This is a genomic window from Saccharopolyspora sp. NPDC045839 (genome assembly GCF_056431645.1).
The window spans coordinates 396,263-510,415 of record NZ_JBWKKH010000001.1 but is presented as its reverse complement, the minus strand read 5'-3'; the positions used below and the strand labels follow the sequence as shown (position 1 = coordinate 510,415).

Below are 114,153 nucleotides of genomic sequence, written 5' to 3'. Positions count from 1 at the left end.
GTCCTGGGGAAAACAGCCGTGCTCGCGCTGGCCGGCAGGTGCTCGGCGGAACCCGTGGCAGCTTGTGGCCGCAAGCTTGTGCGGCGGATCGCGTTCCTCCTAGCGTCGAGATGCGCCAGCGCCGGCGTCGCAGTGCGGGTGGCCGCACCCCCCCCGAGATCAGCAGCCCCGCGAAGACGACCACGCCCTGCAGGTGGGTGGTCGCCGGGTCGAAGTCCACCGTGATGGCCGAACTGGGAGGCACCAACGCATGAGCACGGCCGTGACCGAAGGTGGCAAATGGATCCGGTGCTTCGACGCGGAATCCAGCGGTGCCACCAGGTTGATCTGCTTTCCGCACGCGGGCGGCTCGGCGTCGTTCTTCCGGCCCCTCTCGATGCGGCTGGCGCCGGAGGTCGACGTGCTGGCCATCCAGTACCCCGGGCGGCAGGACCGCTACCGAGAGCCGGTGATCACCGAGATCGGCGAGCTGGCCGACCGGATCGCGACCGAACTGGCCGCGCTGCCGGGCCCGCCGCCGGTCTACCTCGGCCACAGCATGGGCGCGGTGCTCGCCTTCGAGGTGGCGCAGCGCCTGGAAGCACGCGATCGCAACGGCCCGCGGGCGTTGCTGCTCTCCGGGCGGAGGGCGCCGTCGAAGAAGTACGCCGAGCGGAACGTGCACCTCAAACCCGACGACGACGTCATCGCGGAGCTGAAGTTGCTGAGCGGAACGTCCCCGGACCTGCTGGGCGACGACGAGATGCTCCGCCTGGTGCTGCCCGCCATCCGCGGCGACTTCCAGGCGGTCGAGACCTACCTGGCCGATCCGGAGTCGGTGGTGGGGTGCCCGATCACGGCCCTCGTCGGCGACGCCGACCCGCTCACCACGGTCGACGAGGTGCGCGCCTGGAGCAGGCACACGAGCGCCGCGTTCGAGGCGAAGGTCTTCGCCGGCGGCCACTTCTACCTGGCAGAGCGCCAATCCGAGGTGATCGAGGAGATCAGGAAGCAACTACGACACCTGTCGGCCCCGGCCGACGCGAGTGGCAATTGAGGAGAAAGCCATGACGAAGTCGCTCTACGAGATCGGTGAGGTGCCGCCGCTGGGCGAGGTCCCGGAGCGGATGTACGCGTCGGTGATCCGCCAGGACCGGTTCGGACCGCCGAAGCAGGCGTTCCAGATCGAGGTCGTCGACGTGCCACGGGTGGGCCCCGGCGAGGTCCTGGTGTACGTGATGGCGGCCGGGATCAACTACAACAACGTGTGGGCGGCGCTGGGCATCCCGTTGGACGTCATCGGCATGCGGCAGCGCCTCGGGCAGCCGGAGGACTTCCACATCGGCGGCACGGACGGCGCGGGTGTGGTGTGGGCGGTCGGCGAGGGCGTGCGGCACGTCAAGGTCGGCGACCACGTGGTGCTCTCCGGCGGGCAGTACGACGAGAAGGACGAGGACATCCGGTTGGGCGCGGACGTGGCGACGTCCAACAGCGGTCGGGCGTGGGGGTACGAGACCAACTACGGTTCCTTCGCGCAGTTCTGCTTGGTGAACGACTACCAGTGCCACCCGAAGCCCAAGGACGTGTCGTGGGAGGAGTCCGCCAGCTTCATGCTCTGCGGCTCCACCGCCTACCGGCAGCTCTTCGGCTGGCACGGCAACACGGTGCAGCCCGGTGACCCGGTGCTGATCTGGGGCGGGGCGGGCGGCCTGGGCTCCATGGCCATCCAGCTGGTCAAGATGGCCGGTGGGGTCCCGATCGCGGTCGTCTCCGACGAGGCCCGCGGCGAGTACTGCCTCCAGCTCGGCGCGAAGGGCGTCATCAACCGGCACGAGTTCGACCACTGGGGCCGGTTGCCCGCGGTGGACGACGTCGAGGGCATGACCAAGTTCCTGCGGGGCGCGCGGGGCATGGGCAAGAAGATCTGGGAGATCCTCGGGGAGCGGAAGTCGCCGCGGATCGTCTTCGAGCACAGCGGGCAGGACACCCTGCCCACCTCCATGTACCTGTGCGACAGCGGCGGCATGGTGGTGATCTGCGGCGGCACGACCGGCTACAACGGCGACATCGACCTCCGGCACCTGTGGATGCGCTCCAAGCGGCTGCAGGGTTCGCACGGCGCGAACGCCCGCCAGTTCCGCGACGTCGTCAGGCTGGTCGATGCGGGCCTGCTCAACCCGTGCCTGTCCACCTGCGAAACGTTCGAGGACATCGGCTCCCTCCACCAGTTGCTGTTCGACAACGCGCACCCGATGGGAAACATGGCCGTGCTCATCAACGCCCTGGAACGCGGCACGAACACGATCGACCTGCCGGCCGCGGCCGCGGCCTGAGCGCTGGGGACGAGCGCGGGTGCACGCGCACCGGTGTGCCCGCGTTCTCCCGATTTCGTTGTGCCGCAATGACTATTCCGAACTGGAGGCGAGTCGTGCCGTCGCGCTGTGGCAGCTTGTGGCCGCCTTCCTTGCGAACCGGATCGGGCCGGACGTAGCGTCCCGTTTCGCCGACCTCGGCAACTCGCACACGTTGGAGGAGGCACGACCGCAGCGGCGAGGAAGTCGTCCGCTTCAGCGGAAATCCTCGCGTGCCCGGCCGGTTCTCCGCGGCGGTTCCGCGAAATCGGGGTGAGATAGCAGGAACTGGCGTGCCGGCGGTGCGCCCCCATGACCGAACGTCCCCGAGCCCACTAGTGGAAGGTATCTGGTGAACACTCAGTCGGCGGCCGTGGCCGAGTTGCGGGACCTGCTGGCCGGGGAGACCGGCGATCGCCAGGACAGGATTCTGCTGAACCTGGTGCGAGCGCAGGTGGTCTCCGTGCTAGGCGGCGGTCTGCCCTCGCGGATCGCCGAGAGCAAGCCCTTCCGGGACATGGGGATCAAGCGGGAGGCGAGGGAGGAGCTGCGGCAGGAGCTTTCGCGGGCCACCGGAATCGCCCTGCCGCCGACCTTGCTCTTCGATCACCCCAACCCGATGTCGGTCGCCCGCTACCTGCGCGAGCGCATCACCGGCCGGTCGGGAGCGGAGTCCTCCGCCACGGCGCACGCGGAGGTGCGGTTGGACGAGCCGATCGCGATCGTGGGGATGGCGTGCCGGTACGGGGGTGGCGTGTCGTCGCCGGAGGACCTGTGGGAGTTGGTCGCCGGCGGTCGTGACGCGGTGACGGGATTTCCGGTGGATCGAGGTTGGGACCTGGAAGGTCTTCACGACCCGGACCCCGACCACGCAGGCAAGTCGTACACCCGCGCGGGGGTTTTCCTCGATGACATAGCCGGATTCGACGCCGCGTTCTTCGGCATCTCGCCCCGGGAGGCCGCGGTGATGGATCCGCAGCAGCGGCTGCTCCTGGAGACGACCTGGGAGGCGCTGGAACGGGCCGGCATCGACCCGACGAGCCTCGGCGGAACCAGCGCCGGCGTGTTCGTCGGCACCAACTACCAGGACTACCGGTACGCCTTCGACGAGATCCCGGCGAGCAGCGAAGGCTATGTGATCACCGGGAACGCGGCCAGCGTGAAGTCCGGCCGGTTGGCGTACGTGCTGGGACTGCACGGGCCGGCCGTCACGGTCGACACGGCGTGCTCGTCGTCGTTGGTGGCGTTGCATCAGGCGTGCCAGGCGTTGCGGTTGGGCGAGTGCGACCTCGCGATCACCGGCGGCGCATCGGTGCTTTCGACGCCCGAGGGTTTCGTCGAGTTCTCCCGCAAGCGCGTCCTTTCCGTCGACGGCCGGTGCAAGGCGTTCGCGGAGTCGGCGGACGGCACGGGCTGGGGCGAGGGCGTCGGCGTGCTCTTGGTGGAGCGCCTGTCGGATGCGGTGCGGCATGGCCGGAAGGTGCTGGCGGTCGTCCGCGGCAGCGCGGTGAGCCAGAACGGTGCGTCGAATGGCTTGACGGCGCCGAACGGCCCGTCGCAGGAGCGCGTGATTCGGGCGGCGCTCGCAAGCGGGGGCCTGTCGGCGTCGGATGTGGATGCGGTGGAGGCGCACGGGACCGGAACTCGGTTGGGAGATCCGATCGAGGCGGGGGCGTTGCTGGCGACCTACGGCGAGGGCCGCTCGTCGGAGTGGCCGTTGTGGCTGGGGTCGGTGAAGTCGAACATCTCGCACACGCAGGCCGCTTCGGGTGTTGCCGGTGTGATCAAGATGGTCATGGCCATGGAAAGCGGCTTGCTGCCGAAGACCTTGCACGTGGACGAGCCATCGTCGCATGTGGACTGGTCCTCGGGTGCGGTGCGGTTGCTGGTGGACGAGCGAGAGTGGCCGGAGACCGGCCGCCCTCGCCGCGCGGCGGTGTCATCGTTCGGGGTCAGCGGCACCAACAGCCACGTCATCTTGGAACAAGCCCCCGCCCACGCCGAGGAGGCCGCCGGCGAGGCGCTCCCCGCGGTGCCGTGGGTGCTGTCCGGCCGGACCGAGGACGCACTGCGCCAGCAGGCGGCGCGGCTGCTGGCGCGGGTCGAGCGGGACCCGGAACTGGACCTGGCGGACCTGGGTGCCGCACTGGTGCGGAGCCGATCGACCTTCGAGCACCGGGCGGTCGTCGTCGGGACGGAACGCGCGGACCTGCTCGCCGGGCTGGCGGCGCTCGCCGATGGCGAGCCGGCGCCCCACGTGGTCCACGGCGTCGTCGGTGACGTCGACACAGCGCCGGTGTTCGTGTTCCCCGGACAAGGGTCGCACTGGGTGGGGATGGGCCGGGAACTGCTCGATTCTTCGCCGGTGTTCGCGGAATGGATGGACAAGTGCGGCGCGGCGCTGCGGCCCTGGGTGGACTGGGACCTGACCGACGTGCTGGACGACCAGGAGGCGCTGACGCGGGTCGACGTGGTCCAGCCGGTGCTGTGGTCGGTGATGGTGTCCCTGGCGCAGGTGTGGCGCTCGCACGGCGTCGAACCGGGCGCGGTGGTCGGGCACTCGCAGGGCGAGGTCGCCGCCGCATGCGTGGCCGGTGCGCTTTCGCTGGAGGACGGTGCGCGGGTGGTGGCCTTGCGCAGCCAGGCGCTGGCACGGCTCGCCGGGAAGGGCGGGATGGTGTCGGTGATGGCGCCGGCCGACCGGGTGCGCGACATGATCGCCCGGTGGGGGGATCGCCTCGCCATCGCGGCGGTCAACGGCCCGGCGTCGGTCTCCGTCTCCGGCGACGACGGCGCGCTGACCGAGCTGGAGCGCGAGCTGTCCGCGCAGCGCGTGGTGCGCTGGCGCGTGCCCGGAGTCGACTTCACGGCCCATTCGCAGCACGTCGAGGCCCTGGCCGAAGAACTGGAACGCGCCCTGGCGCCGACGGAACCGACGACCGCGCGAATCCCCTTCTTCTCCACGGTGGAAGTCGACTGGCTCGACGGCCCGGAGCTCGACGGCGGCTACTGGTACCGGAACTTGCGTCGCCAGGTCCGGTTCGGCGACGCCGTCGAGGCGCTGGCCGAACGGGGGCATGCCGCATTCGTCGAGATCAGCCCGCACGCCGTGTTGACGGCGGCGGTGGAGCAGAACCTCGAGGACATGGGCGATCAGCTCTTCGTCGCCGCCACTCTCCAGCGCGACATGGGCGATCTGAGCCACCTGTACCGCTCCATGGCCGAAGCCTTCGTCGTCGGCATCCCGGTGGACTGGGAGCGACCGTTCGCGGGATCGGCCCGTCGCGACGTGGACCTGCCGACGTACCCCTTCCAGCGGCAGCGGTACTGGCCCGAGAAGCAGCCGGCGGCCGGAACCACGCCGGTGAGCAGCGGGTCACCGGCAGAGCAGCGGTTCTGGACCGTGGTCGAGGGCGAGGACGTCGCGGCGTTGGCGGCGACGCTGGGAGTTGAGGCGACTGGAACGCTGCAGGACGTGCTGCCGGCGCTGGCCGCCTGGCGCCGCCGGGACTGCGAGGCCACGGTGCTGGACGACCTGCGGTACCGAATCACTTGGGAGCCGACCGAATTCGAGACCCGCCGACTGTCGGGGACGTGGCTCGCGCTGACCTCCGAAGGCGACGCCGACGAGAAGTGGGCGACCGCGGTGCTGGACGGTCTGGCCGACCGCGGCGCCGTCGTGCTGCCGTTCGGGATGCCTGCCGGGATGCGGCGCGGCGAACTGCTCGACCGGCTCCGCGCCACGCTCGCCGACGCCGGGCTGCGGCCGTCGGACGTTTCCGGGGTGGTGTCGCTGCTCGCGTTGGACGAGACCGCCGACCCGGAGCACCCGGGTGTCCCTGCGGGAACCACCGGGACGCTGGCGCTCATCCAGGCCCTCGGCGACGCGGAGGTGGGCGCACCGCTCTGGCTGCTGACCCGGGGCGCGGTCTCCACCGGTGCCCCGGATCCGCTGGTTCGCCCGCTGCAGGCGTTGACCTGGGGCCTGGGCCGGGTCGTCGGCCTGGAACACCCCGAGCGGTGGGGAGGATTGGTCGACCTACCGCCGGAACCGGACGACGGCGTGCTCGGGCAGCTGGCCGGGGTGCTGGGCGCGGCCGACGACGAGGACCACATCGCGATCCGCGACTCGGGGGCGTTCGTGCGCCGCCTGACCCGGGCCCGGCTCGGCGAGCGGACCGGAACTCGTGCCTGGCGCCCCCGGCCGGACGGAACCGTGCTGATCACGGGCGGCACCGGCGTGCAGGCCGGGCACGTCGCCCGCTGGCTCGCCCGCAGCGGTGCCGGTCACCTCGTGCTGCTCGGCCGCCGCGGCGACGCCGCGCCCGGCATGGCCGAGCGGGTCGCCGAACTGGAGGCGCTCGGCGCCGAGGTCACCGTGGTGGCCTGCGACGTGCGGGACCGGGAGGCGCTGCGCGGAGTACTGGCCACGATCCCGGCGGAACGACCGCTGTCGGCGGTCGTGCACGCGGCCGGGATCGGCCGGTTGCAGCCGCTCCCCGACACGAGTCCTGCCGACTTCGCGGAGATCGCGGAGGCGAAGGCCGTTGGCGCGCGGCATCTGCACGAGCTGACCGAGGATCTGGACCTGGACGCGTTCGTCCTGTTCTCCGCGATCACCGCGACCTGGGGCGTCGGGCGCCACGGCAGCTACGGCGCGGCGAACACGTACTTGGAGGCGCTCGCGCAGCACCGCCGAGCTCGCGGCCTGCCCGCGACCGCGATCGCCTGGGGCGGCTGGGCCGGGGACGGCATGGCGGTCCGCGACGCCGCCGAGGACACCTTGCGTCGCCGCGGGCTTCCGTGGGGTGCGTGGGCCGAAGCCGGTTCGACGATGCAGGAAGCGGCGGACGAGACGCTGCGCCGCTGGGGCGTCCACGTCATGGCGCCGGAACTGCTGATCACGGCGCTGCAGCAGACTCTCGACGCCGACCAGACGCTGGTGACGATCGCGGACATGGATTGGGAGCGCTTCGTCACCGGCTTCACCCTGGCCCGCAGGCGCCCGCTGCTGGACGAGTTGCCGGAGGCGCGGCAGGCGATCGAGGCGATGAGCCGCCCCGCCGCGGACGACGCCCGCGGCGGGGAGGAACCGGCGTCGCTGCCGCAACGGCTGGCGTCCGCCTCGCGGCACGAGCAGGACCGGCTGCTGCTGGAGTCGGTCCGCACGCAGGTCGCCGAGGTGCTCGGGCATCCGTCGCCGGAGGCCGTGGACCCCGGGCAGACGTTCCTCGCCATGGGCCTGGACTCGGTGACCGCGGTGCAGTTGCGCAACGGACTCGGGGCCGTGATCGGCCAGCGGCTGCCGGCCACGGTGGTGTTCGACTACCCGACCACCACTGAGCTCGTGGCCTTCCTCCGCACCAGGCTCGTCAAGGACGACCCCACCCCGGCTGCCAAGGCCCTGCTGGAGATCGACGGCCTGGAGAAGGCGCTGGCCGACGGCTCCTACGGCCCGGCGGAGCGCCGCGCGATCGCGGCGCGCCTCGCCGACCTGGCCGGGAGCCTGGGGGGCGCCGCTGCGGAGTCCGATGCGGACGGAAATGGGGTCCGCGACCTCGAATCCGCCGACATCGGCGAGATGTTCGACATCCTCGACAGCGAACTGGACACGCCCTGAGCTCGTGGATGCCCCGGCGGTCGGATAGGTGGAACTGACGTGACGGAAGACGCGAAGACCCTCGACTACATGAAGCGGGCCACCGCCGCGCTGCGCGATGCCCGCAAGCGCGTGCGCGAGCTGGAGGAGCGTTCTCGCGAGCCGATCGCGATCGTGGGGATGGCGTGCCGGTACGGGGGTGGCGTGTCGTCGCCGGAGGACCTGTGGGAGTTGGTCGCCGGCGGCCGGGATGGGGTGGCGGGGTTTCCGGTGGATCGGGGTTGGGACCTGGAGGGTCTTTACGACCCGGACCCCGACCGGCTCGGCAAGTCCTACGTCCGGCACGGGGCTTTCATGGACGACCCCGCCGGCTTCGATCCGGCGTTCTTCGGCATCTCACCGCGCGAGGCGCTGATGATGGACCCGCGGCAGCGACTGCTGCTGGAGACCACCTGGGAGGCGTTCGAAAGGGCCGCGATCGCGCCGACTTCGGCGCACGGCACGTCGACCGGCGTGTTCATCGGAGCTTCCGGGGACGACTACCTGGGCCTCCTCGACCGGGTGCCCGACGCCGACGAGGGGTATCTGCTGGCTGCCAACGGGCAGAGCGTCATGTCCGGCCGGCTGGCGTACGTGCTGGGACTGCACGGGCCCGCGGTGACGCTGGACACGGCGTGCTCGTCGTCGTTGGTGGCGTTGCACCAGGCGTGCCAGGCGTTGCGGTTGGGCGAGTGCGACCTCGCCATCGCAGGGGGAGCGGCCGTGATCGTCTCACCCCGGATCTTCGTCGAGGGTTCGCGGCAGCGGAGCCTGGCCGCGGACGGCCGGTGCAAGGCGTTCGCGGAGTCGGCGGACGGCACCGGCTGGGGCGAGGGCGTCGGCGTGGTTCTGGTGGAGCGCCTGTCGGATGCGGTGCGGCATGGCCGGAAGGTGCTGGCGGTCGTCCGCGGCAGCGCGGTGAGCCAAGACGGCGCGACCAACGGTTTGACGGCGCCGAATGGCCCGTCGCAGGAGCGGGTGATTCGTGCGGCGTTGGCGAACGCGGGCTTGTCGGCGTCGGATGTGGATGCGGTCGAGGCGCACGGGACCGGGACCCGGCTGGGGGATCCGATCGAGGCCGGTGCGTTGCTGGCGACCTACGGCGAAGGGCACTCGCCGGAACGGCCGTTGTGGCTGGGGTCGGTGAAGTCGAACATCGCGCACACGCAGGCCGCTTCGGGCGTGGCCGGTGTGATCAAGATGGTCATGGCCCTGGAACGCGGTTTCCTGCCGAGGACGTTGCACGTGGACGAGCCATCGTCGCATGTGGACTGGTCCTCGGGCGCGTTGCGGTTGCTGGTGGACGAGCGAGAGTGGCCGGAGACCGGCCGCCCACGGCGCGCAGCGGTCTCGTCCATTGGCGGAGCCGGCACCAACGCCCACGTGATCCTGGAACAGGCCCAGACCGAGACCCGTACGGCGGAACCCGTGGCTGTTCCGGCGGTGCCGTGGTTGCTGTCCGGCAAGGGCACGCCCGCATTGCGCGCACAGGCCGGAAACCTGCGGAGGTTCGCGGAGTCGGCCCCCGGCACCGGCAGCGAGGACCTGGGGCGGTCGTTGTTCCGGTCACGAGCGGCGCTGTCGCATCGCGCCGTGGTGGTCGGCCGGGACCGCGAACGGTTGCTCGCCGGTCTGGCCGCTGCCGAGCGCGACGAGCACGCCACGCAGGTCGTGACGGGCGTCGCCCGGCAGCACATCGGTGCGCCGGTGTTCGTGTACCCGGGGCAGGGCGGGCAGTGGGCGGGCATGGGCGTGACGCTGCTGGACTCGTCCCCGGTGTTCGCGGCGGCGCTGCGGGAATGCGCGGACGCGTTCGCGCCGCTGGTGGGCTGGTCGGTCGTGGACGTGCTGCGCCGGCTGCCGGGAGCTCCGTCGCTGGAGCGCGGCGAGGTGGTCCAGCCGGTGCTGTTCTCGGTGATGGTGGCGCTCACGCGCCTGTGGCAGTCCTACGGGGTGCAGCCCGCCGCCGTGCTCGGTCACTCGCAAGGCGAGGTCGCCGCCGCCCACATCGCCGGGGCGCTGACGCTGGAGGACTCGGCCAAGCTCATCGCGAAGCGATGCGAAGCACTGATGCCGTTGCACCGCAAAGGAACCATGGCGGCCATCGCGATGCCGGTCGGGGAACTGCGCGCGCGGCTGGAGAAGTACGGCGACCGGTTGTCCGTCGCCGCGGAGAACGGGCCGACCGCGCTCACCGTCTCCGGCGACCTGGACGCGATCGACGAACTGCTGGACGAGCTGAAGGCCGCGGGCATGCGCGCCCGCAAGATCCGGGCCGCCACCGGAGCCGGGCACTCGGCCCAGGTGGAGGCGCTGCGCGACGACCTGCTGGCCGCGTTCGACGGGATCTCCCCGGCGCAGGGGCAGATCCCGTTCTTCTCCACCGTGACCGGCGATGTGCTGGACACCACCGAGCTGGACGCCGACTACTGGTACCGCAACGCGCGCCAGACGGTCCGCTTCGAACCGGCCGTGCGCAGCCTGCTCGCCCGCGGGCACGAGGCGTTCGTCGAGATCAGCCCGCACCCGCTGCTCGCCGAAATGGTCCAGGCGATCGCCGATGCGGCGGAGGCCGAAGTGGTGGTGGGCGACACCCTGCACCGCGACGACGGTGACCTGGACCGGTTCTTCCTCGCCGCGGCCCAGATGCACGTCAACGGCGTGCACGTGGACTGGGAACCCGCCTTCGGTGACGGCGCCTCCCGGGCGGTCGACCTGCCGACCTACCCGTTCCAGCGCAAGCGGTACTGGATGGAGTACGTCCCCCGGGGAGCGACCGGATCGCGCTCGGAGGACGCCGAATTCTGGGATCTGGTGGAGAAAGCGGACCTCCCCGGGCTCGCCGCCGCGCTGAGCGCCGATGCCACTGCGCTCGAACCGGCCATCCCGCTGCTGTCCGCCTGGCGGCGGAAGCGCCGGGAGAAGTCCACACTGGACAACTGGCGGTACCGGACCGGTTTCGCCCGGGTGCCGGAGACCACCGCGCCACAGCTCGACGGGACTTGGCTTCTCGTCGTTCCGGCCGGACTCGACGACGACTGGACGGCCGCATCGGCCCAGGCCCTCAGCGCGCACGGCGCGACGGTGCGCGCGGTGGAGTTGCCCGCCGACGCGGACCACGACGTCGCGTTGGAGCGGTTGCGCGCGGTAATCGACGAACCACCGGCGGGCATACTCTCGCTGCTGGGGCTCGCATCCGGACCGCACCCGGCGCTGCCCGCCGGCCTGGTCGCCTCGATCGGCCTCGTGAGCGCGTTGGGTGAACTCGGCGTCCAGGCGCCGCTGTGGTGCGCGACCAGCGGAGCCGTATCGACTTCGCCGACCGACGCGCCGCCCGATCCGGCGCAGGCCGAGCTGTGGGGTTTCGGCCGCGCGGTCGCGCAGGAACACCCCGCACGTTGGGGCGGGCTGATCGACCTTCCCGAAGCAGCGGACGAGTTCGCGATGCGGCGCCTGGCAGGCGTCCTCGCGGGACGGACCGAAGACCAGGTCGCGGTGCGGGCATCGGGCGTGTTCGGCTGCCGCCTCGTTCGCGCCCCGCTGGCCGACGCCCGGCCGAAGCGCACCTGGCAGCCGCGCGGCACGGTGCTGGTCACCGGCGCGATCGGCGACGACATCGGAGAAGGCCTGGTGAAGAGGCTGGCCGAATCCGGCGTCGAGCACCTCGTGCTGCAATGCCGGCCCGGGGACCCGAAACCCGAGGAGCTGGCCGCCGGAGACCGGGTGAGCATCGTCGAATGCGACACGAGCGACCGGGCGGCGCTCTCCCGGCTGCTGGCGGGGATCGGCCGGGAGCTCACCGCATTGCTCCACGTCGCGCCCCCGAACGCCGGAGCGGAGCAGTTCTGCACGGGCCCGGCCGACGACCTGACGGGCGCCACCAACCTCGACGAACTGCTCGCGGACCGGGAACTGGATGCTTTCGTGCTGCTGTCCTCGGCCGGTGCCGTCTGGGGCAGCGCGGGACAGGCCCGAACCGGGGCGGTCGGCGCGTTCTTCGACGGGCTGGCCCGGCGACGCCGCGCGCGCGGAGCGGTCGCGACCGCGGTGGCGCTCGACCGCGGACCCGACCCGGCGATCCCCGCGGAGCTGGTGGTCGACGCGCTCCACCAGGCGGTGGAGCACGAGGAGACGTCGCTGATCGTGTCGCCGGTCGACTGGACGCGGTTCTTCCCCGACTTCACCGAGTCCCGCCCGAGTCCGCTGCTCGCGGACCTACCGGACGTGCGGCGGCTGGGCCGGGGCGACGAGCCCGCGGACGCATCGTCGCTTGTGGACGAGGTGTCCGGACTTCCGGAGGAGCAGCAAGAAGAAGCGCTCCTGGGCCTGGTCCGCGGCCAGATCGCCGCCGTCCTCAACTACGCCGAGGCCGGCGAAGTGGATCCGGCGCAGCGCTTCACCGAACTGGGCCTGGATTCGCTGACCTCGGTCCAGTTGCGGAAGCGGCTCTCGGCGGCCACCGGCCTCAAGCTGCCCACCAGCCTGGCCTTCGAACACCCCACGCCGGCCGAGCTCGCCCGGTACCTGCGCACGGCGCTGACCGGCTCCCGCGAAAGCGGACCGGCCGACATGATGGTCGAGCTCTACCGGCAGGCCTGCGAGAACGGCACGGCCATGGCGGCGATGCCGATGCTGGAGGCGGCCGCGAACCTGCGTCCCGGCGCCAGGAACCCGGAGGAGCTGCTGAACCGGCCCACCCCGCTGCGCCTGGCGCGGGGCCCGGAGCGGCCCGCGCTGATCTGCCTGACCCCGTTCGTCACGCCGGCCGGCGCGCACCAGTTCGTGCGCCTCGCCGCCCCGTTCCGCGGCAAGCGGGACGTCTGGGTGCTGCCCCACCCCGGTTTCGGCCGTGGCGAACAGCTTCCCGAGAACATGGCGACGCTGGTCCGGCACCACGCGACGACAGTGCTGGAGTGCGCGGGCGGCGAGCCGTTCGTGCTGCTCGGCTACTCCTCGGGCGGCTGGGTCGCGCAGGAGGTGGCGGCACACCTGGAGAGCATCTGCTCGCCGCCGGAGCGCCTGGTGCTGGTGGACGCCTACAGCCCCGACCTCCAGTACGCGCACCGGGTTTTCGACGAACTGATGGCGGCGAACTCGCGGCTCGTGCGGACGCTGAACGTCGGCAGCGAAGAACTCACGGCCATGAGCCGGTACCTGCAGCTGTTCGAGAAGTGGCAGGCGCGGCCGGCCGCGGCTCGGACCCTGTTGCTGCGGGCCCGGGAACAGGTGTTCCTCGACGCGACGGGTGGCGAGAGCCCGGCACCCCCGGACGGTGTCGACGAGATCGTCGTCGTGCCCGGTGATCACGCCACCATGCTGCACGACCACGCCACCACGACCGCCGCCGCGCTGGAGTCCTGGCTGGCCGATGACATCGGGACAGCTGCAACGGCGTCCGGTGACCCATCGGTGCGGCCGCCGATGCGAGGAGAATCGTCATGAGGGACATCCCGGTTCGCCAGATGGCCATGTCGTCGGGGTTCCGGCCGTGGCTGATCACCGGCCACGCGGAGGTGCGCGCGGCGCTGGCCGACCAGCGGTTCGCGAAGGACTCGCAGCGGGTCGCCGAAATGCTCGACCGGCACTCGCTGTCCGGCACCGACAGCCTGTTCGGGCAGTCGCTCCTGCACCACATGCTCAACACCGATCCACCGGAGCACGGCAGGCTGCGCGGGCTGGTCAACAAGGCGTTCACCCCGCGCGCGGTCGAGCGCCTGCGGCCGCGGATCGAGGAGATCTGCGACGAGCTGCTGGACGCCTTGGGCGGGCGGCAGCACGTCGACCTGCTGGCGGTCTTCGCGGTTCCGCTGCCGATCAAGGTGATCTGCGAGCTCCTGGGGGTTCCGCAGGAGGACCGGGAGGAGTTCCGGTCCTGGTCCAACGCGCTCGTCTCGGCGCTGCCGCCGGAAGTCGTGACGGAGGCGTCCAGCGCGATGGCGGACTACCTGCACGGCTTGATCAAGGCAAAGGAACAGGACCCGGGCGAGGACATGCTCTCCGCGCTGATCCACGCCCGGGACGGCGGTGATCGGCTGACCGCGGACGAGCTGGTCTCGATGGCGTGTCTGCTGCTGGCGGCCGGCCACGAAACCACGGTGAACCTGATCGGCAACGGCATGCTCGCGCTGCTGACCCACCCGGACCAGCTCGCGGCGCTGCGGGACGACCCGACCCGGTTGCCCGGCGCCATCGAGGAGTTCCTCCGCTACGACAGCCCCATCAACCAGGCGACGCTGCGGTTCACCACCGAACCCGTGGAGATCGCCGGGGTGCGCATCCCGGAGGGCGAGTTCGTGATGCTCAACATCGACTCCGCCAACCACGACGCGCGGCGCTACGCGGACCCGGACGTCCTGGACATCGGCCGGGACGAGGGCGGCCACCTCGCCTTCGGGCATGGCATCCACTACTGCCTCGGCGCTCCGCTGGCCCGGCTGGAGGCGGAGATCGCGTTCACCAAGCTGCTGGGCAGGTACGGCCGGATCGACCTCGCGGTACCGGCCGAGCAGCTGGAGTGGCGGTTCAGCGTCGTGATGCGCGGACTCGAGCGGCTCCCCGTCCGGCTCGGCCGGACGTAGCCGGGTCTCGCTCCGGAGGCACGAGGCAGACATCAGGCGGGAGGTTGCAGGAGACATGGCCGATCAAACCGGGTTCTCCCCGGAACTGCTCTCCTACGTCCGCGAGGTTTCGCTGCGGGAGGACGAGATCCTGCGCGAACTGCGCGACGAGACGGTGGCCTATCCGATGGGGAAGGTCATGCAGGTCATGCCCGAGGAAGGGCAGCTGCTCGCGTTCCTGGTCGGGCTGATCAGCGCCCGTTCCGTGCTGGAGGTCGGCACCTTCACCGGCTACAGCACGCTGTGCATGGCCCGGGCACTTCCCGCCGACGGGCGCCTGGTGACCTGCGACATCACCGACAGGTGGCCGGCGATCGGCGCCCCGTACTGGAAGCGCGCCGGTGTCGCCGACCGGATCGAGGTCCGCGTCGGTGATGCGCGGACGACGCTCGCCGGCCTCATCACCGAGGGCGGCGCGAACCGGATGGACCTGGTGTTCATCGACGCCGACAAGGCGAACTACCCGAGCTACTACGAGGATGCTCTCGTCCTGGTGCGTCCAGGCGGGCTGATCGTGCTGGACAACACCGTCTTCTTCGGCAGGGTCGTCGATCCGGCGGCCCAGGATCCGGACACGGTCGCGCTGCGCGAGCTCAACTCGCGCATCCGCGCCGACGACCGGGTCGACCTCGCGATGCTGACCATGGCGGACGGCATTTCCCTCATCCGGAAGAAGGCGTCCTGATGCCCAGGCCCACCTGCGGCGGGCAAGAACGACTTGAGACGACAACCAGCCGCCCGTCCATCCGGCCGTCCGAACAGGACGGTCGGCGGCGGGTGGCCTCCACACTTCGATAGGAGACGCGGTGGAATTCGGTCCGGGAGAACACCGGCTCACCGTCCTGGGGGCGGGGGTGATGGGATCGAACATCACGACCCTGGCCATCGGGTACGGGCTGCCCGTGCACCTGGTCGACGTGGACCGGCCGACGCTGGATCAGGCGCGGGCGCGGATCGCCCGGCAGCTGCGGCACGCCCACCTGCTGGGCGCGCTGCCCGCCGACCAACCCGCCGGCGAACTGGTCACCAGCACGTCCGTCGCGGGCGCGGAAGGGTCGACCGCCGTCCTGGAAGCGGTCACCGAACTTCCCGAGGTGAAGCGGAAGGTGCTGTCCGAGGTCGCGGCGGTGGTCCCGCCCGGAACACCCCTGGTGTCCAACACCTCGGGCATCCCCATAGACGAACTCGCCGAGGAGCTGCCGTGCCCCGAGCGGCTCGTCGGGACGCACTTCATGAACCCGACGTACCTGATCAAGATGGTGGAACTCGTCCGCGGCCCGCGCACTTCCGGCGCGGCGGTCGCGGCGGTCGAGTCGCTGCTGGTCGCGCTCAACCGGACCGCGGTCGTGGTGCGGGACGACCCGGGGTTCGTCACCAGCCGGTTGTTGCACCCGATGATCAACCAGGCGGCGCGGATCGTGGAGCGCGGCACCGCCACGGTGGACGCGGTCGACACCTTGATGCAGGGCTGTCTCGGCCACCCGACCGGCCCGCTGCGGACCGCGGACCTGATCGGCCTGGACAACCTCGTGGATTCCCTCGCGGCGCTGTACGAGCGGACCGGCGAGCAGAGCTGCAGGCCGTGCGACCTGCTGCTGGAGAAGGTGGCCAGCGGAGACCTGGGGCGCAAGACCGGCCAGGGCTTCTACGACTACGGAGAGGTGCTCTCATGACAACGGATCAATCGGTCGAGCAGGATTCCCGCGCGGCGATCGAGCGCCGGCTGCTGTCGTTCCTGGAGCAGCGGCTGAGGACGTCGGTGGCACCCGACCGGGACCTGTTCGCGGAGGGGCTGATCACGTCGCTGTTCGCGATGGAGCTGGTGGTCCAGCTGGAGCAGACATTCGACGTGTCCATCGTCGGACCGGACCTGAAGATGGACAGCTTCCGCTCCGTCAAAGCCATGGCGGACCTCGTCCACCGGCTCCAACGGGCCGCGCCCAACGATGGCGCCTGAGCGGCTCGCCGACGAACGTGCCCTGGTCGCGGCGCTCGTCGGCGACCAGGCCGATTCCTGGGATGTGGCGGGACTCCTGCCGGGGGAGGTGCTGCGCGAACTCGGCGAGCGGGGCCTGCTGTGCCCCCAGGTTCCGGCGGAGCACGGCGGCCTCGGCCTCGACAGCCTCGCCTGCGGGGAGTTCACCGCCCACGTGGGCAGCCTCTGCAGCTCGCTGCGCAGCGTGATGACCTCGCAGGGCATGGCGGCGTGGACCATCCAGCGACTCGGCGACGCCGACCAGCGCAGCACCTACCTCGCGCACCTGACCGGCGGGGAGCTGGCTGCGGTCGGGTTCAGCGAACCGGAGGCGGGCAGCGACCTGTCCGCGATCGGCACCGAAATCCGCCAGGACGGCGACTCCGTCGTCGTGAGCGGGCAGAAGGTGTGGATGACCGCCGCGCACTACGCCGACCTGCTGGTGATCTTCGGCCGCCACGGGGATGGCGCCGCAGCGGTCGTCGTGCCCGCATCGGCACCCGGCGTGCACGTGGAGCGGATCGCGGAGCCGCTGGGCTGCCGCGCGGCAGGGCACGCCAACGTCCGCTTCGATTCCGTGCGGCTGCCGAGGAACAGCGTCCTCGGTGGCACCGGCCAGTCCCTCGCGCTGCTGGTCACGACGGCCCTCGCCTACGGCCGCATGTCGGTGGCCTGGGGCTGCGTCGGCATCCTGCGGGCTTGCCTGGCCGCGGCGAGCGGGCACGCCGCGTCGCGACGGCAGTTCGGCAAACCGCTGGCGGAGCACCAGCTGGTCGCCCGGCACCTCGCCGAGCTGCTGGTGGCCGAGCAGGTCGCGACGAGGGCGTGCGAACACGCGAGCCGCTGCTGGGATTCCGGTTCTCCGGACGCGGTCGTGTCCACAGTGCTCGCCAAGCACGTGAGCTCCGGCCAGGCCGTTGCGGGCGCCGCGTCGGCGGTGCAGGTCCTGGCCTCGGCGGGCGCGCGCGACGGGCACGTCGTGGCCCGCGCCTACCGCGACGCGAAGCTGATGGAGGTCATCGAAGGCAGCAGCGAGATCTGCCAGCTCATCTTGGCGCAGCACGCGCTGACCGCAGCACGATGAACGTTTCGGGAGTACCGATGGACGACAAGCAGCCGCTGGTGAAATGCCTGGTCTGGGACCTGGACGAAACCCTGTGGCGGGGCACCCTGGTCGAGGACGGAAACGTGCGCTTGGCCGACGGGATCACCGCCGTCATCGAGGAGCTCGACTCCCGCGGCGTCCTGCAGGCGGTGGCCAGCAAGAACGATCACGACCTGGCGTGGGCGCGCCTGGTGGAGCTGGGCGTGGCCGACTACTTCGTGCTTCCCCAGATCGGTTGGGGGCGCAAGTCGGATTCGGTTCGCCGCATCGCGGAGCGATTGAACTTCGCGTCCGGCACGATCGCCTTCATCGACGACCAGCCGGCCGAACGCGCGGAGGTCGCCTTCCATCTCCCCGAGGTCCGCTGCTACCCGGCCGACCAGGCGCTGGCCCTGCCGGGGCTGCCCGAGTTCAGCCCGCGGGCGGTGACGGTCGATTCCCGGCGGCGCAGGCAGCTGTACCAGGCGAACTTCCAGCGGGATTCCGAACGGGAGTCCTTCGCCGGGCCCGACGAGGAGTTCCTGCGCACGCTGGGCCTCGAACTGCGCGTCGGCCGGGCGGACGACGAGGAGCTGTCGCGGGTCGAAGAGCTGACGCTGCGCACCAGCCAGATGAACGCCACCGGGGTGCACTACCCGGACGCCGTGCTGCGCGAGCTCTGCGCCGACCCGGCCCACGAGGTCCTGGTGGCCACGCTCACCGACCGCTTCGGCCCGCACGGCGCCATCGGCGTGCTGCTGCTGGAAACCCGCCCCGACCACTGGCACCTCAAGCTGCTGGCCACCTCGTGCCGGGTGGTCTCCTTCGGGGTGGGCACGGTCATCCTGAACTGGTTGGTGGACCAGGCATTCCGGGCCGGCGTGCACCTCGTCGCCGACTTCCGGGCCACCGACCGAAACCGGATGATGGACATCGCCTACCGCTTCGCCGGCTTCACCGACGAGCGCTGCGAATGCGGCGCCGAACGGCCGGCAGAAGCCGGGGTCCAGCGGTTGCACCTGGTTCCGGAGCCGCGAGCCCTGCCCGAAACCATGAGCCTCGACGCCCCGGTCCTCGGTCGACCCCGCGTCCCGTAGCGAAGTGCCGCAATTTCCATTGAAATCGAAGGTTCGATTTCAATGGAAATTGCGGAGGACGGAGTCCGGACGGCGTCTGAGGTTCCGCTGTTCGCACCGTCACGCAGAACGAGTTCGGAAACAGGCGTTCATCCCACCCGATCGATCACGGAGGTTCGACGATGTCCGGTCAGCAGTCCCGGGCCGACCAGAGCACGTTCGCCGAGCTCGGGCTCCGGGCGAGGCTGTTCGCCCAAGGGGCGCTGGCCTCCCTGTTCGCCAAGGGCGGTGATTCCTTCGCCCGCCTGCTGCACTCTCCGTGGCGCGACGACCCGTACCCGATCTACGCGGCGATGCGGGCGCGGGGACCGCTGATCCGCAGCAAGCTCGGGCTGCTGATCTGCACCACCCATGAGCTCTGCGAGGAAGTGCTGCGGGACCGGCGATTCGGCGTGCTCCGCAGCGACGGGTCCTACGGCGACCCCACCGCGGCCGCCGTCGACCTCCAGCTCTCGCTGCTCGAACTCGACCCGCCGGACCACACCCGGATCCGGCGCCTGGCCGCGCCGGAGCTGCGGCCGCGCCTCATGGAGAAGTACCGCCCGCGGATCGAGGACATCGCCAACGAACTGCTGGACGAGGCGATCGGGCGCGGCGGCTTCGACCTGGTCCGCGACTACGCCAGTCTGCTGCCGATCCGGGTGATCTGCGACCTGCTCGGGCTGTCCCAAGTGGACGCCGACCGGCTGGGGCACCACGGCCTGGTGGTGTCCGGCTCGTTGGACGGGGTCCGTTCGACCAAGCAGCTCCGGCAGATGCGGGAATCCCTGAACGAGCTGGACGCGATGTTCGCCAGGCTCATCGAGCAGCGCCGCGCGGACCCGGGCGACGACGTCGTGAGCAACCTGGTGACCGCGCTCGACGATGACAAGATCACCAGCACGGAGCTGGTGCAGCTGTGCAACCTGCTGCTGGTCGCCGGTTTCGAGACGACCGTCAGCATGGTCGGCAACGGCGCGAACGCGCTGCTGAACCACCCGGAGCAGTGGGACCTCCTGCGCGCCGACCCGAGCCTGGCACCGGCCGTGGTGGAGGAGGCGCTGCGCTGGGACCCGCCGGTGCAGATGACCGGCCGGATCGCGCACGAGCCGCTCGAGCTCGCCGGCCGCCGGTTGCGCAAGGACACTCCGGTGCTGGTGCTGCTGGCCTCGGCCGGCCGGGACCCGGCGAAGCACGAGGATCCCGACCGCTTCGACATCACCCGGGAGGTCCAGGGCGAGCACCTGGCCTTCTCCTCGGGCAGCCACTACTGCCTCGGCGCCCCGCTGGCGCGGATCGAGGGGGAAGTCGCGTTCCGCTGCCTGGCCACCCGGGTGCCCGATCTGCGCCGCGCCGGACCCGTGGTGCGCCGCCCGACGTCGGTCGTCCGCGGCCTGGCGTCCTTCCCGGCGTTCCCGGGTAAGACCGCTCAGCGCACCTGAACCGCCCCGTCCGGCAGGACGGGAAAGGCCGACGAGCTGGAGATCGCGCCGATGCGGCGCGGCCGGACTGCCGCTGTGAAGCGGTTTTCAGCTCACGACGTCCCGGAGCCGGCCTTGCGCGGGGTGAAACGAGCGGTGAATCCCTGCGGCTGCAGGAGTTCCTGGAACCTCGGCGGGCAGGAACCGTCCTCTGTGGTCACCTCGTACTCGCGCACCAGCCAGAAGGCGGCCAGCGCCATCTGGATCATGCCGAGCTGGGTGCCGACGCAGACCCGGGGTCCGGCGCCGAACGGGAGGTAGGTGTGGCGGTGCGGGGACGCCTGCGCGCCGAGCCACCGCTCCGGCAGCAGCCGGTCCGGATCGGACCACCAGCGCGGGTCCCGGTGGATCAGGTAGGGGCTGAACATCACCTGGTCGTTCGGCCGCAGCCGCCACTCGCCGAGCGCGGTCTCCCGCCGGGCGGTCCGCCCGATCAGCCAGGTGGGCGGCCACAACCGCAGGACTTCCTTGATCACCGCCTCGGTCTGCGGCAACGCGGAGAGCGGCGGTGCCTCCTCGTGCGGCCACGACTCGGCCTCCTCGGACACCCGGCGCCGCAGTTCGGGTTCGGTCGCCAGCACCCGCACCAGCCACGTCAGCGCCGAAGCCGGCACCCCGTACGCGGCCAGCATGATGCCGCGGAGCAACCGCTGGACCTGGAGCTCGCTGAGCTCGGGATCTCGCGCGGCGAGCAGCACGTCGAGCAGGTCCTGCGGCTGCTCGGGCCGTGCCGGCGAACTCGCCTGGCGCTTCCGGATCTTCTCGGTGATGACGACCAGCGTGCTCTCCCGCGCCTTGAGGAAGCGCCGGATGCGCTTGGACGGCCACCACGCCGGGAACAGCTGCGAGCTGCCGCCGAGCGGCTCGATGGCCTTGACGTTCTCGGTGAGGACCTCCGGCACGCCGCCGGAATCGGCGCCCAGGCAGAAGTCCGCCGTGGCGCGGCCGGCGAACTGCTCCATCACGTGGAGGACTTCGACCTGGCGGCCACCGGTCTCGTCGAGCGTTCGCTGGAACAGCGGGTGCAGCCGGGCCGAATGAGCGTGGGAGACCGCGCGGCTGAGCCCGTGCCAGCCCTTCCGCCTGGCGGTCATCCACACCTGCGCGTCCGTCGCCGCGCGCTCCGGATCGATCCGCGTCGCGATCGGCGTGCTCTCGCTGTGGAAGTCCTCGTTGGTCCGGGCGAGCATGTCGTGCACCAGATCCGGCGCGAGCACCACGATCGTGCGGTCGTCGAAGGAGAAGACGTCGCCGTACTCCTGGTGGCAGCGGCGGAGGAACGCCATCCGGTCGCGGTCGTAGTCGAGCGTGTTCCCGACCAGTAGGCGACCCTTCGGGCCGGGCGGCCGAGCGGTGCTGGTTCTGGTGCCGGTCAACGGTTTCCCTCCGGAATGCGGGGTGGAGGCGAGGAGCGGCCGCCACCCCGCTGCGGTGTCAGTTGGCGATGATCCAGTAGGTGTAGAAGCCGCCCATCCGGGTCTTGCCGACCAGTCGTGCCGCGATGTGCCGGACGTAGCTCGTCATTTCGCCTCCTTGATCAGGGGTTACCTGTTGACGAAGTTTGCGCAATCAAACGTTGAAATCCAACGACTGAACGGTCTAACCTGCGTGCGGCCGAAAGTCCGCTAATAGCAGGGAATCCGGGGTGCCCGCGCCGCGACCGACCCGGGAGGGAGGTCTGTCCGATGACGACAGTGCGGCCGAATTCCGGGCTCGCGCGCTATTGGTGGGCCGAGCACGCCGGGCGCACCGATGCGGCCGCCGTGGACCGTCCGCTGGTGGCATCATGGGCGCCATGCCCGTGAAGGAGTTCGATGCGATCCTCTGCGACCTCGACGGAGTCATTCGGTGGTGGGACCCGGAAATCATGTCCGGACTGGACCGCGCGAACGGCCTGCCGCGGGGGACGCTGGCGGAGACGGCGTTCGCGCCGGACCGGCTGAACCCCGCGATCACCGGGGCCCGGACGGACGAGCAATGGCGCGCGGCGATCGCCGCCGACCTCGCCGAAGCCTGCGGAAGCCCGGAGGCGGCGCGGGCGCTCGTCGCCGAGTGGTCCGCCCACGCGGGCGAAGTCGTCGAAGAAGTCGCGGAACTGCTCGCGGCGGCGCGGGAACACGTCCCGGTGGTACTGGTGTCGAACGCGACCACCCGGCTGGAATCGGACCTGGCCCGGCTCGGGATAGCGGATCTCCTGGACGAAGTGGTCAACAGCGCCCGGGTGGGAATCGCCAAACCGGACCCGGGCATCTACCGGTTCGCGGCGATCCGAGCGGGTGTCCCGGAAGCTCGCTGCCTGTTCGTCGACGACACCCTCCAGAACGTCGAAGCCGCCTGGGAACTTGGCATGAGAGCACTGCACCACCAAAACCCGGCCCAACTGCGCGAAATCCTCGCGCCACTGCTGAGCCGGGCTCGTGGATGAGGGAGGGCTGCGGTTCCCTCGCGCCTAGCGGAAGTCCAGCCGTGCCGGCGTGCGGGGAGGAGGAAACCGGCGAAGAAGCCGACGAAAGCGCCTAGAATCGGCGGATGGGCAGGACTGACCGCGCCAGCCGGGTGATCGCGGCGTCACCGGAGACCGTTTACGGCGCTCTCCTCGACCGGAAGTCCCTCGAGGCCTGGCTGCCACCGGACGGCATGCGCGGCCGGATCGAGCGGTGGGATCCCCGGCCCGGTGGCGGGTTCCGGATGGTCCTCACCTACCTCGATCCCGAGGGTAGCCCCGGCAAGACTTCGGATGCGACGGACGTCGTCGACGTCGGGTTCGCCGACTTGGTGCCGAACGAGCGCGTGGTGCAGCGGGCGGTGTTCGAGGCCGACGATCCGTCGTTCGCGGGCACCATGACGATGACCTGGCACCTCGCCGCCGCCGGCGATGGGACCGACGTGACCGTCACCGCCGCGGACGTGCCACCCGGTATCGATCAAGCGGCCCACGAGGAGGGGATCGCCTCCTCGCTCGCCAACCTGGCGGCGTACGTCGAAGCGGCCGGCTGACGACCGAAAGCGGCGCGCTACAGGGGGGCGTCGATCCAGTTCTGCAGCAGCGGGGCCGTGATCGCGATCAGGTCCTCCTTCGGTTCGGCGCTGATCGCCTTGGTCTTCAGGACCAGCCGGGCCGCGCCCAGGCCCATCAGGTGGCTGCAGACCAGCTCCGCCCGGAGGCGGGCCTTCGGGCCGGTCAGGCGCTTGGCCAGCCGGCTCACCAGCTGGCGTTCGAAGTTCGCGCGGAACTGGGCCCCGGCCGGGCGCGACGACGTGAAGACCGCCCGCACCAGCGGGTCGCCCTGGGTCCGGTCGTGGTAGTCCAGCAGCGTCCGGACCAGGTGCTCGCCGAGCCGGGGGAGCTCGCAGTCGAGCAGTCGCTCCGCGTCCTGCTCGAAGCCCGAGGCCTCCGCGAACAGGCTTTCCTTGCTGCCGAAGTACTTCATCACCAGCGCCGCGCTGACCTCGGCGTCCGCCGCGATGTCGCGCAGCGTCACGTCGGCGTAGCCGCACGACGAGAAGCGGCGCCGCGCCGCCTTGAGGATCGCTTCACGGGTGGCGCACGCGTCGCGCCGCTGGTCCTCGCCGACCGCTGGGGCCGGAGCCGTGCTGGACATGCCGTTCAGGCTAGCGCGACCGCCCCGCCGCGGTCGCCACCTGCGCGGTAACAGGCGTGTACCGGCGGGTTCCCGGCGTCGCCGCGGCGATCAGCGCGGCCAGCAGCGCCGCCGCGCCCGCCACCAGGAACACCCACGAGTACGAGAGCGTCGACGGGTAGTTCACGCCGGCGATCTGCACCACCGACCCGGTCGTCAGCGCGACGACGATGGCGCTGCAACTGGACGTGCCGATCGAGCGGGCCAGGCTGTTCAGGCTGTTCGCGGCGGCCGTTTCGGTCTGCGGCACCGCCTGCATGATCAGCGTGGGCAGGGCGCCGTAGGACAAGGCGCCGCCGATCGCGCCCACGGTCAGGTTGAACACCACCAGCGGCAGCGGCGAGTGCAGGAAGGACCCCGCGAGGTTGCCCACCATCAGCACCGTGCCGCCCAGGATCAGCGTGGTGCGCGGGCCGCGCCGCCGGGAGATCCGCGCGGACACCGGCGAGAACACGCCCATCGCGACGCCGATGGGCAGCAGCACCAGGCCGGTCAGCACCAGCGACATGCCGAAGCCGTAGCCGGTGTCCTCCGGGGCCTGCAGGATCTGCGAGCCCACGAGGAACCCGGCGAACATCGCCATGCCGACCAGCACCGAGGCGATGTTGGTCAGCAGCACCGCGGGCCGGGCCGACACCCGCAGGTCCACCAGCGGTGAATCGACGCGCAGCTCGTACACGCCCCACATCAGGAACGACACCGCCGCCGCGACGAGCAGGCCGACGACGACCCCGCTCGTCCAGCCCCATTCATTGCCCTTGGAGATCGCCAGCAGCAGGCACGTCAGCGCCGCCGACAGCCCCACCGCGCCGAGGAAGTCGAACCGGCCGCCGGTGCGCAGCGGCGACTCCGGGACGATCCAGAGGATCAGCGCGATCTCGGCGATCGCGAACACGGCCGCGCCCGCGAACAGCCAGTGCCAGTTGAGGTTCTCGGCGACCACGCCGGTCACCGGCAGCCCCACGGCGCCGCCGATGCCCAGCGTCGCGCTCATGAACGCCACCCCGGAGCCGACCCGGCCCTCCGGTAGCTCGTCGCGCATGATGCTGATCCCCAGCGGCACCACGCCGACCGCCGCGCCCTGCAGCACCCGCCCGACGAGCACGGCGGTGAAGTCGTCGCTGACCGCGCCGATCGCGCTGCCCACCGCCATCGTGGCCAGCGAGATCAGCAGCATCCGGCGCTTGCCGTACATGTCGCCGAGCCGGCCGAGGACGGGTGCGCACACCGCGCCCGCTACCAGCGGCGCGGTGACCAGCCAGCCCGCGTTGGACCGCGACGTGTCGAGGAGCCTGGGGAATTCCGGGAGCAGCGGTACGACCAGGGTCTGCATCAACGACACCGCGATACCGCACGAGGCGAGGACTCCGATGACGAGCCTCGAACTGCGTCGTGCGGTGGGCGTGGCCAGGCTCATCGGGCTCCTCGCTATCGGCGTGAACTTGTGTTCACCATGCAAGTAAACTCGTGTTCACCTCGTGCCGCAAGGCGCTGCCGGTGCCGATTCACCTCGATTCGGGATGTTTCGCCCACGTTTTCGTCCATTGTGGATAGACCTGGGTGGGGGATTGCGGCGACGTCGGCGAAATGCGTTCTGGTGTTCGGCGGCCGCAGTAGGCATCATGCGGCTGTCCGGCGCAATGTCGCCCCGGCGATGGGAAGGAGCGCGCATGCGCACCGCGTTGACCGAACTGCTGGGCATCGAAAGTCCGCTGGTGGGATTCAACCGGTCACCCGGCGTGGTCGCGGCCGTGACCAACGCCGGCGGCATCGGCGTGCTCGCCGCGACCGGCTACACCCCGGAAGAGCTCGACGCGCAGCTCACCTGGATCGAGGAGCAGGTGGACGGACGCCCCTACGGCGTCGACGTGCTGGTGCCCGCCCGAACGGCCACCGGAGACCCGGCGGACTACCTGGCCAGCCTGCGCGCCCAGATCCCGCGGGAGCATTACGGCTTCGTCGACTCGCTGCTGTCGAAGTACGACATCCCGCCGGCCGACACGGCATCGGCGGGCGACCGGTTCGCCGCGAGCGTCGGCCCGGAGATCGTGCAGCCGCTGCTCGACGTCGCCTTCTCGCACCGGGTCGCCCTGGTCGCGAACGCTCTCGGCACCCCGCCGCCGGCGATGCTGGAGCGAGGCAAGGCCGACGGCGTGCCGATCGCGGCGCTGGTCGGATCGCCGAAGCACGCGCAGCGACAGCTGGACATGGGCGTCGACCTGCTCGTCGCGCAGGGCACCGAGGCCGGCGGGCACACCGGGACCATCGCGACCATGGTGCTGGTGCCGGAGGTCGTGGACCTCGCGGGCGACGTGCCGGTGCTGGCGGCGGGCGGCATCGCCACCGGGCGGCAGATGGCGGCGTCGCTGGCGCTGGGCGCGGCCGGCGTGTGGTGCGGCTCGGTGTGGCTGTCCAGCCACGAGGACATCACCTCGCCCGCGGTGAAGGCCAAGTTCCTGGCCGCGACCAGCGGCGACACGCTGCGCTCGCCGACCCGGACCGGTAAACCGGCCCGCCAGCTGCGCAGCGCGTGGCACGAGGAGTGGGCGAACCCGGGCAGCCCGTCGCCGCTGCCGATGCCGCTGCAACCGATGCTGGTCGACGAGGCGTGGCGGCGCATCAACCAGGCGGCCGAAGCGGGCAACGACGGAGGGAAGGCCCTGGCGTCGTTCTTCATCGGCCAGGTCGTCGGCACGTTCCGGCAACTCCGGCCGGCGGCGGACATAACCCGAGAGATCATCGAAGACTGCAACAAGGTCCTGACCAACCTCGCCACCCTCACCTAACCTCGTCCCTCCGCAATTTCAATGGAAATCGGACCTTCGATTTCCATTGAAATTGCGGAAGTTGTCCACAGGCGTCGGCATGTCGTGTGCCGACACGCCGGTGGGACACGGTTTCAATTGAAACTGCGGGACGTTGTCCACAGGTGTCGGTGTGTTGGGTGGTGGTGTGCCGGGGCGCGGGGATCACCGGAGGCGTTCGGCACGGAGGCGGGAGCGGCGGACCTTGCCCGCCTCGTCCCGCAACGGGTCCGCGACGAACTCGAAGCTCCGGGGCAGGCGGTAGGGCGCGACCCGGGTGCGGAGGTGTTCCAGCAGCGACTCCTCGGTCACCGGGCGGCGCGGGTGGACGATCGCGTGCGGGACGTTGCCGAGATCGTCGTCGGGCAGGCCGATCACGCAGCTGTCCACCACCGCGTCGTGCAGCGCCAGCGCCGCCTCCAGCTCCGCCGGGTACACGTTCGCGCCGCCCACCAGGATCATGTCCGTCTCCCGGTCGCCGAGGTAGAGGTACCCGTCCTCGTCGAACCAGCCGATGTCGCCGAGGGATTCCCAGCCTTCCCCGTCGACCTGCGCCCGGCCGCCCAGCAGCCGGTACGTCGGATCGACGTCCGCCGCCGTGCGCATCCACACCTTGCCCTCCCGGCCCGGCGGCAGGACCCGGCCTCCGGCGTCGCGCACCTCCATCTCGCCGCGCAGCACCCGGCCCACCGAGCCCGGATGCGCCAGCCATTCCTCGCTGGTGATGAACGTGGCGGCCTGCGCCTCGGTGCCCGCGTACAGCTCGCGCAGGATCGGCCCGACCCAGTCGATCCACTGCCGCTTCAGCCACACCGGCACCGGCGCCGCCGTGTGGAAGACCGCGCGCAGGCTCGACATGTCGGCGGCGTCGCGCACCTCCGCGGGCAGCTTCGAGATCCGGGCCAGGATCGTCGACACCACGTACAGCCAGGTCACCTTGTGCTCGCCGATCAGCCGCAGCGTCTCGGCGGCGTCGAAGCGGCGCATCAGGATCACGTGGTTGCCGCGCAGCAGTCCCATGGCCACCGACATGTTCGGCGCGTTGTGCGACACCGGGGACGGCACCAGCGCGACGCCGCCGGGCTCGATGCCGAAGCTGTCCGCGGACGGTTCCACGTCCTCCACCAGCGCGGGCCGCCCCGCGACGATCACCTTGGGCCGCCCGGTGCTGCCGCCGGAGGTCGGCGCCTTCCACGCGGGGGAGACCGCCACCGGCAGCGGCCCGTCGTCCTGCTGGGCGGAGCGGAACCGCGCGGGCAGCACCGGGCGACCGCCGGTCAGCTCGGGTTCGACGTCGCCGATCACCAGCGCCGGCTCGGTCAGCGCGATGATCTCCGCCAGTTCGCCGGCCGGGAGCTTGGGACTCAGCGGCTGGGGCACCGCGCCGACCTTCCAGGCCGCGATCTCGGCGAGCACGAACGGCACCCCGTTGGGCAGCACGATGCCGACGAAGTCGCCCTGCCGCACCCCGCGCGCCAGCAGGTCGCGGGCCAGCCGGTTCGATTCGGATTCCAGCTCGGCCCGGGTGAGCGTGGTGTCCTCGCAGGTCAGCGCGGCGCGGTCGGGTTCGGCTGCGGCGAGTTCGGCCAGCCGGACGGGGAACGGGGTACCGGCGGCGGGCCGGTCGGCTGCGGGCACTCTCGAGCTCCTTGTCGTCCACTTCGGACCGGCGGACAGCGGAAAACCGGCTTTGTGCACCGAATGAATCACCGACCAGTGGGTACGACAAGTACGCCACGCCTAACGGACCGATAGGCGCAGGCTATTCCGGCCGGTCCGGTCGGGCGATTGCAGACCGCAGGCGACTTTAGTGCACTGGGGAAGGCATCCCGGGCTACCCAGGAGGTAGGCGTGAGCAAGCTGCGTTTCGGCGTTTTCCTGGCCCCCTTCCACACCGCGGGCCAGAACCCCACCCTGGCACTGCACCGCGACCTCGAACTCATCCGGCACCTCGACGCGCTCGGCTACGACGAGGCGTGGATCGGCGAACACCACTCGGCGGGCAGCGAGCTGATCGCCTCGCCGGAGATCTTCATCGCCACGGCGGCCGAACGGACGCGGCACATCAGGCTCGGCACCGGCGTGATCTCGCTGGCGTACCACAACCCGCTGTGGGTGGCGGACCGGATGGTGCTGCTGGACCACCTCACGCGCGGCCGGGTCATGCTCGGCGTCGGGCCCGGCTCGCTGCCCACGGATTCGGCGATGATCGGCCTCAACCCGACCGAGACCCGCGAGCTGCTCGACGAGAACCTCGACATCGTGCTGCGCCTGCTGCGCGGCGAAGCGGTCACCGCGCAGACCCGGACGCACAACCTCGTCGACGCACGCCTGCAGCTGCGGCCCTACTCGGATCCGCTGTTCGACGTGACGGTGGCCGCGGTGGCGTCTCCGACCGGCCCCCGGCTGGCCGGGCGGCACGGCATCGGGTTGCTGTCGATCGGCGCGACGCTCACCGCCGAGAGCTTCGACGCCCTGGGCCACCACTGGGGCATCATGACCGAGCGCGCCGAGGCCTTCGGTGCCGAGGTGGATCGCGGGGCGTGGCGGCTGGTCGGCCTGATGCACGTCGCCGAGACGCGGGAGCAGGCGTACCGGGACGTCGAGCACGGGATCGAGGACTGGTTCGAGTACTTCCAGAAGATCGCGGCCTTCCCGCAGATGCACGTGTCGGGCGGCGACGTGGGGGAGATGATCGCGTTCATCCGCGATTCGGGCGTCGGCGTGATCGGCACCCCGGAGGACGCGGCGGAGCAGGTGCAGCGGCTGGTGGACCAGTCCGGCGGGTTCGGCGCGATGCTGCTGATGGCGCACGAGTGGGCGAACCCGGCGGCGACGAAGCGCTCCTACGAACTGATCGCGCAGCACGTGGTGCCGGCCTTCCAGGGGCAGCGACAGTCCACATTGGACGCCAAGGCGCGGGCGAGCGCGACGCGGGAAGGGCACGCCCAGGCCCAGCACGACGCGGTGGCCCACATGGCCAGGAAGTACGAAGCCGAACGCGCCTAGCCGCAGGCGTGCAGAGCGGCGTTCCTGCAGGTCCCGGGCCGTGAGTACTTTGGGTCGCTATCGAGGCTGTTTTGGATGTCGTGGTGTGAGGTGTGGTAGGGCGGGGTTTTGTCTTTGAAGCGGCGCAGCCGCTTAGCCCACCTACTCAGCTTGCACCGCTGCGGGTTCTCAGGTGTTTTCTCGCGAGGACAGCCCCGACGTGGTGAATTGGCATTCATGAGTCGGGGATCCCACAGCGAGAAGACGCCTGAGGTTCCGCTACCCGCACCGCTACGCAGGATGAGTTTGGAAACAGGCTCTATAGCGGCCCAAAAGTACTCGCGGCCGGAGTGACCAGCGGACGCGTTGAACCTGAAAGTCCGGAACAGGTCCGCGCCGGCCGGTCAGGACAGGTGGTGCACCTCCTGCAGGCCGTAGACCGGCGTCGGGATGCCCTCGTACCTGGCCTTGAGCTGCAGGGCGAGGTAGAGGGAGTAGTGCCGGGACTGGTGCAGGTTCCCGCCGTGGAACCACAGGCCCTGCTGCTGCGTGGGTTTCCACATGTTGCGCTGCTCGCCCTCCCACGGCCCGGGGTCCTTCGTCGTGCCCGAACCCAGGCCCCAGCACTTGCCCACCTTGTCCGCCATCTCCTGGCCGGCCAGGTCCGCCACCCAGCCGTTCATCGAGCCGTACCCGGTCGCGTAGACGACCACGTCGGCCGGCAGCTCGGTGCCGTCGGCGAGCACGACGCCGTCGGCGGTGAGGCGGTCGACCTTGCCGTGGGCGAGGGCGATCTCGCCGTCGGCGACCAGTTCGGAGGCGCCGACGTCGATGTAGTAGCCGGAGCCGCGGCGGAGGTACTTCATGAACAGCCCGGATTCGTCGTCGCCCCAGTCGAGCAGGAACCCGGCCTTCTCCAGCCGGTCGTAGAAGTCCGCGTCGCGCTCCCGGATCTGCTTGTACACCGGGATCTGGAACTCGTGCATGATCCGGTACGGCAGCGACGCGAAGACCATGTCGGCCTTGTCGGTGGTCATCCCGGAGCTCACCGCGCGCTCGGAGTAGAGGTCGCCCATGGCGATGTCCATCAGCGACTCGGACCTGACGATGTGCGTGGAGGAGCGCTGCACCATGGTGACCGCGGCGCCGTGCTCCCACAGCGCGGCGCAGATGTCGTGGGCGGAATTGTTGGAGCCGATCACGACCGCCCGCTTGCCCGCGTAGGAGTCGGGGCCGGGGTGCTGCGAGGAATGGTGCTGATCGCCCTGGAAGAGCTCCATCCCAGGAAACGACGGGATGTTCGGCTTGCCGGACATGCCGGTGGCGAAGACGAGCTGCCGGGGCGTGAGGGTGATCGCCTCGCCGTCGCGGTCGACCACGACGGTCCACTGCTCGGTGGCGTCGTCCCAGCCGGCGGAGGTGACCTCGGAACCCGTCCAGTACGGGACCTCCATCACCTGCGTGTACATCTCCAGCCAGTCGGCGATCTTGTCCTTGGGCGCGAAGACCGGCCAGTTGTCGGGGAAGGGCAGGTACGGCAGGTGGTCGTACCAGACCGGGTCGTGCAGGCACAGGCTCTTGTAGCGCTTGCGCCACGAATCCCCGGCACGGGCGTTGCGTTCGAGGACGAGGGCGGGCACGCCGAGCTGGCGGAGCCGCGCGCCCAGCGCGATGCCGCCCTGCCCGCCGCCGATGACGACGACGTAGGGCTGCTGCTCGCGCCCGAGCTCGGTCGTCTCGCGGTCGCGTTCTTGGGCCCAGGAACGACGTCCCCTGATCGTCCCGTGGTGGGCGCCCTTCGGGCGCCGTTCGCGCCGCGGTTCCTCGAATCCCTTGAGCTCGCGCAGGCTGGTGAGCAGCGTCCAGCCGCCCTCGTCGGTCAGCCGGAGATGTCCCTTCCCGCGGCCGCAGGCCGTCTCGAACTCGATCCACGCCTCGATGACGCCCGCCGACTCGACCGGGGCCTCCGTGGTGCGGAATCCGGCGGGGGCGGTGTGGGCCAGACAGGACTCCAGCATGTGCGCGATGCCCTCGCGCCCCTCGACGGTCTTGAGGTTCCACGTGAACGACACCAGGTCCCGCCAGTAGCTGTCGGCGGCGAACATCGCGGCCGCCTGCTGGGCGTCGCCGGCCGCGAGCGCGGACTCGAAACGATTCAGCCAGGCATCGACGAGCTCCTGCGGGGAGCCGGGCCGTGCCACCGGGTCGATCGTCTGCGTCATCGCAACTCCCTGTCATCCCAGTTGTCGAGTAACGCAGATCACACCCTTCGTTCGGAGTGGCCGGCAAGGGTTGCAGCGAATTGCACTCGGCTATCGCGTGCAGTGACCGGTGCCACATATCATCGTCGCGAGGGCGATGGCGCGGGAGGTGGACCGGTGAGCGTTCCGCACGCTGTCCCGCCGGGTCGGCACCTGCCCGACTACGCCCGCGACCTGGTGCGGATGCACGACGCCGTCATCTCCGGAAGCAGGCCGCAGCTGCGCCCACGCGCCCTCGTCTCCCGTTCCTGGTCGCGCGTGCTCGGGCTCGGCCTCACCGCCGACGGGCGCAACGTCCGCGCCGCCCTCGCCGAGGAGGAACTCACGCGGCGGCGGCACGATTCGCCGCTGCGGAACGTCATCGGCGAACTCAGGCAGGTGATCGGGGCGGTGTCCGACGCCTCGCCGCTGCTGCTGGTGGTCACCGACGCCGATGGCGTCATCCTCTGGCAGGAGGGTGCGTCGCCGGTCCGTCGCCGGGCCGAGGACCTCGGCTTCCGCCCGGGCGCCGAGTGGACCGAGGCGAACGTGGGCACCAACGCGATCGGCACCGCGCTGGCCGAGGCCGCACCGGTCGAGCTGCTGGCGGGCGAGCACTTCGAGCAGGGCCAGCATCCGTGGTACTGCACCGCCGCGCCGATCCACGACCCGCGCACCGGCGCGCTGCTGGGCGTCGTCGACGTCAGCGGGCCTGCCCTGACGCTGCACCCGGCGATCGGCGCCCTGGTGGAGACGGCGCGGCGGCTCGCCGAGTCCCAGCTCTGGCGCGGCCATCGGCAGGGCCTGGAACGGCTGCGGCGGTCGGCCGGGCCGCTGCTGGCCGCGGCTGCCGGGCCGGCTCTGCTGGTCGACGACGACGGCTGGGTCGCGCACAGCTCGGGCATCGCGGTGGGGGACCGGATCGCCGCGCCGGCCGACGGGCAGGTCATCGCGGTTCCCGGCGTCGGTGCCTGCCTGCCCGAGCGGCTGGCGGACGGCTGGCTGATACGGCCGTCGGACCGCGGGCGGGCGGTGCTGCTCGACCTCGACCTGTCCGGCTCGCCGGTGCTGCGCCTGCGCTCCGGCGACGCGGCATGGAGCCGCCCGCTGACCAGGCGGCACGCCGAGATCTTCGCGCTCCTGCACTCCGCCGGCCCCGCCGGCCTCACCGCGCAGGCGCTCAGCCGGGCCCTGTTCGGCGACACCGAGCACCTCGTCACCGTCCGCGCGGAGGTGTCGCGGCTGCGCCGCCTGCACGGAACTCTCGTGGAGACCAGGCCCTACCGGTTGGCCGGCGGAGTCGAGCTGGCCGTCCACCGCGCGCCGTGATCCCGGGGCGCGGTGAACCACCGGCCGTTCACTGCAGCGGCCAGCCCTTGAGGGGCTTGGGCTGCGGCGTGGGGTAGGCGCGCTTGGAGGTGGTGAGGTTCTGGTTCACCAGGGCCTCCGCCAGGCTCACCGCCGCGGCGACCCCGTCGACGACCGGGACGCCGACCTCTGCCTCGATCCGCTCCGCGAGGCCCGCCATTCCGGCGCAGCCGAGCAGGATCACGTCGGCGCCGTCGTCCTCCACCGCCAGCCGCGCCTCCTCGACGATGCGCGTGGCGGCCCGGTCCTCGTCGGCCTCCAGCTCCAGCACCGGGATCTCGGCGGCGCGCAGCGCCGCGCACCGGCCCGCCAGGCCGATCAGCTGGAGGCGGTCGTGGATCTGGCCGAGCGTGCGGCGCAGCGAGGTGACCACCGCGTAGCGGCGGCCGATCAGGCACGCCGTGTGCGCGGCGGCCTCGGTGATGTCGACGACCGGCACGTCGAACAGCTCCGCGAGCCCTTCCTTGCCGTGCTCGCCGAAGCCCGCCAGCACCACGGCGTCGAAGGGTTCTTCGAGCCGGCTGACGCGGTCCATCACCGCCACCGCCGCCAGGTAGCTCTCGAAGTTTCCTTCCACCGAGCCGGCCCCGAAATCCGGTGTCACCGCGACGATTTCGGTGGTGTCGGAGGCTACTTTCACGGCCTGCTGCCGGATTGCCTCGGTGACCGCCTCGGTCGTGTTGACGTTGGCGACGACGATCCTCATGCTTCCCCTCACGGACTGGCTGTTCACTCGGCGGCCACGGCGATGGCTTCGCCGTCGACGTCGTGGAATTCGTGCTTGCGATCGCCGATGACGGCGTAGATGGCCGCGCCGAGGATCGCCCCGACGAACCAGGAGAACCCGGCGACGACCTCGAAGACGGGCACCAGGGCCACGATGACGGAGATCGCGGCGGCGGGCACGAACGCCCAGACCGCCTTGGGGTTGTAGCCGTTGCGGTAGTGGTACTCGCCGTCGGGGTTCTCGGTGTAGAGGTCCGGGACGTTGACGCGGGCCTTCCGCAGCAGCCAGTAGTCCGCCATGATCACGCCGAAGATCGGGCCGAGCAGCGCGCCGAGGCCGCCGAGGAAGTAGTTCACCACGACGGGGTTGTCGTAGAGGTTCCACGGCAGGATGACGAGGCCGATGACGGCGCTGACCAACCCGGCCCGGCGGAAGTTCAGCTTCTGCGGGAAGAGGTTCACGAGCACGTAGATCGGCGCCACGAAGTTCGCCATCAGGTTCACCGCGATCGTCAGGATGATCAGCGCGACAGAGGCGCTCGCGAGCAGGATCAGGTTGGGGATCGTCTGCACGATGTCGGTCGGGCTGGTGATCACCCGGCCGTCCAGCTTGAACTGCGCCCCGCTGAGGACGACGACGATGCCGGCGAAGAAGAGCATGTTCACCGGAATCCCGATCAGGTTCCCGCCGATGATCGACTTCCGGCTCTTGGCCGAGCGCGTGAAGTCGCAGAAGTTCAGCACGAAGGTCCCGTAGATCACGACCCAGAGCGCGGCGCCCTGCAGGATCTGCAGCCACATCGCCCCGCCGGTCAGCGGCTGCGAGGTGGAGATCGAGATGGAACCGCCGGCGCGGACGAACATCCAGATCGCCAGCGCGCACATCGTGATGAGGGTGGTCGGCGCGGCGATCGCCATGTACTTGCGGATCACGTGCATGCCGTAGCTGACGATGAGGACCTGGACGGCCCACAGCGCGAGGAAGGTGATCCAGCCGAGCGTCGAAAGCCCCAGCGCGGACGTCGTCTCCAGCACCTGCAGCCTGGGGAACATGGCCACCAGGAGGGCGTTGAGCACGGCGGCCGCGAGGTAGGTCTGGATGCCGAACCAGGCGATCGCGACGATGCCGCGGACGGCGGCCGGGATCCGCGCGCCCTTGGTGCCGAACGCGATGCGGCTCATGACAGGGAAGGGCACGCCGGTCTTGTGGCCCATGTAGCCGGACAGCGTCAGGAGCAGGAACAACAGCACCGAGGCCAGCACGAATGCCAGTAGAATGCCCCATACGCTCAGCCCCAGCGCGAACAGGCCGATGGCGAAGGCGTAGTTGCCGAGGCTGTGCACGTCATTGGCCCAGAGCGTGAAGACGTTGTAGGCGCCCCAGCGGCGCCCCTCCTTCTTCGTCGGGGCGAGGTCGTAGCTGTACAGAGCGGTGCTGGCGGAGCCGGGCGGATCCGTGGCAGTTCGGTCGTCCGTCGCGGTCATAAGGCTGCTCCCGGGTTTCCACGTTGAAACATTCGGCTACCTTGAATTTCCTATTTATTCCACGATGTGGAAGTATAAGAATATGTATACGTAAGGTAGGCCTGACCGAATCGCTGGTCAAGAGTTGGCCGGGTCGTTCGTATGCCGAAATCTTCGCCGGGCGCGGTTTTCCCGGCAAACGCACCGGATCCCCCGTGCCGTTGTGGCACAAGGGATCCGGTGTGCGGAAATCTCCGGCGCGCCGCGCAGGGTCAGCGGTTCGCGGGGCGAAGGCCGTCGAGGAGGGTTCCGACGAGCCTGTCGATCGAGGTCGCCGCTGCGTCGGAATCGATCCGGCCGAGTTCCTGGAGTGGGGCGCCGGAGCCGGTCAGAAGAGCATGCGTTCCAGGACCATCTGGCGGCTGGACAGGACGTGCTGCTTCGCCACCTCCGCGGCGCGGTCCGCGTCGCCGGCGGCGATCGCGGCCTGGAGCGCCTCGTGCTCGGTGCAGACCCGCTCGGGTTCGAGGTTCATCCGGAACAGCCAGGCCAGCCGGCTGTGCAGCGGCTCCAGCATCGACGCCAGCAGGTCGTTGCCCGCGAGCCCGACGAGCGTGTCGTGGAAGGTGGCGTTGGCGTCGGACATCGCGTTGACGTCACCGGCCTCGTGCGCCTCGCGCGCCTTGCGGGCCAGGTCTGCCAGCTGCGCCACTTCCTCGGCCTCGGCGCGCTCGGAGGCCAGCCGGGCGGCGTAGACCTCCAGCGCCTCGCGGACCTCGAACAGCTCCTTGACCTGCTGGCGGTCCAGGCCGCGGACGAACACGCCCCGGCGGCGCGGCAGCACGTCGACGAACCCTTCGCTCTGCAGCATCCGGATCGCCTCGCGCACCGGAACCCGGGAGATCCCGAGCTCGGCGGCGAGTTCCTGCTCGAAGATCCGGTCACCGGGGCGCAGCCGGCCATCGGCGATGCGGTCCTGCAGTTCCCTGCGCACCTGATCGCGCAGGGGGACGCGGGTTTCCGCGGTTTGCTCACCGGTGACCGACACGGCTCCTCCTCCTGGGTCGCGCGCTGCCCCCAGCCTAGGCGAGGCGGGTTCAGATGCCGCGCTTCATGGCGCGCGTTCCCAGCCACAGGCCCGCGGCTGCGATGACGCCCGCCGCGATGATCCCGTACGACACCGACGGGTCCGCGAGCTGCCCGGAGAACAGCGCCCGCTCGGCGTCGGCGATGTGCGAGACCGGGTTGAACCGCGCGACGACCTGCAGCCACGCCGGGCCGAAGTCCATCGGCAGCAGCACCCCGGACAGCAGCAGCAACGGGAACAGCACGAGCTGCGTGATCGCGTAGAACAGCTCGCCGCCCGGGTGCGAGGCGATCGCCAGCACGAACGACAGCGCGCCGAGCCCGACGCCGAACACCAGCAGCAGGGCCAGCCCGGCGAGCACGCCGGTGGGGTGCAGCTGGAAGCCCAGCGGCACGGACAGGGCGATGAGCAGCACCGCCTGCACCAGCAGCAGGGCGAACTCCTTCAGCGTTCGGCCCACGAGCATCGCCGAGCGGTTCAGCGGCGTCACCAGCATCCGCTCCAGCGAGCCGCCGCCGAGCTCGACCAGCAGGTTGTAGCCGGCCATCATCGGGCCGAACAGGCACATCATCACGAGGATGCCCGGCACGAACCACTGCCACGGCGCGGCGTCGAACCCGGAGGTGCCGGCCAGCAGCGGCCCGAAGAGGAACAGGAACAGCACCGGCTGCGCCATGTTGAACAGGATCACCATCGGCTCGCGCAGCGCCGGGGTGAACTCCCGGGCGAAAACCGTTGCGGTGTCGCGGAAGAATTGCATCGATCGGTCCTTTCTGCGGTTCAGGTGTCGTGAGTGCGCGAGCCGGTGAGAACCGGAACCGGCACTCACGACTCGTCTTCGCCTTCGCGGAGGCTTCGGCCGGTGAGCACGAGGAAGACGTCGTCCAAGGTGGGGCGCGTGGTTTCGGCGGCGATCGCCTTGACCCCGGCTCCTTCGAAGGCGCGCAGGTATTCCGGCAGCGCGGTGTCGGCGCGGGGCACCCGGACCTGGACCGACTGGCCGTCGACGGTGACGGCGTCGGGGGAGGAGAGCCGGGCCGCGGCCTCGGCCGCCGGTGCCGCGTCCGCGTGGGCGACGGTGATGGTGATGCGGTCGCCGGCGAGGTCGGCCTTGAGCTGTTCGGCCGTGCCGTCGGCGATGACCCGGCCGTGGTCGACGATCACCACCCGCTCGGCCATGCTGTCGGCCTCGTCGAGGTAGTGCGTGGTGAACAGCAGTGTCGTGCGGTGTTCTTCGCGCAGCCGCAGCACGTGCTCCCAGATGTTGGCCCGGCTGTGCGGGTCGAGGCCGGTGGACGGCTCGTCCAGGAACAGCAGCGCCGGGCGGTTGACCAGGCCCATCGCGATGTCGAGACGGCGGCGTTGTCCGCCGGAGAGCGTGCCCGGCTTGCGGGCCGCCAGCGGGGTCAGGTCGAGCAGGTCGAGGACCTCGTCGGCGCGGCGCCGGGCGTCGTGGCGGGTCAGGCCGTAGCTGCGGCCCTGGGTGATCAGCTCGTCGCGGGCGCGGAAGTTCTCGCCGGCGCTGCTCCGCTGGCCGACGTAACCGATGCGGGCGCGCACCGCGGTGGGGGAGGCGACGATGTCGTGCCCCGCGACGGTGGCCGTTCCGGACGTGGGCGGCAGCAGCGTGGTGAGCATCCGCAGGCTGGTCGACTTGCCGGCGCCGTTCGGCCCGAGGAAGGCGACCAGCTGGCCGGGCTCGACGTCGAGGTCCAGGCCGCGCACGGCGTCGACCGGCCGGCGTTTGACGGTGAACCGGCGGGTCAGGCCGCGGGCGTGGATCATCAATGGCTCCTTCTGCACGGTTGCCCTGGAAATGGGCATGACGAAGAAACCCCGGTTCGGGGGTTTCGGGCGAGATGACCGATCCTGGCGCGCGGCGGGTCGGCGGTCAAACGTGAACGGCACTTTCATGTTTGCCCTGACCTGCGAAAACGCCGTCGTCGGCGTGCTCGGTCGGGGCGCTGCGTGCGGCCGACTTCGCTGGTCGGCGGCCATTTCTGGAATTTCCGAAGGAATTCAGCTGTGAACCCGAGGTTCACGGCTCTGTCTGGCTTTGAAGTTCGCGAGCTTCGCTGAGCTGTTCCGTGCTAGCCGGAGACTCATGGAGGAGTTCGCCGAGGACGACGGCTGACGCCGGTGAAGGTCCGGTTGTAAACCTTGGGTTCACATTGATACTGTGAACCCAAGGTTTACAAGGAGGTCGGACATGTCGGCGGAAGAGGCCGGGCGGTTGGTGCGGCAGATGGCGGACGCGGTGCCGGTCGAGGCGATCGACCCGGGCCCGAAGGGCAGCGACTTCGGCGACGAGCAGGAGCGCCGGGTGGCCGCGCTGGGCAGGCTCCGCGCAGCGCTGGAGGCAGAGGAGCTGATGGCCGAGGCGGCGGGGCGCAACACCGCCGCCGCGGCGGCGGAAACGGTGTGGCTCGGCGCGAGCCTCGCGGACCTGAGCACGGTCACCGGCCGGTCCCGGCAGGCGGCCCGCAAGCGATGGCCGGAGCTGGGCGGCATCTACCGGCGCCGCAAGTGGCTCGGCGACCACGTCGAGGACATCGCCTACATGGCGGGCCTGCTGGCGTCCCGCGCCGACGACCTGGTGCCCGGGCGCGGCCAAGGCACGTTCATGAAGCTGATCCGGCAACTGCGCGAGGGATTGCGCCGCAGCGAGGACGACTTCGCTCAGGACACCCGGGAGGGCGCGGACCCGGCGGCGCGCTGGCGAGCGCTCGACGACCTGGTGAACGTGACGCTGCGCGAAATCATCGAAACGGCGGGAAAACCGGCGACCCCGGAAGCGGACTTCGCCCTCCACGGAGCCCGCGGAGTCCTCGGCTACTACGACCACGCCACAGCCGAATCCCCGGAGGCCTGACCAGCCAGGCGCGGCAGGAATCGTCCAATTTTAGGCAAAATTGGAAGTTCCTGCCGGGCTCCGGCCGGGCGTGCTCGTCGAGCAGGCTGCGATCGGGAGGCGTTGCAGGCGCCGCGGTGCGGTCGGGTTCACGGGGTGCGCGGCCGGACGTGGACGCGTTCGCCTTGCAGTCCGAACAGGATGAGCAATTCGACCGTGCGCCCGTCGGCCGACCCCAGCCAGTGCGGCAGCGTGGTGTCGAACTCCGCGGCCTCGCCCGGCGGAAGGATCAGATCCCGTTCGCCCACCACCAGCCGCAACCGTCCATTGAGGACGTAGAGCCACTCGTATCCGCTGTGGGTCTGCAGGGTGGGTTCGGCCGGCTCGGTGCGGCTCGGGATGAGCATCTTGTACGCGTGCACCCCGCCGGGCCTGCGGGTGAGCGGGATGAAGGTCATGCCGTGGCGGTGGATCGGCTGCAGATGGATCCGCGGGTCACCGGTGCGGGGAGCGCCGACGAGGTCGTCGAGCGGGACGTCGTAGGCGCGGGCCAGCGGTAGCAGCAGCTCCAGGTTCGCCCGCCGCCGCCCGCTTTCCAGGCGGGACAGGGTGCTCTCCGAGATCCCGGTCTTCGCCGCGAGTTCGGCCAGGGTGCTGCCGCGCTGCCGGCGCAACGCACGCAGCCGTGGCCCGACCGCGTCCAGCACGCCCTCTATTTCCTCGCTCATGCCCCCCAGTCTTGCCGGTTCGGCAAGGTTCCGTGCAATCGGTGTCGTCTGCGCGTGAAGGTGGTTGCCGTACCCAATAGCCGGCACGAGGGAGAAACCGACAATGGGCCAGGATTCCACCGGTACGACGACGGGCGCCGACGCCGCCGGCTTCTGGGACGAGCTCTACCGCGATCCCCGGCCTGCCCAGACCGGCCGGGCGAATCCCGTGCTGGCCGAGATCGCCGGGGGTCTTACCCCGGGCACTGCCCTGGACCTGGGCTGCGGGGCCGGCGGTGACGCGCTCTGGCTGGCCGGTCGCGGGTGGCGGGTGACCGCGGTCGACATTTCCGCCAACGCCGTGCGTCGCCTCGCCGAGAACGCCTGGGCGCGCGGCCTGCAAGCGATGGTGTCCGTGGCATGCGTCGACCTGGCGGAGGACTTCCCGGAGGGCAGCTTCGACCTGGTGTCCGCCCAGTACTTCCAGACGCCGTTCGCGTTGCCCCGGGCCCGGGTTCTGCGCACCGCCGCGCACGCGCTGCGACCCGGCGGGCGGCTCGTGGTCGTCGACCACGGCTCCGCGGCGCCCTGGACCTGGAACCAGGACCCCGGGGCCTACTACCCCACGCCGGACGAGGTGTCCGCCGAGCTGGCCCTCGACCAGGCCCGGTGGCGCGTCGAGCGCGCGGACATGCCCAGGCGGCACGCGACGGGACCGGGCGGCCAGACCGCGACCGTCGTCGACAACGTGCTGGTCATCCGCCGGGAGGCGGCCTGATCTCCCATCCTGCCCCGATCTGAGAGGACGACCATGCCGCAGATGCACCGCCCCGCCGAGCACCGTCGCGACGCCGGCCCCCCGAAGACCGGGACCGGGGAGAAGGACGTGCTGCTGGGCTTCCTCGACTACCTGCGCGACTCGGTGATCGCCAAGACGCACGGCGTCCCGGAACCGCAGGTCCGCACGCCCGGCGTGGCGTCGGGAACGAACCTCCTCGGCCTCGTCAAGCACCTCACCCACGTCGAACGCCACTGGCTGCTCGGCGATCCGGTCACCGACTGGGCAGCGACCTTCCGCCCGGAACCGGAGGAAAGCGCCGACGACATCCTCCTCGCCTACCGGGAAACCACGGCCCGCGCGAACGAGGCGATCGCCGCCTGCCCCGACCTCGCCGCGGCCGGACCGCGCCCGGGCGGGCGGCCTGGCGCGGCACCGTCCCTGCGCTGGACCCTCGCCCATCTGATCGAGGAAACCGGGCGCCACGCCGGGCACGCCGACATCCTGCGCGAACTCATCGACGGCGCCACCGGACGCTGACCCACCCGAGTCGACCGCTGGGGTGGTCAGAGGTCGGCGAGCGCTGCGATCGGGTTTTCGGCGCAGTCCGCGATGTAGCGGAGGAAGCCTCCTGCCGTTGCTCCGTCGCAGACCCGGTGGTCGAACGTCAAGGACAGCTGGGTCACCTTCCGGAGGGCCAGTTCTCCTTGGTGGGCCCAGGGTTTGTCGATGATCCTGCCGACGCCCAGGATCGCCGCCTCCGGGTGGTTGATGATCGGGGTGGAGCCGTCCACGCCGAACACGCCGTAGTTGTTGAGCGTGAACGTGCCGCCCGTGAGGTGCTTGGGTTCGAGGTCTCCCGCACGGGCCAGGACGGTGCGGTGCGCGATCGCTTCGGAGAGCTGCGCCGTGCTCATCTCGTGGGCGTCGCGGACCACCGGAACCATCAGGCCGCGCGGTGTTTGCGCGGCGAAGCCGAGGTTGATGTGCCGGAACTGGACGATCTCGCCGCGTTCGGTGTCCACCGAGGCGTTGAGCTCCGGGAACCGCCGCAGGCCCGCCACGCAGAAGCGGGCGATCAGCGACAGCAGGCTGATGTCCGCGCGCTCCTTGAGCAGTGCGCGGGCCTCCAGCAGGCGGGTCGCGTCCACGTCCACCCACGTGCTGGCGTCCGGGATCTCCCGGCGGCTGCGGGCCAGCTTGTCGGCGACGGCGCCGCGGAGACCGCGCAGCGGCGTGCGGATCTCGCCGTCCCGCTGGGGCGGTTCGGGGCGCGCCGCGGAATCCACATCGCGGCGCAGGATGACACCGCTCGGCCCGGTGCCGACCACATTGGACAGATCAACGCCGTGTTGCTTGGCGAGCCGGCGCACGATCGGCGAGAGCACGCGCGGAGCGCCGTTAGGGCTCGGCGCGGCCGACGCGATCTGAGGCTCTGCGCTTCGCAGCGTGCGCGACGTGGTGTGCGCCCGGCGGCGTCGGCGGGTGGCCGCTGCGCCGGTTCCGTAGCCGACGAGCACGTTGCCCGAACCGGCCCGCTCCTCGGTGCGGTGCTGTTCGTGCGGCGAGTCGTCGCACGCGATGGTCGTCAGCGGCGCGCCCACGGCCAGCACGTCGCCGGCGGCGCCGTGCAACGTCTCGACCACACCAGCGTGCGGGCAGGGCACGTCGACGACCGCCTTGGCGGTCTCCACCTCGACGACGACCTGGTCCGCCTCGACCCGGTCGCCGACCTCGACGTGCCAGCGGACGATCTCCGCCTCGGTCAGGCCCTCCCCGAGGTCGGGCAGCGCGAACTCCGCGGAGCGCGTCATGCGGCGTCCTCCTGGCTCCGGGCTCCGCCGAGCCACTTCGCGTCCGGCTGGTCGTCCCACTGCAGCCGGTCCAGTGCGTCGAGCACCCGGTCGACGCCCGGCAGGTGCACGTGCTCCAGCTTCGGCGGCGGGTACGGCACGTCGAAGCCCGCGACGCGCAGCACCGGCGCGGCCAGCGAGTGGAAGCAGCGCTCCTGCACTCGCGCGGCGATTTCCGCTGCCACACCGGCGAATCCGGGAGCCTCCTGGAGCACCACGCAACGCCCGGTGCCGCGGACGGCTTCGGTGATCGTCTCGTCGTCGAAGGGCACCAGGCTGCGCGCGTCCACGACCTGGACGTCCCAGCCCTCTTCCTCGGCCGCCGCGGCGGCTTCCATGGCCAGCGGCACGCCGGGGCCGTAGGCGATCAGCGTCGCGTCGCGGCCCGGCCGGCGGATCGCGGCGCGCCCGATCGGCTCCGCCTTCGCCGGCAGCTCGATGTCCTGTTTGGACCAGTAGAGCTTCTTCGCTTCCAGGAACACCACCGGATCGGGATCGTCGATGGCCTCGCGCAGCATCGAGTAGGCGTCCGCGGCGGTCGCCGGCGCGACGACCTTGAGGCCCGGGGTGTGCGCGTAGTAGGCCTCGCTGGAGTCGCAGTGGTGCTCCACGCCGCCGATGCCGCCCGCGAACGGAACCCGGATGACGATCGGCATGCCGACCGCGCCGCGCGTCCGGTTGCGCATCTTCGCGATGTGCGAGACGACCTGCTCGAACGCGGGGAAGGCGAAGGCGTCGAACTGCATCTCCACCACCGGGCGGAAGCCGGCCATCGCCATGCCCACCGCGAACCCGGCGATGCCCGATTCGGCCAGCGGAGTGTCGAAGCAGCGGTCCTCGCCGAACTCGGCCTGCAGGCCGTCGGTGATCCGGAAGACGCCGCCGAGCCGCCCGACGTCCTCGCCGAAGACCACCACGCGCTCGTCCTCGGCGATGGCGTCGCGGAGCGCGGCGTTGAGCGCCTGAGCCATGCTGGTCGGTGCCATTTAGAGGTCCTTTCAGGATGCGGCGTCAGCCGCATGCGGTGGGGGACTCAGCTCGCACCGCCGCGGGTTCTCAGGCGTCGTTTGGCGAGGACAGCCCCAGCGCCGTGTATTGGTCATACATAAGTCGGGGATCCCGGAGTCCAGGCGGCGTCTGAGGTTCCGCTACCTGCACCGCCGCGCAAGCCCCAATTTGAAATCTTTTCTTACAGCGTCTCCTGTTCGGCCTGGAGCTGGGCGAGCTGCTCGGTCAACTGCGGAGTCGGTTCGGCGTAGACGTGCCGGAAGAGGTCCTCGGGATCGACCGCGGGCTCCTGCTGCATGCGAGTGCGCACCTGGGCGGCGAACTCCTCGGCCTCCGCGGCGATCCGCTCCACCGCCGCGTCGTCGAGGTGTCCGCCGGCGCGCAGGTGGCGCTCCAGGAGGCCGATCGGGTCCCGCTGCTGCCAGTGCTCGACCTCCCCGGGCGGCCGGTACCGCGACGCGTCGTCGGCATTGGTGTGCGCTTCCATCCGGTAGGTGTGCGCCTCGACGAGGAACGGGCCGTTCCCGGCGCGAGCGTGCGCCACCGCACTGTCCAAAACGGACAGGACCGCCGCGGCGTCGTTGCCGTCGACCTGCTCGCTGCGCACCCCGTAGCCGATTCCCTTGTGCGCCAACGAAGGCGCGACCGACTGCTTGGCGAGCGGGACGCTGATGGCGTACCCGTTGTTCTGCACGAAGAAGACCACCGGCGCGCGGAAGACGGCGGCGAAGTTGAGCGCCTCGTGGAAGTCGCCCTCGCTCGTGGCGCCGTCGCCGAGCAGCGCCATCGCCACGGTGTCGTTGCCCTTGCGGGCCTCGCCGTGGGCCAGCCCGACCGCGTGGAGCGTCTGGGTGGCCAGCGGCGTGCACTGCGCCGCGGTGCGGGTCGCCGGGACGTCGTACCCGCAGTGCCAATCCCCGCGCAGCAGCGTCAGCACCTCGACCGGGTCGATGCCGCGCGCCACCAGCGAGACCGAATCGCGGTAGGTCGGGAACAGCCAGTCATCGGCGCCGATGCTCAGCACCGCGCCGACCTGGCAGGCCTCCTGGCCGCGCGAGGACGGGTACACCGCCAGCCGGCCCTGCTTGGTGAGCGTGGTGGCCTGCGCGTCGAACCGGCGGCCGAGCACCATCGCCCGGTAGGCGGCCAGCAGCCGGGCGGGCTCCGGCATCGGGTACTTCGGATCGGGCTGCTCCAGCAGCCGCACCGGGCTGCTCGACGGAAGCCATTCCACGGCCGTAACCTCCTCAGGACGACTGGCTTGAGATGGTCGGCCAGATAGGTCACGTGATACAAGTCATGGCCGGATAATCGGAACGAACGGCATAGAGGAAGCAACATGGCCGACCAAACGTCCATCGGGATCGATTCGCGGGGCGGCCGGTCCGGACGATCGGCACCGGCGCTGGACGAGATCGACGCGCGGATCGTCGAGGAGCTGGGCCGGGACGGGCGGATGTCCGTCCGCACGCTGGCGGAGCGGGTGAGCATCTCCCGCACCAACGCGCACAGCCGCGTGGAGCGGCTGATCTCCAGCGGGGTGATCACGGGTTTCCACGCGCGGGTCGACCCGGTCAAGGTGGGCCGGGGCACGGCGGCCCTCATCGGCCTGTCCATCGAGCAGGGCGCCTGGCCCGAGGTGTCCCGGCGGCTGGCCGCGACCAGCGGCGTCGAGCACGTGGCGCTGGTGGCCGGGGACTTCGACTTCGTGGTGCGGGTCCGGACCGAGGACAACCGGTCGCTGCGGAACCTGGTCTTCGACCACATCCAGTCGCTGCCCGGGGTCCGGAACTGCCACACCTGGCTGATCTTCGACGAGTTCGAACCCGAGCGGTGAGATCGAGCCTCCGCCTGGTGGCGGCGCGGGTTACAGGTCGAGGTCGACGACCACCGGGGTGTGGTCCGAGGTGCCCTTGCCCTTGCGGGCCTCGCGGTCGACGTAGGAGTCGGCGACCGCACCGGTGAAGCGCTCGTTGCCGTAGACCAGGTCGATGCGCATGCCCTGGTTGTTCGGGAAGCGCAGCTGCCGGTAGTCCCAGTAGGTGAACGGCACGTCGTACTTCAGCGCCCGCGGGTAGACCTCGGCGAGCCCGGTCTCCGCGAGCGCGGCGAGCGCTTTGCGCTCGTCCTCGGTGACGTGGGTGCTGCCCTCGAAGGCCGCGATGTCCCAGACGTCGGCGTCGGTCGGGGCGATGTTGAAGTCGCCGAGCACGGCGAACGGCCGGTCGGCGGCCAACTCCTCGATTGCGGTGGCGCGCAGCGCGTCGAGCCACCGCAGCTTGTAGGCGTAGTGCGGGTGCCCGACCTCGCGGCCGTTCGGGACGTACACCGACCACACCCGCACGCCGCCGCACGTCGCGCCGATCGCCCTTGGCTCCTGGGTCTCGAACATCGCGCCGTCGGCCTGGAAGCCCGGCTCGTCGAGCAGCCCGCGGCGCACCTCGTCGATGCCGACCCGGGACAGCACCGCCACGCCGTTCCAGCGCCCGGCGCCGTGCGCGGCGACCTCGTAGCCGAGCTCGCCGACCTCGTCGACCGGGAAGGCGTCGGCGGCGCACTTGAGCTCCTGGACGCACAGCACGTCCGGTTCGGCCTTGCCCAGCCAGTCGAGCAGCTTGGGCAACCGGGCGCCGACGGAGTTGACGTTCCAGGTAGCGATCCGCATGCCCGAACCCTGTCACACCACCCCGTCACCGGCGGCGAGGGGCACCCGGGAGCCGTGCGCACTTCGTGTCGCCATAGCAGCACGAAGTGCGCACGGGCTCATCAGCGGGGGAGCCACTCGGGGCGGCTGGCTCCGCGGGGGAGGAGGACGTGCCGGTAGGCGCCCGGGGTTTCCGACATGCGGACCTGGTCGGTGACGCCTTGGTAGCGGCCGAGGGGCGTGTCGGCGGTGAAGGTCTCCGGGTCCAGGTAGGCGTGCTCCTCGCCGGTGCCCGCGACGGCGTGGGCGTAGTCGCGGTCGAAGATGCCCATGCTCAGGATCCACAGGGCGGCCCGGGTCAGGGAGACGTGCACGCGGTAGCTGCCGCCCTCGGTGGCGCGGCGGATGAGCGCCTGGCCGACGCCGAGCGCGAGCAGCCACGACACGATGTAGTCGTTGACCACCAGGATCGGCGGCAGCGCCGGCGTCTCGCCGTCGCCTTCGAGGTTCATCATCCCCACCAGGCTGCCCGCGGACTGGTCGAAGCCGACCCGCTGCGCCCACGGCCCGGCGTTGCCGTTGAGCATCGCGGTGGCGTGGATGATGCCCGGGCGGGTGGCGGCCGCCTCCTCCGGCGACAGCCCGATCGACTCCAGGTAGCCGGGCCGCCGGTTGGCGTAGAACACATCGGCACCGGCGAGCAGCCGCCGGATCAGCGCGGCGCCCTCCGCCCGGTACGGGTCCACTGTGGCCGATCGGACGCCGACGTTGGCGGTGATGTACGTGATGTCGTGCTCGAGTTCGCCGGGGCGCCAGATGTTGAGCGCGTCCGCGCCGTGCAGCGCCAGCGCGCGTCCGGCGCCGGCCCCGGCGATCACGTGCCCCATGCCCAGCGCGCGGACGCCGTCCAGCGGCGCGCTGCCGGAGCGGAACGGTTCGGGGTCGCTCTCGCCGATCTTGGTGATCTCGATCAGCGGCATGTCGGCGAAGAAGTCGCGGTACTGGACCTCGGCGAGCAGCTCCGCCGGGCTGCGCAGCATCGGCATGACCACGCCCGCGGCCTCGCCCGCCTCCTCCAGGTCGCGGGCCCGCCAGCCGGCGATGGCGCGGCCCACCGCCGCCGCGTCGTCCGGCACGCCCAGCAGCTTCTGCGCCCCCGCCTTGAGCTTCGGGTACGGGTTGAGCGGCATGACCCACCGGTCGTCGGCGGTGCGGTAGAAGGCGAAGCCCAGCGCGTTGCTCGGGTTCGCCGGGCTCGCGCCGGGATAGCGGTTGAGCAGCTCCCACCGGCGGTCGTAGAACGGGCACAGCCGGTGCGGGGCCGTGCGCAGGTCCACCGAGATGTCCTGGCCGCGCCCGCCGCGCAGCTGCCAGATCTTGGCCATCACGACCGACTTGGCGGCCAGCGCGATGGCCGCGGCCCCGCCCAGCCGCAGCGGGCTCGGTACCACCGGGTCCGCGCCGCGGAAGGGGACGCGCCCACCGGAGTCCGCCGGGTCCAGCCCGACGCCGGCCAGCAGGTCGGCGAGTTCGGCGTTCGGATCGAAGGCGTCGTCGGTGGCGGGGGCGGCGATCGCCTTGCTGATTCGCTCGGTGAGGGACACGGTTCCTCCTGGACTGGTGCCGCGCGGAATTCCTTATGCAGGCTAACTATTCACCGCGCGCCCGGCTGGACCGATTCGCGAACGCGGCGTGACCGCGCCGGTCACGCGACGTGACCGGGGAGGATCCACTGAGGACTGGGGACGCGACGTCAGCGGAGCATGTTGTGCTCGCCCGCGTACTGGTAGCGCCACACGCCGTCCGCGCGCCGGTCGTGCCGGTCGTAGCGGGCGCAGGGCGCTTCGCCGTCGCGCGGGGACGGGAAGGTGAACTGGCCGAGGGGTAAATCCCTGTCCGGAGCGGGGATGATGAACGAGCGGCCGTCTTCGGGGCCGCCGATCAGTTCGGCGTGCACGTGCTGCTGCATAGGTCTTCTCCCGGGCTCGGCCCCAGTCGGTTCTTGCCCCATAGGACCAAATGCGGCGGCCCGGAGTTCCACACTTCACCCGATCGTCTCAATGAGAGGCCGCTGCACGGTCAACGGACATCGCGCGAACGGCCGTACCCGCCATCCGATTGATCGGGCTGCCCGCCGGGTACGCGGATGACATGGCCGAGAACGACCTGGCGACCTACCGCCGCAAACGCGATCTCGCGTGGTCCGGGGAGCCCCCGGTGGCGAGCCGGGGCCGGTGCTCACCGGCCGGGCCAACGATGAGCTGCGGTGACGGCCGGTGACCGCGCTGGTGGAGGTCGACGGGCGGCGGATCGAACTGTCCAACCCGGACAAGGTCCTCTACCCCGACGACGGGTACCGGAAACGGGATGTAATCGAATACTTCCGCTCCGTAGCTGAGGTGATGATCGAGCACGCCCGCGGCAAGCCGATGACGCTGCGCCGGTTCCCGGACGGCATCGGTTCCGGCGGGTTCTTCCAGAAGGAGGCTTCGGACCACTTCCCGGACTGGGTGCGGGTGGCGGCCGTGCCGCAGCGGGGCGAGCCGGGCACGGTGCACCACGTCGTCGTCGACGACGCGCCTACCCTGCTCTACCTGGCCGGTCAGGCGTGCCTGGAGTTCCACATCGGACTGTCCATGGTGGATGATCTGGACCGGCCGGTCCTCGCCGTGCTGGATCTCGATCCGCCCGAGGGCGCCGGTCTGCCGGAGCTCCGCGCCGTGGTGCGGCGGACGTGCGAGCGGTTCCGGGACGCCGGTCTGTCGCCGCACGTGCAGGCCACCGGGGGCAAGGGGTTCCACGTCGCCGCCGCGCTGCGCGGCGAGCGGGGCTTCGACGAGGTCCGGGCGGCCATCCGGGAGCTCGCCGAGCAGGCCGCGCGCGACGAGCCGGACCGGCTGACCGTCGAACAGCGGAAGGACAAGCGGGGGGACCGGATCTTCTTGGACACCAACCGCAACGCCTATGGCCAGACGATGATCGCGCCCTACTCGCTGCGAGCCCGCCCGGGCGCCCCGGCCGCCACCCCGTTGGACCTCGACGAGCTCGGCCGGGCGGCGCCCCGGTCCTACGGCCTGGCGAACATGGCGCGGCGGCTGGCGCAGAAGACCGACCCCTGGGCCGGCCTGGAGGACGCGCGATCCGCCAGCGACTTTCCGCATCCCGGCAACCCCGCCTGAGCTGGTCCAGAGTGGCGTGAGTGACTCGGCGGCCTCCCGGGTACGCCTGTCGAACGGGTTCGAGGGGAGGGACCGTGGAAACCGAGATCACCCTCGTCGTGGACGGGACCGAGCACCGGTTCACCGTCGACACGCGCATGACCGTGCTCGACGCACTGCGGGAAGCGCTGGGGATCACCAGCGCGAAGAAGGGCTGCGACCACGGCCAGTGCGGTGCGTGCACCCTGCTGATGGGTGACCGCCGGGTCAACAGCTGCCTGATGCTCGCGGTGGCCTTCGACGGCGCCGAGTTCCGCACCGCCGACGGCCTCGTCGGCGCCGACCTGCACCCGGTGCAACGGGCGTTCATCGAGCACGACGCCTTCCAGTGCGGGTACTGCACGCCCGGCCAGGTGTGCTCCGCCGTCGGCGTGCTGTGCGAGATGCGCGACGGGGAGCCGAGCGCGGTCACCGCGGACGGCGCCGGGCTGGCCGACGAGATCCGCGAACGGATGAGCGGGAACCTGTGCCGCTGCGGCGCGTACGCCAACATCGTCCCGGCCATCGCGGAGGTGGCGCAGCGATGAAGCCGTTCCACTACCAGCGCGCCGCCGACGTCGCCACCGCGGTGGACACCCTCTCCGCGACGCCCACCGCCGCGTTCCTGGCCGGCGGCACCAACCTCGTGGACCTCATGAAGCTGGAGGTCGAGCAGCCGGACGTGTTGGTGGACGTCCGGCGGCTGACCTCCGGCCGGATCGAGCAGCACCCCGAGTTCGTGCGCATCGGCGCCGCCGTCACCAACACCGCTCTGGCGGCCGATCCGGTGATCCGCGAGCGCTTCCCGATGCTTTCGCAGGCGGTCCTCGCGGGCGCCTCCGGCCAGCTGCGCAACCTCGCGACAACGGGCGGGAACCTGTTGCAGCGCACCAGATGCGTCTACTTCCAGGACGTGACGACGCCGTGCAACAAGCGGGAGCCCGGGACGGGTTGCTCGGCGCGGGAGGGCTTCCACCGCGAGCACGCGATCCTCGGCACGTCCGAAGCGTGCGTCGCCACACACCCGTCCGACATGGCGGTGGCGATGGTCGCGCTCGACGCGGTGGTGAACACCCAGGGGCCGCACGGGCAGCGGGCGATCCCGCTGGTCGGGCTGCACCGGCTGCCCGGCGACGAGCCCGAGCGGGACACCGTCCTGGAGCACGGCGAACTGATCACCTCGATCGACATCCCGTCGCTGGGCTTCGCGGTGAACTCCCGGTACCGCAAGGCCCGCGACCGCGCCTCGTACGCGTTCGCGCTGGTGTCGGTGGCCGCCACCGCGGACGTCGCCGACGGCGAGCTGCGCGACGTCCGGCTGGCGTTGGGCGGCGTCGCTCACAAGCCGTGGCGGGCGACGCGGGCCGAGATGGTGTTGCGCGGAGCCGCTGCGACCGAGGAGAAGTTCCGGGAGGCCGCCGATGCGGAGCTCGCCGACGCACGGCCGCTGCCCGGCAACGAGTTCAAGATCCCGTTGACGCGCAACATGATCGTCGACGTCCTCGCCGAGCTCGCGGAGGTGCGGCGATGACCGCCACGACCAGCCTGATCGGCGCGCCCGTCGACCGCATCGAAGGCGACGAGAAGGTCCGGGGCGCCGCGCTGTACGCGGCGGAGCACCCGGTCCAGCGGCCGGTGCACGTGTTCCCGCTGCAGTCGGACATCGCGCTGGGGCGGATCACCGGCATCGACACCGCGGCGGCGATGCGCGAACCCGGCGTGCTGGGCGTGCTGACCTACGAGAACGCGCCGCGGCTGGCCTCGACCAAGGACGCCGAACTGGCGATCCTGCAGTCGCCCGAGGTCGCCTTCCGCGGGCAGTTCATCGGCGCGGTGCTCGCCGAGACGGCGGAGGCCGCCCGGCGGGCGGCGAACCTGGTGCGGCCGAGCTACGAGACGCGCACCCACGACGTCTCCCTCCACCCCGCCCGCACCGACCTGGTCAAGCCCGGCGAGGTCAACGGCGGCTTCCCGACCGACACCGACGACGGCGACGTGGACGGCGCACTGTCCACCGCGGCGGTGGTCGTCGACGCCACCTACACCACGCCGCAGGAGCACAACAATCCGCTGGAACCGCACGCCACCATCGCGATGTGGACCGACGACGAGCTCACCCTCTACGACTCCACGCAGGGCGTGCACTGGGTGCGCGACACGATCGCGGCGCTGTTCGGCATGGAACCGCACCGGATCCACGTGGTCTGCCCCCACACCGGCGGCGGCTTCGGTGCCAAGGGGCTGCCGCACGCGCACGTGGTGCTGGCCGCGATGGCCGCGCAGCTCGTCGCCCCGCGACCGGCGAAGCTCGTCCTGACCCGCCAGCAGATGTTCTCGGTGGTCGGCTACCGCACCGGCACCATCCAGCGGATCCGGCTCGGCTGCGAGGCCTCCGGCGTGCTGACCGCGATCAGCCACGACGTGGTCGAGCAGACCTCCCGGATCAAGGAGTTCGCCGAGCAGACCGCCGTGCCCACGCGCGTCATGTACGCCGCGCCGAACCGCCGCACCACGCACCGGCTGGCCGAGCTCGACGTGCCGGTGCCGTCGTGGATGCGCGCGCCCGGCGAGGCGCCGGGCATGTTCGGCCTGGAGGTCGCCATGGACGAGATGGCGATCGCCTGCGGCCTGGATCCCGTCGAGTTCCGCATCCGCAACGAGCCGGACACCGACCCCGAGACCGGTCGGCCGTTCTCCAGCCGGAACCTGGTCGCCTGCCTGCGCGAGGGCGCGCGGCGGTTCGGCTGGGCCGGGCGCGATCCGGCGCCGCGCGCGCACCGCGACGGGCCGTGGCTGGTCGGCACCGGGGTGGCCGCCTCGACGTACCCGGTGTTCAGCATGCCGGGCTCGCGGGCCATCATCCAGGCCCGGCCGGACGGCCGCTACCGGGTGCTCATCGGCGCCGCCGACATCGGCACCGGGGCGTGGACCGCGCTCACCCAGATCGCGGCCGACGCGCTGGGCGTCGGGATGTCCGAGGTGGCGCTGAGCATCGGCGACACCGACCTGCCCTACGCCACCGGCGCGGGCGGGTCGACCGGCATCCTGTGCTGGGGTTCGGCCATCGTGGACGCGGCCCGCCGGCTGCGCACCGAGCTGCCGGCCGGGGAACCGGTCCCGGACGAGGGCGTGGAGGTCACCGGGGCGCTGCCGGACAACCCGTACGCCGGGCAGCTGTCCATGCACAGCTTCGGCGCGCAGTTCGCGGAGGTCCGGGTGCACGCCGCGACCGGGGAGCTCCGGGTGCCGCGGCTGCTCGGGATCTTCGCGGTCGGCCGGATGATCAACGCCAAGACCGGGCGCTCGCAGCTGCTGGGCGGGATGACCATGGGGCTGTCCATGGCGCTGCACGAGCACAGCGTGGTCGACCCCCGGTTCGGGCACGTGGTCAACCACGACTTCGCGGAGTACCACATCCCGGTCAACGCCGACATCGGCGACATCGAGGCGGACTGGATCGACGAGCACGACCCGTACGTGAACCCGATGGGCGCCAAGGGGATCGGCGAGCTGGGCATCGTGGGAACGGCGGCGGCGATCGCCAACGCAGCCCACCACGCCACCGGCATCCGAGTCCGGGACCTGCCGATCACCCTGGACAGATTCCTGTCCAGGTAGGGCGCGCGGTTCGGTCTTCCTCAGCACATCGTCAACAAAGGGCGGAAGTGTCTTCCCTGTTGCTGTTCATAGTCGTGAACAGTCGACAGTGATCTCGGGTGCGAAGTTCATGGGCGGGTGCACGCGGGTGGCATTGCTGTTGAGCGCGAACCCTCGCGTCGGAGCCTTGGCGAACCGCCCACACATGATCTCCTCCAGTTACGGAAGGCGGGAGCAAATGAACACCGGGCGCTGATACCTCGCGGCGAAGACGAATTGAGTGTGGATAAGAAAGACCGCATGTCGCCCGGCGCGGGACCGGTTGTCAAGGTCCGTACTTCAAATGAGACGATGATCTCCGTGAAGGCGAACACGGCGGTGAAGCTCCGCCTGTATCCCAATCGGGCGCAGGCGGAGCGGCTTGCGTCGTGGTCGCATACCTGCCGGGCGGTGTGGAACACCGCTCTTGCTCAACGAATCTGGGCGTACAACTCCGCACGACGCGAGACGGTGCGCGCGGCGGAGCAGTGTGCGGAGTTGACCGAAGTCCGCCGTGACTTCGACTGGCTGCAGGATTTGCCTGCCCAGTGCGCACAGCAGGTCCTTAGACAGCTCGACGCGGCGTATGACAATTTCTGGAACCCCAACCACCCGGCGGGGTTCCCGCAGTTCAAGAAGAAATCCCGCCGGCAGGGGATCACGTTCCCTGGCCAGGCTGTGCGGGTGCGGAAGGTGTCACGCCGTATGGCACAGGTGAAGCTCCCAAAGGTCGGATGGGTTCGGTTCCGGTCGTGTCGCGCGCTCGGCGGCACTGTCCGCAATGCCACGATCTCCCGTGACGGTCTGGGTTGGCATGTCGCGTTCGGTGTCCACCAAGCCGAACTGGCCGAGCGACCTGTGAACACCGGCACCCCGGTCGGTGTAGATATGGGCATCGCGTGCTCGGTGTTTGTCTCCGGCGAGGATCGGGCGCGTCAGCGGCCCGATACCCTCACCCCCGGTGAACAGAAGCGGCTACAAGGCCTGGAGCAGCGCAAGGCACGGCAGCTCGCGTACGCAAAGAAACACAACCAGGGCAATTACTCAACCCGGCTGCGCAAGACCCTGGGGCAGATCGCAGCTCTCAAAGGTCGGCAGGCCCGCCGTCGTGCGGACTGGAACCACAAGCTCACCACGGACCTGGCTAAAAACCACGGCCTGATCGCGGTGGAGGACTTGCGGGTCCGCAACATGCTCCGCTCGGCGAAGGGTACCGCCGAACAGCCTGGCCGCAACGTTCGCCAGAAGGCCGGGCTCAACCGCAGCATTGCTGATCAAGGATGGTTCGACATCCGACGCCAGCTCGGATACAAGACTCGTTGGTACGGCAGTGAGCTGGTCGCGGTTCCCGCACCGGGGTCGTCGCAGACCTGCCGCGAGTGTGGTGTGCGGGACCCTGGCTCGCGGCAGGGGTGCGGCAGGTTGTTCGCGTGCATCGCTTGCGGGCATGCCGAACACGCTGACAGCAACGCTGCGCACACCATCCTTGATCGGGCACTCAGCACCGCCGGATGGGCGGGAACCAGCTCGGGCGGTCGCGCTGGTTCGCGGAGCACGCGCAGTCCGAAAGGGCGAGGCACCCGATCAGGTAGCCGGATGCGTGAACCATCCTCGAATGCCACCGCCGCAGCATGACTTCGAGGAATCTCCTTCTTTCAAAAGGAGAGGACGTCAAGACTGGAAGTACACCGGGTTTTTGAGTTTGGTTCGCGCACCGGTTCGCCGACTCCCGCGATCCTGACCGGCTGGTGATCGACAACTGGTCGGAGCACGGACCGGCGGTGGACGACGCGGCCATCCCGTTCGAAGCGGGTCGCCGGTACGCGATCCGGATGGAGATGAAGAAGGAGACCGACGAGGGCGTCGCGAAGCTGCTGTGGACCAGCCCGAACACGCCGCAGCAGATCATCCCGGCCGGCCAGCTCCACCCGGAGCGATGATGCCGCTGAGCAGGCGCGGCGCGCTGCTCGCCGGTGGGCTCGTGGCGGCCGGCGCGGCGCTGCCCGGCGGCATGGCGCAAGCGCGCGACTCGCGGCGCCTGGACTGGCTCATGGACATGGTCCACTCGAACCCGGGCGAACCGCCGACGCGCAGCGCCTACAACGACCCGCGGACGTTGGCCTCGCACGGCCACAACGCGCAGGTGGTCAACGAGTTCCGGCCGCCGCACACCGCCGTCACCTTCCACGGTTTCGACGAGCGGATCTTCCCGCATGGCTCGGACGCCAGGACGTGGGTCGAGTGGAACGCCGCGACCATCGACGAGCGGATCCGGCAGATCCACCGCGCGGGCCTGCGGGCGCTGTACTTCACCGACATCATCGTGCTGCCGAAGCGCCTGGTGGAGCTCCACGCCGGGGAGATCCTCGACGGCGACGGGCGGATCTCCCTGGACCGCCCGCTGACCAGGCAGATCCACCGGATCATGCTGGCCGAGGTCTTCGACCGGTTCCCGGGCCTGGACGGGCTGGTGGTGCGGACCGGCGAGACGTACCTGTCGAACACGCCGCACCACACCGGCAACAACCCGGTCACCCGCGGCGCCGAGAGCCACCTGCTGCTGCTCGACATCCTCCGCGAGGAGGTCTGCGCCAAGCGCGGCAAGCTGCTGTTCTACCGCACGTGGTCGTTCGACGGCTTCCACACCGATCCGGCGTACTACCTGAGCGTCACCGACCGCGTCGCGCCGCACCCGAACCTGATCTTCTCCATCAAGCACACCCAGGGCGACTACTGGCGCACCAGGGCGTTCAACCCGACGCTCGCCATCGGCAGGCACCCGCAGGTCGTGGAGGTGCAGTGCCAGCGGGAGTACGAGGGCAAAGGCGCGCATCCGAACTACATCGGCGACGGCGTGCTCAACGGGTTCGAGGAGAACGCCGGCGCGACCGGGCCCAACGGGCTCGCCGACATCCGGGATCACCCGAACCTGCGCGGGATCTGGACGTGGTCGCGCGGTGGCGGCTGGCGCGGGCCGTACATCGAGCACGAGCTCTGGTGCGACGTCAACTTCGCGGTGGTGAGCCGGTGGGCGCGCGACACCGGGCGCGCCGAGCGGTCGATCTTCGACGAGCACGGACGGCGACTAGGTATGTCCGCAGTGGACAGAGGTCGTTTCCGGTGGCTCGCGCTGGTTTCGGCCGCGGGAGTGCTGCGCGGGCATTACAGCACAGTGTTCGAGCTGGGCCGGACGACGTGGCTGCGGGACCAGTTCCTGGGCGGCTCGGACAAGGACCTGACCGAGGACTTCCAGCGCGTGCTCGACGCCGGGCTGGTGGACGCGGCGCTGGCGGAGAAGGCGGCGGCGGTGGCGATCTGGGCCCGCATCGACCGGCTGGCCGCCCGGATCCGGCCCCCGGATCCGGAAACCCGCGAGTACCTGCGGGTTTCGAGCAGGTATGGGCTGCTGCTGCACCGAGTGATCCACCACGGCTGGGGCGCGATGCTGCGCGGCTTCGCGGGCGACCGGACCGGCAGCTACGACACGGCTGCCATCCGCGCGCACATCGCCGGGTACGACCGGGCCTGGTCGGAGTTCCGGCGCCTCGCCGACGAGAACCCCTCGTGCTCTTCGCTGTACGTCCCGCAGTCGTTCGGGCTGCGGAACCCGGACGGCACCTACGACGCCGATCCGGATCACGGCATGCGCCAATCCGTCGACCGCTACCGCGAGCTCGCCCGGTGACGTCCGGGCGCGGATCGGCTTACGGGTCCTTCCAGAATGCGGCGGCAGCCGCATGCGGTGAGGGACTCAGCTCGCACCGCCGCGGGTTCTCAGGCTGCGCCCGCCCTTGCTGGGCTGCTGAGCGAGGCCAGTCCCCGACGCCGCGTATTGGACATGCGTAAGTCGCGGATCCCACAGCCAGGCGGCGTCTGCAACTCCCGCAGGGGGGCCGCTACCCGCACCGCCACGCAAGCCCATTGAAGAAATCACTTCTTACGACCGGGAGCGCCAGTCGGAGGCGAGCAGGGACCAGACCTCGACGTCGCGGCGGCGGCCCTGGTACAGGAAGGATTCGCGCAGCACGCCGTCGAGGGTCATGCCCAGGCGCTGTGCCGTCGCCTTGCTCCGGTGGTTGTCCGCGTCGTTGCGCCACTCGACGCGGCTCATGCCGCGCACCCCGATGGCCCAGCCGATCAGGTGCGTCGCGGCCCGCGTGATCAGGCCCCGGCCCTGCGCCTCCGGCGCGAGCCACACGCCGAGCTCGCAGACGCCCGAAGGCACGTCGAAGATCCGGAACAGGATCCCGCCGACGAGGTCGCCGCGCAGCCGGATCCCGTACATGCGTCCCTCGTCGGCGGCCTGCCGGTCGGCGTAGCTCTGCAGGTAGGCCCGGGCGGACGCCTCGTCGGTGACGATCTCGGTCCACGGCATCCACGGGGCCAGGTGGTCGCGGTAGCGCTCGGCGTGGGCGGCGAACTCGACGGCCTGCCAGGGCTCGAGCGGCGTCAGCGCGGCGTCTTCGGTGAGAGGATGGCTGAACATGCGTCTCCGTTCAGAGATCGGTCGAACGCATCCTAGTCCGGCGCGGCGACGTTCCTGAGCGGCTTTTCCGGGTTCGCGCCGCGTTCTGAGTCCTCAATGGACGGAATGTTGCGGCGGGGCGGCAGCGCGGCGCGCAGGAGGGTCTTCAGGGAGTACCGGAGGAGGTGGTGGCCGCGGCCGAACAGCCACGGGACGCCCTTGGCGAGCAGCCACCGCAGGTGGGCGAGTCCGCTGACACGAGCGCCGCCGGAGCACTCCAGCGACACCGTGCCCGGCACGGCCAGCCCGGCCGCGGCGAACCGGTCGGCGAACGCGGCGGCGAGCATCCGGTGCCCGAGCTCGGAGGGGTGCAGCCGGTCCACGCTCCACGTCGCCGGGTGGTAGGCGCCCGGCAGCCGGTCCAGGTCCACGACGCCGGCGGCGTGTTCGGCGGCGACGGCGTCCAAGATCCGGTTGAGCTCGCCGATCCGCCTGGCCAGCGCCTTGCGCAGCGGCCCGGGGAGCCGGAAGACCCGGCCGTGGTCGTGGTAGCGGATCGTCACGACGACCGCGCCCGCGGCGGCGAGCGCGCGCACGACGTCGTTGAGCTGCCGCCGCAGGCGGCCCGCGTCGAAGTCGGAGCGCATGGTGTCGTTCATGCCGACCATCACCACGGCGGCATCCGGCGCGGCCCGCAGCGCGGCGGGCAGCTGGGCGTCGTGCACGGCCGCGATGCGCGCGCCGCTCGCCCCCACGTTCGCCAGCTCCGCGGCGCCGAGCGCCTCGGCCAGCAGCGGGGCGAATCCGCGCCAGCCGCCGGCCACCGGGTCGCCCATGCCCACGGCGACCGAATCGCCGAGCACCGCGAGGGTCCGTGTTCTCCGCGGGCCGCGCGGGCCCGCCGTGATCGCGTCCTGCACGTGATCATCGTGATGGCCGTGCTTCCTGCGGCGGTGAGGCGGCGGTGACCATCCGGCGACCGCTGGGCGAAGAATCGGCGCGTCAGCCGGGCGCGGCGCGGTAGTCCTTGCCGGGCCAGAACGGCCACTCCTCGAAGGCCCGGCACGTCCCGTCCGGGGCGAACCGGATGACCCACAGGTCCCGGTACTCCTGCGGCACCGAACCGCCGTAGCGGACCTCGACGCGGACGACGGCGGTGTCGCCTTCGATCGCCACGGGGCTGCTCGTCAGCTGGAACTCCTCATCGGGCCCGACCCGCTCGGCCTCCCACATCCGCCCGATGGCGGCGAGCCCGACGACGGGTTCGAGGTAGGGGGCCTGCCGATAGCTCGCGTCCGGGGAGAAGATCCCGGCGAGCGCGTCGACGCCCGGAGTGCGCCAGGCCCGCTCGTACCCGGCAACCCACGCACGCACCTGCTCCCAGTCCATGACCTGGGAGTCTGGCACCGACGGGCCCCTCGCGCAGCCTCCCACGACCCCGGCCTCGCGTTCGTGGCTGAGAAGTGAACGGCCTGTTCACCTCGCTAGACGACACAAACGGTCCGTTCACCTCAACCGAAATGGTTCGGCCCGGGTGATGTGAACGGCCTGTTCGCCTCGCTAGGAGGAGTGAACAGGCCGTTCACCTCCTTCACTTGATCCTGGTGACGGCGGTGACAGGTGGGCGTGGGCGGCGCAGCGCCTGTTGGTAGGCGTTGCGCAGCTGTGCCAGTACTTTTCGGGGTTCGGTTCGGAGCTGTGAGGGGAGCGTGTGCACCACGACGATCCCGGCTGCTGTCATAGCCGTGTGCCGACGCACGGTGAGCTCGTAGTCGGTCGGTGACAAGTGGTATTCGAGAGAATCGATCTGCCACGCCAACGCGGCGTCGTCGAACCAGCCATCGGGGATTCCCAGAAGCTTCCCGGCCGGGTCGAGAAGGCAGACATTCCATTGCATCTGCGGAAGATCGCTGTGCTGCAGCAGTCGGTACGCCCAGCCCTCCGCCGGCGAATGGACATTGTCGAGCATTTCACGGAGGACGACCCGGCAACGAGCAGTGCCCCGGCCCGAGCCTTCGTCCAACTCTTCGGCGAGGGCCGGGGGCTCGACCATTCTTCGTTGAACCGGCTCGGCCAGCAGTGCGCGAATCTGGTCGATGTCGGTGAGCCGCCGCGCCGCGTCGAGGACGGCTCGCACGAGCGGCGCTGCAGGGAACCCGGAGCGGATCTTCGGGTCGGGAAGGCGTGAGGTTCGTTCTACGACCACGTAGTGGGTGGATGCTCGTTTGCGTGCCTCCGGTATCAGCACATGCACCGTTGAGAACGGCGGCAGCCGTTGGAGCCCGTGCAGCTCGGCGGCTGCAAGCCCGGTCAGCTGCGCGCCTTCTCCTGCGTAGCGCAGTGCGGACTCCAGTCGCTGACGCGTTGTGGGCGTGCCGTTGCTCAGCAACAAGACGCCTGGGAGCAGGCGGGTCCAGGGGCCGTCCCTGCTTGCTCGTCGATGAACTGTTCGTCGCGGGACCCCGAGCAGGTCCAGTTCTCTCGTCGTGATGATCTTGTGGCTGGCGAGGGTCGCGACCGCATCCCAGTCGATCAGTGTTCGCTTTGGCATGCGATTCACTGTGACGCGCAACGGACTACGGCCACCAGGGCTATTTTCAGATTTGTGGATAGGTCCGTGTCCTGTGGATGATTCGGCGCCACCCAACGGGTGATTCGGAGCGAACGGCCTGTTCGCCTCGCTAGACGGCGTAAACGGCCCGTTCGCTTCGCCGGGCTTCGGTTATGCGGATGAGGTGAACGGACCGTTTGTGCCGTTAGAGGAGGTGAATAGGCCGTTCGCTTGATCACCCTTCACGGGTTCAGCGGCGGCGAGAGCTTCGGCCGCGACGGTTCGGAGGGGGCGGCCCAGGGCGGCCGCTGCGGCTGCGACGTCGTCGTGCTCCGGTTTCGCGTGGTGGGGGCCGTGCTTGATGCGGATCTGGTGGCCTTGCACCGTGACCGTCGTGGTCCGGCGGGGCAGGGCTCGGCGGTCCACCGCGTGGCGGCGGATCCCGAGGCTGCCGGTTTCCGCCAGCACCAGATCGGACAGCCCGGATTCCAGTTCCGGGCGGCACAGCACGTGCAGCACCTGGGCCGGGCGGGACTTCTTCATCGTCGCCGGCGTCGTCCAGGCGTCCGCGGCGCCGCGCTCCAGCGCGCGGTTGATCACGTGCCCCAGCACCTCGCCGGTCACATCGTCCACATTGCACTCCAGGACCACCATCGGCTCGGCCGGTTCGGCGCCCAGCGGCACCCCGAGCGTCGCCGAAAGCACGTTGGGGCGCTGGGAGAATTGGCGCGTGCCCGCGCCGTAGGCGGTGTCCTGCACGGTCATCGCCAGGGGAGGGGTGAAGCGGGTGCCGATCGCCTGCAGCAGGGCCGCGCCGGTCGGCGTGACCGTCTCGCCCGGCAGGTCGGTGCCGACGACGGCCGCGCCGCGCAGCAGCCGCAGGGTCGCCGGAGCGGGCGCCGGGAGCACGCCGTGGCTGCACCGCACCGTTCCGCTGCCCAGCGCCAGCGGCGCGGAATGCACGGCCGTGATGCCCAGGGTGTGCAGCGCGGCGGCCACGCCGACGGTGTCCACCACGGTGTCCAGCCCGCCGATCTCGTGCAGGTGCACGTCGTCCGGGTGCTCGCCGTGCAGGGCGCCTTCCACTTCGGCGATCGCCGTGATAGCCGAGGCGGCCAGGTCCGCCACGTGTCCGGGCCGGGCCTGCCGGACTCGCGCGATCAGCTCCGAGGCGTGCCGTTCGGTGCTGGTGTCGTCGACGGCCACCACCGCTTTCGTCGCCGCGATGCCGTTGACCTGCACCTGCTCGATGGACAGCCGCCAGCCCGGCAGCCCGGTCGACTCCACGGCCGCGCGCACCCGGTCCAGCGGCGCGCCGAGGCCGAGCAGCGCGCCGAGCAGCATGTCCCCGGAGACGCCGGTGACGGGGTTGAGCCAGAGGATCATCGCGGTTTCGCCACCACCTGGGCCAGCCGGTGCGCGGCCATCGCCGCGCCGAACCCGGAATCGATGTTGACCACGGTCAGGCCCGCCGCGCAGGACGTCAGCATGGCCAGCAGCGCCGTCACGCCCTCCAGAGCCGCGCCGTAACCGGTGGACGTCGGCACCGCGATCACCGGGCAGGCCACCAGCCCGCCGACGGCGCTGGCCAGCGCGCCCTCCATGCCCGCCACCACGATCACCGCGTCGGCCCGGTCGAGCTCGTCGCGGGCCGCCAGCAGCCGGTGGATCCCGGCCACCCCGACGTCGCGGACCACCTCGGTGGACAGCCCGATCGCGGCCGCCACCGCCTCGGCTTCGGCGGCCACCGGCCAGTCCGAGGTGCCCGCGGTGGCGATGCAGACCCGGAACGCCCCGGCCGCCGCCGGCCGCCACACCAGCAGCCGCGCGGTCTCGTGGTAGGTGCCGCCGGGCACCGCGATCGCCGCGGCGACGTCGGCCTCGACGCGGGTCACCAGCACCGGGCCGGTGCCCCGGGCGAGGAGTTCGGCGACGATGCCGGCGATCTCTTCGGGCTGCTTGCCGGGCGCGTAGACGACCTCGGGGAGGCCCTGCCGGGATTCCCGGTCGGTGTCGACCCGCGCGTATCCGAGATCGGTGAACCCGGTCATGACGCGGTCCGGGCCGGTAGCAGCGGCAGCAGCACGTTCATCCGTCCACTTCGGAATCCGGCCAGATCCAGCGCGCAGAACTGGAAACCGGCCTCGCGAACCGCGCGGTCCAGCTCTTCGCGCCGCGTCGCGGCCCGGTCGATGTCGGCCGCCGGGACCTCCAACCGGGCCACCGTGCCCTGGCCGTGCGCCCGCACGCGGCACACCTCGAAGCCGAGGCGGTGGATCGCCGCCTCCGCCTCCTCGATGCGGCCGAGCACCTCGGGTGTCACCGGGTCGCCGTAGGCGACGCGCGAGGCCAGGCATGCCGCCGCCGGCTTGTCCGCAGTGGACAGTCCGAGTTCCCGGCTGGCCCGCCGGACCGCTTCCTTGCTGAGCCCGGCGTCCACCATCGGCGCGATGACGCCGCGCTGCGCGGCGGCCTGCTGGCCGGGCCGGTGGTCGCCGAGGTCGTCCAGGTTGGTGCCGAGCGCGATGCCGGCGCCCATGGCGGCCGCCAGCGGCTCCAGCGCGTCGAACAGCGCGGACTTGCAGTGGTAGCAGCGGTTTCCGTCGTTCGCGGCGTACTCGGGTCGGTCGGCCTCGTCGGTGCAGACCTCGATGTGCGCGAAACCGCGGCTGCGTGCGAACTCCTTGGCCTGCCGTCGTTCGTCGGCGGCGAGGCTGGGTGAGACGGCGGTGACCGCGAGCATCCGCGAACCGAGCACCTCGTGTGCCACGGCCGCCAGCAGCGCCGAGTCGACGCCGCCGGAGAACGCCACCACGAGGGCCTCCTCCGCGCCGATCCGTTGCCGGAGACGATCGAGTTCGGGCACGCTCACGGTGGCTCCTTTCCGCCGCCTTCGACCGCCCGGCGACGCGAACGCCATGGTCCGGACAGGTGGTCAGACCACACTCTAACCGGATCGGGCGGAAGATCCCATCCCCTGGAGCGCGCACCGGACGTTCTGCCAGGTCAGTGCCCGTGAGCACTTTGGGTCGCTATGGCTATGGCGACTCAACGTACTCACGGGTCCTGAGCAGGCGAAATGGGTGGTTATCGGCCGCTGCCGTAGGGCTTGGTGAGGATCTCCAGGGCGTGGCCGTCGGGGTCGTCGAAGTAGACGCCGCGACCGCCGTCCCGGGTGTTGATCTCGCCCGCCTCCTGGTGCGCCGGGTCGGCCCAGTACGGCAGCTCCTGCGCCTTGATCCGCCCGAAGATCTCGTCGAACTCCTCGTCGCTGACCAGGAACGCGTAGTGCTGCGGGACGATCTTCTCGTCGGTCTCCAGGTAGTCCAGCGTGACGTCGTTGCTCGTCTGGACGCACATGAACGGGCCGAACGGTTCCGGGTCCGGGAGGCCGAGCAGGTCGGCCACGAACCGCGCGTGGGCGACCTTGTCGGACGTGGCGACGATGGTGTGGTTGAGCTGGACGGGCATGGTGTTCTCGCTTTCCTCGTCGTGTTCCGCTGTTCCCGAGGTTAGGAGTTGCACCAAGGTCGAGGTCAATACCGGCCCTGACCGGACCCGCCGATGCATCGCTCGTCCGGGTGGCGAGTCGCCCGGGCGGGTACCCGGCGGCATAGCGTCGAGCGGGCGGGAACCGGCGAGGAGCGGAGGGCGCGGTGGCGGGCAACGCGGCAGAGGAGATCGCTTCGGGCTACGCGACCGAAGGCGCGGCGGTCGAGCTCGGCGCGGTGGTCGTCGACGGCTCGGCCGATGCCGCTGCCGCCGTGCGGATCCCGCTGGCGATGATGAACCGGCACGGCCTGGTGGCGGGCGCGACCGGCACGGGCAAGACGAAGACGCTGCAGCTGCTGGCCGAACAGCTGTCCGATGCGGGCGTGCCGGTGCTGCTGGCCGACGTCAAGGGCGACCTCTCCGGCCTGTCCGCTCCCGGGGAGGGCGGGGACAAGGTGGCGGCCCGCGCCGCCGAGGTCGGCGACGACTGGCGGCCCGCGGCGTTCCCCGTGCAGTTCCTGTCGCTGGGCACCGGCGGCCGGGGCGTGCCGATCCGCGCGACCGTGACCGGCTTCGGGCCGCTGCTGCTGGCGAAGGTGCTCGGCCTGAACGCGACGCAGGAATCGACGCTGGGCCTGATCTTCCACTGGGCCGACGAGCGCGGGCTGGCGCTGCTGGACATCAAGGACCTGCGCTCGGTGATCCAGTACCTGACCAGCGACGAGGGGAAGGCCGAGCTCAAGGGCATCGGCGGGGTCTCGGCCGCCAGTGCTGGTGTGATCCTGCGGGCACTGTCCAATTTGGAGGCCCGGGGCGGGGACGAGTTCTTCGGCGAGCCGGAGCTGGCGGTCGCCGACCTGCTCCGGCAGGTCGACGGCAGGGGTGTGGTGAACCTGCTGGAGCTCGACGACGTGCAGGCCGACCCGGTGCTGTTCTCGACGTTCCTGATGTGGCTGCTGGCCGAGCTGTTCGAGGAGCTGCCGGAGGCAGGCGACCTGGACCGGCCGAAGCTGGTGTTCTTCTTCGACGAGGCGCACCTGCTGTTCAGCGACGCGTCCAAGGCGTTCCTGGAGCGCATCGAGCAGACCGTCAAGCTGATCCGGTCCAAGGCGGTGGGCGTGTTCTTCTGCACGCAGCTGCCCACCGACCTGCCCAACGCGGTGCTCTCCCAGCTGGGCGCCCGGGTCCAGCACGCCATCCGGGCCTTCACCCCGGACGACCAGAAGGCCCTGGCGCGCACGGTGAAGACCTACCCGGCGACCGAGCACTACGAGCTCGACGAGGCGCTGACGTCGCTGGGCATCGGCGAGGCGATCGTGACGGTGCTCTCCGAGACCGGCGCGCCGACGCCGGTCGCGTGGACCCGGCTCCGCGCGCCCCGCTCGCTGATGGGCACGATCGGCGAGGACGCGGTGCGAGCCGCCGCCGCTTCGTCCGGCTTGCACGGGAAGTACGAGCAGACCGTCGATCGGGAATCCGCCTACGAACTCCTGGCGAGGAAGATCGCCGCCGCGCCGGAAAAGCCTGAAATGCCGGAAAAGTCGGAAGCAGCGGGGTTCCTGGAGAAGGCGATGGACAACCCCGCGGTGCGGTCCTTCTTCCGCTCGGCGGCGAGCGCCCTGGGGCGGGAGATCACCCGCGGCCTGTTCGGCAACCGCCGCCGGTGACCCGGCTGGCATCTGTCACCTGATCGGGGTAAGGTGTCGCCGACTCGATCCACGCGGGAGCTCGGGCGTACCGGGCTGAGAGGGTGGCACCACCGCGCCACCGACCGCAGAACCTGTCCGGATAATGCCGGCGTAGGGAGCTGTTGATGGCGCTTGACGTCGATCGTGCCGAAGTTCCGCACACCCTGGACGAACCGGCGCCGAAGACGCTCGGCGTGCTCGACCAGGGCGCGTTCTGGGGCAACCTCGGGGTGAGCCTGCTCGGCTTCAGCGGTGCCCTGGCCGTGCTCGCGCCGGCCGGTGTGCCGCAGCTGTCGTTCGCCGCCGCCGTCACCGCGTGCGTGGTGGGCACCGTGATCGGCAGCATCATGGTCGGCCTCGCGGCGGTTCCGGGAGCGCGCACCGGCGCCCCGGCGATGATGCTGCTGCGCGGCCTGTTCGGCACCAAGCTGTCGTACCTGCCGACGGTGCTGAACATCCTGCAGCTGATCGGCTGGGGAACGTTCGAACTCCTGGTGATCGCGCAGGGCGCGGAGGCGTTGTTCGGCGGCGGCCCGCACTGGTTGTACGTGCTGGTGGCCGGTGCGCTGACCACCGTGCTCACGCTGCGCCCGCTCGGCGCGCTTCGCCTGCTGCGCCGCTACGTCAGCATCGCGGTGGCGATCGCGATGGTGTACTTCTTCGTCCAGCTGCTGCGGCAGCCGCTGCCGGAGATGAACACCGGTTCCTGGCAGGGCTTCTGGCCCGGCGCGGACGCCGCGCTGGCGGTCGCGGTTTCCTGGATCCCGGTCGCCTCGGACTACTCGCGGCACTCGAAGTCGGTGTCCGGCGCGTTCACCGCCGCGACGGTGGGCTACTCGGTCACCCAGATCGCCTGCTACCTGCTGGGGCTGATCGGGCTGGCGATGGTGGCCGGCGACGCGGACAAGGTGTTCGACCCGATGCTGGCGGTGCCGCTCGGGGTGATCTTCTTCGGCATCCTGGTGCTGCGCGAGGTCGACCAGTCCTTCGCCAACACCTACTCGACCGCGGTCTCCATCCAGAACCTGCGGCCCAGCGCCGACCGCCGGGTGCTGTGCGTGATCATCGGGGCGTTGATCACCCTGCTCGCGCTGACCCTGGACATCGCCGAGTTCTCGAACTTCCTGCTGCTGATCGGCTCGGTGTTCGTGCCGATGTTCGGCGTGCTGGCGGTGGACTACTTCCTGCACGGCCGCCGCCGCAGCTACGACCTGTCCGCGCAGGCCCCGTCCCGCTGGGGCATGCTGCTGGCCTGGTTCCTGGGCTTCGCGGCGTTCCAGCTGATCAACCCGGGCGAACTCGGCTGGTGGAGCCGGCTGTGGACCGGTCTGCGGGAGGCGCTCGGCTTCACCGTCCCGGCGTGGATGAGCGCCGCGCTCACGTCGTTCGTCGTGGCCGCCCTCGCGGCCGCGATCATCGGCGCCTTCCGCCGCCGCGGCTCGGAGAGCTAGTCCCGCGCACGCATCGCGAGCAGCTTGATCGCGTTCTCCGCACCGGAGCCGTCCGCGGTCGTGACCACGACCACGGACTGCTCCGGTGAGCGGGCCGGCACGAGGATCTGCTGCGCGACCGCGAGCGAGCCCACCAGCGGGTGGCGCAGCTCGTACTCGTCCGCTTCGCAGGGTTTGACCCGGTGATCGCTCCACAGCGTCGCGAATTCCGGGCTCTTCATGGACAGTTCGCCGACGAGCGAGGCCAGCAGGGCGTCTTCGGGATGCCGTCCAGCGACCTGCCGGAGGTTGCCGACGACGGCGCGCGCCTTGCGCTGCCAGTCCGCGTAGAGGTCGCGGGTGTGCGGGTCGAGGAACAGCATCCGGGCCAGGTTCGGCCGGTCCGCCGGGCGTTCCGGAGCGGTTCGGTCGAGGTGCCCGGCCAGCAGCGCGTGGCCCAGCGCGTTCCAGGCCAGCACGTCGCTCCGCCTGCCGAGGACCAGCGCGGGCACGGCCCCGAACGACCGCATCAGGTCGCGGGTCAAAGGGTCGAGCCGTTCCAGCGGCGGGCGGCGCTGCGGCCGGGGACGTTGCGCGGCGAGCTGGTGGAGGTGTTCGCGCTCGTGCTCGTCGAGCCGCAGGGCTCCGGCGAGGGCGTCCAGGATCGCGTCGGAGGCGTTGACCGACTGGCCCTGCTCCAGGCGCGTGTAGTAGGACACGCTCACCCCGGCCAGCTGCGCCAGTTCTTCCCGCCGCAACCCCGCCACGCGTCGCCGCTCGTGGAACTCGGGCAGGCCGACGTCGTCGGGGCGCAGGCGCGCACGCCGTGCCCGGAGGAACTCGCCCAGCAAGCCAGGAACACCCATACCCGCAGTATCCGCCGCGCTCGGCCGGCGAGCCTGCCCCTGCCGGGGGTAGGCGAACGCGGGTCTGGCCGGTCGGCGCACCGGGGTCGCACGCTGGCCGGGACACCAGCGAACACCCCGGAGGGGACATGCGCGAAATCGTGCTGGGCGACGTCACGATCACCCGGGTCGTGGAGTACTTCGGTCCGGTCGAGATGCCGCCGGACACCTTCTTCCCGGAGAGTCCCGAGGGAGCCTGGAACGCTCCCTGGCTCGCCCCGGACTTCCTCGACCCGCACACCGGCGATTGCGTGTCGGCCATCCAGACGTGGCTGCTGCGCAGCGAGGGCAGGACGATCCTGGTCGACACCGGCGTCGGCAACCACAAGGAGCGGCCGTACTCGCCGGTGTGGAGCCACCTGAACACCGACTTCCTCGGCAACCTGGCCAGGGCCGGGGTGCGGCCCGAGGACGTGGACCTCGTGATCAACACGCACCTGCACGTGGACCACGTCGGCTGGAACACCTACCTCGACGGCCGCAGCTGGGTGCCGACGTTCCCCAACGCCACCTACCTCATGCCCCGGGCCGACTTCGAGTTCTGGGACCCGGCGAACGGCCACCGGCCGAACCTGGGCCGCGGCAACCAGAACGTCTTCGAGGACAGCGTCGCGCCGGTGCACGAGGCAGGGCTCGCGGTGCTGTGGGAGGACGGCTACCGGATCGACGCGAACCTGCGGCTGGACCTCGCGCCCGGGCACACCCCTGGATCGTCGGTGGTCACGCTCGAATCCGGCGGCGACCGCGCGCTGTTCGTCGGCGATCTGCTGCACACCGCCCTGCAGTTCGTCGAACCCGACACCAACAGCTGCTTCTGCGAGGACCCGGCCCAGGCCAGGGCCACGCGGCGGCGGCTGCTCGGCTGGGCCGCCGACGCGAACGCGCTGGTGCTGCCCGCGCACCTCGGCGGTCACGGCGGCGCCGAGGTCGTCCGCGAGGGCGACCGGTTCGCCATCGGGGGATGGGCCCCGTTCGCCCGAATCTGACTGAAGAACAGGAGAAACGGGTGTCCGACCCGATCGTCACCACCACCGGGGGCGCCGTCCGCGGCCGCGCCGACGGCAACGCGCACGTCTTCCTCGGCATCCCCTACGCCGCACCGCCGACCGGCGCCGCCCGGTTCGCCGCGCCGGTGCCGCACGAACCGTGGCGACACGTCAGGGACGCGACGCGGCCCGGGCCGACCGCGCCCCAACCGCGCCGGGACGGCTTCGGGGTGCTCGACATGTCGCCCTACTTCGGGCCCGGCTGGATTCCTGGCGAGGACTACCTGACCGTCAGCGTGTGGGCCCCGCCGGACGCCCGGAACAGCCCGGTCATGGTCTTCGTGCACGGCGGCGGGTTCATCACCGGCTCCACCCGCTCGCCGCTGCACGACGGAACGGCTTTCGCCCGCGACGGCGTGGTGCTGGTGGCCCTCAACTACCGGCTGGGCATCCCGGGGTTCCTCGACCTCCCCGGCGCACCGGCCAACCGCGGACTGCTCGACGTGGTGGCCGCGTTGCGCTGGGTGCGGGACAACATCGCCGAATTCGGCGGCGATCCGGGCAACGTCACGCTGTTCGGCCAGTCCGCCGGCGCGACGATCACGAGCGGGGTGCTCGCCAGTCCGGAAGCGGCGGGCCTGTTCCACCGCGCCATCGTGCAGAGCGGCAACGGGCTGGGCGCGTTCTCCCGGGCGCAGGCGGCTCGGGTCACGCGCGCCGCAGCGGACGCGCTGGGCGTCGAGCCGACCGTCGCGGACTTCGCCCGGGTGCCGGACGAACGGTTCGTCGACGTGCCGCTCGGCGGCCTGGACCTGCGGACCAGCAACCGGTTCGACCCGCTGCTCGGGCTCAGCGCGGTCAGCCTGGTGCTGGACCGCCAGCCCGCCGAAGCAGTGGCCGCCGGCGCCGGTGCCGAGGTCGCGCTCATCGTCGGCACGAACACCGAGGAGGGCAATCTCTACCTTGCGCCGCAAGGAAGAATGGCTACCTCGACCGACGATGACGTGCACGACATCGCGGCCCGGGTGCACGCCGACCCGGCCGCACTGGTAGCGCGGTACCGGGCACGGCATCCGCGAGCGAGCCCTGGCGAGCTGCGTTCGGCGATCATGGGCGACGCGCTGTTCGGCGCGGGAAGCCGCCGGCTCGCCGAGGCGCACGCGGCACACGGGCGGGGCCCGACCTACACCTACGAATTCGCCTGGCGATCGTCCGCGGTGGACGGAACTCTCGGGGCGGCGCACGCGGTGGAACTGCCGTACGTGTTCGACCGCCTGGACCTTCCCGCACTGCGCGGCCCCCGCGGACTGCTCGGCCCGGCCGAGCCGTCCGAGGGTCTTGCCGCTCGCATGCACGGTGCGTGGGTGCGCTTCGCCCGCAGCGGTGATCCCGGCTGGGCACCGCCGGAAACCCGGCGCTTCACCGGGCAGGAGTGACTTGGGGGTCCTTCAGACCGGCCCCTCCCGAAGGCGCCCGGCGCCGGACGGGTTGGCGATTTCGCGCGAAATCGCCGCCCTGCGTCCAGGCGGCCACGTTTCACGCGCGTCCGCACCCTCGTTCCGGAACGGCCCCTCAGCGCAGGGGCGCCGGGAGTTCGAAGTGGACCTTCTCCCGGGTCACCTCGTGCTCGATGACCGTGGCCGGGGCGAGGTGGTCGATGACGTCCTCGACCAGGCCCGGCGGGGCCGAGGCGCCCGCGGTGAGGCCGATCGTGCCGACGCCGGACAGCCAGGCCGGCTGGATGTCGCCGGCGTCGTCGATGAGGTGGGCGGGCGTGCCCTGGCGGCGCGTCAGCTCCACCAGGCGCTGCGAGTTCGAGGAGTTGGCCGAGCCGACCACCAGCACCAGGTCGCACTCCCCGGCGATCGCCGACAGCGCGTCCTGCCGGTTGGTGGTGGCGTAGCAGATGTCCTCCGACGACGGGCCGCGCAGCGCCGGGAAGCGGTCGCGCAGCGCGGCGATGATGCCGGCCGTCTCGTCGACGGCGAGGGTGGTCTGCGTCAGGTACGACACCCGCTTCGGGTTCGGCACCTCGACCTCGGCGACGTCCTCGACGGACTCCACCAGGACCGTCTGGCCGGGTGCCTCGCCGAGCGTGCCCTCTACCTCTTCGTGTCCACTGTGGCCGACGAGCAGGAGGGTGTCGCCGCGCCCGGCGAACCGCCGCGCCTCGGCGTGCACCTTCGCCACCAGCGGGCAGGTCGCGTCGATGACCGCCAGCCCGCGCCGCTCCGCTTCCGACCGCACGGCGGGGGAAACGCCGTGCGCGGAGAAGACCACGGTGGCGCCGTCGGGTACCGCGTCGAGCTCGTCGACGAACACCGCGCCGCGGTCCTCCAGGTCGGCGACCACGTGCGTGTTGTGCACGATCTGCTTGCGGACGTAGATCGGGCCGCCGCGGAGCGCGAGCGCCTGTTCCACGATCTCGATGGCGCGGTCGACTCCGGCGCAGAACGAGCGCGGCGCCGCGAGCAGCACCGTGCGCTGTTGACTCGGCATGACTGCACTCCAATGTCGGTCGGCTGAACCCCGGTGCCGGACCGCCGTGCTCGTCCGCGCGGCGGTCCGGGCCGCGGTCAGTGGTCGCGGTGGGTCACCAGGTGGGCGAGGGCGTCGAGCTCTTCGGCCGCGCGCGGCGCCGGGTCGCAGCGGCGGAGATCGCTGAGGGCCGAGGCGAGCAGGTCGTCGGCCTGGTGCTGGCTCCAGGTGCGGCCGCCCGCCAGCGCGATCAGCTCCGCGGCCTGGGCCAGGTCACTGCCGGACAGCGGCTGGTCGCGGAGGTAGATCGCGGCCAGCCGCTGCCCGGCCGGCGTGCCGGAGGTCAGCGCGGAGACCACCGGCAGGGTCTTCTTGCGCGTGCGCAGATCGGAGAACACCGGTTTGCCGGTGATGGCCGGATCGCCCCAGATGCCGAGCAGGTCGTCGACGTGCTGGAACGCCAGGCCCAGCCGCTCGCCGTAGCTGCGCATCCGGGCGATCTGCTCGGCCGAGCCGCCGCCGAACATCGCGCCCAGCGCGCAGGCGCAGCCCAGCAGCGCCCCGGTCTTGTCCCGGGCCATCCGCTGGCACTCGGCCAGTTCCACGTTGCGCCGGTCCTCGAAGGCGAGGTCCGCAGTCTGGCCGTTGATCAGGTTCAGCACGGCGGTGCTCAACGTCCGCACCGCGGCGGCGGCCTCGGGATGCCGGCACGCGCCCAGCACGTCGGCGGCCAGCGAAAGCAGGGCGTCGCCGGCGAGGATGGCCGGGCCGCTGCCGAACACGGTCCACGCCGTCGGGCGATGTCGCCTCGTGACGTCGCCGTCCATCACGTCGTCGTGCAGCAGCGAGAAGTTGTGCACGAGCTCCACCGCGACGGCAGCGGGAACCGCCGCCGCGGGATCGCCGCCGACGGCGGCGGCCGAGGTCAGCACCATCGTGGGCCGCAGCGCCTTGCCCCGGTCGGCGCGGACCGGGTTGCCGCGCTCGTCCAGCCAGCCGAGGTGGTAGCCGGATATCAGCTGCATGCGGGTGGGCAACCGGTCGACCGCGGCCCGCAGGGCGGGCTCGACCATCGTGCGGCTGCGCGTGAGCGCCTCATAGGCCGCACCCGCCCGGTTGGCGTCCTGCTGAATCGTGGCCATCCGACTTCCCTTCGACAAAAAGCGGTAATTCCAGGCTCGCTTTGCGTGGCGGAGTGTGGGGGTGGACCGCAGTTTCAATTGAAACCGCGGTCCGAGAGGACAGTGCGGTGTTCCGGGCTCGTTCCGCGCACCGGTCACGAGGTGGTTCGCCGCGTCCGAACGCGGTGTCAGCGGGCGATTTCGACGTTCTCGAGCACGCCGAGGGCGTCGGGGACCAGGACCGCGGCGGAGAAGTAGGCGCTGACCAGGTAGGAGATGATCGCCTGCTCGCTGATGCCCATGAACCGGACGTTGAGCCCGGGGCGGTACTGGTCGGGGATGCCGGTCTGCTGGAGGCCGATGACGCCGTGGTCGTCCTCGCCGGTGCGCAGCGCCAGGATCGAGCTGGTGCCGCGATCGCTGATCGGGATCTTGTCGCTGGGCAGGAGCGGCACGCCCCGCCAGGCGTGCACCTGGCGGCCCTGCGCCTCGGTGGTCGCCGGGTAGATGCCGCGCCGGTTGCACTCCCGGCCGAAGGCCGCGATGGTCCGCGGGTGGGCCAGGAAGAACCGGGTCTTGCGGCGGCGGGAGAGCAGTTCGTCGAGGTCGTCGGGGGTGGGTGGGCCGGTGCGGGTGTGGATGCGCTGGCGGAGGTCGGCGTTGTGCAGCAGGCCGAAGTCGCGGTTGTTGATCAGCTCGTGCTCCTGCCGTTCGCGCAGGGCCTCGATGGTCAGCCGCAGCTGTTGCTCGGTCTGGTTCATCGGCTGGTTGTAGAGGTCCGCGACGCGGCTGTGCACGCGGAGGATCGCCTGCGCGACGCTGAGTTCGTACTCGCGCGGCGCGAGCTCGTAGTCCACATAGGTCCCGGCGAGGGTCTGCTCACCGGAGTGGCCGGAGGCGATCCCGATGTCCGCCTCGCCGTGCTTGTTCTGCGCCGGCGCCGGGTTGTCGCGGATGGCGGCGATGTGCGCCCGCAGCCGGTCGAACTGGTTGTTCACCGCCTGCAGGGCCTGGGTGTTCAGCGTCAGGGCGATGCACGGGGTGACCGCCTTGTACGTGTGGTGCCACGCGGCCTGGCCCTCGGCCAGGACGTGCGCACCGAAGTACTCGCCGTCGGCGAGCACGTCCAGCACGGTGTCGTCGCCGTATTCGCCGGTGCCGATCTTGTTGACCTTGCCGTGGGCGATGAGCACGACCTGGTCGGCGGCCTGCCCTGCGGTGGCGATCACCTGGCCCGGCTCGAACTCCTGCTGCACGAACCGGTCGGCCAGCGCACCGAGCACCGAATCGTCGTCGAAACCGCGCAGCAGCGGCAGTTCGCCGAGTTCCTGCGGGATGACCCGCACGTTCGCGCCGGTGTTGGTGAAGGTGATCCGCCCGTCCCCGACGGCGTAGGTCAGCCGGCGGTTGACCCGGTAGGTGCCCGCCGAGATGTCCACCCACGGCAGCATCCGCACCAGCCACCGCGAGGTGGTGCCTTGCATCTGCGGGACGGACTTGGTCGTGGTGGCCAGGTTCCGCGCCGCCGCGGTGCCGAGGCTCTGCGCGGCCTGCTCGACGCCGAGGTCCGGCTCTGTCACGGTCACGATGTCACTTCTCCTTGCGCTGCTCGGCGGAAAGGTCCTTGGCGGGCCCGGAGCGGGCGGGTCGCGGCCACCCGCTCCGGGGGCTGTGCGTCGCTCAGCTCTCCCTGCCGAGTTCGACGTGTTCGAGCACTCCGATCGCGTCCGGCACCAGGATCGCCGCCGAGTAGTAGGCGCTGACCAGGTAGGAGATGACGGCCTGCTCGTTGACGCCCATGAAGCGCACCGACAGGCCGGGCCGGTACTCGTCCGGGATGCCGGTCTGGTGCAGGCCGATGACGCCCTGGTTCTCCTCGCCGGTGCGCATCAGCAGGATGGAGCTGGTGCGGGTGTCGCCGACGTGCAGCTTGTTGCACGGCAGGATCGGCACGCCGCGCCACGCCGGCACCTGGTGGCCGCCCAGGTCGATGCTCTGCGGGTAGATGCCGCGTTTGCTGCACTCGCGGCCGAAGGCCGCGATGGCCCGCGGGTGCGCGAGGAAGAAACCGGGGTCTTTCCACACGAGCGTCAGGAGCTCGTCGAGGTCGTTGGGGGTGGGTGGGCCGGTGCGGGTGTGGATGCGCTGGCGGAGGTCGGCGTTGTGCAGCAGGCCGAACTCGCGGTTGTTGATCAGCTCCTCCTCCTGCCGCTCGCGCAGGGCCTCGATGGTCAGCCGCAGCTGCTGCTCGGTCTGGTTCATCGGCTGGTTGTAGAGGTCCGCGACGCGGCTGTGCACCCGCAGAACCGTTTGCGCGACGCTGAGTTCGTACTCGCGCGGCGCGAGCTCGTAGTCCACATAGGTCCCGGACAGCGTCGGCTCGCCCGAGTGCCCGGATGCGATCTCGATGTCCGCCTCGCCGTGCACGTTGTGCGCGCCCTTCGGGGCGGACAGCGTGTTGCGGATGTGCTCGCGCAGCGCCTCGGAGCTGCCGTTCATGTCCCGGAACACCTGCTGGCGCAGGAAAAGCACGGTGCAGGGGGTGACCGCCTTGTAGGTCGCCTGCCAGGTGGTCGAGTCGCCGGCCAGGACGTGCGCGCCGAAGTACTCGCCGTCGGCGAGCACGCCGAGCACGGTGTCGTCGCCGTATTCGCCGGTGCCGATCTTGTTGACCTTGCCGTGGGCGATGAGCACGACCTGGTCGGCGGCCTGCCCTGCGGTGGCGATCACCTGGCCCGGCTCGAACTCCCGCTGCACGAAGCGATCCGCGAGCGCGCCGAGCACCGCGTCGTCGTCGAATCCCCGCAGCAGCGGGAGTTCCCGCAGTTCCTGCGGGATGACCCGGACCTCGGCGCCGGTGTTGGTGAAGGTGACCCGGCCATCGCCGAGGGTGTAGCTGAGGCGGCGGTTGACGCGGTACGCGCCGCCGGCGGCCTGCACCCATGGCAGCAGCCGCAGCAGCCAACGCGAGGTGATGCCTTGCATCTGCGGGACGGACTTGGTCGTGGTGGCCAGGTTCCGGGCCGCCGCCGTGCTCAGGCTCAACTGCGGCGCATCGCCGTCGTCGGTGTTGAGCGGTTCCGTCACAGTCACGCCAATACCACCAATCATCTCTGTTCGTAAAGAGGCGAGCAGGAAATGCTGAACCGTGATTGTTCAGGGAATTGTGAGATGTCCGAATGGAAATGTCCCGGTGGGAATCCTCGCCGGTTCTGCGGCATGTTTTCTCGTTGCCGACGGCGACGTTAGCACCAGTGATCACGACCGTACAGTCACCCGAACGTGCTTCGTGTGCCGGTCAGATCCGGCGCAAATGTCGCACTGCGGATATCACCTGAATTGCCTCTTGCGTGGAACGCAGCGTGATCATCTGCCGCATTCGTTCCAATATTCGGCGGTTTCGCTACTCGTGTGCACCAATCGCGAGCGCGATATTCGGAATATTCCACCGGGTGATTGCTCCGGGTGGGCGACGAATCCTGTGATCCCGGATTCCACGAATCGGGTTATCTGTTTTCCGGTGGTGCGGTAGTACTGTTCGGGCCACGTCGAAACAGAGATCTTCGGCGGTTCTTCTTCGGGAATTCTGAAAATTCGTCGGCCGGGCGTTACCGGCGTCCAGGCTTGAGTTTGGGAGGCGGCGGATCGTGTGCGAGTGCGGCGTCCAGTCGATCGGAGCAGGTCGGGGGGAGATGTCGTCGTGAAGTGGAACCTGCGGCTCGTCGCGGCGCAGCGAGGCATCTGGAAGGCCACCGAGCTGCAGCGGCAGCTGGCCGAGCACGGGCTGGTCATCTCCGCCGGGAAGATGTCCGGGCTGTGGTCCAAGACCCCGGCCAGTCTGAAGCTGGACGACCTGGAGATCATCTGCTCGGTGCTCGGGTGCAACGTCGGCGACCTGCTGGTGCCGGAACCCAGGAAGGTCGTGGTGCGCGGCGGGTCCGCCGCCGGAGGTGCGGAATGAGCATCTACCTCAGCGGGCTGATCTGGGTGCTCAGCGCGTCCGTGGCCGCCGCGGTGATCGGCTACCTGGTGCGCAGGCTCGGCCAGGACGAGGGGCGCCCCAGCAACAACGACGCGGCCGGCCAGGTCTTCACGATCGTCAGCGGCCTGCAGGCGGTGGTGCTCGCCTTCGTGCTGGTGACGCTCTTCGACACCGTGGCCGACGCGCGGGAGGGCGCCTACCGCGAGGCGCAGGCCCTGGTTTCGGTTTCCTGGGCGGTGGATTCGCTGCCCGCGCCGACCGGGGACGAGGCGCGCGAGCTCAGCTTGCGGTACCTGCAGACGGTCGTCGGCGAGGAGTGGCCCGTCATGCAGCAGGGCGGGCAGGTGATCGGGCCGGGCTGGGCGGAGCTCGACCGGCTGCGCGCGGCGGTGCTGCAGGCGCCGGCCGACGGCGAGTTCGAGGAGGACCGCAAGACCGAGGCGATCACGCAGCTCGGCCAGGTCTACGAGGAGCGGCACGAGCGGGTCACCAGGGCGTTCGACCGCGGCGTGGTCGCGGTGGTGTGGCTCGTGCTGATCCTGGGCAGCGTGGTGTGCGTGCTGCTGCCGAACCTCTTCGGTGGCACCAGGTTGTTCCCGCACATCGTGCTGGTGTCCACATTGGCCGGTGCGCTGGCGCTGCTGCTGTTCGCGATCTTCCAGCTGCAGAACCCGTTCAGCGGCGGATCGCAGATCGGCCCGGACGCGTTCTTGTGGGCGCTAGACCGGCTCGGTCAAAGTTGAGGTGGTGGCGGGTCGCGGCGGTGTCGGCCGCTTCGGCGGTCGCGGTGCTGGCGGCGTCGGTGGCGTGGGTGGTGTCCGCGGGCGCGGCTCCCGGGTGCACGGTGCTGCAGGTCCGGAACTCTGGTCCGGGCCGGACTTCCGCGCTGTACCGGGTGTCGTTGCCCGCCGCGGAAAGCGTCCGGATCGGAGCCTTGGACCACCGGCTGAACGCGCTCGGGTACGCCGGCTCGCAGGGCCTGGTGTACGGCATGGCCGCGTCCGGCCCGTCCGGTCCGTTCCCCGACGGCGCCCACGTGGTGACGCTGGACCGGTCCGGCCGGACGCACGACCTGGGGCCGGTGCGGGCCGGCCGCGTGGACACGCCCTGGTACCCGCTCGCCGCGCCGACGGCCGGTGCGGTCAAGGGGAACCGCTGGTACGTGCGGCAGGGGTCCTACCTGTACGCGGTGGACGTCGACCCGACCCGCCCGACCTACCTGAGCGTGCTGGCGACGACCGCGATCCGGTCGCCGCACTGGCCGTTCGGGTTCGGCGACTTCGACGTCGACCCGGTGGACGGCGAGCTGTACGGGGTGTCGATGACGCACCGGGGCACGGCGGCGGTCGCGCGGCTGGACCCGGTCAGCGGGCGGGTCACCGAGCTGGCCGACGCGCCGGGCCTGCCGCCGAGCACGTACGGATCGATGGCGATCGGCCCGGACCGGGCGCTGTACGTCACGGCCGACGAGGCCGGCGGGCTGTACCGCGTGGACCGGGACGGTTCGGTGGCGAAGCTGACCGCCCTGCCACCGATGCTGGGTTCGGACGCGACCGGATGCCTGACCCGCGACCCATCGCCCCAACCGCCGCTGCCGACGACCCCGCCGCCGTCCACGACCGCATCCACGACGCCATCGACGACGCGGCCCACTCCGTCCCCGACTTCGGCGCCGCCCAGTCCCCGCCCGGAGCCTCCGAGCAGAACGGCTCCGCCCCCGCCACCGCCCCCGCTCCCGCCGCTGCCGGAACCGGGCGGCTACGCGCCGACGACGCCGGAGCGGGGCGGCGGGACCGTCGGCCACGACACCAAGGAGAAGCGTCGCTGGGCCCTCGCCGCGCTGCTCCTGCTGATCGGCGGCAGCGCCGCAGTGCGCCGACTCCGCTGAGGGAGGCGCGTCGGGTCCGCACTCCCGACGGATGACCCGACCCGGGGCGGCGAGTCCACTTTGGATGCTATGGCTTTCCGCAAAAGGCATTCTCCTGCAACTGATTCCCAGTAGCAGCGTTGTCGCATGCCTGGTCGGAGGCCTATCGTTCGGGGTGCCCCGCTCGCCGGACCGGAGGAGGTCACGTGGGTTCCGGGAAGCCTCCGCACCACGGCCACGGCCACGGACATGGACACCGCAGCGCTTGGGCGGGGTTGAAGCACGCGGTGACGCCGCACAGCCACGACGCCGCCGACGCCGTCGACGGACCGCTGGCGGCCAGCCGCAAGGGCATGCGGGCGCTGTGGATCTCCTTCGCGGCGCTGCTGGTCACCGCCATCGGGCAGGCCGTGCTGGTGGCCCTCACCGGCTCCGTCGCGCTGCTCGGCGACACCCTGCACAACTTCGCCGACGCGCTGACCGCGGTGCCGATCGCGGTCGCCTTCCTGCTCGCCCGGCGCGCGGCGACCCGCCGCTTCACCTACGGGCTCGGCCGCGCCGAGGACCTCGCCGGACTCGTCGTGCTCGCGGTGATCGCGGCGTCGGCAGCGCTGGCGGGCTGGGAGGCGATCCGGCGGATGGTCGACCCGCAGCAGGTAGATCACCTGGGCTGGCTCGCGGCCGCCGGGCTGCTGGGCTTCGCCGGCAACGAGCTGGTCGCCCGCTACCGCATCCGGGTGGGCCGGGAGATCGGCTCGGCCGCCCTGGTCGCCGACGGGCTGCACGCGCGCACCGACGGTTTCACCAGCCTCGCCGTGCTCGGCTCGGCCGGTGGCGCCGCGCTGGGCTGGCGCTGGGCGGATCCCGCGATCGGGCTGCTGATCACGGCGGCGATCGCCGTGGTGCTCTGGGGCTCGGCGAAGGAAGTCCTCGGCCGGGTCCTCGACGCGGTGGATCCGGAGCTGGTCGGCCGGGCGGAGCTCGCGCTGGCCGGTGCGCCCGGGGTGCGCGCGGTGGGCGGGCTGCGGATGCGCTGGATCGGCCACGAACTGCACGCGGAGGCCGATCTGGACGTCGCCCCGGAACTCAGCCTCGCCGACGCGCACCGCGTCGCGCACGACGCCGAGCACCGCCTGCGGCACGCCCTGCCGCGACTCGGCGGCGCGACGATCCACGCCCACCCGGCGGGCGCCGAGCACGAGCTGGTCGCGCACCACCACTGATCCCGTTGTCACCCGGGAAGATCTACCGCCGCCCGCGGTCTCCTGCGTAGCCTCGCCTGGTCCGCGACGTGGGAGGTAGCGATGGCCGTGCCGGATCCCGATCGGGCCGAACTGCAAGCCGCGGCAGCCGAACTGGGGCTGGAACTGGACGACGCGACAACGGATTCGTACCTGGCGCTCATCGCGGCGAACGTCGAGGCGTACCGCGTGGTGGACGCGTTCGAGGAGCCCGTCGCCGAAATCCCGCAACGGCAGTGGAGCGAACCCGGCGACAATCCGTTGGGCGCGTGGTACGCGCGCACCGAGCTGCGCACCCGCGACGACGGGCCGCTGGCGGGCCGCACCGTCGCGCTCAAGGACAACATCTGCCTGGCCGGGGTGCCGATGATGAACGGTTCGTCGACGCTGAAGGGCTACGTCCCGGACGTCGACGCGACGGTGGTGACCCGGCTGCTCGACGCGGGCGCCACCATCGCCGGGAAGGCGCACTGCGAGTTCCTCTGCTTCTCCGGCGGCTCGCACACCGGCGCCGACGGGCCGGTCCGCAACCCGCACAAGCCGACGCACTCCGCCGGCGGCTCCTCCTCGGGCTCGGCGGCGCTGGTCGCCGCGGGCGAGGTGGACGTGGCCATCGGCGGCGACCAGGGCGGTTCCATCCGGATCCCGTCGTCGTGGTGCGGCGCGGTCGGGATGAAGCCGACGCACGGCCTGGTGCCCTACACCGGGATCATGCCGATCGAGGCCACCATCGACCACGCCGGGCCGATCACCGCCAACGTCGCCGACAACGCGCTGGTGCTGGAGGCGATCGCGGGCCCGGACGGGCTCGATCCGCGCCAGACCGCAACCCGCACCGACAGCTACACGCGGGCGCTCACCGGTGATTGCGGTGGCCTGCGCATCGGCCTGGTGCGCGAGGGATTCGGCACGGCCGGCGCCGAATCCGACGTGGACGAGGCGGTCCGCGAGGCGGCGGGCGTGCTGGCCGGGCTGGGCGCGAAGGTCGCGGAGGCATCGGTGCCGTTGCACAGCTCGGGAGTGGCGATCTGGAGCCCGATCGCCCTCGAAGGGGCCGTGTGGCAGATGCTGCTGGGCAACGGGTCCGGCATGAACTGGCGCGGCAAGTACGTGACGAGCCTGATGACCGCGATGCGCGGCTGGCAGGACCGGGCCGACGAGTTCAGCGAGTCGCTGAAGGCGTCGATGCTGGCCGGGAACCTGTTCCGGCGCCGCTACGGCGGCACCACCTACGCTAAGGCGCAGAACCTGGCCCGCGTCCTGACCGCCGCCTATGACGCGGCGCTGGCGGAGTTCGACGTGCTGGTCATGCCGACGCTGCCGATGAAGGCGACGCCGCTGCCGACCGCGGACGGCCCGCGCGAGCTGATCGTGCGGCGCTCGTTCGAGATGATCGGCAACGTCGCGCCGTTCGACGCGACCGGCCACCCGGCGCTGAGCCTGCCCTGCGGGACCGGCGACGGCCTGCCGATCGGCATGATGCTCATCGGCCGCCACTGGGACGAAGCGACGCTCTACCGCGTCGCCCACGCCTACGAAAACGCCGCCTGACCCGCAGCCGAGGCGGTTCCTCGAGGAGGCTCGGCACTTGCTCTGGCGGCGATTTCGCGCGAAATCGCCAACCACCGGCCACCGGATGCCTTCGGGCCGAGGTGCTTCCTCAGGAGCCCGAAAGCAGGTCTTGCTCGCCGGAGTCCTGCCCGGTGAGGATGGTGGCCGCGATCGCCGCGACCCGCACGACGTCCAGCTGCGGATCGCGGTACTCCTCCAGCCACGCGTCGGTGGCGCGGTTGGCGTGCACCGCGAGGACCGCTCCGACCGACAGGCCGACCGCGCGCCCGACGGCGAGCACGGTTTCGGCCTCCATGTCCATTCCGTCGACGCCGGACCGCTCGACCTCGCGGATGCGTTCCGCGGCGCGGTCCTCCCAGCGCGCCAGCGGCCGGCCCTGGCCGAGGTAGTAGGAGTCGGTCGACAGCACGGTGATCGGCCGCGACGGCCGGGCGAGGTGCCGGGCGGCAGTGGCCAGCGCCTCAGCGACGGCCGGGGTGGGCACCGCGTCCCCGTCCGGTAAGTAGTGGCGCGCCGCGCCGCTCTCGCGCCGGGCGCGCCGCACGATGCCGAGCGTGCCGGGCTCGATCTCCGGGCGCATCGCGCCCATGCCTCCGATGCGGATCACCGTGCGCACGCCCAGCCCGGCCAGTTCCACGAGCGCGATCTCGGTGGACGGGCCGCCGATCCCGGCCGAGCAGACGCCGATCTCGACGCCGTCGAAAAGCCCGGTTCCGGCGCGGAATTCCCGGTTCTGCCCGAGGACGTGGAAGGAGCTCAGCACCTCGGCGGCGAGGTCCACCCGCGCCGGATCGCCCGGCAGCAGGCAGATCTCCGGCAGGTCCCCGCGGCGGCACGGGAGGTGCGGCGGCCGGTCGCCGTCCCAGGGGTCCGCGGTTCGGCGCGCCATGAGCTGTCCTCCGAAATGCGTCGTATGTCCAATATGGACTGTCCAAGCCGGAGTGATGAGCGCCTCGTCGGGAGCCCTCGGCCTTTACCCGCCGGGAAGTCCGGTGGATGCTGATGCCCGGCATCCGCACGGCGAAATCTAGCACCGCAACGCGCCGTGCCCTTCCGCAGACCAGGAGTCGTCGAATGGGCCGACAGGTGACGCCTGCCCGCGAACAGGGCAGTTCCGATGAGCGACCGAGCCGCTACGCGAAGCAGGCGATGGTCGCATCCGCGGTCGGCTACGGCATCGACGGGATGGACAACCTCATCCTCGGCGTCGCGCTGACCGCGATCAGCCTCGACGTCGGGCTGTCCCAGACCGAGGCGGGCTCGCTGGCCACGGTGACGCTCATCGGTGCGGTGCTCGGCGGCGTGCTGTTCGGCATCCTGGGCGACTACTTCGGCCGGGTCCGGACGCTGACCTGGTCGGTGATCCTGTTCGCGGTGTTCACCGGCCTCACCGCGCTGGCGCAGGGACACCTCGACCTGGCGATCTACCGGTTCATCGCGGGAGTCGGGCTCGGCGGCGAGTTCGGCGTGGGCATGGCGCTGGTCGCCGAGACCTGGCCGGCGAAGATGCGGGCGCGGGCCACGTCGCTGGTCGGCGTCGGAGGCCAGGCGGGCGTGCTGATCGGCACGCTGGCGGCCGGGCCGATCGTGACCGCGTGGGGCTGGCGGACGCTGTTCGTGATCGGCGCGATCCCCGCGTTGATCGCTTTCGTGCTCCGCAACCGGCTCGCCGAACCGGAGGCGTTCACCAAGATCGAGCGCGAACGGCGGCGCTTCCCGCTGCGGCTGCTGTTCGCCGACGCTCGGACGACGCGGTCGAGCATCGCGCTGCTGGTGCTGTGCTCGGTGCAGACCTTCGGCTACTACGGCATCATGACCTGGCTGCCGACCTACCTGTCCAAGCAGTTCGGCTTCAGCCTCACCAAATCCGGCACCTGGACCGCGGTGACGGTGCTGGGCATGGCCGCTGGCATGTGGATCTTCGGGCAGCTCGCCGACCGGATCGGCCGCCGCCGCACGTTCTGGATCTTCCAGGCCGGGGCGATCCTGTCGGTGCTGGGCTACAGCCAGCTCACCGATCAGTACGCGCTGCTCGTCGGCGGTGCGGTCATGGGCGTGTTCGTCAACGGCATGCTCGGCGGCTACGGGGCGCTGATGGCCGAGCTGTACCCGACGGCGGCGCGTGCGACCGCCGAGAACGTGCTGTTCAACCTCGGGCGCGCGGTCGGCGGGTTCGCGCCGATCGTGTTCGCGCTGATCGCCCAGTCGTCCAGCTTCGCGGTCGCCATCGCCTTCCTGGCGGTGCTGTACGCGGCGGACATGCTGGTGATGTTCCTGCTACCGGACCGCAAGGGCGAAGCCCTCCAGTAACACCCGAACCGATTCAATGAGGTTTTTCCAGCCTCGTTTTGCGTGGCGGTGCGGGTGGCGGCCCCCCTGCGGGAGTTACAGCGCCCGCCTGGACTGTGGGTGCCCAGCCTTATGTATGCCAATACACGGCGGCTGGGCCGTCCTCGCCAGGCGAACGCTGAGAACCCGCGGCGGTGCCGGTGTCGTAGGTGGGCTATGCGCCTGCGGCGCATGCGACACCTCATCGACGTACGGCTTCGGGACCGCAGCCGCGGACCGACCAGGATGAAAAACGCTCAATGGAAATTGCGGGAGTTGTCCACAGGCGTCGGCGTGTCGGGAGGCGGCACATCGGAGTCCGGAAGTTTCGTTGCGGCGGTTTGATCCCGTCGCTCCTGGTCGGGGCGAATGAGTGGGGTGGACTGGCGCTCGTGAGCGGGGATTCCGGTTAGAACCGGAAGAATCACTCACGAGCCCTCTCCAGCGCGCACGACGCCGTGGGCCTGGCCAGGATGTTCATTGAAATTGCAGCACCGGCGTAGGCTGTGCCGCCATGGCGGGGATTCGGCGCTTCGAGCGGGTGTTGCTCGGTTGCGGCGCGGTCGGCGCGGTGCTGTTCGTCGTGCTGTTCCTGGTGGAGGGCGCGTTCCGGGCGGGCTACAGCCCGCTGCGGCATCCCGTGAGTTCCCTGTCGATCGGGGAGTCCGGCTGGATGCAGGCGGTGAACTTCATCGTCACCGGCCTGCTGGTCCTCGCCTTCGCCACCGGACTGCGGCCCGCGCTGCGGCGGCTGGGCGGTGGCCGCTGGGCACCGGTGCTGATCGCGCTGGTGGGAGTCGGGCTGATCGGCGCCGGATTCTTCGCGACGGACCCGATCAGCGGCTACCCGCCGGGCACGCCGCCGGTGACCGCCGTGCGAAGCACGCACGGTGTGCTGCACGACCTTTTCTCGACACCGGTGTTCACGGCGCTGCCCGCGGCTTGCTGCGTGGTCGGCTACCGCCTCGCCCGCACCGGTCATCGGGCTTGGGCCGCCTACTCGATCGGCACCGCGGTCGTGTTCCTCATCGGGTTCGCGCTGGCCGGCGCCGGGTTCGCCCAGAATCCGGTGCTCATGCCGGTCGGCGGCCTCCTCCAACGCCTGACGCTCGTCGTCGGCTTCGGCTGGCTCGCGGCCCTCGCGATCTCCCTCCCACACCTCCGAGGGACGCCCGCCCCCGTGTGACACGCCTCCCGGTCCTGCCGGAAATCACGCCGATGCGCACCGGGGTCTCGTTCTTCCGCAATTTCAATGGAAATCGGACCTCTGATTTCCATTGAAATTGCGGAAGTTGTCCACAGGCACCGGCGTGTCGTGGTGCGACACACCGGTGGTCCGCGGTTTCAATTGAAACTGCGGCGAGAGAGTGAACCAGCGCAGCGGTTTGGGTTCGCCGTCAGGCGAGGCGGGGCGGGAAGCCGCCGGTGGCGATCGGGCCCCAGCGCTCGATGTGGATGCGGATCAGCGACTTGCCCTGCCGGGCCATCGCCTCGCGGTACTCCGCCCAGTCCGGGTGCTCGCCGGAGATGCACCGGAAGTACTCGACGAGCCCGTCGAGCGCGTCGGGCATGTCCAGCACCTCGGCGCGGCCGTCGACCTGCACGTACGGGCCGTTCCACTCGTCGGATAGCACGCAGATCGACACCTGCTGATCGCGGCGGGCGTTGCGGGTCTTGGCCCGCTCCGGGTAGGTCGACACCACGATCCGGCCCTCGGTGTCCACCCCGCAGGTCAGCGGGGACATCTGCGGGCGGCCGTCGGAGCGGGTGGTGACCAGGACGCCCCGATGCCGGGGCCGCAGGAACTCCAGCAGCGCTTCGCGGTCGACTCGATCGGCGCGGGCGATCGCCATGGGTTCGCTCCCCACATCCGGCGGCAAGGTCTGGCACAAGCCTAGTGGCCGGGTACGACCCCCGCGTGCGGCGTTGTGGAAGCCGCGTTCGACGGGTGACAATGCGGCACCCGACCGGGAGGCACGGATGCCATTCGCGACCACCGACGACGGAATCCGCCTGCACTACGAGGAAACCGGCACCGGCGTGCCGCTCGCACCCGAGCAGTCGTTGACACCCCGGTCGATCCCGGGTTAGAAGGAGATTCCAGAAAACCCCTCCGCGTTCACGGCAGGAGACACCATGCAGTGCAAGGCCGCAGTGCTGGAGACCGCCCCCGGACCGCTCGTGATCAGCGACGTCGACCTCGATTCGCCCGGCCCGAACGAGATCCTGATCCGCACCGCCGCGGCCGGGGTGTGCCACTCCGACCTGCACTTCATGGAGGCCAAGTACCCGCATCCGCTGCCCGTGGTGCTCGGCCACGAGTCGGCCGGGGTGATCGAGGCGGTCGGGTCGGCGGTCACCGGCCTGGCGCCCGGCGACCACGTCATCACCTGCCTGTCGGTGTTCTGCGGGCACTGCGAGTACTGCACCACCGGCCGGCCGAACCTGTGCACCAAGGAGGACGTGGTGCGCCCGGCCGACGGCCCGCAGCGGCTCAGCCGCGGCGGCGAGCCGATGCACCAGTTCCTGAACACGTCGAGCTTCGCCGAGCACATGCTGGTGCACGAGCACGCGGCGGTGAAGATCCGGCCGGACATGCCGCTGGACAAGGCGGCGCTGATCGGCTGCGGGGTGACCACGGGGCTCGGCGCGGTGTTCAACACCGCCGGGGTGCGGCCGGGGGAGACCGTGGCGGTGATCGGTTGCGGCGGGATCGGGCTCGCCGCGATCCAGGGCGCGGCGATCGCCGGCGCGGGCCGGGTGATCGCCGTCGACCGCCTGCCGGGAAAGCTGCGCCTAGCGGCGAAGTTCGGCGCCACCGATGTGGTCGATGCGTCCGATGTGGACGCCGTGCAGGCGGTGCTGGAGCTGACCTCCGGCGGCGTGGAGCACTCCTTCGAGGCGGTCGGGCTGGCCAGCGCCGCCGAGCAGAGCTTCCAGATGCTCCGGCCCGGCGGCACGGCGACGATCATCGGCATGATCCCGTTCGGGGAGAAGATCTCGCTGGACGGCTACTCGTTCCTCCGCGAGCGCAAGATCCAGGGCTCGACGATGGGCTCGAACCGCTTCCGCGTCGACATGCCCCGCTACGTCGACATGTACCTCTTGGGAAAGCTCGACCTCGACTCGATGATCAGCGGCACGACCACGCTGGCCGGCATCAACGAGGCCTACGAGAACCTCAAGCGGGGCGAGGTCGCCCGCCAGCTCATCACCTTCGGCTGACGGCTCCGTTCGTGGAGCGACGTTTCCGCATGCCCGGGGCCGTGAGTCTTCTGGGCGGCTATAGCAGCCCAAAAGACTCACGGCCCCGTGGCCAGGGGGCCTGCGCGTTCGCCGAGGTGCTGGGTGTCCCGCTGGTCGAATTCCTCGGCGACCACGGTGGTTTCCTGGATCCGGGTGGCGAACCGGAGTCCTCCGGCGGATTCTCGCCGACGATGCGTAGTGCTCAGCCCGCTCGGCGGTAGCCCGTCGGGCCCAGGTGGCGGTGGTTCTCCGCTCTCGGGCCGGGCTCGTGGTCTTCAAGTGCCTCCGCGGTCGTGGTCGTGCGCGGGTTCTGCGCGTCTCCTGGGCGCGGGCGCCAGCGCGACAGGTCGCGGCGCACCACGAGCAGCAGCACCAGGCCCACGACGAGCAGGCCGTGGGAGAGCAGGCGGGTGGCGGGGACCGCGTTGTTGATGACGTCGAAGACGCTGAAACCGCCCAGCACCAACAGGAACGCGGCCATCACCGGCAGCAGGCCGGTGCTCGCGCGGACCCGCCAGGCCGTCCACAGCATGCCCAGGCCGAGCGCCAGGTTCCACGCCGTGCTCTCGTTGAGCAGGTGCCCGGTCATGACGTCGCCCATGCCGTGGCCCGCGAAGTGCGTCACGCCCAGCACCTGCGCGATGCCCAGCGCCACCTGGCACAGCGCGACGGCCGCGAGCAGCACCCGCGGCCACCGGCGCGCGACGGGGGCGCGCATCGTGCGGGCGGCGTCGAGCACGGAATGCGCGAGGTCCGGTGTCCGTTCGACCGGGCGGACCCGCAGCGCTCGGTTCAACTCCGCCGCGCGCTGCTGCCAGGACCGGCAACCGGCGCATTCCGCGAGGTGGCCCTCCAGCCGGTCATCGGGCACTGGCGCCGGCTCGCCGTCCAGTCTCGCCGACAGCGCCTCGCGGTACGTGTAGCAGTCCACGTCCATACTGTCGCTCGAAGGGCGGCCGGAGTTCCCGGCGGGTTGATGCTTCAACCGGTTCCTTCCGACTGCTGCGCGGTCTTCTCGAGCAGCTGCTCCCGCGCGCGAGCGACCCGGGACCGCACGGTGCCGATCGGGCAGCCGCAGACCTCGGCGGTTTCCTGGTAGGACAGACCCAGCACCTGGGTGAGCAGCAGTGCCTCGCGGCGTTCGCCGTCGAGCTCGTCCAGCAGCATGTTCAGCTCGACGATGCCCTCGAAACCCGCTCGCTCGCCCGCGCCCCGGTCGGCCGCGGCGGCCCAGTCGGCCCCGGCGTCGGTGCGGGGCCGGGAACGCTCGTAGCGCACCTGGTCGACGACCACGCGCCGCGCGATGGACAGCAGCCAGGTGCGCGCCGAGGAACGCCCGGAGAACCGGCGGATGCTCTTGAGCGTCCGCAGGTAGGTCTCCTGCGCGAGGTCGTCGGCGAGGTGAACGCCGGCGAGGTGGGCGATGAAGCGCCACACGTCGCGCTGGGTGCCCCGGATGAATCCCTCCAACGCGCCGCGATCACCTGATCGCGCCGCCAGCGCCAGTTTGGTCAGGCGGGCGTCCTCGGCCTCCGAGCGACTCATAGCCCGGCAGGCTAGTAGGCCGCTGACGCTGTGAGTACGGGCGCCTGCGCGGTGTGCCCAGGAGCACAGGCCCCTTGCAGGATGTTCCCAGTCGACGGGAAATTTCACGTCCGGCGGCGGGAACCGCGGGCGCCCCCGGTCCGACAGGTGTGTCGACGGCGCGCATCGATTCGAGGAGGACCGCCGGGATGGCCTGGTACGCGGACGACGAGTTGTGGTCGGTGTTCTCGCCGGTGATGTTCTCGCCCGAGCGGGCCGCGTTGGCGGCCGAGGTGGTGGCGGACTCGCCGCTGTTCGACTTCCCCGCCGGGGCGCGGGTTCTCGACCAGTGCTGCGGGATCGGGTTGTTCACGGTCCCGATCGCACGCCGCGGATATCCGGTGACGGGCGTCGACCTGAGCCCGTTGCTGCTGGCGCAGGCGGAGAAGGCGTGCGCGGATGCGGGCGTGCGGGCCCGGCTGGAGCGTTCGGACGTGCTGGATTACGTGCGGCCGGGCGAGTTCGACGTGGTGCTGAACCTGTTCACATCGTTCGGCTACTTCGACGACCCGGAGCGGAACCTGCAGGTGCTGCGCAACGCGCACGCGTCGTTGGCGCCGGGCGGGCAGCTGCTGGTCGACGTGCTCGGCAAGGAGATCTACGCCGGTTGGGTCGGGCCGCCGAAGGTGGTGGAGCTCGACGACGGCATGGTCGTCATGCGCGACACCGTCTTCGACGGCTGGACCCGGTTCCGGACCGACTGGACGCTCGTGCGCGGCGAAACGGCGAAGCACGCGTCGATCACCTGCTTCGTCTACAGCGCGGCGGAGCTGATCGCGCTGTTCGAGGCGGCGGGCTTCGCGGACGTCGAGTGCTTCGGCGGCTTCGGCGCGGAACCCTACGACAACCACGCGAAGCGGTTGGTGGTCCGCGGGATCCGGCGCGATTGATCTCCCCGGGAACTTCGAGCGCTGACCGCCCGACTAACGGGACGACGGATTCGCCAGGAGGATGCCGAATGCAGCAGGGCCGGGACGTATCGACGGTCGAAGCATCCCGCCCGCCCGCGCGAAGCGGCCGGGCGCGGCTGTTCGCGGTCGTGCTCGTGCTGTCGGCGGTGCTGGTCGCGTCGGTGCTGGCGGGCATCGCGCTGGGGCCGACGGTGGTGGCGCCGGACGAGGTCGTGCGCTACCTCCACGCGGCGCTGACGGGCGGCACGATCCGCTCCGACGAGGTGACCGGCTACAGCATCGTCTGGCAGGTCCGCACGCCGCGGGTGCTGCTGGCGGTGGTGGTCGGCGCCGGGCTGAGCGTCGTCGGGGTGGCGATCCAGGCGATGGTGCGCAACGCCCTGGCCGATCCGTTCGTGCTGGGCATCTCGTCGGGGGCGTCGGTGGGTGCGACGGCGGTGGTCGTGTTCGGGGTGTTCGCGAGCCTCGGTGTTTACGCGCTGTCGGTGGCGGCGTTCCTCGGTGCGTTGGCCGCATCGGTGCTGGTCTACGCCGCCGCGAGCAGTCGCGGCGGGATGACCCCGCTGCGGCTGGTGCTCATCGGGATCGCGCTGGCGTACGGGTTCCAGGCCGTGATGAGCGTGCTGGTCTTCCTCGCGCCCAACGGCGACGCCGCGCGGACGGTGCTGTTCTGGCTGCTGGGCAGCCTCGGCGCGGCGAACTGGGGATCGCTGCCGCTGGCGGCGACCGCGGTGCTGGTGTGCGTGGTGGTGCTGAGCCGCCACAGCCGCTCGCTGGACGTGCTGTCGATGGGCGACGAGACGGCGGCGAGCCTCGGGGTGGATGCGGTGGCGCTGCGACGCTGGCTGTTCCTGCTGACATCCGCGGTCACGGGCCTGCTCGTCGCGGTCAGCGGCGCGGTGGCGTTCGTCGGGCTGGTGATGCCGCACCTGGTCCGGATCGTCGTCGGCTCCAGCCATCGCCGGGTGCTGGCGGTGGCGCCGCTGGCCGGGGCGTGCTTCCTGGTGTGGGCCGACCTCGTCTCGCGCACCCTGTTCGCCCCGGAGGAACTCCCGCTGGGCGTGATCACCGCGCTGGTGGGCGTGCCGGTGTTCATCACCCTGCTGCGGCGCCGCGGATACCTGTTCGGGGGCCGGTAGATGGAGTTGCGCTTGGACGGGGTGGCGGTGGAGATCGCCGGCCGGACGCTGGTCGGCGGCCTCGACCTCGACGTCCACAGTGGAGAGATCGTCGGGCTGCTCGGTCCCAACGGCAGCGGGAAGTCCACCGCGCTGCGCTGCGTCTACCGGGCGCTGCGCCCCACCGCCGGGGCGGTGCTGCTCGACGGCGCGGACGTGGCCGGGATGGCGCCGCGCGAGAGCGCCCGGTCGATCGCCGCGCTCACTCAGGAAAGCCGCGGCGAACTGGACTTCACGGTGGCGGAAGTCGTCGCCCTCGGCCGCACCCCGCACCTGCGCGGCAACCAGGCCCTCAGCGAGCGGGAGCACGAGCTGTGCCGGCAGGCGATGGAGCGGGCCGACATCGTGCACCTCGCCGACCGCGGCGTGCTCGGCCTCTCCGGCGGCGAGCGGCAGCGGGTGCTGATCGCGCGGGCGCTGGTGCAGGAGCCGCGCGTGCTGGTGCTCGACGAGCCGACCAACCACCTGGACGTGCGCCACCAGGTGGAACTGCTGTCGTTCCTGCGCTCTTCGGGGCTCACCGTGCTCGTCGCGCTGCACGACCTCAACCTCGCCGCGAGCTGTTGCGATCGCCTGGCGGTGCTCTCCGGCGGCTCGCTGGTCGCCACCGGAAGTCCGGTCGACGTCCTCACCGCCGAGCTGATCCGCCGGGTGTTCGGCGTGGAGGTCACTGTCGTGACCCATCCGCGCACCGGCGCGCCGCAGCTGCTCTACGACCTCAGCGCCGACTACGAAGGGACCCGATCATGATCCGATCCGCGAAGCGGCGGTCGCTGGCAGTGCCGCTGGTCGCGGCGCTGCTGGCCACCGGTTGCGGCGCGTCGGTGGAACCGGCGGCCCAGAACGGCCCGGCGCCGGTCACGGTCACCAACTGCGGCGTGCCGGTGCCCTATCCGCGCCCGCAGCGGCCGGTGTCCTACGACGTCAGCGGCACGGAGAAGATGTTCGCCCTGGGGCTGGCGGACCGGATGCGCGGGTACGTGATGAACGCGCAGGCCGAGCCCTCGATCGCCGGTTCGCCGTGGCGGGACGACTACGCTCGCGTGCCCAGGCTCGGGACCTCGCGGATCACCCGGGAGATCGTGGTGGACGCCCAGGCCGACTGGGTGCTGGCCGGCTGGGGTTCGGGGTTCAGCGAGGAACGCGGCATCACCCCGCAACTGCTCGGCCAACTGGGCATCCGCAGCTATGTGCACACCGAAACGTGCTGGGACTACGGCGACAAGCAGCCGGTGCCGCCGCTGGAGGCGCTCTACGCGGACCTGCACAACCTGGGCCGGATCTTCGGCGTCGAGCAGCGGGCCGCCGAACTCGTCTCCGAGCTGCGGGGACGCATCTCGAAGGTGAAGGGGAGCGGCCCGGTCGTCGGCGAACCCGTCCCGGTCTTCGTCTACGACTCGGGTGCGGACCAGCCCTACACCGCGGGCCGGTACGCGGCGCCGACCGACATCATCGCCGCGGCGGGCGGGCGGAACGTGCTCGCCGACGTGGGGAAGGGCTGGACGACGGTCGGTTGGGAGTCCGTCGTCGCCGCGAAACCCGAGGTGATCGTCATCATCGACTACGCGGGGCAGTCCGCGGCGGAGAAGCAGGCGTTCCTCGAATCGCTGCCCGCGATGCGGTCGGTGCCCGCAGTGCAGCAGAAGCGCTACTTCGTGCTGTCCTACGGGGACGCCGTCAGCGGGCCGCGCAACGTCAAGGGAGCCGAAGACCTCGCCGCCTACCTGCGTTCGATCGGGCGGTGAGGCCGTGACCGCGACAGCCCCCGCCGCCGCGGCGACGGTGCACGAGCACATCACCGACGCGCTCAAGACGCCCTCCTTGATCCGGTTGGGCGGCAACGTCGTCCTCGCGCGGTTCGAGACCATGAAGGTCTACGCCGCGCTCGGCGCGGTGCGAACCCTCCTGGAGCGCGGCACGATCCGGCCTGATCAGACCCTTGTGGACAGTTCGAGCGGCATCTACGCGCTGGCGCTGGCGATGGCCTGCCACCGCTACGGCCTGCGCTGCCACATCGTCGCATCGACCACAGTGGACTCCTCGATGCGCGCGCAGCTGGAGGTCCTCGGCGCGACCGTGGACCAGATGCCGCCCTCGCAGGATCTCCGGCTCGACCAGCGGCGGCGCGTGGAGCGCGTGCGGCAACTCCTCGCGGAGCGCCCCGGGATGCACTGGATGCGCCAGTACCACGACGGCGTGCACTACCTGGGCTACCGGGAGTTCGCCGACCTCGTCACCGATGGGCTGCCGGACGGGCCGCTGACGGTGGTCGCCGCGGTCGGCACCGGCGCCTCGTCCGGCGGGCTCGTCGAGTCGCTGCGCGGGCGGGGCCGGGAGGTGCGGCTGCTGGGCGTGCAGCCCTTCGGCAGCGTCACGTTCGGCAGCGACGGCCACAGCGATCCCGATGCGATCATCGCCGGGATCGGCAGCTCGATCTGGTTCGACAACGTGCGCCACCACCTCTACGACTCGGTGCACTGGGTCGACTTCCGGCACGCGATGGCCGGCGCCGTCGGCCTGCTGCGCGAGCACGCCGTGTTCGCGGGTCTGTCGACCGGCGCGGCGCACCTGGTCGCCGGCTGGGAGTCGGCGCGGCATCCGGAGGGCACGCACCTGGTCATCGGCGCGGACACCGGGCACCGCTACGTGGAGCGGGTTTTCGCCCGGCACCGCGAGGCGCTGGACCCCGCCGGGTTGCGGCCGAAGGAGATCAACTCGCTGGACGACCTCGCGCCGCCCTGGTCGGCGATGGAGTGGGCGCGCCGGCGGTGGAGCGGACAGGAGCCGGTGGAATGACGATCGCAGCGCTGGAAGCCCTGACCTTCGGCCTGGGGCGCCTGGTGGACGCCGCCGACCGCGCCGGGCAGCGGCTGTGCCTGCTCACCGGCAACCGCGACATCTACCGGCACGAGCTGTCGCGGCTCGACCCGGGCGCGCTGGACGTCGTCGACGTCGACACCCGCGACATGGCAGCCTGCGCCGCCGAGCTCGAACGGCTTCCCGCGCTCGACGGCCTGATCAACTCCACGGACACCTGGCTGCTGCCGGGCGCCGAGCTCGCGGCCCGGTTCGGCCTGGCGGGCCCGGATCCCGAGGCGGCGCGCACCATTCGCGACAAGCGCGCCGTCCGGGTGCTGATGCACCGGCACGGCCTCAGCCGCGGCACGGCCATCGCGGTGCCCGGCGGCTCGTCGGCGGCCGAACTCGTCCGGCGGGAGGTCGGCCTGCCCGCGGTCCTGAAGGACTCGGCGGGCACCTCCTCGCGCAACGTGTGGCTGGCGCACGACGAGGACCAGTTGCGCAGCGCGGTCGAGGAAGCAGCCGACCAGAAGCTGTTCGGTCGGCTGCTCGCCGAGCCGTTGTTCGCCGGGCCGTTGTACAGCGCGGAAACGCTCACCTGGGCGGGCCGGACCCGGCTGCTGGGAGTCCACAGCAGGCAGCTGTCGCGGCAGCAGCACGTGCGGGAGGAAGCGGCCGCGTTCCCCGTCGCGTTCCCGGACGCGGACCGCGCCGAACTGGAGCAGTGGGTGTCGCGGGTGCTCGCGGTCGCCGGTCACCGCGGCGGGTTCGCGCACGTCGAGTTCGTGCTCACCGCCGACGGGCCGGAACTCGTCGAGATCAACGGCCGGATCGGCGGCGCGATGGTGGGGGAGGCGTTGTGCCGGTCGCTGGGCACCAACGTCTACGAAGCGATGGTCGACATGGCGCTCGGCAAGGAACCGGAACTCCTCGACGCCACCACGGGATCCGGCCCTGCGGTGGCGTTCGTGCTGGTCTACCCCGACCGGACCGGCACGTTCACCGGCATGGCCGGGATCGAGCGGCTGACAGGGTTCCCCGGCAGCCCGGAGTGGTATCCGACGATGACGATCGGGAACCGCATCGAGAGCCTCGGCGACCAGCGCGCCTGCACCGGAATCGTGCTGGCCGAGGCGGCGACGGCCGAACTCGCGCTGCACCGCGCGCTCAGCGCCGCCGGCGGCGTGCACCCGGTCGTCACCGGGCGCTGAGGTGGCCTCGTTCACCCACCGGCAATGGTTCCTGCTGGTCAGCTCGTTCTTCATCGCGCTCGGCGGGTTCGCGGTGCTGCCGTACATGTCGGTGGTGCTGCACCAGCGCCTGGGCCTGAACCTGGGGATCGTCGGCGTCGTCCTCGCGGTCGCCTCGCTCGTGCAGTTCGCCGGGGCGATCGTGGGCGCGGCCGTCGCCGAGCGCATCGGCCTGCAGCGGACCATGGTGCTGGCACTGGTGATCCGCACCGCCGGGTTCGCCGGGTTCGTCGTGGGGCTGCGCTGGCCGGCCGCGGCCATCGCCGCGCTGGTGCTGACCTCCTGCGGCGCGGCGCTCTACCTCCCGGCGAACAAGGCGTACCTACTGCTGGGCGTCGAGGAGGACCGCCGTCCGCTGCTGGTGTCGGCCGGGAACTCGGCGATCAACGGCGGAATCGCGCTCGGGCCGGTCGCCGCCGCGCCGTTCGTGCTCGACGACTCGGCGGCATTGTTCGCAACGGTCGCGGTGCTGTTCGCCGTCGTGACGATCGGGCACGCGCTGCTGCCCGCGGAGCGGGGCGCCGACCGGCCGGTGGGGAAGCCGGACCGCGTGCTGGCCGGAATTCCCCTGCTGCCGTTCGCGATCACCGCCTTGACCCTGTACCTGCACATGTTCTTCTACAACTACCTGGCGGTCTACGCCGTTCCGCGAGTGTCCACAGTGTTCTACGGCATCGCGCTGATGCTCCACTCGCTGGGATTGGTGGTGGTGCAGCCGCTGCTGGCCGGCTGGATCGGGCGGCTGCCCTACTCCCGGGCGATGCTGATCGGCTTCGCCGCGATGGCGACCGGCACGGCCGCGCTGGCGCTCGGCGGCGCAGCCGCGATCCTGGCCGGCGCGCTGGCCATCTGCCTCGGCGAGGTGGTGCTGTTCCTGAAGAACGACCTCGAATCCCTTGCCCGCTCCGGGCGGGCGCCGGCGGTCGTGTTCGGGCAACAGCGCCTCGCGGCCGGGATCGGCGCCTTCGCCAGCGGCATCATCGGCGGCCTCGGCTACGGCGCGTTCGACGGGGCCGGCAACGCCCACCTGTTCTGGCTGGCGGTGGCGGCGCAGTGCGCGCTCCTGCCGCCGCTGCTGGTCATCGTGTTGCGGCGCCGAGAGGATTTCGAGGAGAGACATGGATCTGGCTAGTGCGAAGGCGGTCGCCGATCGACTGCGGGCCGACGCCGCCGACCGGGACCGCGCGAACCGGCGGCCGGTAGACGAGATCGAGCTGCTCCGCACGTCGGGGCTGCTCGCCATCCCGCCGGACGACCACGTGACCACGCACGCGGTGACCAGGATCGTGGCGGCGGCCGACCCGTCCATCGGGCACCTGCTCGGGTACCACTACCTGCACCTGTGGCGGGCCGGGCTGTTCGGGAACCCCGAGGTGGCCGCGCGGATGCGCGCCGAGCACCGGCTGTTCTGGGCGGGCGTGAGCAGCCCGCCCAACACGGCGGAAGCGGGGCTGAAAATGACCACTGTGGACGGAGGTTTCCTGGTCGACGGCCGGCGGACGTTCGCCACCGGTGCCGCCGTCGCGGACCGGCTGATCGCGAGCGCCCGGGACGACGACGGCGAGATCCGCACCTTCCTGGTGGACGCCCGCGCGCCCGGCATCGGCCACCCCGACGACTGGGACAACATCGGGCAACGCCTGTCGGCCAGCGGCAGCGTCGTCTTCGACGACGTGCGCATCGACGCGGACGACGTCCTGGGCTCGCCGCCGAGCGGTGACGTCCGGATCTCCCTGACATCGCTGGCGTTCCAGGCGGTCCTCGCCCAGATCTGCGTGGCGATCGCCGAAGGCGCGCTCGCGGAGGCCGCCGACTACACCCGCCGCCGCGCCCGGCCCTGGCTGCTCAGCGGCGCGGCCGCCGCGACGGAAGACCCGTACGTCCTGGCGGGCTACGGCGAGCTGGTCGCGAGCGTCCGGGCGGCCGGGCTGCTCGCCGACCGCGGCACGGCCGCGCTGCAGGACGCGGCGGATCAGGGCGCCGAGCTGACCGCAGGGCGGCGCGGCGCGGCGGCCGCGACCATCTCCGCGGCGAAGATCGTCGCCACCAGGACCGTCAACGAGACGACGGCCAGGATCTTCGAGCTCCTCGGTGCGAGGGCCACGGCCGGTTCCTTCGGATTCGACCGCTTCTGGCGAAATGCCCGGACCCTGACGCTGCACGACCCGGTGGCCTACAAGGCCCGGGAGCTCGGCGCCCACTACCTCACCGGCGAGCCGCCCGAACCCACCGCGTACAGCTGAGCGGCCGCACATCCGCGTGACCGCGCGCATCCGCCTGTGGAAGTATGCGACCGTCCGCGAACGTGGTGCGGGCCGAACTCGTGTGGCGGTCGTGCCTCGAGTGACGCGGGAGCCTTCTCGGAAAGCGGCAGTTGAATGGCAAGTGGTAACCGGTACGTCCAGCTCGGGCTGATCGCCGCCGTGCAGGTGCTCGCCATGGCGATGTGGTTCTCCGCCTCCGCCGTCGTGCCCGCGCTGCGCGAGGCATGGCACATCAGCGACGTGCAGGCCGTCTGGCTGACCGCATCGGTGCAGGTCGGGTTCGTCGCCGGGGCCATCGTGTCGGCCGCAGCCAACCTGCCCGACCGCTTCCCGCCGCAGCGGGTGGCCGCTTGCTCCGCGCTCGGCGCGGCGGCCGCGACCGTCGCCGTGCCGCTGTTCGCCGACGGCTTCGGGCCCGCGGTGCTGTGCCGACTGTGCGCGGGCTTCTTCCTCGCCGGGGTCTACCCGGTCGGCATGAAGCTGATGGCCTCGTGGTTCGGCGCCGCCGGGCGCGGGCTCGCGCTCGGCGTGCTCATCGGCGCGCTCACCGTCGGCTCCGCGCTGCCGCACCTGATCAAGGGCCTCGACGGCCTGCCGTGGCAGGGCGTGCTCATCACCGCGGCCGCCATCGGGGTCGGGGCGGCGGTGCTGGCGGCGATGTTCGTGCGGCCGGGACCGCACCTGTCCGGCGGCGGCGCGACCCACCGGCCGCGGTACGCGCTCGAGATGTTCCGGGAGCGCGGGCCGAGGCTGGCCAACCTCGGCTACTTCGGCCACATGTGGGAGCTGTACGCGCTGTGGACGTGGCTGCCGTCGTTCGTGGCCGCGAGCACCGGGAGCGGGGAGGCGACCGTCGGCCTGGTCTCGTTCGCGGCCATCGGCGTTGCCGGCGTCCTCGGCTGCCTGCTCGGCGGCTGGGCCGCCGACCGCTTCGGGCGAGCTCCGGCGGCCGGGGCGGCCCTCGTCGTCAGCGGCGCGTGCTGCCTGCTGTCCCCACTGGTGTTCGACGCGTCGTGGCCGCTGCTCCTGGCGCTGCTCACGGTCTGGGGCGCGTCGGTGATCGCCGATTCCGGTGTGTTCTCCACTGCCCTCAGCGAGGTCGCCGACTCCCGCTACATCGGCACGGCGCTGACCGCGCAGACCGCGATCGGCTTCCTGCTGACGGTGGTCACGATCAACCTCGTGCCGGTCCTCTCGGCGCTCGTCGGCTGGCGCTTCGCCTTCCTCGTCCTCGCGCCGGGCCCGATCCTCGGGGCGCTCGCGATGCGCGCGCTGGGGCGCCGGGCGCGCTAGCGGACGCTGCGGAAGTTGTCCGCCGGCACGTGCACGGAGTCGCCCGACTCCAAGGTCACCGCGACCTCGTCGGGCCGCCACTCGACGGACCGGATCCGCGGCTCGCCGGAGCCGAACCGCAGCCGCACCGGGTAGTAGTGGTCGGCCGCGCCCGGGCCGATCCGCAGCTCGTGCCAGGTGCCGGTCAGCCGGGTGACCCGAACCAGGTAGAGCTCGCTCGCCCACCGGGAACCCGAGTACTCGTAGGTCACCCCGGAATCCTGGGACGATTCCTCGTGCAACACCGCCTCGTGCAAGGTGAGGGAGGGGCCGAGGAAGAGCAGCGCGCCGAACAGCACCGCGCCGACGAGGAGTCCTGCCGCGACCGGCAAGATCAGCAGTTTGCGGGACACCGCGCCCAGTATGCCAAGGGCGCGGTTCAGCCGGACTTCTCCCGGAACACCCACCACCGCGATGCGGTGTAGGTGAACGCCGCGACGCACGCCCCGGCGGCCATCCGCGACAGCCGGAAGTCGACGCCCAGCGCCGAAACCCCCGTGGTCACGCCTATCGTGAGCAGGTAGTCGCAGGCGATCACCACCGCGTAGCGGAGGGCCTGGCCGCCGACCGGGGCGTGCGACCGGAAGTTGACCGTGCGGTTGAGCACGAAGTTCAGCCCGAAGGCGGCCACGTACGCCACGGTCACGGCGACGGGCAGCGGCAGCGCGGTCCAGGCGCGCAGCGCCGCCAGGATCCCGAGGTCGATCAGGAACGTGAACCCGCCCAGCAGCAGGAACCCGACGAGTTCGCGGGACAGCACCCGGCGCAGCCGGGCGGGAAGCCGGTCGACCCACGCGGTGAGCAGGTCGCCGACCCGCTCGGCGGTGCTCGTCCTGGTAGTCGTGGTCTGCTCGTCCATCCTCATCCCGCTGCGGCGATGGCGTCGTGGGTCCGCGCCCGACCCCATGAGATCTCGCCGGCGGAGAGTTGTCCGCCGGATCCATGCCGTGGCGGTATTCCTTCGCCAGGTGTTCAGGGGTTGTTCGGCATCCGTTCCGCCACCGTCCCCGAACCGCCGCGATCCCGGGAATGTCCACATTGGATCACCTTCGTGACTACCGGCTGTCAGCGCCGAACTTGGCCGCCGCCCGCGGGCGGCGGACAATGGCAGGGGCAACTGCCGTCGGTGGTCCAGGAGTCAGCGATGCGCCACACCAACCTCACCGCGGAACCGGCCGAGTACGCCGGCGCCCGCGAGGAACTGCGCCAGGCCGAGATCGAGCTGATGCGCCAGCGCGAGCAGGTCGCCGACCTGCGTCGCAGGCTGCCGCCAGGGCCGGTCGTCGACGACTACGCGTTCGAAGAAGGCCCCGCGGACCTCGATGCGGGCGACGAGCCGGTGCGGACCGTGCGGCTGGCCGAGCTGTTCACCGGGCCCGGCCGCGATCTGGTGATCTACCACCTGATGTACGGCAAGCAGCAGACCGAGCCGTGCCCCATGTGCACGATGTGGCTCGACGGCTTCAACGGCGTCGCCCGTCACGTCGCGCAGAACGTCGACCTCGCCGTCGTGGCAGCCGCCGGCCTGCCGGAGCTGCGCGCGCACGCCCGGCAGCGGGGGTGGACGAACCTCCGCCTGCTCAGCGCCGGGACCAGCACGTTCAAGTACGACCTCGGCAGCGAGGACGCGGATGGCATCCAGGACTCGACGGTGTCGGTGTTCACCCGCGACGGCAGCGGATCGGTCCGCCACTTCTACTCGGCGCACCCGCGCATGGCCGAGGACATCGATGAGCGCGGCATCGACCTGCTCAGCCCGGTCTGGCACCTCCTCGACCTCACGCCCCGGGGCCGGGGCGACTGGTTCGCGGCCCTGGACTACTAGCCCGGGTCACTCCGGCCGGACGAGGATCTTGACGTTGGCCTCCTTGTTGCCGACGAGCTCGTCGAATCCCTTCGCCACGATGTCGTCGAGGCCGATGCGGCCGGTGATGAACTGGAACGGGTCGACCAGGCCGCCGGCGATCATCTCGATGGTCGCGGGATGGTCGCCGGCGTAGGCGAGGCTGCCGACCAGGTTGATCTCGCCGAACACCAGATCGTTCATCGCGACCGCGGCCTCGTGGCCCCAGATCGCGACGTTCACGCAGGTGCCGCCGGCACGCGTGGCGCGGATCGCCGACTTCAGCACGGCGTCGATCCCGGCGCACTCGAACGTCACGTCGGCGCCGCGGCCCCCGGTCAGCTCCAGCGCGGCCGCAGTGGCATCCACTGTGGACGGATCGAGCACGTGTTCGGCGCCGGCCGCGTGCGCTTTGGCCTTGCGCACCTCCGCCGGTTCCACGGCGATCACCTGCTCGACGCCCGCCGCCCGGAGCGCGGCGGTGGTCACCAGGCCGATGGGGCCGGTCCCGAAGACCGCGGCGGTGTGCCCCGGGCGGGCGCCGGAGAGCCGCACCGCGTGGTAGGCGACCGCCAGCGGCTCGACGAGCGCCCCGACGTCGGTGCCGAGCTCGCCGAGCGGGTGGATCCAGCGGCGCTCGGCCACGACGAACTGCGAGAATCCGCCGCCCCCGCCGGAAAGCCCGACGAAACCCAGGCTGCGGCAGACGTTGTACCGGCCCTGCAGGCAGGGGTCGCACCGCCCGCACACCAGGTACGGCTCGACGGCGACGCGGTCGCCGACCCGCAGGTCGCGCACCCCGTCGCCGAGCTCGCTGACGACTCCGGCGAACTCGTGGCCGAGCGTGAGGGGCACGGTTTCGCCGGTGAGGGGGTGCGGGGCGCCCGCGCGCGGCGCGAAGATCGGGCCTTCGAGGTATTCGTGCAGGTCGGTGCCGCAGATCCCGCACCACTCGACCGCCACCTTGACGGTACCGGGGCGGGGCGCGGGTTCCGGTACATCGTCGATGCGGATGTCGCCACGGCCGTGGAAGCGTGCTGCTCTCATCGTGGATCCCTCGCTCAGCAGGAGATTGCGGACGCCATCCCGAGGATGCGCCGAGCCGGGCCGACGCGGAACCTGCCGGGCCAGGTCGATGAGGCGGATCAGGCTTCTTCCGCGGGTTCGTGGTGCGTGCGGCCGGTCAGGCCGGCCGCGGTCAGGGTGAGGTGCCGGGCCAGTGCCTCGGCCGCGGCGTCCGCGTCGCGGGCCAGCGCCGCCTCCTCCAGCCGCTGGTGCTCGCCAAGGTGGTCCCGGCCCGGGGTTCGGTGCGCCGACCAGCGGCGAGCCAGCTCGCTCGCGGACCACATCCGGTCGAAGGTCTCCAGCAGGACGGGGTTGCCGCACCCCTCCAGCAAAGTGCGGTGGAAGACCCGGTGCGCTTCGGACCATGCGCCGCTGATGTACTCGCCCTCCTCCGGCGCGAACGCCGGTGTGCGGCTCAGGCGGTGGTGGGCGGCGCGCACGCGGGCCTCCCAGTCGACGTCACCGCGCTCGATGGACATGCGCAGCACGAGCGGTTCGATGGTCCGGCGGGCCTCCGCGATCTCCTGCCAGCGGCGGTCGGAGAAGGCGGGGACGGCGAAGCCGCGGTTGGGCAACCGGTCGGCGAGGCCGTCGCCGACCACCCGCACGAGCGCCTCGCGCACGACAGCCAGGCTCACACCCTGTTCCTTGGCGAGGTCCTGCGGTTTGAGGGCCTCGCCGGGGGCGTAATTCCCGCGCATGATCGCGTCTCGCAGGTGTGCGTAGACCTGCTCGGAGAGCATCTGCTTTCCCGACGAGGTCGAGGTGTGGGCCGTCCGGGGCATCCCGTCAGCGTAGACGATCCGGTGGAAAATCGATTATTTGTGTTATGGTCGATTTGTTGGTGGGCGACCGTGGTGCCTCTACGCAAAGGGCTTCCGCCGGCCGGAACACCGCCACTCCCGCAGCACGGCCCGAAAGGACGACGCTATGAGCGCCAGCGACCCTGCCGCCCTGACCGGTACGGCGGAAACGCCGCGCGTGGGCGAAGACGCCGAACGGATCGAGGTTTCCCGGCTCATCCCCGCCCCGGTCGGCGACATCTTCGAGGTCCTGACCGACCCGAAAGGCCACGTGGACATCGACGCGTCGGGAATGCTCATGGACGCCGAAGGGGAACGGGTCGAGCAGTCCGGCGACCGATTCCTGGTCCACATGGACCGGGACGCCCTCGGGGATGTCCCCCTTGGCAAGTACGACGTCGAGGTCGTCATCACCACGCTCACCCCGGACGAGGAGATCGCCTGGACCGTCGAAGGCCGGCTCCGGCCCCACGCCCGCCACATCTACGGCTACCGCCTGGAGCCGGCCGAGGGCGGCACGCTCGTCACCTCCTACTACGACTGGTCGGAGATCGACGAGGAGTGGAAGGAGCGCATCGTCTTCCCGGTGGTCCCCGAGTCCGCGCTCAAGGCCACTCTCGGGATCCTCGAGCGCACCGTCCGCCGGCGAGCAGCCGCCGAGACCCGCTGAGACCGAAAGATCAACGGGCCGTGCGCCTGAACCGGCCCGGCGCGCGGATGACCTTCCTCGCCCTTCGATCGTCCATTGTGGACGAATGTCGTCGCGGCAGCCCCGGCCGGGCGCGGTGACCTCCGTGAAAGGATGGCCTGGTGACGACGGAGACGAGCGCGGATCGCGTGCTGTACGGGTGCATGGGGCTCGGCGGGAGCTGGGATGCCGAACCCCTCATCGCGGCCGACATCGACGCGGCCGAGGTGGCGATCCAGGCGGCGCTGGAGATCGGGATCACCACGTTCGACCACGCCGACATCTACCGGCGCGGCAAGGCCGAGGCGGCCTTCGGCGAGGTGCTCGCCCGCACGCCCGGGCTGCGCGAACGTGTCGTGCTGCAGACCAAGTGCGGCATCCGGCAGGCCGAGGGCGACCGGCCCGGGATCTACGACCTGCGCGGCGACAGCATCGTCGCGCGGGTGGAGGAGAGCCTCGCCCGACTGCGCACCGACGTGATCGACGTGCTCCTCCTGCACCGGCCCGACCCGCTGGCGGACCCGGAAGACGTCGCCAAGGCGCTCATGTCGCTGCACGAGCAGGGCCTCGTGCGGCGCTTCGGGGTGTCGAACATGAGCGCGGCCCAGATCGCGCACCTGCAGGCGCACCTCGGCGTTCCGCTGGTCGCCAACCAGCTGGAGATGAGCCTGCACCGGCGCGACTGGTGCGAGGCCGGGGTGCTGGTGAACACCGCCGAAGCCGCGTCGATCGGCTTCCCGCTGGGCACGATCGAGCACTGCCGGGCGAACGGGATCTCCCTGCAGGCCTGGGGCCCGCTCGCGCGCGGCCGGTTCACCGGCGGCCAGGAAACGCCGACCGAGCGAGCGACGGCGGAGCTCGTCGCGGCCCTGGCGGAGGAGAAGGGCACGACGGCGGAAACGATCGTGCTGTGGTGGCTGCAGCGCCACCCGGCGAGCATCGCGCCGGTCATCGGCAGCGCCAAGCCGGAGCGGATCCGCGCCTGCCGCGACGCGGCGCAGCGGGAACCCGACCTCACGCACGAGGAGTGGTACAGGCTCTGGATCACGGCCCGCGGCGCCGCGCTGCCCTGACCGGTTCAGCCCGGCGGTCGATGCGGCGATCCTCGCCGGACCAGGAAATGCGGTCGGCTGTTGAGCGGTCGGCGGATTCTCGAACACCGGGACAGGATTTGCCGATTTACGTGCCGAGCGCCTGCGGGCGGCGCGTCGGGGCGACCCCCTCGCCCGCCACCCCCTGGAGTTCACCGCCGTCTGACTTCGAGTGCGCCGACCGCCGCTCGGTTCTCGTTCGCTCCGCAGCCGCGGCGGCTTCGCGAAGTGCGGCGCGGTCCAGCTTGCCCACTCCGATCAACGGCATCGCATCGAGGAGTTGCAGGCGCTCGGGCAGCTTGTACCTGGCCAACCCGCGGGATTCAAGGTGCTGGCGCAGTTCTCGCAGCTCGGGGAGTTTCTCGCCGGCCGGTACCACGTACAGGCATACGATCTCGCCGTGCATTGGGTGCGGCCCGGCGACGGCGGCCACCTCGGCGATGTCGTCCAGCTCCTGGAGGAGCTGCTCCAATTCCTCGGCGCACACCTTCTCGCCGCTGCGGTTGATCACGTTCTTGACCCGCCCGACGACCGCCAGGTTCCCGCTCGGCAGCAGCTGGACCAGGTCGCCGGTCCGGTAGAAACCGTCGGCGGTGAAGGCGTTTTCCGTGGCCGCTTCGTCCCGGTAGTACCCGGCGATCGTGGCCGGGCCACGGGTCAGGAGCTGCCCGGTTCGCCCTGGCAGAACTGGTTCGCCTGCGTCGTCGACGATCAGCAGTTCCTCGGCGGCCGAGACGGGCCTGCCCTGCGAGGACGAAACCACCTCTGCGGGGTCGTCGAGCCGGGTGGAGTTGACCAGCCCTTCGGTCATGCCGTAGACCTGCTGCACCACGGAGCCCAGCACCGACCGGGCCTGTTCGGCCCCGGCAGGGTCCAGCTTGGCGCCCCCGACCTGGACCGCGGCGAGGCTGGAGATGTCGAAGTGATCCGAGCGGAGCACGGTCGACCACTGGCCGAGCAGTGCCGGAACCACGGCGCAGTGCGTCACCCGCTCCCGCTCGATCAGCCGCAATGCCCGCCGTGGGTCTTCGGCGCTGCCGAGCACGACCCGCCCGCCGAAGGCGAGGGTGCCCAGGATTCCCGGACAGGCCAAGGTGAAGGTGTGGGCGGCGGGCATGACCGCGAAGTAGACCGAATCGGCATCGAGCCCGGCGGTCTTGGACGCGGTTCGAATGACGTGGCCGTAGTCCTCGTGCGTGCGGGCGATCATTTTGGGCGGCCCGGAGGTGCCGCTGGAAAGCAGTAGCAAGGCTGCGTCGTGCGGCTCGGAGGCCGGTGGTTGGTGCGCCGGCACCGCCGCACGGGCGGAAGCGCTCGCGGGATCGCACAGTTCGGACAGATCCACGATGTCAGGGCCCGCGGGTGGCTCGCCGGTGAGCAGCAGGGTTTCGAGGTACGGGTGCCGGGGACGCAGTTCCTGCACCATCGCGAGATGATCGAACCGAGGCATGCGGTGCGGCAGGGCCATCGCGCGGGGCCGGACCAACCGCAGGACGCGCTCGATCTCGTATCCCCGCAGTGCCGGCAGGATCAGCATCGGGAGCGCGCCGATGCGCATCAGAGTGAGGACGAGGACGACGAATTCGACGCTGTTCGGGAGCTGCACCACGACTGCGTCGCCGCGACGCATGCCCCTCGACGTCAGCAGCGCGGCCGCGCGATCGACGGAGTTGGCCAGCTCACCGTAGGTCATTCGCCGGTCGCCGGCCACCAGCGCGCACTTCGACGGGACGCGATTGCCGTGGCGCAGGACGAGTCGGTCCAACGTCACGGGCTGCCACCACCCGTCCGCGCGGTACCGCTGCGCGCGTTCCGCGGGGATGCGGGGAATCGTCGGCTGATCCCGAATCGTCATCAGTGCCCCTCGATGAGGCCGTCGAGTTCGGCCATGAATTCGCCCAGTCCGCTCTTTGCCTTGGTTTCGATCTCACTTTTATAGGCAGCTGCCGAGTTGGCGGGCAACTCGATTCGCCGAACGAACCTCCATCGGGTAACCGTTCGGTTTGTCGCGAACTTTGCTCGGTTTCAACGAAATCAACCCGGGGGACAGTCGATCGGGCGAACTGATCGGCAGGTCTTACAGTGCCGGGACCCAGGCGCATCGGGAAATGCCGCGATGCGCGCCTGAGTCTTGCTCGGGAGACACGCGTCACCCACCACTCGGCTCGCCGCTGTGACGCGAGGAATCCAGAATGGACGCGCGTGTCCCAGTCCCGGAATTCTGCAGGAAGGTCGACGCATGCGGACCTTGATCGTCGATAACTATGATTCGTTCACCTACAACCTCGCCCACTACCTTGCTGAAGCCAACGGAGAGCAGTGCGAGGTCATTCGCAATGACGATCCGAGTTTTCGGCTGCAGGGCCTGCAATACTTCGACAACGTGGTCCTGTCTCCAGGGCCAGGCCATCCCGGGCGGGCGTCGGACTTCGGCATCAGTGCGGACATCGTCCAGTACGCCGATTTGCCCTTGCTGGGCGTGTGCTTGGGCCATCAGGGATTGTGCTCCGCATACGGCGGGAAGGTCGGTCCTGCGGCTGAAGTGCGTCACGGCCGGCTCTCGCCGGTCGTCCACGGCGGCGAGTCGCTCTTCACCGGCGTGCCTTCACCTTTCTCCGTGGTTCGCTACCATTCCCTGGTCGTGGTTGAACTTCCTGACGATCTCGTCGCGGATGCTTGGACTCCGGACGGGGTTCTGATGGCTGTTCACCACCGGAACCGCCCACAGTGGGGAGTCCAGTTCCACCCAGAGTCGATCTGCACGGCGTACGGCGATCGCATGCTGCGGAACTTCACCGACCTGACCAGGCAATGGCAGCGCACGACGGGAAGACGGACGCGACTACCTCGCCAACGGCAGCGCAGCACTGTCCCCGATCGCACTCCGCCCAGCGCGCGATTCCGGGTCATCGTCGAGGAACTGGCGGACTGGTGTGATCCAGAGCGCGTGTTCGACCAGTTCTTTCGATGCAGCGAGTACTCGTTCTGGCTGGACAGCAGTCTCTCCGACGGTGCCAACGGGCGATTCTCGTTCATGGGTGATGCGACGGGCCGGCTCGCCCGAGTAGTGGAGGCCGATACGTGGCGCGGCACGACGGTCGTCCGCTCCGCGGCTGGAAAGGAGGAAATCCGGGGAGCTTTCCTGGACTGGCTCGAGGCCGATCTCGATTCCCTGGTGGTGGATGTCCCGCCCTTGCCGTTCGACTTCGCCCTGGGGTGGGTCGGCTACCTCGGGTACGAGCTGAAGTCCGAGTGCGGCGGACGCCGTGCACATCGGGCCGAGACTCCGGATGTCACGATGATCTTCGCGCCGCACGCCGTCGCTTTCGACCATCATGAGCGCCGGGCGTACTTGCTGGCCTTGGCCGAAGTGGACGACGAAACCGCTGCCAGGCAATGGATGCGGGAGACGGAAGCGCAGTGGAACGCGATGTGCGCGCTCGGCGCGGCCCTGCGGGAACCCGCACCGTCGACAGCGGCCGAGGGTCTCGAATTGCGCCACGATAGGCAGCACTACCTCGACCTCATCGAGGAGTGCCAGCGCCAGATCCGGGCGGGCGAGACCTACGAGGTATGCCTGACGAACATGGCCCATGGGCGTGCGGCCGTCGATCCGTGGGACGGCTATCGCTTCCTGCGCGCGCACAGTCCAGCGCCGTTCGCCGCGCTGCTCAGGTTCGGTGCGTTGTCGGTCTTGAGCACCTCGCCGGAAAGGTTCCTCCGGATCTCCGCCGATCGCGTGGTGGAATCCAAGCCCATCAAAGGAACCCGGCCCCGCTCGGACGATCTGCGCGAGGACCGGCGACTTCGAGAGGAACTGCGGGCCAGTGAAAAGGATCGCGCTGAGAACCTGATGATCGTCGACCTGGTTCGAAACGACCTCAGTACCTGTGCGGAGCCGGGTTCGGTGCACGTCCACGAGCTGTTCGACGTGGAGTCCTTCGCCACCGTGCACCAGCTCGTGAGCACCGTCCGAGCGCGACTGCGGGCGGATGCCTCAGCGGTGTCCTGCGTGCGGGCGGCTTTTCCCGGAGGCTCGATGACCGGTGCCCCCAAGATCCGCACGATGCAGATCATCGATGAACTGGAGGAAGGTGCGCGGGGAATCTACTCCGGCGCACTCGGCTACTTCTCCCTCAACGGAGCCACGGATCACAGCATCGTCATCCGCACGCTGGTGGTTGACGCGGGACGGGTGAGCTTCGGAGTGGGCGGGGCGATCACCGCGTTGTCCGACCCGGACGAGGAATGGGAGGAGACCGCGGTGAAGGCGGTGGGGCTGCTGCGGCTGTTCGGCGAGCGTTTCCCCGATCACGACGTCGTGCACAGCGAGTGAGCCGACGTGCTCGCCATGGCATGAGGTGAGCCGGCCGCCAACCGCGTGGCGAGGTGAGTTCCCGCAGAGATCGCACCCATTCCGGTATTTGTCGATTCTGGCGCTCGCGGCGGCTCTGAATTTGCGGTTAGCCTCTCGTCGTCGACATCGGAGGTTGAACATGGGAAAACCCGAGGACGATTTGGACGCCATTCTCGGCGCGCAGTGGAACTTTCATCTCCTCGGCGCTGCGGCCAGATTGGGAGTTGCCGATGAGTTCGCCGAAGGGCCTCGTACGGCGGCCGACTTGGCCGCGGCGATCGGGGCCGGTGACGTCAAAGCGGTGTCCGCATTCCTCAACAACGCCGAGTCGGTCGGTCTCGTGCAGCGGGTCGATGCGGATCGATTCGCGGAAACTCCGATGCTCACCCTGCTTCGGCGTGATGGGGGTGCGTATCGCAGCATCGTGTTGATGCTCACATCGCCTGGAATCTGCCGTCCCGCGGAGATGCTGCACAGCGTTGTGCTGCACGGCCGATCGCACACCGAAGACGCGCTTGGGCAGGGGTTGTGGTCGTACTATCAGGAAAACCCGGAAGAGGCGGCCGCATTCGCCGATTTCATGAGCGAGCTGTCCGGCATGGTGGCCGACTCGGTGCTGTCCCGGTACTCATTCCGCGAGCACCGCAAGGTCGTGGACGTCGGCGGCAGCAATGGCACATTCTTGTCCCGCATTTTGTCGGAGTACCCGGATGTCGCCGGAGTTCTGTTCGATTTGCCGCACGCAGTCGAAAGGGCGCGAAGGATCATTGCGGAGCGTGGATTGAGTTCTCGCGTCGAGTTCGTCGGCGGTAGCTTCTTCCAAAAGGTTCCCGAAGGGGGTGACGTCTATTTGTTGAAGTGCGTGCTGTCCGACTGGGATGACGAGAGTTGCGCGCGAATCCTGTCGCGGTGCCGGGAGGCAGCGCAGCCTGGAACTCCAGTGGTCGTCATCGATTGGCTGTACCGCGAGGAGTCGGCGCAGCTGTTCGACGCGATCCATTTGCGGCAGTTGGCCAGGGTCGATGGGAAGGTGCGGACGTTGCCGGAGTATGAATCCCTTTTCGAGGCAGCCGGTCTCGCACTCAAAAGGGTCGACAGTCCGGCGGAGGGCGATGCGGTGGCGGAGTGGGTTCCGGCCACCGTGTTCGAGACGATTCGCCGTTAGCTCGGGGCTGCGAGCACGCAAGCGACTTCGGGGTCCTTCGCCCCGATCGTCGCCGTGCACCAGCCGGCGGATGGCGTGATCGACCTCCTGCCCGGAGGTGGCCGATTCGGTTGGCCGAGCGTGGTTGTTGTGGCTCATGCCGACTGCGGGGTGGGTGGCGTGGGCCGGTGCCCGGACGCGATCTGCTCGACCTGCGCGACGACCGCCGCCTGCCACTCGGAGGGAACGACGGCGAAGACGCCGTCGTCGACGGCCCGCAGCGCCTCGTGCGCGACGAGGCCCGGCTCGATCCCGTCCGGCGACATGCCGGTGGAGACCAGCGCCGGGCAGATCATGGTGACCCGAACCGGTGTGCCGGCCAGGGCCATCGCCGCATGCTGGGCGACGGCGACGACGGCGTGCTTCGACGGTCCGTACGCCCCGCCGCCCGGGAAGACCGTGAGGCCCGCCAGCGATGCGGTGATCAGCACATGGGCCTGCTCACCGGAGGCGAGCAGGCCCGGCACGAACGCCCGCAGCCCGTTGACGACGCCGCCGACGTTGATGGCGAACACGCGGTCCCACTCGTCGGCAGGCACCTCCCACGGCGCGCCCAGCGACGCTCCCACCACACCGGCGTTGAGGCAGATCAGGCGCGCCTGCGGAGCCTGCGCGGCCAGGGCGCTCATCGCGGCCGGGTCGGAGACATCGGCCGCCACCCCCGTCGCGCCGAGCCGCTCCGCGGTCGCGGAGAGCGCGTCGGCGTCGACGTCGGCCAAGACCAGGTCGGTGCCCCTGGCGTGGAGCGCCTCGGCCAGTGCCTGCCCGATCCCGCTCGCGGCACCGGTGATGACTGCGGTCAGCGCATCGCTTGCCAAGGACTTCCTCCAGGGTTCGCCGGAATGATCGAGAAGCAGCTTAGGCCGGGCGACAGCGACGGCGCACACCATTAACGACCGATCGTCGAATTGTTGTGGCGATGCGCGCGGTGTTGGGAGCGGAAGGTCGGGAATACCTGGCCGTGCAACAGGTTCACCCCGTGGTACCGGATGGGTGGCATGACGAGTGTTGCGGGGAAGTGGTTGCAGCACAACGAAATTGAACAGGTCGCGAACATTGGGAAGTGGCCGCCGGGATGTCCTTCTTCGATCGAGTGGCGAACCAGGCAGGACGGTGGTGCAGGCCGTAACTTACGCGTCGGCAACGGTCGATGGCACTTGGAGCGTCGCATGTCGGAACCGAGGAAGTTCCCGTTCAGCGAGCAGAAGCGATTGGAGGTCGACCCGCTCTACGCGGTGCTCCGCGCGCAGGAGCCGGTGTGCCGGGTCCAGTTCCCCTACGGGGAACCCGCTTGGCTGGCGACCCGGTACGAGGACGTCAAGGTGGTGCTGACCGATTCCCGGTTCGGCTGCGCGGCCGTGCTCGACCACGACGAGCCACGGACCCAGCCGACGAAGAACCAGGGCGGCATCCTGACCATGGACCCGCCTGAGCACACCCGGCTGCGCAAACTCGTCGCGAAGGCGTTCACGCAGCGCCGGGTCGAGCAGTTGGGCCCGCGAGTCCAGGAGATCGCCGGCAGGTTCGTGGACCGCATGATCGAGCAAGGGCCGCCGGTGGACTTCGTCGCGGGGTTCGCCCGGGTGTTCCCGATCACGGTCGTCTGCGAGCTGCTCGGTGTACCGGATGAGCGGCAGGCCGAACTCCGGGTGTGGTCCGACGGGTTCATGGCGACCGACAGATTCACGCCGGAGCAGACCGAGGAGTGCATGAGCCTCATGGCCGGCTACATGGCCGAACTGATCGAGCGACGGCGAGCGGAACCCGAGGACGACCTCATCAGCGTGCTGATCCAGGCCCGTGACCAGCACGACAAGCTCACCGAAGAGGAGATGGCGCGGCTCGCGATCACACTCCTGGTCGCCGGGCAGGAGACCACCTCGACGGAACTCGCGAACTCCGCGTACGCATTGCTGACCCATCCCCGGGAGCTCCAATGGTTGCTCGCCGACCTCGATCGGGTCCCGCGGGCGGCCGAGGAGCTGATGCGATACCTGCCGCTGGGCTTCGTCGGCGGGCTTCCGCGCTATGCCAAGGAAGATGTGGAACTGGGCGGGGTGACGATCCGCGCCGGTGAGCCGGTGGTCGTCGACATCCGGTCGGCGAACCGCGACGAGGCGGTCTTCGCCGACGGCGATCGTCTCGATCTGTCCCGGGTGGACAACCCGCACTTCGGTTTCGGGCACGGCCCGCACTTCTGCATCGGTGCGCAGCTCGCCCGGCTGATGCTGCAGGTCGGGCTCCGCACGCTGCTGGACCGGCTGCCCGGCCTGCGCTTCGCAGGCGACGAGGACGACGTGGTGTGGGGGGAGGGGATGATTCTCTACAGCCCGTCGCGCCTGGACATCGCGTGGAACACGGCTGAACTGGGCGTGACCCGCGCCGAATCCGCCCGAACGGTCGTCCGGTGAGCTGGTCGATCGAGGTGGACGCCGATACCTGCATCCGCTCCGCGCTGTGCGTCGGGATCGCGCCCGAGCACTTCGAGCTGGTGGAGGGGGTCTCCTGCCCGCGCCGGTCGGAGGCCGGTCCGGCCGAGGAGGTGACCGACGCGGCGGAGTCCTGCCCGGTCGAGGCGATCACCGTGCGGGACACCGGCACCGGCGACGTGCCGGCGCCCGAGCGGTGAGCCCCGGTCAGCCGCGCGGCTTGGCCGCGACGAACACCGCGTAGCCCAGCGCCGATCCGTCGGCGATCCTGGGCAGCGTTTCGCGCGCCTCGGCCCAGTAGTCCTCCTGGCCGGACGGGGTGGTGAAGGTGTGTTGCAGGCGGGCGATGTTCTCCTGGACCACCGCCAGGGTCTGCCGCCAGCTGCGGTCGGAGACGTCGATCGCCTCCACCATGACGAGGCCGGCGTCCGCGACCGCCTCGGCGTAGTCCTCCAGCGTCGGCATGGCGGAGATGTGGAACCCGGCGAACCGTTCCTCGACGGCGGTCTGCTCGTCCAGGTCGGCGCCGCGCCGGATGAAGTCCGCGACGGCGAGCCTGCCGCCGGGGCGCAGCACGTGTGCGGCCTGCGACAGCGCGCGGCGGCGGTCGGGCATGTGCAGCAGGGACTCGAAGAACCATGCCGCGTCGAAGGATTCCGGCGGGAAGGGCAGGTCCAGGGCGTCGGCGAACGCGAAGCGCACCCGGTCCTGCAGGCCTTCCGCCGTCGCGCGTTCGGTCGCCGCGGCGAGCTGCTGGCGGCTGACGTTGACGCCCACCACGTCGACGTTCCTGGCGCGCGCCAGGCGGACGGCGGGTTCCCCGATGCCGCAGCCGATGTCGAGCACGGACCGCGCCGGCTCGACCGCCAGCTTCTCGATCATCAGGTCGGTCATGTTGTCGGCGGCCTCCCGCATGCTGCGGGTGCCGTCGTCCCAGAGTCCGAAGTGGAGGCTGCCGTCCAGCAGCGCGGTGAACACGTCGCCGTGCTCGTCGTGGATTTCACCGGCGCCCGGTGATGGTCGCTGTGCTCGGTTCATCTCGTGGGTCTCGCCTTCGAGGCTGCGGTGATTGCGGAATTCGTTTCGGCGCGATCCGGCCGTGCCGGGCCGGAAGAGTTTTTGGGGACCGCACTGCACGCTATTGCAGCGGAATGGGGTGCTGCAACCGAGGAAACGACTTCGACCTGATCGTGGAATCGCCTCGGAAAAGTGGATCAGCGGCGCCGTTTCGTCGCGTCGCGTGCGGGTGTCGATAATCCGCTGGGGTGAACCGGTGGAATACCGGGTGTCGGCGATTCTCGGCCGTTGCTGGGGCATTTCGGGACACCTAGCATCGAGTTCGTCGTCCGCAATTCTCACCGAATGTTCGAGCATCGGATTACAGGAGGAAAGATGGGCACGAGCGACGTGGCCGGCCCGGTGGAACTGTCCATGAGCGACGAGTTCTTGGCCAATCCCCACCCGTGCCTCGCGGCTTGGCGGGAGAGCGGTCCGGCGCAACCGGTCGTCCTGCCGGACGGGCGCGAGTGCTGGGTGGTGACGCACTATCCCGACGTCGTGAACGTGCTGTCCAGTCCTCACGTGAGCTGCGACCTCTCGCCGGAGCGCAGCGGCGCCGACGAGGTGGCTCCGGAGGTGGCCGAGGCGTTCCGGTCCATCCGGCAGGGACTGTTCATCAACATGGATCCGCCCGACCACACCCGGTTGCGCAAACTGGTGGTGCGCGAGTTCAGCGCGCGCCGTGTGGAAGCGCTGCGGCCGCAGGTGCGGGCCATCGCCGACAGGCTGCTGGATGCGTTGCACGGCGAGGACGAAGTCGACCTCGTCCGCTCTTACAGCTATGCGTTCCCGGTGTCCGTGCTGTGCGCGCTGCTCGGCATTCCGGAAGCGGACGCCGTGCAGTTCCGGGAGTGGACCAACCAGGCGCTCGGATTCGTCGGAGACCCGGAAAAGGCACCCCAGGTGGTCTCCGCCGTGAACTCCTTCTACGCCTACTTCGAGGAATTGCTCGACGCCAAGCGCAGGAATCCGGAGGACGACCTGCTGAGCGCGCTCGTGACGGGTGCCGGCGGTGAAGTGGCCGATCGGGAGCTCGCCGGCGTGGCGCTGCTGCTGTTCGTCGCCGGGCACGAGACGACGTCCCACTCGCTGGCGCTCGGCGTGCTGTCCCTGCTGGACCACCCGGCGGAACTCGCCGCCGTGCGGGAAGATCCCACCGCGTTGGCGGCCCACGTCGACGAACTGCTGCGCTACGACGGGCCGTCCACGCCGGGTGTTTTCCGCTTCACCACGGCGGACATCCAGCTCGACGACACCACGATCCCCGCCGGCTCCTGGGTGCTCGCGTCGCTGGCCGCCGCGAACCGCGACCCCGAGCGCTTCGCCTCGCCGGACGTGCTGGACTTCGACCGCGCGGAGAACGGGCACGTCGCGTTCGGGCGGGGAATGCACTACTGCCTCGGTGCTTCCCTGGCCAAGGTCGAGATGGAGATCGGCCTCGGCTCGCTCTTCGTGCGCTACCCGAACCTCGAACTGGCCGTGCCGGTCGAGAAGTTGCGATGGCGGCCCGGCTACATGCGCGCAGTGGAGGAACTCCCGGTGCGCCTGGGCCCGCTCCGGACGAGCTGACCTCGGCCGGTGGGGGGGGGGGGGGGGGCCCCCCCCCCCCCCCCCCCCCCCCAAACCCAAAAAACCAGCCAGGGAAGACAAAACCCCACACCCCCCCCCCCCCCCTTCACACCCTCCTTTTTTACACCCCCCAACGAGGACAA

General features: G+C 70.7%; 97 protein-coding genes and 1 riboswitch. Of the genes, 56 read left to right on the top strand and 41 right to left on the bottom strand.

Annotation, left to right across the window (positions count from 1 at the left end; translation table 11 throughout):
* Positions 1-250: 250 nt before the first annotated feature.
* The 11 genes from AC07EQ_RS02110 to AC07EQ_RS02060 all read left to right on the top strand — a co-directional run bounded on the left by AC07EQ_RS02110 (position 251) and on the right by AC07EQ_RS02060 (position 20,201).
* Entirely contained in the window at positions 251-1,036 is a 786-nt protein-coding gene (locus tag AC07EQ_RS02110; protein WP_478386092.1) for a thioesterase II family protein, read from the top strand.
* A 10-nt stretch (positions 1,037-1,046) separates the two neighbouring features.
* Positions 1,047-2,312: a crotonyl-CoA carboxylase/reductase gene (ccrA, locus tag AC07EQ_RS02105; protein ID WP_478386091.1), complete on the top strand. Its 1,266-nt coding sequence runs from the start codon at positions 1,047-1,049 to the stop codon at positions 2,310-2,312.
* Positions 2,313-2,682: 370 nt separating this feature from the next.
* Positions 2,683-7,950, top strand: a complete 5,268-nt coding sequence (locus AC07EQ_RS02100) for a type I polyketide synthase (RefSeq protein WP_478386090.1) — start codon at positions 2,683-2,685, stop codon at positions 7,948-7,950.
* A gap of 39 nt (positions 7,951-7,989) precedes the next feature.
* Positions 7,990-13,410 carry a type I polyketide synthase gene (locus tag AC07EQ_RS02095; RefSeq protein ID WP_478386089.1) on the top strand — a complete coding sequence of 1,807 codons (5,421 nt, stop codon included), beginning with the start codon at positions 7,990-7,992 and terminating at the stop codon, positions 13,408-13,410.
* On the top strand, positions 13,407-14,546 hold the full coding sequence (locus tag AC07EQ_RS02090; protein ID WP_478386088.1) for a cytochrome P450 family protein: 1,140 nt from the start codon (positions 13,407-13,409) through the stop codon (positions 14,544-14,546). The genes AC07EQ_RS02095 and AC07EQ_RS02090 overlap by 4 nt, the downstream gene beginning before the upstream one ends.
* A 55-nt stretch (positions 14,547-14,601) precedes the next feature.
* Positions 14,602-15,270 (top strand): O-methyltransferase, encoded by a 669-nt coding sequence (locus AC07EQ_RS02085; RefSeq protein ID WP_478386087.1) that lies wholly within the window; start codon positions 14,602-14,604, stop codon positions 15,268-15,270.
* Between the two features lie 121 nt (positions 15,271-15,391).
* Complete coding sequence (locus tag AC07EQ_RS02080; protein WP_478386086.1) at positions 15,392-16,258, top strand: 3-hydroxyacyl-CoA dehydrogenase family protein; 867 nt, start codon at positions 15,392-15,394, stop codon at positions 16,256-16,258.
* Positions 16,255-16,542 (top strand): acyl carrier protein, encoded by a 288-nt coding sequence (locus AC07EQ_RS02075; RefSeq protein ID WP_478386085.1) that lies wholly within the window; start codon positions 16,255-16,257, stop codon positions 16,540-16,542. The genes AC07EQ_RS02080 and AC07EQ_RS02075 overlap by 4 nt, the downstream gene beginning before the upstream one ends.
* The gene (locus AC07EQ_RS02070; RefSeq protein ID WP_478386084.1) at positions 16,532-17,644 is read left to right on the top strand and encodes an acyl-CoA dehydrogenase family protein; all 1,113 of its coding nucleotides are present in this window, start codon (positions 16,532-16,534) and stop codon (positions 17,642-17,644) included. Before AC07EQ_RS02075 ends, AC07EQ_RS02070 begins: the two co-directional genes overlap by 11 nt.
* Before the next feature lie 17 nt (positions 17,645-17,661).
* Complete coding sequence (locus AC07EQ_RS02065; RefSeq protein ID WP_478386083.1) at positions 17,662-18,741, top strand: HAD-IIIC family phosphatase; 1,080 nt, start codon at positions 17,662-17,664, stop codon at positions 18,739-18,741.
* A gap of 161 nt (positions 18,742-18,902) precedes the next feature.
* Positions 18,903-20,201: a cytochrome P450 gene (locus AC07EQ_RS02060; RefSeq protein WP_478386082.1), complete on the top strand. Its 1,299-nt coding sequence runs from the start codon at positions 18,903-18,905 to the stop codon at positions 20,199-20,201.
* Positions 20,202-20,293: 92 nt separating this feature from the next.
* Here AC07EQ_RS02060 and AC07EQ_RS02055 read toward each other — a convergent pair whose 3' ends face one another.
* The gene (locus AC07EQ_RS02055) at positions 20,294-21,616 is read right to left on the bottom strand and encodes a cytochrome P450 (RefSeq protein WP_478386081.1); all 1,323 of its coding nucleotides are present in this window, start codon (positions 21,614-21,616) and stop codon (positions 20,294-20,296) included.
* A 419-nt stretch (positions 21,617-22,035) separates the two neighbouring features.
* On the opposite strand from AC07EQ_RS02055, the gene AC07EQ_RS02050 reads away from it, so the two are divergent.
* Together AC07EQ_RS02050 and AC07EQ_RS02045 are read left to right on the top strand one after the other, a co-directional pair.
* The gene (locus AC07EQ_RS02050; RefSeq protein WP_478386080.1) at positions 22,036-22,665 is read left to right on the top strand and encodes an HAD family hydrolase; all 630 of its coding nucleotides are present in this window, start codon (positions 22,036-22,038) and stop codon (positions 22,663-22,665) included.
* Positions 22,666-22,769: 104 nt separating this feature from the next.
* Positions 22,770-23,237, top strand: a complete 468-nt coding sequence (locus AC07EQ_RS02045; RefSeq protein WP_478386079.1) for an SRPBCC family protein — start codon at positions 22,770-22,772, stop codon at positions 23,235-23,237.
* A 17-nt stretch (positions 23,238-23,254) separates the two neighbouring features.
* Here AC07EQ_RS02045 and AC07EQ_RS02040 read toward each other — a convergent pair whose 3' ends face one another.
* Both AC07EQ_RS02040 and AC07EQ_RS02035 read right to left on the bottom strand, forming a co-directional pair.
* The gene (locus tag AC07EQ_RS02040; protein WP_478386078.1) at positions 23,255-23,842 is read right to left on the bottom strand and encodes a TetR/AcrR family transcriptional regulator; all 588 of its coding nucleotides are present in this window, start codon (positions 23,840-23,842) and stop codon (positions 23,255-23,257) included.
* A gap of 10 nt (positions 23,843-23,852) precedes the next feature.
* A complete protein-coding gene (locus tag AC07EQ_RS02035) occupies positions 23,853-25,298 on the bottom strand; it encodes an MFS transporter (RefSeq protein ID WP_478386077.1) in 1,446 nt (481 codons plus the stop codon).
* 253 nt (positions 25,299-25,551) lie between these two features.
* Here AC07EQ_RS02035 and AC07EQ_RS02030 point away from each other — a divergent pair, with 253 nt between their 5' ends.
* Positions 25,552-26,667, top strand: coding sequence for an NAD(P)H-dependent flavin oxidoreductase (locus AC07EQ_RS02030; RefSeq protein ID WP_478386076.1), 1,116 nt, complete (start codon positions 25,552-25,554; stop codon positions 26,665-26,667).
* A gap of 183 nt (positions 26,668-26,850) precedes the next feature.
* Here the strand turns inward: AC07EQ_RS02030 and AC07EQ_RS02025 are convergent, their stop codons facing one another.
* The gene (locus AC07EQ_RS02025) at positions 26,851-28,323 is read right to left on the bottom strand and encodes an AMP-binding protein (protein ID WP_478386075.1); all 1,473 of its coding nucleotides are present in this window, start codon (positions 28,321-28,323) and stop codon (positions 26,851-26,853) included.
* 213 nt (positions 28,324-28,536) lie between these two features.
* Between AC07EQ_RS02025 and AC07EQ_RS02020 the strand changes: the two genes are divergently transcribed.
* A complete protein-coding gene (locus AC07EQ_RS02020; protein ID WP_478386074.1) occupies positions 28,537-29,694 on the top strand; it encodes an LLM class flavin-dependent oxidoreductase in 1,158 nt (385 codons plus the stop codon).
* Positions 29,695-30,077: 383 nt separating this feature from the next.
* Here the strand turns inward: AC07EQ_RS02020 and AC07EQ_RS02015 are convergent, their stop codons facing one another.
* Positions 30,078-31,895: a flavin-containing monooxygenase gene (locus AC07EQ_RS02015; protein ID WP_478386073.1), complete on the bottom strand. Its 1,818-nt coding sequence runs from the start codon at positions 31,893-31,895 to the stop codon at positions 30,078-30,080.
* A gap of 156 nt (positions 31,896-32,051) precedes the next feature.
* Between AC07EQ_RS02015 and AC07EQ_RS02010 the strand changes: the two genes are divergently transcribed.
* Positions 32,052-33,242 carry a sigma-54-dependent transcriptional regulator family protein gene (locus AC07EQ_RS02010; protein ID WP_478386072.1) on the top strand — a complete coding sequence of 397 codons (1,191 nt, stop codon included), beginning with the start codon at positions 32,052-32,054 and terminating at the stop codon, positions 33,240-33,242.
* A 28-nt stretch (positions 33,243-33,270) separates the two neighbouring features.
* On the opposite strand, the gene AC07EQ_RS02005 is transcribed toward AC07EQ_RS02010, so the two are convergent.
* From AC07EQ_RS02005 to AC07EQ_RS01985, 5 genes are all read right to left on the bottom strand, one after another.
* Positions 33,271-33,987 carry an aspartate/glutamate racemase family protein gene (locus AC07EQ_RS02005; RefSeq protein ID WP_478386071.1) on the bottom strand — a complete coding sequence of 239 codons (717 nt, stop codon included), beginning with the start codon at positions 33,985-33,987 and terminating at the stop codon, positions 33,271-33,273.
* A 23-nt stretch (positions 33,988-34,010) separates the two neighbouring features.
* A complete protein-coding gene (locus tag AC07EQ_RS02000; RefSeq protein WP_478386070.1) occupies positions 34,011-35,492 on the bottom strand; it encodes an NCS1 family nucleobase:cation symporter-1 in 1,482 nt (493 codons plus the stop codon).
* A 367-nt stretch (positions 35,493-35,859) separates the two neighbouring features.
* Positions 35,860-36,519, bottom strand: a complete 660-nt coding sequence (locus tag AC07EQ_RS01995; RefSeq protein WP_478386069.1) for a GntR family transcriptional regulator — start codon at positions 36,517-36,519, stop codon at positions 35,860-35,862.
* Between the two features lie 49 nt (positions 36,520-36,568).
* Positions 36,569-37,318, bottom strand: coding sequence for an ABC transporter permease (locus AC07EQ_RS01990; protein ID WP_478386068.1), 750 nt, complete (start codon positions 37,316-37,318; stop codon positions 36,569-36,571).
* 65 nt (positions 37,319-37,383) lie between these two features.
* Complete coding sequence (locus tag AC07EQ_RS01985; RefSeq protein ID WP_478386067.1) at positions 37,384-38,343, bottom strand: ATP-binding cassette domain-containing protein; 960 nt, start codon at positions 38,341-38,343, stop codon at positions 37,384-37,386.
* Between the two features lie 424 nt (positions 38,344-38,767).
* Here AC07EQ_RS01985 and AC07EQ_RS01980 point away from each other — a divergent pair, with 424 nt between their 5' ends.
* Positions 38,768-39,430 carry a hypothetical protein gene (locus AC07EQ_RS01980; RefSeq protein ID WP_478386066.1) on the top strand — a complete coding sequence of 221 codons (663 nt, stop codon included), beginning with the start codon at positions 38,768-38,770 and terminating at the stop codon, positions 39,428-39,430.
* A 128-nt stretch (positions 39,431-39,558) separates the two neighbouring features.
* On the opposite strand, the gene AC07EQ_RS01975 is transcribed toward AC07EQ_RS01980, so the two are convergent.
* Positions 39,559-40,137 (bottom strand): helix-turn-helix domain-containing protein, encoded by a 579-nt coding sequence (locus AC07EQ_RS01975; protein ID WP_478386065.1) that lies wholly within the window; start codon positions 40,135-40,137, stop codon positions 39,559-39,561.
* A 103-nt stretch (positions 40,138-40,240) separates the two neighbouring features.
* Between AC07EQ_RS01975 and AC07EQ_RS01970 the strand changes: the two genes are divergently transcribed.
* Together AC07EQ_RS01970 and AC07EQ_RS01965 are read left to right on the top strand one after the other, a co-directional pair.
* Positions 40,241-40,894 carry an SAM-dependent methyltransferase gene (locus AC07EQ_RS01970; RefSeq protein ID WP_478386064.1) on the top strand — a complete coding sequence of 218 codons (654 nt, stop codon included), beginning with the start codon at positions 40,241-40,243 and terminating at the stop codon, positions 40,892-40,894.
* A gap of 33 nt (positions 40,895-40,927) precedes the next feature.
* Positions 40,928-41,434 carry a DinB family protein gene (locus AC07EQ_RS01965; RefSeq protein WP_478386063.1) on the top strand — a complete coding sequence of 169 codons (507 nt, stop codon included), beginning with the start codon at positions 40,928-40,930 and terminating at the stop codon, positions 41,432-41,434.
* Between the two features lie 26 nt (positions 41,435-41,460).
* Here the strand turns inward: AC07EQ_RS01965 and AC07EQ_RS01960 are convergent, their stop codons facing one another.
* The 3 genes from AC07EQ_RS01960 to AC07EQ_RS01950 form a co-directional block, all read right to left on the bottom strand.
* The gene (locus tag AC07EQ_RS01960) at positions 41,461-42,708 is read right to left on the bottom strand and encodes a dihydrolipoamide acetyltransferase family protein (RefSeq protein ID WP_478386062.1); all 1,248 of its coding nucleotides are present in this window, start codon (positions 42,706-42,708) and stop codon (positions 41,461-41,463) included.
* Positions 42,705-43,733, bottom strand: coding sequence for an alpha-ketoacid dehydrogenase subunit beta (locus AC07EQ_RS01955; RefSeq protein WP_478386061.1), 1,029 nt, complete (start codon positions 43,731-43,733; stop codon positions 42,705-42,707). Before AC07EQ_RS01955 ends, AC07EQ_RS01960 begins: the two co-directional genes overlap by 4 nt.
* Positions 43,734-43,936: 203 nt before the next feature.
* Positions 43,937-44,989, bottom strand: a complete 1,053-nt coding sequence (locus AC07EQ_RS01950) for a thiamine pyrophosphate-dependent enzyme (RefSeq protein ID WP_478386060.1) — start codon at positions 44,987-44,989, stop codon at positions 43,937-43,939.
* Between the two features lie 105 nt (positions 44,990-45,094).
* Between AC07EQ_RS01950 and AC07EQ_RS01945 the strand changes: the two genes are divergently transcribed.
* Complete coding sequence (locus AC07EQ_RS01945; protein ID WP_478386059.1) at positions 45,095-45,592, top strand: Lrp/AsnC family transcriptional regulator; 498 nt, start codon at positions 45,095-45,097, stop codon at positions 45,590-45,592.
* 30 nt (positions 45,593-45,622) lie between these two features.
* On the opposite strand, the gene AC07EQ_RS01940 is transcribed toward AC07EQ_RS01945, so the two are convergent.
* From AC07EQ_RS01940 to AC07EQ_RS01930, 3 genes are all read right to left on the bottom strand, one after another.
* The gene (locus AC07EQ_RS01940) at positions 45,623-46,420 is read right to left on the bottom strand and encodes an exodeoxyribonuclease III (RefSeq protein WP_478386058.1); all 798 of its coding nucleotides are present in this window, start codon (positions 46,418-46,420) and stop codon (positions 45,623-45,625) included.
* A 101-nt stretch (positions 46,421-46,521) separates the two neighbouring features.
* Entirely contained in the window at positions 46,522-48,003 is a 1,482-nt protein-coding gene (locus AC07EQ_RS01935) for a CoA transferase (RefSeq protein ID WP_478386057.1), read from the bottom strand.
* A gap of 149 nt (positions 48,004-48,152) precedes the next feature.
* Positions 48,153-48,368: a hypothetical protein gene (locus tag AC07EQ_RS01930; RefSeq protein ID WP_478386056.1), complete on the bottom strand. Its 216-nt coding sequence runs from the start codon at positions 48,366-48,368 to the stop codon at positions 48,153-48,155.
* A 307-nt stretch (positions 48,369-48,675) separates the two neighbouring features.
* Here AC07EQ_RS01930 and ligD point away from each other — a divergent pair, with 307 nt between their 5' ends.
* The 7 genes from ligD to AC07EQ_RS01895 all read left to right on the top strand — a co-directional run bounded on the left by ligD (position 48,676) and on the right by AC07EQ_RS01895 (position 56,917).
* Complete coding sequence (gene ligD / locus AC07EQ_RS01925; protein WP_478386055.1) at positions 48,676-49,578, top strand: non-homologous end-joining DNA ligase; 903 nt, start codon at positions 48,676-48,678, stop codon at positions 49,576-49,578.
* Between the two features lie 74 nt (positions 49,579-49,652).
* Positions 49,653-50,144 carry a 2Fe-2S iron-sulfur cluster-binding protein gene (locus AC07EQ_RS01920; RefSeq protein WP_478386054.1) on the top strand — a complete coding sequence of 164 codons (492 nt, stop codon included), beginning with the start codon at positions 49,653-49,655 and terminating at the stop codon, positions 50,142-50,144.
* On the top strand, positions 50,141-51,127 hold the full coding sequence (locus AC07EQ_RS01915; protein WP_478386053.1) for an FAD binding domain-containing protein: 987 nt from the start codon (positions 50,141-50,143) through the stop codon (positions 51,125-51,127). Before AC07EQ_RS01920 ends, AC07EQ_RS01915 begins: the two co-directional genes overlap by 4 nt.
* Positions 51,124-53,214 carry a xanthine dehydrogenase family protein molybdopterin-binding subunit gene (locus AC07EQ_RS01910; protein ID WP_478386052.1) on the top strand — a complete coding sequence of 697 codons (2,091 nt, stop codon included), beginning with the start codon at positions 51,124-51,126 and terminating at the stop codon, positions 53,212-53,214. Before AC07EQ_RS01915 ends, AC07EQ_RS01910 begins: the two co-directional genes overlap by 4 nt.
* 330 nt (positions 53,215-53,544) lie before the next feature.
* Positions 53,545-54,867 carry an RNA-guided endonuclease InsQ/TnpB family protein gene (locus AC07EQ_RS01905; protein WP_478386051.1) on the top strand — a complete coding sequence of 441 codons (1,323 nt, stop codon included), beginning with the start codon at positions 53,545-53,547 and terminating at the stop codon, positions 54,865-54,867.
* A gap of 113 nt (positions 54,868-54,980) precedes the next feature.
* On the top strand, positions 54,981-55,172 hold the full coding sequence (locus tag AC07EQ_RS01900) for a hypothetical protein (protein ID WP_478386050.1): 192 nt from the start codon (positions 54,981-54,983) through the stop codon (positions 55,170-55,172).
* Positions 55,172-56,917 (top strand): hypothetical protein, encoded by a 1,746-nt coding sequence (locus AC07EQ_RS01895; protein ID WP_478386049.1) that lies wholly within the window; start codon positions 55,172-55,174, stop codon positions 56,915-56,917. The genes AC07EQ_RS01900 and AC07EQ_RS01895 overlap by 1 nt, the downstream gene beginning before the upstream one ends.
* Positions 56,918-57,169: 252 nt before the next feature.
* Here the strand turns inward: AC07EQ_RS01895 and AC07EQ_RS01890 are convergent, their stop codons facing one another.
* The 8 genes from AC07EQ_RS01890 to AC07EQ_RS01855 all read right to left on the bottom strand — a co-directional run bounded on the left by AC07EQ_RS01890 (position 57,170) and on the right by AC07EQ_RS01855 (position 63,719).
* Positions 57,170-57,718 (bottom strand): GNAT family N-acetyltransferase, encoded by a 549-nt coding sequence (locus AC07EQ_RS01890; protein ID WP_478386048.1) that lies wholly within the window; start codon positions 57,716-57,718, stop codon positions 57,170-57,172.
* 32 nt (positions 57,719-57,750) lie between these two features.
* Entirely contained in the window at positions 57,751-58,617 is an 867-nt protein-coding gene (locus AC07EQ_RS01885) for a GDSL-type esterase/lipase family protein (RefSeq protein ID WP_478386047.1), read from the bottom strand.
* Positions 58,618-58,699: 82 nt separating this feature from the next.
* A complete protein-coding gene (locus tag AC07EQ_RS01880; RefSeq protein WP_478386046.1) occupies positions 58,700-59,104 on the bottom strand; it encodes a YybH family protein in 405 nt (134 codons plus the stop codon).
* 184 nt (positions 59,105-59,288) lie between these two features.
* Positions 59,289-60,248, bottom strand: a complete 960-nt coding sequence (locus AC07EQ_RS01875) for a hypothetical protein (RefSeq protein WP_478386045.1) — start codon at positions 60,246-60,248, stop codon at positions 59,289-59,291.
* Positions 60,249-60,419: 171 nt separating this feature from the next.
* Positions 60,420-61,634 (bottom strand): nickel pincer cofactor biosynthesis protein LarC, encoded by a 1,215-nt coding sequence (larC, locus tag AC07EQ_RS01870; protein WP_478386044.1) that lies wholly within the window; start codon positions 61,632-61,634, stop codon positions 60,420-60,422.
* Entirely contained in the window at positions 61,631-62,299 is a 669-nt protein-coding gene (gene larB / locus AC07EQ_RS01865) for a nickel pincer cofactor biosynthesis protein LarB (protein ID WP_478386043.1), read from the bottom strand. The genes larC and larB overlap by 4 nt, the downstream gene beginning before the upstream one ends.
* Complete coding sequence (gene larE / locus AC07EQ_RS01860) at positions 62,296-63,120, bottom strand: ATP-dependent sacrificial sulfur transferase LarE (RefSeq protein ID WP_478386042.1); 825 nt, start codon at positions 63,118-63,120, stop codon at positions 62,296-62,298. Before larE ends, larB begins: the two co-directional genes overlap by 4 nt.
* 215 nt (positions 63,121-63,335) lie before the next feature.
* Positions 63,336-63,719: a VOC family protein gene (locus AC07EQ_RS01855; protein ID WP_358571832.1), complete on the bottom strand. Its 384-nt coding sequence runs from the start codon at positions 63,717-63,719 to the stop codon at positions 63,336-63,338.
* Positions 63,720-63,904: 185 nt separating this feature from the next.
* Here AC07EQ_RS01855 and AC07EQ_RS01850 point away from each other — a divergent pair, with 185 nt between their 5' ends.
* Together AC07EQ_RS01850 and AC07EQ_RS01845 are read left to right on the top strand one after the other, a co-directional pair.
* Entirely contained in the window at positions 63,905-65,407 is a 1,503-nt protein-coding gene (locus tag AC07EQ_RS01850; protein ID WP_478386041.1) for a helicase HerA-like domain-containing protein, read from the top strand.
* 43 nt (positions 65,408-65,450) lie between these two features.
* Positions 65,451-65,563, top strand: a riboswitch (TPP riboswitch).
* Positions 65,554-66,879, top strand: coding sequence for a purine-cytosine permease family protein (locus AC07EQ_RS01845; RefSeq protein ID WP_478386040.1), 1,326 nt, complete (start codon positions 65,554-65,556; stop codon positions 66,877-66,879). It overlaps the preceding riboswitch by 10 nt.
* On the opposite strand, the gene AC07EQ_RS01840 is transcribed toward AC07EQ_RS01845, so the two are convergent.
* Positions 66,876-67,724 (bottom strand): helix-turn-helix transcriptional regulator, encoded by an 849-nt coding sequence (locus AC07EQ_RS01840; RefSeq protein WP_478386039.1) that lies wholly within the window; start codon positions 67,722-67,724, stop codon positions 66,876-66,878. The genes AC07EQ_RS01845 and AC07EQ_RS01840 overlap by 4 nt on opposite strands.
* 128 nt (positions 67,725-67,852) lie before the next feature.
* On the opposite strand from AC07EQ_RS01840, the gene AC07EQ_RS01835 reads away from it, so the two are divergent.
* Together AC07EQ_RS01835 and AC07EQ_RS01830 are read left to right on the top strand one after the other, a co-directional pair.
* Entirely contained in the window at positions 67,853-68,749 is an 897-nt protein-coding gene (locus AC07EQ_RS01835; RefSeq protein ID WP_478386038.1) for an MBL fold metallo-hydrolase, read from the top strand.
* A 20-nt stretch (positions 68,750-68,769) separates the two neighbouring features.
* Positions 68,770-70,185, top strand: a complete 1,416-nt coding sequence (locus AC07EQ_RS01830; RefSeq protein ID WP_478386037.1) for a carboxylesterase/lipase family protein — start codon at positions 68,770-68,772, stop codon at positions 70,183-70,185.
* Between the two features lie 136 nt (positions 70,186-70,321).
* Here AC07EQ_RS01830 and ispH read toward each other — a convergent pair whose 3' ends face one another.
* The 4 genes from ispH to AC07EQ_RS01810 all read right to left on the bottom strand — a co-directional run bounded on the left by ispH (position 70,322) and on the right by AC07EQ_RS01810 (position 75,459).
* Positions 70,322-71,248: a 4-hydroxy-3-methylbut-2-enyl diphosphate reductase gene (ispH, locus tag AC07EQ_RS01825; protein ID WP_478386036.1), complete on the bottom strand. Its 927-nt coding sequence runs from the start codon at positions 71,246-71,248 to the stop codon at positions 70,322-70,324.
* Positions 71,249-71,325: 77 nt separating this feature from the next.
* Entirely contained in the window at positions 71,326-72,369 is a 1,044-nt protein-coding gene (locus AC07EQ_RS01820) for a family 2 encapsulin nanocompartment cargo protein polyprenyl transferase (RefSeq protein ID WP_478386035.1), read from the bottom strand.
* A gap of 167 nt (positions 72,370-72,536) precedes the next feature.
* Positions 72,537-73,934 carry a family 2B encapsulin nanocompartment shell protein gene (locus AC07EQ_RS01815; protein WP_478386034.1) on the bottom strand — a complete coding sequence of 466 codons (1,398 nt, stop codon included), beginning with the start codon at positions 73,932-73,934 and terminating at the stop codon, positions 72,537-72,539.
* 94 nt (positions 73,935-74,028) lie between these two features.
* Positions 74,029-75,459, bottom strand: coding sequence for a family 2B encapsulin nanocompartment shell protein (locus AC07EQ_RS01810; protein WP_478386033.1), 1,431 nt, complete (start codon positions 75,457-75,459; stop codon positions 74,029-74,031).
* A gap of 589 nt (positions 75,460-76,048) precedes the next feature.
* Between AC07EQ_RS01810 and AC07EQ_RS01805 the strand changes: the two genes are divergently transcribed.
* The 5 genes from AC07EQ_RS01805 (at position 76,049) to AC07EQ_RS01785 (ending at position 80,989) form a co-directional block, all read left to right on the top strand.
* The gene (locus AC07EQ_RS01805; protein WP_132495597.1) at positions 76,049-76,309 is read left to right on the top strand and encodes a helix-turn-helix domain-containing protein; all 261 of its coding nucleotides are present in this window, start codon (positions 76,049-76,051) and stop codon (positions 76,307-76,309) included.
* Positions 76,306-77,073 (top strand): bestrophin-like domain, encoded by a 768-nt coding sequence (locus AC07EQ_RS01800; protein ID WP_478386032.1) that lies wholly within the window; start codon positions 76,306-76,308, stop codon positions 77,071-77,073. Before AC07EQ_RS01805 ends, AC07EQ_RS01800 begins: the two co-directional genes overlap by 4 nt.
* A gap of 20 nt (positions 77,074-77,093) precedes the next feature.
* On the top strand, positions 77,094-78,218 hold the full coding sequence (locus AC07EQ_RS01795) for a DUF6923 family protein (RefSeq protein ID WP_478386031.1): 1,125 nt from the start codon (positions 77,094-77,096) through the stop codon (positions 78,216-78,218).
* A gap of 185 nt (positions 78,219-78,403) precedes the next feature.
* The gene (locus AC07EQ_RS01790) at positions 78,404-79,420 is read left to right on the top strand and encodes a cation diffusion facilitator family transporter (RefSeq protein WP_478386030.1); all 1,017 of its coding nucleotides are present in this window, start codon (positions 78,404-78,406) and stop codon (positions 79,418-79,420) included.
* A gap of 81 nt (positions 79,421-79,501) precedes the next feature.
* On the top strand, positions 79,502-80,989 hold the full coding sequence (locus AC07EQ_RS01785; protein WP_478386029.1) for an amidase: 1,488 nt from the start codon (positions 79,502-79,504) through the stop codon (positions 80,987-80,989).
* A gap of 109 nt (positions 80,990-81,098) precedes the next feature.
* Here AC07EQ_RS01785 and AC07EQ_RS01780 read toward each other — a convergent pair whose 3' ends face one another.
* Positions 81,099-81,899 carry a nucleoside phosphorylase gene (locus tag AC07EQ_RS01780; protein WP_478386028.1) on the bottom strand — a complete coding sequence of 267 codons (801 nt, stop codon included), beginning with the start codon at positions 81,897-81,899 and terminating at the stop codon, positions 81,099-81,101.
* A gap of 185 nt (positions 81,900-82,084) precedes the next feature.
* On the opposite strand from AC07EQ_RS01780, the gene AC07EQ_RS01775 reads away from it, so the two are divergent.
* Positions 82,085-83,320, top strand: coding sequence for an MFS transporter (locus tag AC07EQ_RS01775; protein WP_478386027.1), 1,236 nt, complete (start codon positions 82,085-82,087; stop codon positions 83,318-83,320).
* A gap of 532 nt (positions 83,321-83,852) precedes the next feature.
* Positions 83,853-84,524 carry a DUF998 domain-containing protein gene (locus tag AC07EQ_RS01770; protein WP_478386026.1) on the top strand — a complete coding sequence of 224 codons (672 nt, stop codon included), beginning with the start codon at positions 83,853-83,855 and terminating at the stop codon, positions 84,522-84,524.
* 211 nt (positions 84,525-84,735) lie between these two features.
* Here AC07EQ_RS01770 and AC07EQ_RS01765 read toward each other — a convergent pair whose 3' ends face one another.
* Positions 84,736-85,191 (bottom strand): PPOX class F420-dependent oxidoreductase, encoded by a 456-nt coding sequence (locus AC07EQ_RS01765; protein WP_478386025.1) that lies wholly within the window; start codon positions 85,189-85,191, stop codon positions 84,736-84,738.
* Between the two features lie 283 nt (positions 85,192-85,474).
* Here AC07EQ_RS01765 and AC07EQ_RS01760 point away from each other — a divergent pair, with 283 nt between their 5' ends.
* Positions 85,475-86,563, top strand: coding sequence for a Zn-dependent alcohol dehydrogenase (locus AC07EQ_RS01760; RefSeq protein WP_478386024.1), 1,089 nt, complete (start codon positions 85,475-85,477; stop codon positions 86,561-86,563).
* Positions 86,564-86,786: 223 nt separating this feature from the next.
* On the opposite strand, the gene AC07EQ_RS01755 is transcribed toward AC07EQ_RS01760, so the two are convergent.
* Complete coding sequence (locus tag AC07EQ_RS01755; RefSeq protein ID WP_478386023.1) at positions 86,787-87,515, bottom strand: zf-HC2 domain-containing protein; 729 nt, start codon at positions 87,513-87,515, stop codon at positions 86,787-86,789.
* 50 nt (positions 87,516-87,565) lie between these two features.
* Positions 87,566-88,129, bottom strand: coding sequence for a sigma-70 family RNA polymerase sigma factor (locus AC07EQ_RS01750; RefSeq protein ID WP_397526928.1), 564 nt, complete (start codon positions 88,127-88,129; stop codon positions 87,566-87,568).
* A 188-nt stretch (positions 88,130-88,317) separates the two neighbouring features.
* On the opposite strand from AC07EQ_RS01750, the gene AC07EQ_RS01745 reads away from it, so the two are divergent.
* The 9 genes from AC07EQ_RS01745 (at position 88,318) to AC07EQ_RS01705 (ending at position 97,863) form a co-directional block, all read left to right on the top strand.
* On the top strand, positions 88,318-89,058 hold the full coding sequence (locus tag AC07EQ_RS01745) for a class I SAM-dependent methyltransferase (protein WP_478386022.1): 741 nt from the start codon (positions 88,318-88,320) through the stop codon (positions 89,056-89,058).
* A gap of 68 nt (positions 89,059-89,126) precedes the next feature.
* Positions 89,127-90,218, top strand: a complete 1,092-nt coding sequence (locus AC07EQ_RS01740) for a FecCD family ABC transporter permease (protein ID WP_397526926.1) — start codon at positions 89,127-89,129, stop codon at positions 90,216-90,218.
* Entirely contained in the window at positions 90,219-91,007 is a 789-nt protein-coding gene (locus AC07EQ_RS01735; protein WP_478386021.1) for an ABC transporter ATP-binding protein, read from the top strand.
* The gene (locus AC07EQ_RS01730; protein WP_478386020.1) at positions 91,004-92,002 is read left to right on the top strand and encodes an ABC transporter substrate-binding protein; all 999 of its coding nucleotides are present in this window, start codon (positions 91,004-91,006) and stop codon (positions 92,000-92,002) included. The genes AC07EQ_RS01735 and AC07EQ_RS01730 overlap by 4 nt, the downstream gene beginning before the upstream one ends.
* A gap of 37 nt (positions 92,003-92,039) precedes the next feature.
* A complete protein-coding gene (locus tag AC07EQ_RS01725; RefSeq protein ID WP_478386233.1) occupies positions 92,040-93,053 on the top strand; it encodes a pyridoxal-phosphate dependent enzyme in 1,014 nt (337 codons plus the stop codon).
* Positions 93,050-94,267: an ATP-grasp domain-containing protein gene (locus AC07EQ_RS01720; RefSeq protein ID WP_478386019.1), complete on the top strand. Its 1,218-nt coding sequence runs from the start codon at positions 93,050-93,052 to the stop codon at positions 94,265-94,267. Before AC07EQ_RS01725 ends, AC07EQ_RS01720 begins: the two co-directional genes overlap by 4 nt.
* Before the next feature lies 1 nt (position 94,268).
* Positions 94,269-95,438, top strand: a complete 1,170-nt coding sequence (locus tag AC07EQ_RS01715; RefSeq protein WP_478386018.1) for an MFS transporter — start codon at positions 94,269-94,271, stop codon at positions 95,436-95,438.
* Positions 95,425-96,549, top strand: coding sequence for an acyl-CoA dehydrogenase family protein (locus AC07EQ_RS01710; protein WP_478386017.1), 1,125 nt, complete (start codon positions 95,425-95,427; stop codon positions 96,547-96,549). Before AC07EQ_RS01715 ends, AC07EQ_RS01710 begins: the two co-directional genes overlap by 14 nt.
* Before the next feature lie 135 nt (positions 96,550-96,684).
* Positions 96,685-97,863, top strand: a complete 1,179-nt coding sequence (locus AC07EQ_RS01705; protein ID WP_478386016.1) for an MFS transporter — start codon at positions 96,685-96,687, stop codon at positions 97,861-97,863.
* Here AC07EQ_RS01705 and AC07EQ_RS01700 read toward each other — a convergent pair.
* Together AC07EQ_RS01700 and AC07EQ_RS01695 are read right to left on the bottom strand one after the other, a co-directional pair.
* The gene (locus AC07EQ_RS01700) at positions 97,860-98,255 is read right to left on the bottom strand and encodes a hypothetical protein (protein WP_478386015.1); all 396 of its coding nucleotides are present in this window, start codon (positions 98,253-98,255) and stop codon (positions 97,860-97,862) included. The genes AC07EQ_RS01705 and AC07EQ_RS01700 overlap by 4 nt on opposite strands.
* A 26-nt stretch (positions 98,256-98,281) precedes the next feature.
* A complete protein-coding gene (locus tag AC07EQ_RS01695) occupies positions 98,282-98,761 on the bottom strand; it encodes a GtrA family protein (protein WP_478386014.1) in 480 nt (159 codons plus the stop codon).
* Positions 98,762-99,046: 285 nt separating this feature from the next.
* On the opposite strand from AC07EQ_RS01695, the gene AC07EQ_RS01690 reads away from it, so the two are divergent.
* Positions 99,047-99,727 carry a DUF899 family protein gene (locus AC07EQ_RS01690; protein WP_478386013.1) on the top strand — a complete coding sequence of 227 codons (681 nt, stop codon included), beginning with the start codon at positions 99,047-99,049 and terminating at the stop codon, positions 99,725-99,727.
* A 6-nt stretch (positions 99,728-99,733) separates the two neighbouring features.
* Here the strand turns inward: AC07EQ_RS01690 and AC07EQ_RS01685 are convergent, their stop codons facing one another.
* Positions 99,734-100,792 carry a 2,3-butanediol dehydrogenase gene (locus tag AC07EQ_RS01685; RefSeq protein ID WP_478386012.1) on the bottom strand — a complete coding sequence of 353 codons (1,059 nt, stop codon included), beginning with the start codon at positions 100,790-100,792 and terminating at the stop codon, positions 99,734-99,736.
* Positions 100,793-100,890: 98 nt separating this feature from the next.
* Positions 100,891-101,553, bottom strand: coding sequence for a GntR family transcriptional regulator (locus tag AC07EQ_RS01680; protein ID WP_478386232.1), 663 nt, complete (start codon positions 101,551-101,553; stop codon positions 100,891-100,893).
* A gap of 187 nt (positions 101,554-101,740) precedes the next feature.
* On the opposite strand from AC07EQ_RS01680, the gene AC07EQ_RS01675 reads away from it, so the two are divergent.
* Both AC07EQ_RS01675 and AC07EQ_RS01670 read left to right on the top strand, forming a co-directional pair.
* Entirely contained in the window at positions 101,741-102,283 is a 543-nt protein-coding gene (locus AC07EQ_RS01675; RefSeq protein ID WP_478386011.1) for an SRPBCC family protein, read from the top strand.
* A 140-nt stretch (positions 102,284-102,423) separates the two neighbouring features.
* A complete protein-coding gene (locus AC07EQ_RS01670) occupies positions 102,424-103,374 on the top strand; it encodes an aldo/keto reductase (protein WP_478386010.1) in 951 nt (316 codons plus the stop codon).
* A 106-nt stretch (positions 103,375-103,480) separates the two neighbouring features.
* On the opposite strand, the gene AC07EQ_RS01665 is transcribed toward AC07EQ_RS01670, so the two are convergent.
* Positions 103,481-105,247, bottom strand: a complete 1,767-nt coding sequence (locus tag AC07EQ_RS01665) for a (2,3-dihydroxybenzoyl)adenylate synthase (RefSeq protein ID WP_478386009.1) — start codon at positions 105,245-105,247, stop codon at positions 103,481-103,483.
* Between the two features lie 384 nt (positions 105,248-105,631).
* On the opposite strand from AC07EQ_RS01665, the gene pabB reads away from it, so the two are divergent.
* Together pabB and AC07EQ_RS01655 are read left to right on the top strand one after the other, a co-directional pair.
* Positions 105,632-107,728 (top strand): aminodeoxychorismate synthase component I, encoded by a 2,097-nt coding sequence (pabB, locus tag AC07EQ_RS01660; RefSeq protein ID WP_478386008.1) that lies wholly within the window; start codon positions 105,632-105,634, stop codon positions 107,726-107,728.
* A 160-nt stretch (positions 107,729-107,888) separates the two neighbouring features.
* The gene (locus AC07EQ_RS01655; protein WP_478386007.1) at positions 107,889-108,914 is read left to right on the top strand and encodes a methyltransferase; all 1,026 of its coding nucleotides are present in this window, start codon (positions 107,889-107,891) and stop codon (positions 108,912-108,914) included.
* 134 nt (positions 108,915-109,048) lie between these two features.
* Here AC07EQ_RS01655 and AC07EQ_RS01650 read toward each other — a convergent pair whose 3' ends face one another.
* Positions 109,049-109,771, bottom strand: a complete 723-nt coding sequence (locus AC07EQ_RS01650; RefSeq protein ID WP_478386006.1) for an SDR family oxidoreductase — start codon at positions 109,769-109,771, stop codon at positions 109,049-109,051.
* A gap of 351 nt (positions 109,772-110,122) precedes the next feature.
* Between AC07EQ_RS01650 and AC07EQ_RS01645 the strand changes: the two genes are divergently transcribed.
* Positions 110,123-111,364, top strand: coding sequence for a cytochrome P450 (locus AC07EQ_RS01645; RefSeq protein WP_478386005.1), 1,242 nt, complete (start codon positions 110,123-110,125; stop codon positions 111,362-111,364).
* On the top strand, positions 111,361-111,582 hold the full coding sequence (locus tag AC07EQ_RS01640) for a ferredoxin (protein WP_478386004.1): 222 nt from the start codon (positions 111,361-111,363) through the stop codon (positions 111,580-111,582). Before AC07EQ_RS01645 ends, AC07EQ_RS01640 begins: the two co-directional genes overlap by 4 nt.
* Before the next feature lie 7 nt (positions 111,583-111,589).
* Here the strand turns inward: AC07EQ_RS01640 and AC07EQ_RS01635 are convergent, their stop codons facing one another.
* Positions 111,590-112,420, bottom strand: coding sequence for an SAM-dependent methyltransferase (locus AC07EQ_RS01635; protein WP_478386003.1), 831 nt, complete (start codon positions 112,418-112,420; stop codon positions 111,590-111,592).
* Between the two features lie 354 nt (positions 112,421-112,774).
* On the opposite strand from AC07EQ_RS01635, the gene AC07EQ_RS01630 reads away from it, so the two are divergent.
* Entirely contained in the window at positions 112,775-114,010 is a 1,236-nt protein-coding gene (locus AC07EQ_RS01630) for a cytochrome P450 family protein (RefSeq protein WP_478386002.1), read from the top strand.
* Positions 114,011-114,153 lie beyond the last annotated feature (143 nt).

What these genes read in the sequence shown, in the direction of transcription:
- AC07EQ_RS01835 (WP_478386038.1), top strand. Translation starts at nt 67,853, where the DNA reads ATGCGCGAAATCGTGCTGGGCGACGTCACGATCACCCGGGTCGTGGAG.
- AC07EQ_RS01750 (WP_397526928.1), bottom strand. Translation starts at nt 88,129, where the DNA reads ATGAGTCGCTCGGAGGCCGAGGACGCCCGCCTGACCAAACTGGCGCTG.
- AC07EQ_RS01975 (WP_478386065.1), bottom strand. Translation starts at nt 40,137, where the DNA reads ATGAGCGAGGAAATAGAGGGCGTGCTGGACGCGGTCGGGCCACGGCTG.
- AC07EQ_RS02110 (WP_478386092.1), top strand. Translation starts at nt 251, where the DNA reads ATGAGCACGGCCGTGACCGAAGGTGGCAAATGGATCCGGTGCTTCGAC.
- AC07EQ_RS01770 (WP_478386026.1), top strand. Translation starts at nt 83,853, where the DNA reads ATGGCGGGGATTCGGCGCTTCGAGCGGGTGTTGCTCGGTTGCGGCGCG.
- AC07EQ_RS01970 (WP_478386064.1), top strand. Translation starts at nt 40,241, where the DNA reads ATGGGCCAGGATTCCACCGGTACGACGACGGGCGCCGACGCCGCCGGC.
- AC07EQ_RS01910 (WP_478386052.1), top strand. Translation starts at nt 51,124, where the DNA reads ATGACCGCCACGACCAGCCTGATCGGCGCGCCCGTCGACCGCATCGAA.
- AC07EQ_RS01980 (WP_478386066.1), top strand. Translation starts at nt 38,768, where the DNA reads ATGTCGGCGGAAGAGGCCGGGCGGTTGGTGCGGCAGATGGCGGACGCG.
- AC07EQ_RS01635 (WP_478386003.1), bottom strand. Translation starts at nt 112,420, where the DNA reads ATGAACCGAGCACAGCGACCATCACCGGGCGCCGGTGAAATCCACGAC.
- AC07EQ_RS02015 (WP_478386073.1), bottom strand. Translation starts at nt 31,895, where the DNA reads ATGACGCAGACGATCGACCCGGTGGCACGGCCCGGCTCCCCGCAGGAG.
- AC07EQ_RS01760 (WP_478386024.1), top strand. Translation starts at nt 85,475, where the DNA reads ATGCAGTGCAAGGCCGCAGTGCTGGAGACCGCCCCCGGACCGCTCGTG.
- AC07EQ_RS02035 (WP_478386077.1), bottom strand. Translation starts at nt 25,298, where the DNA reads ATGAGCCTGGCCACGCCCACCGCACGACGCAGTTCGAGGCTCGTCATC.
- AC07EQ_RS02090 (WP_478386088.1), top strand. Translation starts at nt 13,407, where the DNA reads ATGAGGGACATCCCGGTTCGCCAGATGGCCATGTCGTCGGGGTTCCGG.
- AC07EQ_RS01630 (WP_478386002.1), top strand. Translation starts at nt 112,775, where the DNA reads ATGGGCACGAGCGACGTGGCCGGCCCGGTGGAACTGTCCATGAGCGAC.
- AC07EQ_RS01645 (WP_478386005.1), top strand. Translation starts at nt 110,123, where the DNA reads ATGTCGGAACCGAGGAAGTTCCCGTTCAGCGAGCAGAAGCGATTGGAG.
- AC07EQ_RS01730 (WP_478386020.1), top strand. Translation starts at nt 91,004, where the DNA reads ATGATCCGATCCGCGAAGCGGCGGTCGCTGGCAGTGCCGCTGGTCGCG.
- AC07EQ_RS01890 (WP_478386048.1), bottom strand. Translation starts at nt 57,718, where the DNA reads ATGTTCAGCCATCCTCTCACCGAAGACGCCGCGCTGACGCCGCTCGAG.
- AC07EQ_RS01800 (WP_478386032.1), top strand. Translation starts at nt 76,306, where the DNA reads ATGAGCATCTACCTCAGCGGGCTGATCTGGGTGCTCAGCGCGTCCGTG.
- AC07EQ_RS01845 (WP_478386040.1), top strand. Translation starts at nt 65,554, where the DNA reads ATGGCGCTTGACGTCGATCGTGCCGAAGTTCCGCACACCCTGGACGAA.
- AC07EQ_RS01895 (WP_478386049.1), top strand. Translation starts at nt 55,172, where the DNA reads ATGCCGCTGAGCAGGCGCGGCGCGCTGCTCGCCGGTGGGCTCGTGGCG.
- AC07EQ_RS01745 (WP_478386022.1), top strand. Translation starts at nt 88,318, where the DNA reads ATGGCCTGGTACGCGGACGACGAGTTGTGGTCGGTGTTCTCGCCGGTG.
- AC07EQ_RS02065 (WP_478386083.1), top strand. Translation starts at nt 17,662, where the DNA reads ATGGACGACAAGCAGCCGCTGGTGAAATGCCTGGTCTGGGACCTGGAC.
- AC07EQ_RS02060 (WP_478386082.1), top strand. Translation starts at nt 18,903, where the DNA reads ATGTCCGGTCAGCAGTCCCGGGCCGACCAGAGCACGTTCGCCGAGCTC.
- AC07EQ_RS01690 (WP_478386013.1), top strand. Translation starts at nt 99,047, where the DNA reads ATGCGCCACACCAACCTCACCGCGGAACCGGCCGAGTACGCCGGCGCC.
- AC07EQ_RS01955 (WP_478386061.1), bottom strand. Translation starts at nt 43,733, where the DNA reads ATGGCACCGACCAGCATGGCTCAGGCGCTCAACGCCGCGCTCCGCGAC.
- AC07EQ_RS02040 (WP_478386078.1), bottom strand. Translation starts at nt 23,842, where the DNA reads ATGTCCAGCACGGCTCCGGCCCCAGCGGTCGGCGAGGACCAGCGGCGC.
- pabB (WP_478386008.1), top strand. Translation starts at nt 105,632, where the DNA reads ATGCGGACCTTGATCGTCGATAACTATGATTCGTTCACCTACAACCTC.
- AC07EQ_RS01685 (WP_478386012.1), bottom strand. Translation starts at nt 100,792, where the DNA reads ATGAGAGCAGCACGCTTCCACGGCCGTGGCGACATCCGCATCGACGAT.
- AC07EQ_RS01990 (WP_478386068.1), bottom strand. Translation starts at nt 37,318, where the DNA reads ATGCAATTCTTCCGCGACACCGCAACGGTTTTCGCCCGGGAGTTCACC.
- AC07EQ_RS01840 (WP_478386039.1), bottom strand. Translation starts at nt 67,724, where the DNA reads ATGGGTGTTCCTGGCTTGCTGGGCGAGTTCCTCCGGGCACGGCGTGCG.
- AC07EQ_RS02075 (WP_478386085.1), top strand. Translation starts at nt 16,255, where the DNA reads ATGACAACGGATCAATCGGTCGAGCAGGATTCCCGCGCGGCGATCGAG.
- AC07EQ_RS01875 (WP_478386045.1), bottom strand. Translation starts at nt 60,248, where the DNA reads ATGCCAAAGCGAACACTGATCGACTGGGATGCGGTCGCGACCCTCGCC.
- AC07EQ_RS01765 (WP_478386025.1), bottom strand. Translation starts at nt 85,191, where the DNA reads ATGGCGATCGCCCGCGCCGATCGAGTCGACCGCGAAGCGCTGCTGGAG.
- larC (WP_478386044.1), bottom strand. Translation starts at nt 61,634, where the DNA reads ATGATCCTCTGGCTCAACCCCGTCACCGGCGTCTCCGGGGACATGCTG.
- AC07EQ_RS01710 (WP_478386017.1), top strand. Translation starts at nt 95,425, where the DNA reads ATGGATCTGGCTAGTGCGAAGGCGGTCGCCGATCGACTGCGGGCCGAC.
- AC07EQ_RS01930 (WP_478386056.1), bottom strand. Translation starts at nt 48,368, where the DNA reads ATGCAGCAGCACGTGCACGCCGAACTGATCGGCGGCCCCGAAGACGGC.
- AC07EQ_RS01940 (WP_478386058.1), bottom strand. Translation starts at nt 46,420, where the DNA reads ATGCGGATCGCTACCTGGAACGTCAACTCCGTCGGCGCCCGGTTGCCC.
- larB (WP_478386043.1), bottom strand. Translation starts at nt 62,299, where the DNA reads ATGACCGGGTTCACCGATCTCGGATACGCGCGGGTCGACACCGACCGG.
- ispH (WP_478386036.1), bottom strand. Translation starts at nt 71,248, where the DNA reads ATGCCGAGTCAACAGCGCACGGTGCTGCTCGCGGCGCCGCGCTCGTTC.
- AC07EQ_RS01965 (WP_478386063.1), top strand. Translation starts at nt 40,928, where the DNA reads ATGCCGCAGATGCACCGCCCCGCCGAGCACCGTCGCGACGCCGGCCCC.
- AC07EQ_RS01960 (WP_478386062.1), bottom strand. Translation starts at nt 42,708, where the DNA reads ATGACGCGCTCCGCGGAGTTCGCGCTGCCCGACCTCGGGGAGGGCCTG.
- AC07EQ_RS01905 (WP_478386051.1), top strand. Translation starts at nt 53,545, where the DNA reads ATGATCTCCGTGAAGGCGAACACGGCGGTGAAGCTCCGCCTGTATCCC.
- AC07EQ_RS01985 (WP_478386067.1), bottom strand. Translation starts at nt 38,343, where the DNA reads ATGATCCACGCCCGCGGCCTGACCCGCCGGTTCACCGTCAAACGCCGG.
- AC07EQ_RS01740 (WP_397526926.1), top strand. Translation starts at nt 89,127, where the DNA reads ATGCAGCAGGGCCGGGACGTATCGACGGTCGAAGCATCCCGCCCGCCC.
- AC07EQ_RS02000 (WP_478386070.1), bottom strand. Translation starts at nt 35,492, where the DNA reads ATGACCGCGACGGACGACCGAACTGCCACGGATCCGCCCGGCTCCGCC.
- AC07EQ_RS01655 (WP_478386007.1), top strand. Translation starts at nt 107,889, where the DNA reads ATGGGAAAACCCGAGGACGATTTGGACGCCATTCTCGGCGCGCAGTGG.
- AC07EQ_RS01945 (WP_478386059.1), top strand. Translation starts at nt 45,095, where the DNA reads ATGGCCGACCAAACGTCCATCGGGATCGATTCGCGGGGCGGCCGGTCC.
- AC07EQ_RS02050 (WP_478386080.1), top strand. Translation starts at nt 22,036, where the DNA reads ATGCCCGTGAAGGAGTTCGATGCGATCCTCTGCGACCTCGACGGAGTC.
- AC07EQ_RS01680 (WP_478386232.1), bottom strand. Translation starts at nt 101,553, where the DNA reads ATGCTCTCCGAGCAGGTCTACGCACACCTGCGAGACGCGATCATGCGC.
- AC07EQ_RS01705 (WP_478386016.1), top strand. Translation starts at nt 96,685, where the DNA reads ATGGCAAGTGGTAACCGGTACGTCCAGCTCGGGCTGATCGCCGCCGTG.
- AC07EQ_RS01675 (WP_478386011.1), top strand. Translation starts at nt 101,741, where the DNA reads ATGAGCGCCAGCGACCCTGCCGCCCTGACCGGTACGGCGGAAACGCCG.
- AC07EQ_RS01695 (WP_478386014.1), bottom strand. Translation starts at nt 98,761, where the DNA reads ATGGACGAGCAGACCACGACTACCAGGACGAGCACCGCCGAGCGGGTC.
- AC07EQ_RS02085 (WP_478386087.1), top strand. Translation starts at nt 14,602, where the DNA reads ATGGCCGATCAAACCGGGTTCTCCCCGGAACTGCTCTCCTACGTCCGC.
- AC07EQ_RS02045 (WP_478386079.1), top strand. Translation starts at nt 22,770, where the DNA reads ATGGGCAGGACTGACCGCGCCAGCCGGGTGATCGCGGCGTCACCGGAG.
- AC07EQ_RS01820 (WP_478386035.1), bottom strand. Translation starts at nt 72,369, where the DNA reads ATGGCCACGATTCAGCAGGACGCCAACCGGGCGGGTGCGGCCTATGAG.
- AC07EQ_RS01915 (WP_478386053.1), top strand. Translation starts at nt 50,141, where the DNA reads ATGAAGCCGTTCCACTACCAGCGCGCCGCCGACGTCGCCACCGCGGTG.
- AC07EQ_RS02070 (WP_478386084.1), top strand. Translation starts at nt 16,532, where the DNA reads ATGGCGCCTGAGCGGCTCGCCGACGAACGTGCCCTGGTCGCGGCGCTC.
- AC07EQ_RS01855 (WP_358571832.1), bottom strand. Translation starts at nt 63,719, where the DNA reads ATGCCCGTCCAGCTCAACCACACCATCGTCGCCACGTCCGACAAGGTC.
- AC07EQ_RS01720 (WP_478386019.1), top strand. Translation starts at nt 93,050, where the DNA reads ATGACGATCGCAGCGCTGGAAGCCCTGACCTTCGGCCTGGGGCGCCTG.
- AC07EQ_RS01775 (WP_478386027.1), top strand. Translation starts at nt 82,085, where the DNA reads ATGGGCCGACAGGTGACGCCTGCCCGCGAACAGGGCAGTTCCGATGAG.
- ccrA (WP_478386091.1), top strand. Translation starts at nt 1,047, where the DNA reads ATGACGAAGTCGCTCTACGAGATCGGTGAGGTGCCGCCGCTGGGCGAG.
- AC07EQ_RS01665 (WP_478386009.1), bottom strand. Translation starts at nt 105,247, where the DNA reads ATGACGATTCGGGATCAGCCGACGATTCCCCGCATCCCCGCGGAACGC.
- AC07EQ_RS01735 (WP_478386021.1), top strand. Translation starts at nt 90,219, where the DNA reads ATGGAGTTGCGCTTGGACGGGGTGGCGGTGGAGATCGCCGGCCGGACG.
- AC07EQ_RS01785 (WP_478386029.1), top strand. Translation starts at nt 79,502, where the DNA reads ATGGCCGTGCCGGATCCCGATCGGGCCGAACTGCAAGCCGCGGCAGCC.
- AC07EQ_RS02030 (WP_478386076.1), top strand. Translation starts at nt 25,552, where the DNA reads ATGCGCACCGCGTTGACCGAACTGCTGGGCATCGAAAGTCCGCTGGTG.
- AC07EQ_RS01780 (WP_478386028.1), bottom strand. Translation starts at nt 81,899, where the DNA reads ATGGCGCGCCGAACCGCGGACCCCTGGGACGGCGACCGGCCGCCGCAC.
- AC07EQ_RS02005 (WP_478386071.1), bottom strand. Translation starts at nt 33,987, where the DNA reads ATGAGGATCGTCGTCGCCAACGTCAACACGACCGAGGCGGTCACCGAG.
- AC07EQ_RS01810 (WP_478386033.1), bottom strand. Translation starts at nt 75,459, where the DNA reads ATGATTGGTGGTATTGGCGTGACTGTGACGGAACCGCTCAACACCGAC.